69 protein-coding genes (1 of these 69 only partly in view) are annotated in these 115,343 nt (G+C 55.7%); 29 read left to right on the forward strand and 40 right to left on the reverse strand.

Annotated elements, in window-relative coordinates:
- Nucleotides 1–240 (forward strand): tyrosine-type recombinase/integrase (locus Pla52o_RS08805; protein WP_231612201.1); only part of this gene is annotated, 240 nt, incomplete at its 5' end.
- A gap of 304 nt (nt 241–544) precedes the next feature.
- Here Pla52o_RS08805 and Pla52o_RS08810 read toward each other — a convergent pair.
- The 6 genes from Pla52o_RS08810 to Pla52o_RS08840 all read right to left on the reverse strand — a co-directional run bounded on the left by Pla52o_RS08810 (nt 545) and on the right by Pla52o_RS08840 (nt 11,704).
- Entirely contained in the window at nt 545–1,729 is a 1,185-nt protein-coding gene (locus Pla52o_RS08810; RefSeq protein ID WP_146594253.1) for a serine hydrolase domain-containing protein, read from the reverse strand.
- Between the two features lie 585 nt (nt 1,730–2,314).
- Nucleotides 2,315–3,535, reverse strand: a complete 1,221-nt coding sequence (locus Pla52o_RS08815; protein WP_146594254.1) for a type II secretion system F family protein — start codon at nt 3,533–3,535, stop codon at nt 2,315–2,317.
- Nucleotides 3,536–3,674: 139 nt separating this feature from the next.
- On the reverse strand, nt 3,675–5,369 hold the full coding sequence (locus Pla52o_RS08825; protein WP_146594255.1) for a GspE/PulE family protein: 1,695 nt from the start codon (nt 5,367–5,369) through the stop codon (nt 3,675–3,677).
- Nucleotides 5,370–5,600: 231 nt separating this feature from the next.
- Entirely contained in the window at nt 5,601–8,777 is a 3,177-nt protein-coding gene (locus tag Pla52o_RS08830; RefSeq protein WP_146594256.1) for a secretin N-terminal domain-containing protein, read from the reverse strand.
- Between the two features lie 705 nt (nt 8,778–9,482).
- On the reverse strand, nt 9,483–10,766 hold the full coding sequence (locus Pla52o_RS08835) for a 6-phosphofructokinase (RefSeq protein WP_146594257.1): 1,284 nt from the start codon (nt 10,764–10,766) through the stop codon (nt 9,483–9,485).
- Between the two features lie 266 nt (nt 10,767–11,032).
- Entirely contained in the window at nt 11,033–11,704 is a 672-nt protein-coding gene (locus Pla52o_RS08840; RefSeq protein ID WP_231612202.1) for a tellurite resistance TerB family protein, read from the reverse strand.
- A 219-nt stretch (nt 11,705–11,923) separates the two neighbouring features.
- Here Pla52o_RS08840 and Pla52o_RS08845 point away from each other — a divergent pair, with 219 nt between their 5' ends.
- The 8 genes from Pla52o_RS08845 (at nt 11,924) to Pla52o_RS08880 (ending at nt 31,201) form a co-directional block, all read left to right on the forward strand.
- Nucleotides 11,924–13,879: a flagellin gene (locus Pla52o_RS08845; RefSeq protein WP_146594258.1), complete on the forward strand. Its 1,956-nt coding sequence runs from the start codon at nt 11,924–11,926 to the stop codon at nt 13,877–13,879.
- Between the two features lie 132 nt (nt 13,880–14,011).
- Nucleotides 14,012–14,473 carry a flagellar assembly protein FliW gene (gene fliW, locus Pla52o_RS08850; protein WP_146594259.1) on the forward strand — a complete coding sequence of 154 codons (462 nt, stop codon included), beginning with the start codon at nt 14,012–14,014 and terminating at the stop codon, nt 14,471–14,473.
- Between the two features lie 331 nt (nt 14,474–14,804).
- Entirely contained in the window at nt 14,805–16,256 is a 1,452-nt protein-coding gene (gene zwf / locus Pla52o_RS08855; RefSeq protein ID WP_146594260.1) for a glucose-6-phosphate dehydrogenase, read from the forward strand.
- A 745-nt stretch (nt 16,257–17,001) separates the two neighbouring features.
- Nucleotides 17,002–17,706, forward strand: coding sequence for a ribonuclease HI (locus Pla52o_RS08860; protein ID WP_146594637.1), 705 nt, complete (start codon nt 17,002–17,004; stop codon nt 17,704–17,706).
- Between the two features lie 185 nt (nt 17,707–17,891).
- Entirely contained in the window at nt 17,892–20,159 is a 2,268-nt protein-coding gene (glgB, locus tag Pla52o_RS08865) for a 1,4-alpha-glucan branching protein GlgB (RefSeq protein WP_146594261.1), read from the forward strand.
- A 686-nt stretch (nt 20,160–20,845) separates the two neighbouring features.
- Entirely contained in the window at nt 20,846–21,913 is a 1,068-nt protein-coding gene (locus Pla52o_RS08870; protein WP_146594262.1) for a WD40 repeat domain-containing protein, read from the forward strand.
- Nucleotides 21,914–22,255: 342 nt separating this feature from the next.
- On the forward strand, nt 22,256–28,330 hold the full coding sequence (locus tag Pla52o_RS08875) for an SdrD B-like domain-containing protein (RefSeq protein ID WP_390620849.1): 6,075 nt from the start codon (nt 22,256–22,258) through the stop codon (nt 28,328–28,330).
- Between the two features lie 300 nt (nt 28,331–28,630).
- Complete coding sequence (locus Pla52o_RS08880; RefSeq protein WP_146594264.1) at nt 28,631–31,201, forward strand: putative bifunctional diguanylate cyclase/phosphodiesterase; 2,571 nt, start codon at nt 28,631–28,633, stop codon at nt 31,199–31,201.
- 128 nt (nt 31,202–31,329) lie between these two features.
- Here the strand turns inward: Pla52o_RS08880 and Pla52o_RS08885 are convergent, their stop codons facing one another.
- The 3 genes from Pla52o_RS08885 to Pla52o_RS08895 all read right to left on the reverse strand — a co-directional run bounded on the left by Pla52o_RS08885 (nt 31,330) and on the right by Pla52o_RS08895 (nt 38,614).
- Entirely contained in the window at nt 31,330–32,445 is a 1,116-nt protein-coding gene (locus Pla52o_RS08885) for a hypothetical protein (RefSeq protein WP_146594265.1), read from the reverse strand.
- A gap of 501 nt (nt 32,446–32,946) precedes the next feature.
- On the reverse strand, nt 32,947–33,279 hold the full coding sequence (locus tag Pla52o_RS08890; protein ID WP_146594266.1) for an HU family DNA-binding protein: 333 nt from the start codon (nt 33,277–33,279) through the stop codon (nt 32,947–32,949).
- Between the two features lie 412 nt (nt 33,280–33,691).
- Nucleotides 33,692–38,614, reverse strand: coding sequence for an Ig-like domain-containing protein (locus Pla52o_RS08895; protein WP_197169121.1), 4,923 nt, complete (start codon nt 38,612–38,614; stop codon nt 33,692–33,694).
- 946 nt (nt 38,615–39,560) lie between these two features.
- On the opposite strand from Pla52o_RS08895, the gene yidC reads away from it, so the two are divergent.
- Nucleotides 39,561–41,984 (forward strand): membrane protein insertase YidC, encoded by a 2,424-nt coding sequence (yidC, locus tag Pla52o_RS08900; RefSeq protein WP_231612203.1) that lies wholly within the window; start codon nt 39,561–39,563, stop codon nt 41,982–41,984.
- Nucleotides 41,985–42,168: 184 nt separating this feature from the next.
- Here the strand turns inward: yidC and Pla52o_RS08905 are convergent, their stop codons facing one another.
- Together Pla52o_RS08905 and Pla52o_RS08910 are read right to left on the reverse strand one after the other, a co-directional pair.
- The gene (locus Pla52o_RS08905) at nt 42,169–43,416 is read right to left on the reverse strand and encodes a S1C family serine protease (protein WP_390620850.1); all 1,248 of its coding nucleotides are present in this window, start codon (nt 43,414–43,416) and stop codon (nt 42,169–42,171) included.
- A 373-nt stretch (nt 43,417–43,789) separates the two neighbouring features.
- On the reverse strand, nt 43,790–44,203 hold the full coding sequence (locus Pla52o_RS08910) for a TraR/DksA family transcriptional regulator (protein WP_146594269.1): 414 nt from the start codon (nt 44,201–44,203) through the stop codon (nt 43,790–43,792).
- 928 nt (nt 44,204–45,131) lie between these two features.
- Here Pla52o_RS08910 and Pla52o_RS08915 point away from each other — a divergent pair.
- Nucleotides 45,132–49,166 (forward strand): FHA domain-containing protein, encoded by a 4,035-nt coding sequence (locus Pla52o_RS08915; protein WP_146594270.1) that lies wholly within the window; start codon nt 45,132–45,134, stop codon nt 49,164–49,166.
- Between the two features lie 5 nt (nt 49,167–49,171).
- Nucleotides 49,172–49,414, forward strand: a complete 243-nt coding sequence (locus Pla52o_RS08920; protein ID WP_197169122.1) for a DUF202 domain-containing protein — start codon at nt 49,172–49,174, stop codon at nt 49,412–49,414.
- Between the two features lie 137 nt (nt 49,415–49,551).
- On the opposite strand, the gene Pla52o_RS08925 is transcribed toward Pla52o_RS08920, so the two are convergent.
- Together Pla52o_RS08925 and Pla52o_RS08930 are read right to left on the reverse strand one after the other, a co-directional pair.
- Nucleotides 49,552–50,628, reverse strand: a complete 1,077-nt coding sequence (locus Pla52o_RS08925; protein WP_146594272.1) for a mannose-1-phosphate guanylyltransferase — start codon at nt 50,626–50,628, stop codon at nt 49,552–49,554.
- Between the two features lie 134 nt (nt 50,629–50,762).
- On the reverse strand, nt 50,763–52,073 hold the full coding sequence (locus tag Pla52o_RS08930) for a hypothetical protein (RefSeq protein WP_146594273.1): 1,311 nt from the start codon (nt 52,071–52,073) through the stop codon (nt 50,763–50,765).
- A gap of 280 nt (nt 52,074–52,353) precedes the next feature.
- Between Pla52o_RS08930 and Pla52o_RS08935 the strand changes: the two genes are divergently transcribed.
- Both Pla52o_RS08935 and trhA read left to right on the forward strand, forming a co-directional pair.
- On the forward strand, nt 52,354–53,271 hold the full coding sequence (locus tag Pla52o_RS08935) for an alpha/beta hydrolase (RefSeq protein WP_146594274.1): 918 nt from the start codon (nt 52,354–52,356) through the stop codon (nt 53,269–53,271).
- Complete coding sequence (gene trhA / locus Pla52o_RS08940; protein ID WP_231612204.1) at nt 53,268–53,924, forward strand: PAQR family membrane homeostasis protein TrhA; 657 nt, start codon at nt 53,268–53,270, stop codon at nt 53,922–53,924. Before Pla52o_RS08935 ends, trhA begins: the two co-directional genes overlap by 4 nt.
- 70 nt (nt 53,925–53,994) lie before the next feature.
- Here the strand turns inward: trhA and Pla52o_RS08945 are convergent, their stop codons facing one another.
- Nucleotides 53,995–54,342 (reverse strand): ArsR/SmtB family transcription factor, encoded by a 348-nt coding sequence (locus tag Pla52o_RS08945; RefSeq protein ID WP_146594639.1) that lies wholly within the window; start codon nt 54,340–54,342, stop codon nt 53,995–53,997.
- Between the two features lie 435 nt (nt 54,343–54,777).
- On the opposite strand from Pla52o_RS08945, the gene Pla52o_RS08950 reads away from it, so the two are divergent.
- Entirely contained in the window at nt 54,778–56,019 is a 1,242-nt protein-coding gene (locus tag Pla52o_RS08950) for a hypothetical protein (RefSeq protein ID WP_146594276.1), read from the forward strand.
- On the opposite strand, the gene Pla52o_RS08955 is transcribed toward Pla52o_RS08950, so the two are convergent.
- The 8 genes from Pla52o_RS08955 to Pla52o_RS08990 form a co-directional block, all read right to left on the reverse strand.
- Complete coding sequence (locus Pla52o_RS08955) at nt 56,016–57,191, reverse strand: glycosyltransferase family 4 protein (protein ID WP_146594277.1); 1,176 nt, start codon at nt 57,189–57,191, stop codon at nt 56,016–56,018. The two genes, Pla52o_RS08950 and Pla52o_RS08955, sit on opposite strands and share 4 nt — an antisense overlap.
- Nucleotides 57,192–57,207: 16 nt before the next feature.
- The gene (locus Pla52o_RS08960) at nt 57,208–58,293 is read right to left on the reverse strand and encodes a GNAT family N-acetyltransferase (RefSeq protein WP_231612205.1); all 1,086 of its coding nucleotides are present in this window, start codon (nt 58,291–58,293) and stop codon (nt 57,208–57,210) included.
- A 168-nt stretch (nt 58,294–58,461) separates the two neighbouring features.
- Complete coding sequence (locus Pla52o_RS08965) at nt 58,462–59,550, reverse strand: GNAT family N-acetyltransferase (protein WP_146594279.1); 1,089 nt, start codon at nt 59,548–59,550, stop codon at nt 58,462–58,464.
- A gap of 54 nt (nt 59,551–59,604) precedes the next feature.
- Nucleotides 59,605–60,567, reverse strand: a complete 963-nt coding sequence (locus Pla52o_RS08970) for a glycosyltransferase family 2 protein (protein WP_146594280.1) — start codon at nt 60,565–60,567, stop codon at nt 59,605–59,607.
- A 13-nt stretch (nt 60,568–60,580) separates the two neighbouring features.
- Nucleotides 60,581–61,987 (reverse strand): O-antigen ligase family protein, encoded by a 1,407-nt coding sequence (locus Pla52o_RS08975; protein WP_146594281.1) that lies wholly within the window; start codon nt 61,985–61,987, stop codon nt 60,581–60,583.
- Nucleotides 61,984–63,432, reverse strand: coding sequence for a lipopolysaccharide biosynthesis protein (locus Pla52o_RS08980; protein ID WP_197169123.1), 1,449 nt, complete (start codon nt 63,430–63,432; stop codon nt 61,984–61,986). Before Pla52o_RS08980 ends, Pla52o_RS08975 begins: the two co-directional genes overlap by 4 nt.
- Entirely contained in the window at nt 63,429–64,394 is a 966-nt protein-coding gene (locus Pla52o_RS08985; protein WP_146594283.1) for a polysaccharide deacetylase family protein, read from the reverse strand. Before Pla52o_RS08985 ends, Pla52o_RS08980 begins: the two co-directional genes overlap by 4 nt.
- Nucleotides 64,394–66,028 carry a GumC family protein gene (locus Pla52o_RS08990; RefSeq protein WP_197169124.1) on the reverse strand — a complete coding sequence of 545 codons (1,635 nt, stop codon included), beginning with the start codon at nt 66,026–66,028 and terminating at the stop codon, nt 64,394–64,396. The genes Pla52o_RS08985 and Pla52o_RS08990 overlap by 1 nt, the downstream gene beginning before the upstream one ends.
- 999 nt (nt 66,029–67,027) lie before the next feature.
- On the opposite strand from Pla52o_RS08990, the gene Pla52o_RS08995 reads away from it, so the two are divergent.
- Nucleotides 67,028–68,245, forward strand: a complete 1,218-nt coding sequence (locus Pla52o_RS08995) for a sugar transferase (RefSeq protein WP_231612206.1) — start codon at nt 67,028–67,030, stop codon at nt 68,243–68,245.
- Nucleotides 68,246–68,259: 14 nt separating this feature from the next.
- On the opposite strand, the gene Pla52o_RS09000 is transcribed toward Pla52o_RS08995, so the two are convergent.
- Complete coding sequence (locus Pla52o_RS09000) at nt 68,260–70,374, reverse strand: FAD-dependent oxidoreductase (RefSeq protein WP_146594285.1); 2,115 nt, start codon at nt 70,372–70,374, stop codon at nt 68,260–68,262.
- A 341-nt stretch (nt 70,375–70,715) separates the two neighbouring features.
- Between Pla52o_RS09000 and Pla52o_RS09005 the strand changes: the two genes are divergently transcribed.
- Complete coding sequence (locus Pla52o_RS09005) at nt 70,716–72,764, forward strand: M3 family metallopeptidase (protein WP_231612207.1); 2,049 nt, start codon at nt 70,716–70,718, stop codon at nt 72,762–72,764.
- 228 nt (nt 72,765–72,992) lie between these two features.
- Here Pla52o_RS09005 and rtcA read toward each other — a convergent pair whose 3' ends face one another.
- Both rtcA and Pla52o_RS09015 read right to left on the reverse strand, forming a co-directional pair.
- A complete protein-coding gene (gene rtcA, locus Pla52o_RS09010) occupies nt 72,993–74,033 on the reverse strand; it encodes an RNA 3'-terminal phosphate cyclase (RefSeq protein WP_146594286.1) in 1,041 nt (346 codons plus the stop codon).
- On the reverse strand, nt 74,026–75,531 hold the full coding sequence (locus Pla52o_RS09015) for an RtcB family protein (RefSeq protein ID WP_231612208.1): 1,506 nt from the start codon (nt 75,529–75,531) through the stop codon (nt 74,026–74,028). Before Pla52o_RS09015 ends, rtcA begins: the two co-directional genes overlap by 8 nt.
- Before the next feature lie 257 nt (nt 75,532–75,788).
- Here Pla52o_RS09015 and rtcR point away from each other — a divergent pair, with 257 nt between their 5' ends.
- A complete protein-coding gene (gene rtcR / locus Pla52o_RS09020; protein ID WP_146594287.1) occupies nt 75,789–77,402 on the forward strand; it encodes an RNA repair transcriptional activator RtcR in 1,614 nt (537 codons plus the stop codon).
- A gap of 102 nt (nt 77,403–77,504) precedes the next feature.
- A complete protein-coding gene (locus tag Pla52o_RS09025) occupies nt 77,505–78,488 on the forward strand; it encodes a potassium channel protein (RefSeq protein WP_146594288.1) in 984 nt (327 codons plus the stop codon).
- A gap of 472 nt (nt 78,489–78,960) precedes the next feature.
- Here Pla52o_RS09025 and Pla52o_RS09030 read toward each other — a convergent pair whose 3' ends face one another.
- The 6 genes from Pla52o_RS09030 to Pla52o_RS09055 form a co-directional block, all read right to left on the reverse strand.
- Nucleotides 78,961–82,071, reverse strand: coding sequence for an efflux RND transporter permease subunit (locus Pla52o_RS09030; protein WP_146594289.1), 3,111 nt, complete (start codon nt 82,069–82,071; stop codon nt 78,961–78,963).
- A 4-nt stretch (nt 82,072–82,075) separates the two neighbouring features.
- The gene (locus Pla52o_RS09035) at nt 82,076–83,551 is read right to left on the reverse strand and encodes an efflux RND transporter periplasmic adaptor subunit (RefSeq protein ID WP_146594290.1); all 1,476 of its coding nucleotides are present in this window, start codon (nt 83,549–83,551) and stop codon (nt 82,076–82,078) included.
- A gap of 168 nt (nt 83,552–83,719) precedes the next feature.
- Nucleotides 83,720–84,286 carry a hypothetical protein gene (locus Pla52o_RS09040; protein ID WP_146594291.1) on the reverse strand — a complete coding sequence of 189 codons (567 nt, stop codon included), beginning with the start codon at nt 84,284–84,286 and terminating at the stop codon, nt 83,720–83,722.
- A gap of 194 nt (nt 84,287–84,480) precedes the next feature.
- A complete protein-coding gene (locus Pla52o_RS09045; RefSeq protein WP_231612209.1) occupies nt 84,481–85,686 on the reverse strand; it encodes a hypothetical protein in 1,206 nt (401 codons plus the stop codon).
- A 573-nt stretch (nt 85,687–86,259) separates the two neighbouring features.
- Nucleotides 86,260–86,748 carry a tRNA adenosine(34) deaminase TadA gene (tadA, locus tag Pla52o_RS09050; protein WP_146594643.1) on the reverse strand — a complete coding sequence of 163 codons (489 nt, stop codon included), beginning with the start codon at nt 86,746–86,748 and terminating at the stop codon, nt 86,260–86,262.
- An 11-nt stretch (nt 86,749–86,759) separates the two neighbouring features.
- Nucleotides 86,760–87,653 (reverse strand): family 16 glycoside hydrolase, encoded by an 894-nt coding sequence (locus tag Pla52o_RS09055; protein ID WP_146594293.1) that lies wholly within the window; start codon nt 87,651–87,653, stop codon nt 86,760–86,762.
- 151 nt (nt 87,654–87,804) lie between these two features.
- Between Pla52o_RS09055 and Pla52o_RS09060 the strand changes: the two genes are divergently transcribed.
- The 3 genes from Pla52o_RS09060 to fliM all read left to right on the forward strand — a co-directional run bounded on the left by Pla52o_RS09060 (nt 87,805) and on the right by fliM (nt 90,927).
- Nucleotides 87,805–88,251 carry a VanZ family protein gene (locus Pla52o_RS09060; protein WP_231612210.1) on the forward strand — a complete coding sequence of 149 codons (447 nt, stop codon included), beginning with the start codon at nt 87,805–87,807 and terminating at the stop codon, nt 88,249–88,251.
- 131 nt (nt 88,252–88,382) lie between these two features.
- Nucleotides 88,383–89,660: a glutamate-5-semialdehyde dehydrogenase gene (locus tag Pla52o_RS09065; protein ID WP_146594294.1), complete on the forward strand. Its 1,278-nt coding sequence runs from the start codon at nt 88,383–88,385 to the stop codon at nt 89,658–89,660.
- A gap of 181 nt (nt 89,661–89,841) precedes the next feature.
- Nucleotides 89,842–90,927: a flagellar motor switch protein FliM gene (gene fliM, locus Pla52o_RS09070; protein ID WP_146594295.1), complete on the forward strand. Its 1,086-nt coding sequence runs from the start codon at nt 89,842–89,844 to the stop codon at nt 90,925–90,927.
- 115 nt (nt 90,928–91,042) lie between these two features.
- Here the strand turns inward: fliM and Pla52o_RS09075 are convergent, their stop codons facing one another.
- The 5 genes from Pla52o_RS09075 to Pla52o_RS09095 all read right to left on the reverse strand — a co-directional run bounded on the left by Pla52o_RS09075 (nt 91,043) and on the right by Pla52o_RS09095 (nt 96,173).
- Nucleotides 91,043–91,786, reverse strand: a complete 744-nt coding sequence (locus Pla52o_RS09075; RefSeq protein WP_146594296.1) for a sulfite exporter TauE/SafE family protein — start codon at nt 91,784–91,786, stop codon at nt 91,043–91,045.
- 125 nt (nt 91,787–91,911) lie between these two features.
- Nucleotides 91,912–93,219 (reverse strand): glutamate-1-semialdehyde 2,1-aminomutase, encoded by a 1,308-nt coding sequence (hemL, locus tag Pla52o_RS09080; RefSeq protein WP_146594297.1) that lies wholly within the window; start codon nt 93,217–93,219, stop codon nt 91,912–91,914.
- Nucleotides 93,220–93,476: 257 nt separating this feature from the next.
- The gene (locus tag Pla52o_RS09085) at nt 93,477–93,845 is read right to left on the reverse strand and encodes a VOC family protein (protein WP_146594298.1); all 369 of its coding nucleotides are present in this window, start codon (nt 93,843–93,845) and stop codon (nt 93,477–93,479) included.
- A 74-nt stretch (nt 93,846–93,919) separates the two neighbouring features.
- Complete coding sequence (locus Pla52o_RS09090; protein WP_146594299.1) at nt 93,920–95,227, reverse strand: hypothetical protein; 1,308 nt, start codon at nt 95,225–95,227, stop codon at nt 93,920–93,922.
- Between the two features lie 226 nt (nt 95,228–95,453).
- Nucleotides 95,454–96,173: a penicillin-binding protein activator LpoB gene (locus Pla52o_RS09095; RefSeq protein WP_146594300.1), complete on the reverse strand. Its 720-nt coding sequence runs from the start codon at nt 96,171–96,173 to the stop codon at nt 95,454–95,456.
- Between the two features lie 504 nt (nt 96,174–96,677).
- Here Pla52o_RS09095 and Pla52o_RS27385 point away from each other — a divergent pair.
- The 3 genes from Pla52o_RS27385 to purN all read left to right on the forward strand — a co-directional run bounded on the left by Pla52o_RS27385 (nt 96,678) and on the right by purN (nt 101,493).
- Nucleotides 96,678–97,193: a hypothetical protein gene (locus Pla52o_RS27385; protein ID WP_231612211.1), complete on the forward strand. Its 516-nt coding sequence runs from the start codon at nt 96,678–96,680 to the stop codon at nt 97,191–97,193.
- A 254-nt stretch (nt 97,194–97,447) separates the two neighbouring features.
- Nucleotides 97,448–100,885, forward strand: a complete 3,438-nt coding sequence (gene ileS, locus Pla52o_RS09105; RefSeq protein ID WP_146594301.1) for an isoleucine--tRNA ligase — start codon at nt 97,448–97,450, stop codon at nt 100,883–100,885.
- A complete protein-coding gene (gene purN, locus Pla52o_RS09110) occupies nt 100,885–101,493 on the forward strand; it encodes a phosphoribosylglycinamide formyltransferase (protein ID WP_146594302.1) in 609 nt (202 codons plus the stop codon). The genes ileS and purN overlap by 1 nt, the downstream gene beginning before the upstream one ends.
- 186 nt (nt 101,494–101,679) lie before the next feature.
- Here the strand turns inward: purN and Pla52o_RS09115 are convergent, their stop codons facing one another.
- Nucleotides 101,680–102,807 (reverse strand): EAL domain-containing protein, encoded by a 1,128-nt coding sequence (locus tag Pla52o_RS09115; RefSeq protein WP_146594303.1) that lies wholly within the window; start codon nt 102,805–102,807, stop codon nt 101,680–101,682.
- 334 nt (nt 102,808–103,141) lie between these two features.
- Here Pla52o_RS09115 and Pla52o_RS09120 point away from each other — a divergent pair, with 334 nt between their 5' ends.
- Together Pla52o_RS09120 and Pla52o_RS09125 are read left to right on the forward strand one after the other, a co-directional pair.
- On the forward strand, nt 103,142–104,467 hold the full coding sequence (locus Pla52o_RS09120; RefSeq protein ID WP_146594304.1) for an AAA family ATPase: 1,326 nt from the start codon (nt 103,142–103,144) through the stop codon (nt 104,465–104,467).
- A 184-nt stretch (nt 104,468–104,651) separates the two neighbouring features.
- Nucleotides 104,652–107,936 (forward strand): protein kinase domain-containing protein, encoded by a 3,285-nt coding sequence (locus Pla52o_RS09125; RefSeq protein WP_146594305.1) that lies wholly within the window; start codon nt 104,652–104,654, stop codon nt 107,934–107,936.
- Nucleotides 107,937–107,949: 13 nt separating this feature from the next.
- On the opposite strand, the gene Pla52o_RS09130 is transcribed toward Pla52o_RS09125, so the two are convergent.
- A complete protein-coding gene (locus Pla52o_RS09130; RefSeq protein ID WP_146594306.1) occupies nt 107,950–108,531 on the reverse strand; it encodes a hypothetical protein in 582 nt (193 codons plus the stop codon).
- A 146-nt stretch (nt 108,532–108,677) separates the two neighbouring features.
- Between Pla52o_RS09130 and bioB the strand changes: the two genes are divergently transcribed.
- Nucleotides 108,678–109,721, forward strand: a complete 1,044-nt coding sequence (bioB, locus tag Pla52o_RS09135; RefSeq protein WP_146594307.1) for a biotin synthase BioB — start codon at nt 108,678–108,680, stop codon at nt 109,719–109,721.
- A gap of 241 nt (nt 109,722–109,962) precedes the next feature.
- On the opposite strand, the gene Pla52o_RS09140 is transcribed toward bioB, so the two are convergent.
- Both Pla52o_RS09140 and Pla52o_RS09145 read right to left on the reverse strand, forming a co-directional pair.
- Nucleotides 109,963–111,501, reverse strand: coding sequence for a sialate O-acetylesterase (locus Pla52o_RS09140; RefSeq protein WP_146594308.1), 1,539 nt, complete (start codon nt 111,499–111,501; stop codon nt 109,963–109,965).
- A 628-nt stretch (nt 111,502–112,129) separates the two neighbouring features.
- The gene (locus tag Pla52o_RS09145; RefSeq protein WP_197169125.1) at nt 112,130–112,738 is read right to left on the reverse strand and encodes a response regulator transcription factor; all 609 of its coding nucleotides are present in this window, start codon (nt 112,736–112,738) and stop codon (nt 112,130–112,132) included.
- Between the two features lie 1,549 nt (nt 112,739–114,287).
- On the opposite strand from Pla52o_RS09145, the gene Pla52o_RS09150 reads away from it, so the two are divergent.
- Nucleotides 114,288–115,343, forward strand: partial view of a PAS domain-containing protein gene (locus Pla52o_RS09150; RefSeq protein ID WP_146594310.1) — the 5' portion only. 93 nt of this gene lie beyond the right edge of the window; the window shows 1,056 of its 1,149 coding nt (coding positions 1–1,056); its start codon is at nt 114,288–114,290; its stop codon lies off the right edge, out of view.

Here is a 115,343-nt window from a genome sequence, read left to right on the forward strand (position 1 = left end):
TTCCCGCCGCACCTGAGACAAGCGGTAGAGGCTGCGGGATTGCTCAAACATGTGACCAGCCACACTTTCCGGCACTGCTTCGCCACTCATTTGCTGTGGAACGGAACGGACATTCGCCAGATCCAGAATCTGTTGGGGCACGCCGACATCAAGACGACTGAAATCTATACCCATGTGGACAATCGTGTTGGGCCCGTGGTCGTCAGCCCGCTGGATCGATTGCATGCCGACGCCATTTGAAGACCGCCGGAAAGCCGATTTTAGCTGCACTGCCTGACGCTTGAGTGGACCTCCGGTCCCTTGGGTGGCGACCCAATTGATACCCACTGCAAGGATCTCGGAAGCAGATTATTGGCAATCCGCTGGGGAGTTGCAAGTGAATTGTCCGGATTTCTTATCGCCAGGGTGGGAGTTTCGCCAGCGCGAGGACCGGGGGCGGCGTAGCCATCCGCGTGGACGCTACGGTTTCACGGCCAGCGATTTGTTTGGTCGGCCCCTCACCCCCAACCCTCTCCTCGAAAAAGCGGGGCGAGGAGAGCTAGTTTTAGCGGGCTGATGGTTCTTGGCTGGCGGCGATCGCGGCGTCGGCGGCAATCGTTCCGATTTGTCCGGCCAACGCATTAACGCTGCCCTTGCCATCAGGGTGCACTCGGTTGCTCAAGAAGATTACATAAAGCCCCAATTCCGGATCGATCCACAACGCCGTCCCGGTGAACCCACCATGCCCAAACGCAGACGAGGTCATCGTCTTGCCGCGATTGGATGAGTACCCCGATTGCTTGTCCCAACCGAGACCGCGGATGCCATCGCCAGGAACGGCATACGCCGCAGTCATCGCGTCAAAGGCTGTGCGTGATAGGATCGTGGTCTCACCGCTGCTGCCATGATTCGTCATCACGTTGGCATAACGCGTAAGATCCGCTGCGGTGCTAAACAATCCCGCGTGTCCAGCGACTCCACCCAATGCGTAAGCTCTCGGATCATGCACTTCGCCTCGCATCCATTGCCCCTTGCGACGTTCCGTGGCCGCGGCGCGGTCGTGTAACGAGGCATCGGGCAGGTAACCCGTTTCCCGCATCCCCAGCGGAACAAAGATGTTTTTCTGTGAGAACGCATGCACATCCTGGCCCGTCTTCCGCTGTACCACTTCGGCCAACACAATGAAGCCGACATCGGAGTAACGGAACCGTTCCTCCGGGGTGTAATTGAGCCCCAGGTTCATCACGTTTTCCATCGCCTTTTCAGCGTTATCGACGTAGTCCGCCATGGCGTTGTCGGGGATCAAACCGCTGGTGTGCAACAACAATTGTTTGATCGTGATCTCCTCTTTGCCGTGATTGGCAAATTCGGGCAAGTGTTTCGAAACGGGGTCTGCGAGCGTGATCTCCCCTCGATCAACCAGGATCATCACACTGGTCGCCGTCGCAATCGGCTTGGTCAACGAGGCAAGGTCAAAGACCGTGTCCTTTGTCATCCGCAGGGGAGTCGGTTGCAGTTGTCGATGACCATAAGCGCGCTGGAACACGACGTGGTTTTGAAACCCGATCGTGACCACGGCACCGGGCAACTTGCCTTCGTCGATCGCGTCGTTCACCAACGCATCAATCGCTTCGAAACGCGTTGCGTCAATGCCCGACGATCCCAAGGGCGTCGCATCGGAGGCGAACAGGGATCCCCCGGAGAGCAGGAAGACCACCGCGAAACATCGACCCAGGTTACTTTGATTCATAAAAAGCTTTCGATTCATCATCAACCACACCAAGCGAGTCGGGGAATTTAGAGGGAGCTGGGGATCCAACAAGATTGGCCCCAAATCGGTACGGATAGAATCCACAAGTGTTTTGTTAAGTTTAAACGTTGGGATGCCTTACGCAGTAGTGGAGCTTGCGAAGACGCCCCCTGTTGTTGGGGGTGGAAGGATCTTTTGCAAGATCCACTATCTCAAGACCACAGCCCGACGTCGCACTCGATTTCAAACCCGCAACGCCTCCTCTTCATCCTACTCTTCATCTCAATCCCGGCAGCGCAACCGCGATGGACCATCACCGACCGAAACCGATCAGGATTAAGAGTTAAGCAGGTAGGCAGGAGCCTTTCGTTAGATTAGCCGTTTTGGCGTTAGCTACGGTTCAAGCGGTTCAAGCGGGGCTAACGCCCAATGGCTAAAGGGATCTCACCCAATCATTCCTGCCTGCCTGCTTAAAGGGGGACAACGCCATGCGACCGTCCGTTGCACGGTGCTGCATCCTCGCCCACGCGAGGTGAGTCATCGGCACCGAGTCCTGCTGCGCCAAAATCACCGCTTGTTTAAGGTCTAGAGCGTGGTACTGCTCTTGAGCACGGGGACCAACAGCGCCATGACGACCGCCAGCACCAACACGGCCATGATTAACAACATGATCGGTTCGAGCAAGCGAACGAACAGATCAAGGCGGCGAAACGTGCGTTTTTCCAGCGAGTCTGCGATCTCCGGCAACACCCGATCGAGCGAGTTACTCTCCTCACCGACGCTGATCATTTCCGTGACACTCACCGGCATGTAACCGGACGATCTCAGTGGAGACGCCAGACTTTCGCCGCTGCGAATATTCTCGGTCGCGTTGGCGATCGATTTACTCAACAAGCGATTGCCCGTCGCACTGCGGCTGATCTCCAGCGATCTTAGGATCGGCACCCCGTTGCCAAGCAAAGTCCCCAGCACGCGACAGAACCGCGCGACCGCCAAGTTCATCAAAATGTCGCCCAGCACCGGGATTTTTAACTTGATCCGATCGGCCCATTCCTGACCGGCTTCGCTACTGAGCTTGACTTTCAACAAAACCAAACTGGCGACCATCAACAGTAAGAACAGCCACCCCCAGTTTTGGAGAAATTGGCTAAAGCTGAGCAGCGCTTCGGTGGCCCACGGCATCTCGCCTTTGCGACGCAGACGTGTGAACAACATCTCAAATTTCGGCACGAAGAAGACCAGCAAGGTCACGATCACAACCGAACCGACCGAAAACAAGAACACCGGATAAGCCATCGCGCTGACGGTTCGTCCTTTCAAATCCTCCTGCAATTCGGTGAACGTGCCAACGCGATCGAGTGCATCTTCGAGGAATCCACCTTCGGTTCCAGCGCGCACCATGTTGGTCCCCATGTCGCTGAACACTCCCGGATAGCGGGCCATTGTTTGTCCAAGTGTTTCCCCCTCTTCGACGCGGGCACGGACATCCGCCACGACTTCCTTCAAGACCGCGTTGGAGGTTTGTGTGCCGAGGATATTGAGCGAGCGAATCATCGGCACGCCGCTGCGCAATAGCGAAGCGAGTTGCCCGTAAAAGATCGCCATCGTTTGTCCATTCACCTTTTGACGACGATTGAACAAACTGGCCAGTGTCGGCGATTTACTTTTGGCAACATCGCTGACTTTGACTGGAAACAAAGACCGTTCGGCCAGAATCGAGGTGACCTCGCGCTCCGTGCTCGCTTCGACGGTTCCGTTGACCTGTTTTCCGGTCAAGTCGCGGGCGGTGTAAGCAAAGGTTGGCATGGAGGAAGCGAGTGGAAAGGGGAAAGGGGAAAGGGGAAAGGGGAAAGGGGAAAGACAAGGAGACAAGGAGACAAGGAGACAGGGAGACAGGGAGACAGGGAGACAAGGAGACAGGGAGATGGGGAGATGGGGAGAGGGGTTAAGCGATCGCTTCGCCCTTGGTGACGCGGAGCACTTCGTCGACACTCGTTTGGCCTGCGATTACTTTGTCCCAGGCGTCCATTCGCAACGTTCGCATCCCATTCTTGACCGCTTCGCGTCGAATGTCCCAACTACTGGCTCGATCTTGAGCGAGTTGGCGAATGGTATCCGAGGTGACCAACAACTCATAAATCCCCATTCGGCCTGCGTAACCAACTTGGCGGCATTCGCGACAGCCAACGTTTTGGTAAATCACCGCATCGCCAGCTCGATCCCAAGGAAAGTCGCTGGGGAATTCCGATTTAGCTGCGGTGCTCGGTGTTTTGCAATGTTTGCACAAGCGTCGCACCAAGCGTTGGGCCAAGACCGCTTCGACGGTCCCGGCGACCAGGAATGGCTCGACCCCCATATCGCCCATTCGCGTGAACGCTCCGGCGGCATCGTTGGTATGCAACGTGCTAAAGACCAAGTGCCCGGTCAGCGATGCTTGGATCGCGTTTTCGGCGGTTTCAAGGTCGCGAATTTCTCCGACCAGCACGACGTCGGGGTCATGCCGCAGAATACTTCTCAACGAAGCCGCGAAGGTTAGCCCGATTTTGGAGTGCACTTGAATTTGATTGATCCCGTCGAGCTGATACTCCACGGGATCTTCGGTCGTGATGATCTTGGTTTCAGGACTACGGATTTGTAACAAGCTGCTGTACAACGTCGTCGTTTTCCCGGAACCGGTGGGCCCGGTGACCAGCACGATGCCGTGCGGGTATTCGATGATTTTGCTGAACACGCGGTAGATCTCGGGGTTCATTCCCAACCCTTCGAGATTGAACACCATCGACGACTTGTCCAACACCCGCATGACGAGACCTTCGCCATGGATCATCGGGATCACGCTCAGCCGAATATCGACTTCGCGTCCGTGCACGCGTAATTTGATGCGTCCGTCTTGCGGCAACCGTTTCTCGGCAATGTTCATCCGCGCCATGATTTTCAAGCGGCTAATGATGGCTGCTTGAAAACGATTGATTTCTGGAGGCGCCGGTTGCGGATGCAAGATCCCATCGATGCGATAGCGAATTTGGATCCCATCGGATTGCGTTTCGATGTGAATGTCACTGGCACGCGTCTCGATCGCTTCGAGCAGAATCTCGTTGACCAAACGAACGACCGACGCTTCTTGAGCCATCTCGCTCAATTCGCTGCCGTCGGATTCAAACGCATCGAGCAATTCGACGTCATCGTCCACCACGGCCGCCATCAATCCTTCGACCGTTTCGCTACCGACGCCGAGGTGTTGTTTCACCAATCTCGCAATTTCGGCGCGTTCGGCCACGACCGGGATAATGTTCTTTCCCGTCGCGGCACTGGCTTCATCGAGCGGGTAGAGATCCAAGGGATCCGACGTCGCTACGACGATCGAACCATCTTGGAACGCAATCGGAAACAGCGATTGACGATAGATCAATTTTTGCGGAAATCCCTCCAGCGCCTTCAGATCGATCTCAGCTTCGCGGAGGTCGATGTAATCGAGCCCCACCTCTTCGGCAAGCGCTTCGAGCGCATCGCGTTCGGCGACAAAGCCCAATTCGATCGCCGCTTGGACCACGCTGGGTGAATCGCTTTGGCGACTTTGCTCGAGTTGTTCTGGGGTGAGCAAGCCACGTCGCTTCAGGATCTCACCAGCATGCATGATCATCGTTTTGAACTTTCGGTCAAATTTTTGAGGCAAACGGCCATCGCGGACACGCTTTGAAGTTGCGGGGTTGTTCATTACCCACAGCGTTGGCTTTTCATCACCCGTCACGTCCGCGAGGGAGAATCGATCTTGATTTGATCCCTCGTTGACGCATCGGGTTGTGATCGTTTGGAATCGGTATCAGCGACCACGTTGCGTGGTTCACGCAACGCTCCCTTCATGGGGTGAAGCTTAGCGTCCTCGGCCACCGCCGCCGCCACCAGCGCCGCGTTGGCCACCCCCGCCGCCCGCTGCAGCGGGCCCGCCGGCTCGGTTACCGCCTCCGCGAGCACCGCCTCCGCCTCTTCCGGCCCCGTTCTCTCCGCCACCACGCATCGCCCGAAACATCTCGATTCGGCGTTGGATGTCGTCAGAACTCGGTGTGGTCGCATTGGTTGCGGGAGACCCGGTGTTGGTTTTTCCATCGGAGGTCGTGGAGGAGGACGATGTTTTCACACTCGCTCCGAGGATGGATTCGAGCGCTTGTTTGACGACATCGGCTTTGATGTCCCCTTTGAGTGTAACGACTTCGACGCGTTCCTCACTCTGCATTCCGCCTTCGTCCAGCGCGATCACCAATTGCCGCACTTCGTTAAAATCTTGGGGGGTCGCGATCACGACCAACGAATTGCTTCGTTCGTCGACGGAGACGATGATTTTAGCAGGTTCACTTTGGGCTTTCGCTCCTCCGCCACCGCTTCCGCCACGGCCCCCACCGCGAAGCGCCGCAATGATCTCTTGCGGATTGGGTTGTCCGCCCCCACGGTTTGCTTCGGAGGCTGATTTCATGCGATCGGCAAACACACTTTTGACCACTTCGGCGACACTTTTGGCGTCTTGGTAAATGACGGGAATCAAGGCGGGTTTGGCGACGACTTCGACATCCTCGGGGCTCTCTTGGATGTCGAGTTTGCGCAAAATGATTTCAATGGTTTCAAGATCGATGGGGTTAGCTTGCACGATTAAGGCATTCAGTCGTGCGTCGGGAACGATGCTGACCGATCCCGAGCTGGTCAGGATCGATTTCGCCGACGATTCGCTATCGCCCCCTCCTCCACCGCCGCCCATTCCGAGCAACCCCATCATGCCGCCGCCAAGGCCCCCTAGGCTGCTGCCGAGCGAATCGGTCACCGACGCCATCGAGCTGTCTCCGCCTCCCAGGATGCTGGCGATCAATTCCGCCGTCGTATCGGCCTTGGCGTACTTAAGCCAAAAAATCGTGGGTAAACTTGCTTGCACGTTACTGGACGATGCAAACGATCCCATCAATGCTTCGAAGGCATCGAGCGCCTCGGTGTCCTCGGAAGCGACAATCATGCCCGCGGGCGAGAATTGGATGACGATATCGGATCCTTGGAAATCAAAACGTATCTCTGGATTACCGGTGGATGCATCCGACGCCGTCGCTTCTTCTTGTAACGGCGTCGCGACCAATTGGTAACCCGCACTGCGATCCGGTCCGCCAGCAACGACCGTTGGCTGGGCGGAACGCCTCACTCCGGTGCGACTGTCGATGGGCAAGGCAGGAGCCGCTTCCTTGGAGCGGTTCGTTTCAAACGGCATTTCTCTTTGACTCGCCCCGGCACCCTCGGGTGTTTTCTCGGGATGGACACGTCGCTCAGGCATTTCGCTACCGGATGAGGCGGGTGTACCGGCGGTGCGAATCGTACGGATATCGTTCTTGCGACCGAGCGTGGACCAAACGCTCTGGACTTGGCGAAGCGCGTCCTCCGCAGCCTGGCCGGTGTAAGGCAACACGCGAACTTTGTCGCTCATGTTCCCGAGCACATCTTCGCCTTCGAGTTCGCCGATCAATTTTTCAATCATCGCGATGTCATCTGGTTTGCCGCGAATCCACAATCGTCCGGTCAACGGATCCCCGTCCACGATCGGCCCGCCAGTGTTTTCGGCGGTCACTCCAAAGAATTTATTGATGGTCAAAAGGGCCTGTGCCGGGTCAAGCCGCCGAAGCGTGATGACTTTAAAGTCCTGACCGCTGCCTTCGAGTTTGGCGATGGTCGCGGCAATCATCGACTGAGTTTCGGGACGCGCGTAGGCCACAATCGCGTTGGTTTTCGGGTCGATCGCAATCCGAGTCTCCGGCGTCCCCGCCAACAAGGTTTGCAGCACGTCGAAGACCGTCGCGGAATCCGCTGTCTTGACCCGATGCGTCTCGAAGACGGGAATCGCAACGTCGGCTTGCGTATTGGGGTCGGCGGTGACCAACGGCTTGTCGGCTTTTAACAGAATGCTTTCCAATAAGGCAACTTTGCCAGGCAATCCGGTGGCGTAAATGCGTTCGCCATACAGCCCCACCGAAAGTCGAATTTCGTCGTTTGCGTTTTGTCCGGGGTCGAGTCCGATCAAGGGGCGAGCGATCTCGAGCATTTCGTCACTGCCGCGATGTTGCAACACAATTTCAACGACGGTCGAATCGGCTTGGCGTGCATTTTCAAGCAATTGGCGAATCGCAAGCAGTTTGGCAACCGTCTCGGTCACCTTGACCTGCCGCGCCGAGTCCAACACGATCGTGCGTCCCCAGGGACCGACCAGTTGTGCGATTTCTTGACGAGCCGCGTCAGGAGTGAGGCTGCCGAGCGGGAACACACAGCTGACGATGTCGCTGCGACTGCGGCCGTCAAGTTCATCAAGCGTCACCAACTCGGCCACTTCGCTAATCAGGTTAGCGGCGTTTTCAACTTCCAAATCGATCAACAACAACATCCGGCCGCGACGGACCAGGGCATAACCACGATCGAGCAGCAAGCGGTTCAAAATATCGAGGCTCTCCGCTGCGTTGTAAGTGCGACTCGGGTCCACATAGTTCACCGTGCCAGCGGGAAAGCGATCGATTTGCAGCGACAGATCGGCTTGCTCGGAAAACCACTCCAAAACGTCCTTCCAACTGGCTCCGGAAAAGTTGAAGACGAAGCCCTCCTCCGACTTCACCGTGTTGTCGATCGCGGTGGACTCCGCCGGCGAAGCTTGCACAGGAACGGCTTGCATCGCAGCAGCGGGCTGGTTTTCCGCGGCAGCAGGCTGGGTTTCCACAGCAACGGGCTGGGTTTCCGCAGCAGCGGGCTGGGTTTCCGCAGCAGCGGGCTGGGTTTCCGCAGCAGCGGGTTGGGTTTCCGCAGCAGCGGGTTGGGCGGACGGCGACGGAGCGGCGTTCGAATCCGCAGCCGCAACCGCGGGGACGTCTGCGGTCGAACTGGCCTCCGCGGGCGTCTCCGCTGGGGCTGATATCTCGGCCGGAACGGGCGTCTCGGGAGTTTGTTGAGACGCATCGGACTGAGGAGCCGCCACCGCAATCGAGGGAAGCGGGGAGGTCAGGATTGCGACGACGATAAAAAAGAGCGAATATTTCATGCTCGAAAAAACAAATCCGTGGAAGAGGAAGCCACTTGGACGCCGAAGCAGCGAATTAGAACAGGCCATCTCGGCCGCTTCGTCACCCGATTATCTTAATCACTTTCACCTGAATTCCTCGCTGCGAGCCATCGACCTGGGGGCAAGAAACGGGCATTTGCGATGGGGTGACCGATTATGCAGGCCTTCACGCGGAACTCAGCAGTAGCTTTAACCCCTCCGAAACAGAGAAGTTTCTAGAGAAAGTGATCGATTTGGGGGTTTTAGCAAAGCGCCGTGGATTGAAGCCGTGGATTGAAATCGCCTACGCTCCCGTTCCTTCGTCCCGGTTGGGAACGCCCCATTCGATTTCCCTGCGGCGAAGCACCAGAACGACAAGGCAGCGGCCCGCAGGGCCCCCGCCCCCCAAGGTCGCTAAGCCGACGGCAACGCTTTGCTGATCGACTTGCTAATAGGCGTCAACGTTTTGCTAACGAAGGCGTCTGCCAATCGGCGTTCCAGCTTCCCCCGTTAGGCGGTCGGGTTGCCAGCAGGCTGCGGGGGTGCCCAAAAATCAGACGTAGCCCTGACGAACGAAAAAAGCCAACCTCGCAGTCGAGGTTGGCTTTCAATCGTGGGGCTTCGCAACAAGCGAGGCTTGTCGCATGATTTTAAGCTTGCGATGCTCTTGGCGACTTGCGTGGGAAATCGCTTTTGATCGCAGGCTTAGTTATCGATACAGGTTTCCAAGAAACGGGCGAGACGGTGGAAGTCGCTGCCTTGCTCGATAAAGCGAACCTTGGTGACCAAGGTTTCGGGATCGACAAGTTTTTCGAACGGAACGAAGTGCAAATCGAACTGTCCGCTGACCGAAACCATGACGCCGTTGAGTCGCTCTTCGACCAGGGCGCGGTAGGCACCGACACCGAGTTGCGAGCCGAGCATGACGTCGTAGGCTTGCGGAGGTGCACAACGAGCTTCGTAACCCAGTTGCAATCCGTTGACCTTGCGTGTCTTTCCGGTGCGTTCGTTGTATCGCTCGCTGATCATCGCGGACATCATTGACGACAAATTGATCGACGAGATGTTGATGTGTCCATGGTCATCGCGGCTGACGCCTTCGAGGTACTTCGTCGGCAGGTACTCGGCCATGCCTTCGGCGATCACGATGGTTCCGTATTGGCGACCTTCGCGTTCGCGAGCGAGCATCATGTCGACCATTCGATCGATGACTCGGTCAAGCGCCATCACCTTGCGAGATTCGCCGGTTTCTTGGTTGACGATTTCTTCGTCAGCCAACGCGCCACAAATATCTTCGACACTCAACACCATGCTGGCTTCGCCGGCGATCGCGGCGCCGTAAGCGAGCCATCCGGCGCTGCGTCCCATCGCTTCGCAGAGGAAATACGACCGACCGGCGGCAGCGTCAAAGTTCAGGTTGCGAATTTCTTCGGCCAAGGTTTCCACGGCGGTGAAGAAGCCGAACGTAAAGTCGATCCCCGAGTAATCGTTGTCGATGGTTTTGGGCAGATGCACAATCGGGAAACGTCGCGCGTCAACGGGCAAGTTGTCTTGGAACAACTTCAGTTTGTTGGCGGTCTTGAGCGTGTCATCGCCACCGATCGAGATCAGGGCGTCGACTTCGAGCGAGCAGAGACCTTCGTACACGCGTCGCAGCGGGGCGACGAGCTCGGGGTCTTTCAGATGTGCTGGCGAGCTGACGTGTTTGCCGGGGTTGGTGCGGGCCGTGCCGATCATGATCCCGCGACTCGAGCGTGCATTGGTCAGCGAATCGTGAGTGAAACGGATGTAGTCGGCGCCTTCTTGCAGCGGGCCTGCGGCGGTGTATTCCGCGAGTCGGCTGTAACCATGCTTGATTCCGAAGACCTGAGCCCCTTCTTCGAGAAACGAAAAGGCGGCGGTCGAAATCACTGCATTGGCCGCCGGTGCGGGACCGCCTGCGAACAAGATGGCAACGCGTTTGATATCCACAATTTGTTGATTGGCCATGGAGCGATTTCGTTTGTTGGTAAGGAGTTAAGTGGTGGGGAACAGCTCAATGCTTCACCGCCGATTTTAGGGATCGTTGGCTTTTCGCCAAGATGGGAGGAATTCGGCTCGGAGGGAGATCCCCTGTGGAGTGGGTCGAGTGAGGCAGCGTGGTTGCCATTGCGCGGCGGGTAAGGCAACACGTCGCGCCTTGGCATTGAAAATGAGCGTGATCGTAAAATGAGCATGATCGAATTTGCTTCGATCGCGACCCCAAAGCGGTCTCGCTATGCATCCCAGAGCAACGCTTCTTCGATCGCGGCCTCGTATTCCAAGTCGGTCAGTTCGAGGATTTCTCGCATTTCCGCCAAGATTTCGAGCTGTTTCGGTTCGAGTTTCCCCTCGGCCGATGCGGCTAAGAACATCGCTTGCAAGGCACGCATCCGCTGATCTTGGGTCCAGCCTCGCGAGGTCGTTAACACGTAGTTTTTGGCGAGGATTTTGTTTTCCCTAGCAATACTGCACAAACGTCCCAATTCTTCGCGATCGATGGGCTGCTCTAGCAGATGATTGGCGATCGTTTGCAAGGCATCAATCTCATTTTCGCTGATTTCGCCATCCGCCAGCACGACGAGCACCGCCGAGCGAATCGCTTCATCAAGAAATTGCGATTCGACGGTCGCTTCGTGGGTTTCACGATCCATGCTCAACACGCTCTGGTCCCACGTGCTGCGGCAACTGTCGCATTGCACGAACTCTTCGGCCGCACCGATCGGCACGGTGGGGACGAAATAAAGCGTTAAAAAGGGGCGTCGGGCACGCAAACGAAACGATTGCGGTGTCCGACAGGCCGGGCAGTAAAAATTGCCACGATCACGCGTCCGCGTCAAATTCATCGTGCCAATGAGGATCATATTGAGAACGGGGAAATGAGGAATCGGAGAGGGGAGACGCCACAAGATTCAGAATGGGTAGTTTACCAAGTGTTTAACGGTTAGTTGGGTCTATGACGGGACGGATTAGCGTGATTGGACGGATCACGACGGATTGATTGGGGGCAAATCAGGCGAAGTTCCGAATAAGAGCGATAACAAGTGAAGCTTTCTCTTTCATTTTAAGTTCGCTCGCCCACTTTAGGCGTCGTTCGCCCCGCGATCGACGCCGCAACGTAACGCACCATGTCCATTCTTCCCGTCTCGGCAAATCGAACGAACACTCCGTTGATGAATCAGCGGATGTTGTTCCAGCTCAACGCAGATCAGCTTGCGCTACAACACCAGTACGATCAACTATCGTCGGGACGCAGCGTGTTGAAGATTTCGGACAATCCGGCTGCCGCGAACCGCGCGTTGGGGCTCAACCGCGGCATCGACCATGGCAACCAAATGGTGCGCAATGCGAATTCGACGATCGGCTACTACGATACGGCCGATCGTTCGTTAGCCAGCGTCGACAACGCGTTGATTACCGCTCGGGCAACGGCGGTTCAAGGTGTGGAGACGATCAATTCGCAAGACGAACGCGACGCGATGGCATTAACGATTCGCGAAACGATCAATAACGTCTTTGCGGCGGGTAACGCGATGTTCCGCGACCAACAATTGTTGGGCGGAATTTTGAACGATGGGAATGCCTACAATTTCGTTGACGGTGACATCGTTTACTCGGGCCGAGACGCGATCGGCCAGACGATGCTCGGCTCGGGAGAGTTATCGGCATTGAACGCCACGGCCGCTGAATCACTGGGGACCAACAACGTCTTTTTGAAGGGCGAACCGCTCGGCGCGGCACTCGACTACAACACCCGCTTGGTCGATATGCGAGGCGGTATCGGCGTCGCCCCAGGGGTGATTGAATTGTCCGGCGGCGAGGGTTCGGTCCAGGTCGATTTGAGTAACGCGGCGACGATTGGTGACGTTGCCGACGTGCTTTCAAAAGTCCAATTGGATGGACGCCCCTTGTCGGTGACGATCGGCGACGATTCGCTAAAGATCGCTTACGCCGATGATTTGCCGGGCACGTTGGCGATCCAAGACACCAAGGGCAGCACGCTCGCACGGGATCTATCGATTTTGAATCCAGGCGGTTTGACCGCGCCACCCATCATCGGGGATCGATTGACCCCACGCTTGACCACCAACACCAAGATTGAAGACTTGGCGTTCGGTGCCGGGATCGATTTGAGCGGGGGCATCACGATCAAACAAGGCAACCAGAGTTTTGCGATCGATTTTTCGGAAGCCAAAACGATGGGCGATGTGTTGATTGCGATCAACCGCAGCGGTGCCGATGTGCACGCCGAACTAAATGATACCGATGGCAGCATTCAATTGCGTGCGTTGCGCAGCGGTGTCGATTATTCGGTGGGCGAAAATGGTCAATCGGCGGCGCAGGAATTGGGGATTCGCTCGGCAACCGAAAACACCACGCTGAAGGAACTCGGACGCGGACGCGGCGTCGTGCTCAACCCCAATAGCGAAGATCTCGTCATCACCCGTCCTGATGGCGTCGTCCTCAGTTTGGACCTCGAGGGTGCCGAGACGATTGATGATGTCATTCAATTAATTCGCAACCATCCGAACAACCAAGATACCTCGCGGATCCTGGTCGGTTTGAACACGATCGGCAACGGGATTGAATTGCAAGCACCGCCGGGGGCCGAACCGATGTCGATTCGCCAACCGCAATGGAGTAACGCTGGCACGCGATTGGGGTTGATCCCCGAGGGGCAAAGCGAAGCGTTTGGAGAAACGGTCGGTAGCGTGAACCAGATTGCCGGTGAGGACTATATGCCTCGCGACGCGGGGGGGGCACTCGACACACTGCTGCGACTCGAAACGGCGATTCGCGACGGGGATATCCCTGAGATCGAACGTTTACAAGCGCGCGTGGATGCCGACCTCGACCGAGCCAGTCGGACACGGGGTCGGATCGGCGTCTGGACGCGGAACTTGCAAGATTTGAAAGACGCATCGGAAACGACGGTGATTCAGTTAAAGGATCAATTGTCCAACGAGGTTGACGCCGATTTGGCGACCTTGATCAGCGAATTGAGCCAACGACAACTCTCGATTGACGCATCGATGCGGATCATTGGCCAAGCTTCACAAACGACGGTGCTGAACTACTTGTAACGATTTTAACGATTCGTTTCATTTTGATGGTGGCGCCGCCGATAAAGAGAGTGGAAGGTTTTTGCAGAGACCTTTCTGTCATACACAGGCCTTTCTGTCAAAAAGCCCCACGGTTATCGGGAACGAATGGACATGAGAATCGACACGAATCGTTTTGGAACGTTGCAGATCAACGCAGACGAGTTGTTTCTCTTCCCTCAGGGGTTGATTGGCATGGAAACGCTTCGCCAGTGGGCGTTGCTGCCGGACCCCGAGAGTCCGTCGGTGGCATGGCTGCAAAGCGTCTCGCGCAGCGACCGTGCGATTCCGTTGGTCAGCCCTCGTGCGTTCTTTCCCGATTATCGAATCCACCTCCGGCGACGTGAGCTGAGCGGTCTTCATTTGCGCAGCGACTCGGAAATGTACGTGATGACGACCGTCTCAGGACGCGAAGGAAATATGACGACCAACCTTCGCGCCCCCATCTTGTTGAACTTGCTCCACCGGTTGGGATGCCAAGTGATCGCGGACAACGAGTTGCCGATCCAGCAGAGTCTGAGCATCGCTCACGCTACGATCGGTGCGAGCGCGTCCCCCCTCCGCCAAGCGGCCTAATCGCCACTTGCGGCGATTCGCATGCCCGACGCGCGGCGTGCTCATCGAGCTGGCCTGTTGAGCTAGCCTGTGAAGCTGGGCTATTGAAGCTGGCCTATCGAGCTGGGCTATCGAAGCTGGCCCAACCAGCTGTCGATTGGGCCGGTCCGTTGCCCGAGGGAGCGATGCTGGCCCTCGACATGGCTGTAAGTCGCTGAGATCTTCACTACGGCCACGACAACGCTGTTGGATCTTCCTGAAGATCCGCAAGTGCCTTAAGCTGTGTCAATCACGTTGCCCCCAGGGGGTCCACCGTTGAACGCAAGCGCACCGCACGAGAGAAGACAGCAATATGGCACATACCATCGTAATTTTTGGCGCCTCAGGCGACTTGACCAGCCGGAAACTGATTCCGGCGTTGTATGTCATGTTTACCAAAAAGCGATTGCCCGAGGGCTCTCGGATCGTGGGGGTTTCTCGCAGCCATTTTGAGCACGAGCAGTGGCGTGAATTGTTGCGATCGACCACGGAGCAATTCGCTGGCGAGGCGTTTAATGCCGAGACCTGGAATCGCTTCAGTGAGAACGTGTTCTATCAGGCGGGGGACATCAAGGATCCCGATGACTTCCGAAGTCTCGCATCCTTCCTTGAAACGATCGAACCGCAAGAGAACTCTGGCCGGGTCTACTACTTGTCGACCATGCCGCAATTGTACGAAGAAGCGATCAAACAACTCGGTGCTGCGGGATTAGCCGACGACACGGATGGCTTCCGCCGGGTGATCATTGAAAAGCCGTTCGGCACCGATTTGCAAACGGCTCAAAACTTGAACCGTTCGATCCACACCGTCTTTCGTGAAGACCAGATCTATCGCATCGATCATTATCTCGGCAAGGAGACGGTCCAGAACATCTTTGCGTTGCGGTTTGCCAACAGTATTTTCGAGCCAATTTGGAATCGCCGGTACGTCGACAACATCCAAATCACGGCAGCCGAAGAGGTCATGATTGGTCGCCGAGCGGGTTATTATGACACGTCAGGCATTTTGCGTGACATGTTCCAGAATCACATTCTACAGTTGATGATGATCACCGCGATGGAACCGCCGGCGCGTTACGATGCCGCGATGGTGCGTGACGAGAAAGTCAAAGTGTTGCACAGTATTCGGCGGATGACCGGCGGCGACTTTGCCGCGAACACGGTGCGTGGCCAATACGATGGCTATTTGAACGAAGAGGGTGTGCCCAAAGGAAGCCAAACCGAAACCTTTGCCGCGATCAAGCTGTATTGTGACAATTGGCGTTGGAAGGGAGTTCCGTTCTACCTGCGAAGTGGCAAAGGCATGTCCTGTCGCACGACACAGATTGTGATCCAGTTCAAGAATGTGCCGCACATTTTGTTTGGCGAAAAAACGCGAGAGCCTTTGGGCAATCGTTTGGTGATTCAGGTCCAACCGGCCGAAGGCATCCAATTGCACTTTGAAACCAAGGTGCCTGATTCGGAAATGAAGACGCGGACGAGCACGATGGACTTTAGTTTCCGCCATGCCCCGGGTGGCAATTCGATGCCAGATGCTTACCAACGCTTGCTGGTGGATTCATTAACCGGAGACGCGAGTCTGTTTGCTCGAAGCGATGAAGTCGAATTGGCGTGGGGAATCATTGACCCGATCATCGCAGCTTGGCGAAGTCCCGCGGCGCCTGATTTGTTCACCTACGAGCCAGGGCTGTGGGGACCGGACGAAGCGAAATCGTGGATGCAGAACCAGCATCGCGAATGGTTCGACGTCTGTCCCGTGCTCTAAACCGCTGGCCTGTGCTCTACCGCTGGCGGAGCAGTCCTTTGGCATCACTCGACTAACGGCAAGCCGATCCTAGGGGAGCCGTCCGGATTTGTCTTTATCCGCCGTGTTGCCCCGACGCTCGCCATCGTCTGGGCGCTCGCCATTATCAGCGTTCGCCCATCTTTCACCTTGGGCATCTTTCACCTTGGGCATCTTTCACCTTGGGCATCTTTCACCTTGGCTCAGTGTGATGGTCTACCGAGCGGGTGCATCGTTGGGCATTTTCGCTGGCCCCCCAAGCGGCATTTCCATCAAGCGGTGCCGTCTGGGCGTTGGATGATCGCAGGGCTGTCATTCTCGACATCTCAAACGCCCCCTGCCGCCCTTCTCTCCTCCTCTCCTTCTCTCCTCCTCTCCTTCTCTCCTTGTCTCCTTGTCTCCTTGTCCCCTTGTCTCCTTGTCTCCTTGTCTCCTTGTCCCCCTCCCACTCCCCCCTTTCCGCTACCGGTTATCGCGGTCGCATCTGTCCTAGCGGGGCGAGTGAAACCAGGTTGACTTTTTCACCCAGTCAAGGTTTGGCGAATAGGTCGAGTTTGTCGAAGCCACATCTATCACCCGTCATGGGCTGACATTGATTCGTAGCAATGTCGATTCGATGACGTCGGTGCGCTTGATGGATCGAACCTCCCAATACGTCGGGTTTGGCAAGATCAAGGCATGATCGCCCCCAACCCTATGACCCATCCTGTTGGAAATTTCAGTCGTGATGCTTCAATCAATCGATGCGACATCGCCCCCCGTTGTGCCCGGCACAAGCGGTGATGTCGCCCAAGACCTGTCTCCCAGCGGTGACAAAGTCGACCTTCCAAGTGACAACATTGTCTCGGAGTATTTGCTCGTATGCGAAGCTCGTTCGACGACGCTTGTCGATGGCTTTTGGCAATTTTCGCTTGAGACCGCAGACGGTGAGTCTGTGCTCTCGGCGTATGACAACGAAGTGGGTGACTTGAACCGACTGACGTTGCTCGCCGCAGTCCGTGGACTCGAAGCCATCGAGGGTGCGTCAACGGTAACGTTGATCAGCAACAATCGATACTTGATTCGGTCGCTAGCCGATTCGCTGCCGCGATGGCGCGAAAACAATTTTGTCTGGGAACACTTTGGACGTCGCATCGATGTTCAACATGCCGACCTTTGGCGTCGAGTGGATCGTGCGCTGCAGATCCATCGCGTCGAGGCGTGCTTAGTTTCATCACGATTGGTGAGTCCGGAGCGTCGTCGCTCGGAGGTCGCCCAAGATCCAAATGCTGCCCATATTCGAGTGGACTCGGCACACTCCTCCGTAGCCGCCCCCCACGCCAACAAACAGCCAAACGATCGACTTCGTCAATGGCTTCTTGGCGGGGGAGCCTCATCGGGAAGTGCGCCGGCGCGACGCCGAATCCGCAGCGCTGATTTGCTCGAATCGTAGCGAGCAAACGAGGGAACCATTTTAGCTGCCCGATTGTTCGTTGGCCGGCGCCTTTCATTGCGCGGCGACGGAAATCGGGCAGCTCAATCCCCCCTCCCTCGCGGTCTCTCGTTTCGTGCGAGAGGCGTTCCCAATCCATAAATCTACCCCATTAGCACGCATTTTTTTGTATTTCGGTATCCCAAATGCACACACAAGTTTCGCTATCGTCGATCTCGAAATTGATCAACGGAACGCATGAGAACCCCTCCTGTTTGTTGGGCCCCCATCCGATCGATTACCGCGGAAGTGCGGCCACAGCCGTGCGCAGTTTTCTGCCCGAGGCGCAAGCGGCTTGGATTGTGGATCCCGTCAATGGCCAACGGCGCGCGATGCGTCGTATCCATCCTGCGGGATTCTTCGAAGCGATCTGCGAACCTATGGTCGACGTGACCATGGCAAAGGGGCAAGATGCTAGGGAGCACCAATCACGTCTTCACACCATTGCCAACTCGAAGTATCGCATCCAGATGACCAACCAATCCGGGGAAACAATCGAAATGCAAGACCCGTATGCCGTTCCCTCCATCCTGACCGATTTTGACAATTACTTGATCGGCGAAGGCAAACACTACCAGCTCTACGAACGTCTCGGAGCTCAACTCCGCACGGTCGACGGGACTCCGGGGGTGAACTTTGCGGTCTGGGCGCCCAATGCCCGTTCGGTCCAAGTCGTCGGTGACTTCAATGGTTGGGATGGCCGTAAACACGTCGCGCGAATGCATCCCAACTTGGGCATTTGGGAATTGTTCATTCCCGCTGCCAAAGCAGGCGATCGCTACAAATTCCGCGTGCATTGCAGCGATGGTTCGTGGGTCGACAAGAGCGATCCGTACGGTTTGGCTGCGGAATTGCCCCCGTTGACCGCCTCGATCGTGTCGAACCTGAACACGTTCCAGTGGTCGGACAGCAAGTGGCTCGATCAACGCAGCGAATGGAACCCGATGCACGAGCCGATGAATGTGTACGAAGTCCATCTAGGTAGTTGGCAGAAAGGGCCCGGCCGCAAGCACGGTTGGCTTGACTATCGCGATTTGGCTCGACGTTTGGCTGAGTATTGCCATCGCATGAATTTCACGCACGTGGAATTGATGCCCGTCAGCGAGCATCCCTACAGCGGTTCGTGGGGTTACCAAACGGTCGGATACTTTGCTCCTACCAGCCGACACGGCAGCCCCGAAGATTTCATGTTCTTCGTGGACTACATGCACCAACAAGGCATCGGGGTGTTGATCGATTGGGTTCCCGCCCACTTCCCCAAAGATGCTCACGGACTTCGTCGTTTCGATGGCTCGCCGCTCTACGAGCATGCCGATCCACGCCAAGGCGAACATCCCGATTGGGGCACGATGATCTTCAACTTTGGCCGCAATGAAGTCCGCAACTTCTTGGTCGCCAATGCCTTGTTTTGGTTGGATAAGTATCACATTGATGGACTTCGCGTCGACGCGGTCGCTTCGATGTTGTACTTGGACTACAGCCGCGAAGATGGCGAGTGGATTCCGAACCAGTACGGGGGACGAGAGAATCTCGAAGCGATCGATTTCTTGCGGGAAGTCAACACTGCGATTCACGACAAGTACCCAGGGGTCGTCACGGCGGCGGAGGAATCGACGGCATGGCCGGGGGTTTCACGTGCGGTGGACGACGGCGGACTCGGTTTCACTTACAAGTGGAACATGGGCTGGATGAACGACACCTTGGCGTACATGCAAAACGATCCGATCCATCGCAGCCACCATCAAAACGCGCTGACCTTTAGTCTGATTTACGCCTTCACCGAAAACTTCATGTTGCCACTCTCGCACGATGAAGTGGTTCACGGCAAAGGATCGTTGATCAGCCAGATGCCAGGCGACATGTGGCAAAAATTTGCGAACTTGCGACTGCTGTACTCGTACATGTGGACGCACCCAGGCAAGAAGTTGTTGTTCATGGGGGGCGAGTTCGCACAGTGGAACGAGTGGAATCATGATGACGGCCCCGATTGGATGTTGCTCGACTTCGCCACGCATCGTGGAGTGCAACAATTGGTTGCGGATTTGAACAAAACCGTGATCGAAAATCCCGCATTGCACCAATTGGACTTCAGCGGAGAAGGTTTCGAATGGGTCGATTGCATGAATGCCGAAGCGAGTACGTTGGTCTATCTGCGCAAGGGAATGAACGGGACACCCCCAATTTTGGTGTGCAGTAACTTTACGCCAGTCGTTCGCAACGATTACCGCGTCGGGGTTCCCCAAGGCGGTTTCTGGAAAGAGATTTTCAACAGCGATAGCGAAGCGTACGGCGGATCCAACGTGGGCAATTACCCCGGCCGTAAATCGATCGGCAGCGGCCACCATGACCGGCCTGATAGCATCTCGATCAACCTGCCACCGTTGGCAACGGTCATGTTCCGCTTGGAAGAGTAGATCGAGGCCTAGTGGATCGAGGCCTAGTGGATCGAGGCGTCCATGTGCCGTAATGCGGCTAGTGCATCCTCCATCCCCTTATTCTTGGGGTCAACCAAATCCGGCAGGCCTTGCGTCCTGCCGCGAAAAGAGTACCGGAACGGCGCCAGCCGCCCGGTCTCACCCCCATTTTTAGACCCGGCGGAGCACTAGGCAGCAGTCGGTTCACCACGGGAGTCGCCTAGCCGCCAGCCGTTTAGCCGCGATGCAGCGGAACCCGCCCAGGCCAACGCCGAATGGCGTCTCCTTGGGCGGCGAAGGGGAACCGCGAAGACAGTGGACACCGAACACGCCAACACAGGAAACGCAGGCAACCTGAGGGACACAGGTGCTTTGCGGCGTGATTTTGAAGTGGTTTATCCCGCTGTCGTCCGAGACGCGGCGGGAGCCGCTCGAGCGGTTTCGTCAGCGGCCGACTCGCCCCAGCCAGCCTACCTCCGCCGCGTTACCCCGTCGGATGGCGACTTTTCCGATTATTCCGGGTATTCCTGTCATGCCGGTTTTGCGGATGGTCGATCTAGACCACAGCAGGGTCTGTGCGCGATGACGTCTGTTTTTGAAGGCGACATCTTCGGGTGTCACCCAGGAGATTCAGATCTCCCGCGGCGCACGACCATTGATTACTCGTTTGTTTGGGGGAAACAGACATGTCGCGTTACCTTTCGCGTCGCTCTTGGTTCACAACCGCTACCACGGCCTTGATCGCAATCGGTTCATCGGATCCGAGCATGGCACAAACGCCAACGATCGCCAAAGCGTTTGCTCGCGACTCATTTCCAACGCGAACGATTCGATTAGAGCCGATCGGGGATCGCACGAGTTCGCCGGTGGTCACAGCCATTGCAGCCGATCCACGCGGCGAATTCTTAGCTGCGGCGGGGGACGATTTCGGAATTCGCATCCTCGAAGTCTCGACGCTGCAGGTCCTCTACACCCTCAAAGGCCATCGCGATCTGATCCGCACTTTGTCGTTCGATCCCCGCGGCGACTCACTGGTCTCCGCAGGCAACGACGGCCAATTGATCGTTTGGGATCGCAAACGCAGGTTCGAAATGGGTCAACAAATGCAGGGCACCCCGGCCTTGGCGTGCGTTCGATTTTCGCCCAATGGAGGCGAAATGGCCGCGGTTGGCTTCGACGCCAAAGTGTTCATCATGGGTCAAACGGGCAGCAATACTCCCCAATTCCGTTGCGACTGCAATGACCTTCGCAGCGTCGCCTACCGCGATGACATGCAGATTTTAGCCGTTGGAGGCCGCAGCGGTGATTTGCATCTGTTTGATCCCCAAAACGGAGGCCTTATCGCCGACCCCCATTTGCACAACGGACGAATTCGAGACATCGTGTTCCCCCCGCACAGCAATCATGTGATCACCGTCGCCGAAGACGGACACGTCGCGGTCTATGACACCGAAAACCAGAAACGGCGTCATCAGATCAAAGTGACCTCGGGCCGCCTATTCGCAATCGCCATTGTCGATAGCCAACACATCGCGGTGGCGGGATCCGACAATGTGATCCACATCGTCAATACTGATGACGGCACGGTGCGTTACAAGCTCGAAGGACATGTCGGTTCGGTTTCGACGCTGGCCGCCACGAACGGTCAGTTATTCTCCGGTGGCTTCGATGCAACGCTGCGACGTTGGAGCCTCGAGGAACTGCACCGCGCGGAAAGCCGAATTGCAGAAGGCGAAATTCGCATCGAACGATAAACACCGATGACTCAACAGCGCGTTACGCATTTGAAAAGATGGACGCAATCAAAATCATAACCCGACGCGTAAGCGAGAGACCGAGTCAAAATCGAGATCCCCTCGCTTACGCCTCGGGTGATGAACCATGGCGGCTAACCCCGTGCCGCTCCTAGACCAAGTCAATCCAATCCAGAGCCGCCTTTCACATCCCGGAAAGCCCGCTCAATCGCTTCTTTCACGGTGTGAAAGACGATGCCCCCAAATCAAGTGCACACGGAGGTGCCTCGGGTGATGTGGAAAACTAAACGCAGCCGAATCAACGATATCAACTCGCGTGCTAAGAACATCAAGCGACGCGTGCTGACGCCCGAGAAGCTCGAGGATCGGCAACTTCTCGCCGCCGACCCCATTCACGTCGGCGTCGTCTATATCGAGACGGATTACTTGGAATCCGACCAAGACGTCGGCAGCGACTCGCATGGCGACCGCTTCATCCTCTCGTTCACCGGTGGTGCGGCGGGCACCGAGCTGAACGAACTCCGGATCAGCACCGACAAAGATCAAGATGGCATCTCGGTTGGCGATCTGATCTTTGATACCGAATTGGGAGGGCGTGGCAAAAACGGCGCTCATAACTTCCAAATCGTTCGCATCTTGACCGCCGACGGGCATACGGTCCAAGCGACCGCCGAAGTCGAAGATGGCGGCCAAGAATTAGTGTTGAAGTTGTCGGGATTCCGCGCGGGTGACCGTTTGGAATTCACGCTCGATGTTGATGAAGTGCTTCGTAACTTGCCGGATTTGGATGAGTTCAACAGTCGTTTGGACGTGATCGCGTCGGGACAAGAGTTCCAGGACTCGATTCTCGAAGCGACCTTTAACGCGCCGCATTACGAGACGTCGCACGCGGACGCGGTCTTTTTGAACGACTACGGCGATCCTGCGAAGGATCACAATTTGAACTTGCCGCCGGACGAAGGCAGCGGAGTCGACAGCCGTCCAAACCGCTCGGCTGCCGCTGTGGCGACGACGGGACAAATTGCCAAACCGATCTCGGTCGCGGGTCAAGTCTGGCTCGACAACAATCTGAACAAGGTGCGTGAGGCGGGGGAAAGACCGGTCTCCGGTGTTGAGATAACGCTGTTCAAATGGGATGAAAGCTCCAACCGTTACGTCGACACCGGGCATCACACTACGACCGACGGCGATGGGCAATACGTCTTCTCGCGAGCGCTCGGGCTGAGCCCCGGACGCTACCGTATCGTCGAAACCCAGCCCGCTGGTTTGTTCAGCGTTGGCGCGATCCCAGGTTCCGTCGATGGCACCGCGAGCGGACGCGTCGAATCGATCGATGTTCTCGCCGACATCGATATTCCGCTCGGTGACACCGACGCGGTTCGCTACGACTTTGCCGAAGCCAACGCGGCATCGGTGTCGGGGTATGTCTATCGCGACGATAACAACGATGGGCAAAAGGGAACCAACGAAACGGGGATCGCAGGCGTTCGCGTGCAACTCGTTCCCATCAACACCCTCTCGGCGCAATCCTCCATCACCGTGACCACAGCGGCTGATGGTTCGTATTCGTTTAATGGTTTGGCACCAGGGACCTACAAAGTCATCGAAGTCGACCAGCCCGCCTATTTGAATGACGGACTTGATGCGCCCGGAACCATCAACGGCCGCGTCGTGGGACGCGCCGAGAACCCCGGTGATGCGATCCATGACATCGTGTTGGCCGGTGCGAGCGACGGGATAAATTACAACTTTGGTGAAACCCCGTTTGGTTCGATCACGGGTTTCGTCTACTTGGTCGCGCCGGGTGAAGATTGCGAAGGCCCCCACGATGCGCCAGGAAACAAGCCGCTCGAGGGCGTTCGTGTGGTGTTACAGGATTCCTTCGGCACCATCATCGCCGAAACCACGACTGCGGCCGATGGCAGCTACGAGTTCGATGAATTGCCGATCGGAAACTACCGGATTGTGGAATACACCCCGGTTGGATTGCTCGATGGCGGTGCGCATGTGGGGCGTGTGGACGGTTCCGCCTCGGGGACTTCGGTCGGCGGCGGCTTGATCCAAGAAATCACGATGACCGCCAACGGTCGCGGTGTCGAATACAATTTCTGCGAAATTGCTCCGGCCACGATTAGCGGATTTGTGTACCACGACCGGTCCGATGATGGCAAACGGGACGGTGGCGAAGAAGGCATCCCAGGGACCACCGTTTCGTTGATTGACGCGAGTGGCAAGACGGTCGCCACCGCAGTCACCAATGCAAATGGTCGTTACGAGTTTAAGGGGATTGTTCCCGGTGTTTATCGTTTGGTTGAAACTCAACCCGATGATTTCTATGACGGTAAAGACACCGCCGGGACGATCTCGGGTACACGAGTAGGGCGAACGGGCGATGACGGCGACTCGTTGGTCGGTATCGAGCTCAAGCAAGGCCAAGCCGGGGTTGAGTACAACTTTGGCGAACTTGTTGGGGCCACGCTTGCGGGCCGCGTGCATGTCGATACGGATGGGGATTGTCATTACGATGAAGGCGAAGTGACGCCATCGGGAGTCGTGATCCGTTTGATTGATTCGGACGGAAATGAGGTCGCGCGGACCACAACCAATACTGAAGGCAAGTACTCGTTCACCAACATCGCGCCCGGCGAATACACGGTGATCGAAGGCGTTGTTGACGGTTATTTCGAAGGTACCTCGCACGCGGGATCGGCGGGCGGTGTCGCGGATCCGCCGAACCGGATCAGCAAGATTACGTTGTCGTCGGCCGAAGTCGCGGTGGACTACGATTTCTGTGAGCGTCCGCCTGCGGAAATTAGCGGCGTCGTCTATGACGACCGCAATAACGACAACAGCCGAGATGCGGGTGAAGCCGGCATCGACAACGTGCTGGTCGAATTGTTCAACAGCGCAGGCGAAAAGGTTGCCTCGACCCGCACCGATGCCAACGGGGCGTACCGATTCACGTATCTGCCGGCGGGATCCTATACGGTTCGCGAAATGCAGCCCACCGGATGGTTGCAAGGGGGACAACAAGCCGGCAGCAACGGAGGCGATGACTCAGTCGACGACGTCATTTCCGCCATCCCGATTGGCTGGGGCGATCGTTTGACCCAGTACAACTTTGGCGAACTGATGCCCGGTTCGATCAGCGGCGTGGTGTACGTGGACGGCAACGGCGATTGCGTGCACGATCCCGACGAGGCTCCCATCGCGGGCGTCAAGATCGAACTGCGAGACGGGGACGGTCGCGTCTTGGCACGCACGACCACCGACGCAAACGGTCAATACAATTTCGAAGGGTTGCGTCCCGGCGAATACCAGATCTTTGAAGAACAGCCCGACGGCTTCTTCCAAGGCGGGCAAAAGGTCGGCAGCGGCGGCGGTGTTGTGCTGGACCAAGACTTGCTCGGAACGACCTTGATGGCCGGAGCAAACATTGTCAATTATGACTTTTGTGAACTGCCACCGGGATCGATTAGCGGGGTCGTTTACATCGATGCCGATGGCAACTTCCGACGTGACACCGGCGAAAGTCCGATCCGCGGCGTGACGATCGAATTGCGAAATGACGAGGGCGTCATCGTGGCGACCACCGTCACCGATGCCAATGGTCGCTACTTGTTCGAGGGGCTTGCCCCCGGTCATTATCAAATCTTTGAACAACAACCGACGGGCTACTTCCAAGGGGCTCAGCATATCGGCAGCGGCGGCGGCACGATTATCAGCCAAGACTTGACTGGGCTGAAACTATCCCCAGGACACAACGTTGTTGATTACAACTTTGGTGAACTGCCACCCGGATCGATTAGCGGGGTCGTCTACATTGACGCGGACGCGGATTTCCAGCGGGATTCCAATGAAGCGACAATCGCAGGCGTGAAAGTCGATTTGCGAGACGGTAACGGCAACGTGGTAGCCAGCACCGTGACCGATGCAAACGGTCGCTACCAATTCGCAGGACTCGCCCCCGGTGACTATCAAATCTTTGAACATCAACCCACCGGCTACTACCAAGGCGGACAACACATCGGTAGCGGCGGTGGTAACATTCTCGGCGCCGATTTGACGGGGCTGAAACTTGCCACCGGTCGCGACGTCGTGGATTATGACTTTGGAGAATTGTTGCCTGGATCGATCAGCGGTTACGTTCATGTCGATAGCAACGGCAACTGCACCTACGATGACGGTGAAAAGCCAATCGCCGGTGTTCGCGTCGAGTTGCGTGACGAAGACGGCAACCGGATCGCTGAAACGACAACCGATGCCAGCGGGTTGTATCGGTTTGGCAATTTACCGCCGGGCCGTTACCACATCATTGAAATCCAACCAGAGGGCTATTTCCAAGGGAACCAGCACATCGGTAGCGGCGGAGGCGAAGTGATCGGCGAAGATCATTTGGCTCTCGACTTGGTCGCCGGCGCCAACGTGGTTCACTACGACTTTTGTGAACTTGAGCCCTCGACGATTTCCGGTTCAGTTTGGAAAGAGAACGACCTCGATCGCGTATTCAACTCGGGCGATATTCCACTGGGTAATATCCTGATCGATTTGATTGACGAAACCGGCAACCGGATTGCTCAAACGCGCACCGATGGTTTGGGCAACTACGAATTTGCGAACCTTGCCCCCGGTGTCTACTCGGTTTACGAGCATCAGCCCGCGGATCTGTTTGACGGCGGAGCGCTGCCGGGATCGGCTGGGGGCACCGTTACCGGCAACGATCGGATCAGCGGAATCACGCTGACCGGTGGAACGAACGCGGTGGACTACGATTTCCCCGAGGTGCCACCCGCAACGATCTCGGGCTACGTGTTCCAAGACGGTTCGGCGATTCCGGCGAACACACCACCGAGTGCCGAGGATTTGCGTAATTTCAAAGACGGTTTGTTGACTGACGACGACACGTTGATTGGGGGCGTGACGCTGGAGCTGAGAAACGTACTGGGCGAAGCCTTCACATCGGACCGGGCGCTCGCCGGCATTTATGCTGACGGCGTGATCCGTGTCACGACGGATGAATTTGGGTTCTATGAATTCAAGGGATTACGGCCCGGTACCTATAGCGTCTATCAGGTGCAGCCCGACAACTACATCGACGGTTTAGATACCGCCGGATCAAGCGGAGGCGTTGCGGTCAATCCGGCTGACACGCTCGACGAAAGTGATGCCATTCGCATCCAAACCTTGGCGCTAAGTGAAGCGACCGATCCACGCGATGACGCGATTTTGTTCATCAACCTTGCCGCAGGTGGATCGAGCCTCAGCAACAACTTTAGTGAGATCGCGATTACCGAACCCGCGATCCCTCAGTTGATTGACAAGCCCATCGAAAACATCCTCGTCGAGACGCCGATCGAAACGTTCCCGGAACGGATTCGGTTGGTCAGTTTTGGTGACATCGATGCCATTCGTCGCCCCGTAATTGCCGACGATGAATGGGCCGTTTCGTGGCACTTGAGCGTGATCAACGGTGGCTTTCCTGGGGGAGCAGGCGAAGACAACTCAGGGACGATCAAAACCGTCGGCGCGACATCGATGCAAGAGAATTGGAGTGAAGGTGAGCATGATTCCGGTCGTTGGGTGATCATCAATTCCGATGGTGAATTGATGGAGATCGCGAATCGCTTGACCATGGGTGATAAAGACGCGATCGCCCTGACGGGCGACTTTGACGGGGACGGTAAAGACGAAGCGGTCTTGTTTATCAATGGGCATTGGTTCGTGGATCTCAATGGCAACGGCCGCTGGGACAAGGGCGACATGTGGATGAAGCTCGGCACGGAACTCGACCGTCCGGTCGTAGGGGATTGGGACGGCGACGGCAAAGACGACATCGGGATCTTTGGCCGCCAATGGCATCGCGACCCGCAACGGATCATTAAGGATCCAGGACTTCCCGACCCCGATAACAAGCGACGTCGGGAATTATCGGCCGAAGAGCTTGCCAAACACGTTGATGATCGTGGCGAAGACCGCGAGCGATTCCTTCGTCGCGGTAACCAAGGCGACCTGCGTGCCGATGCAGTCGATCATGTGTTCCAATATGGAGAACAAGTGGATACGCCTGTCGCAGGCGATTGGAACGGCGATGGAATCGACCAAGTCGCAGTGTTCCGCGGTGGCAATTGGATGCTCGATACCGATGGCGATGGACGTTGGACCCAAAACGACGAAAAAGCGCAATTCGGACGCCTAGGAGACGAGCCTATTGTGGGCGACTTTAACGGCGACGGCATCGACGAAATCGGGGTCATTCGAGGCGACGTGTGGATCATCGATATCGATGGCGACCGCAAAATCACCGAAAACGATCTCCATATCCAAGTGCCGCGCCCCAACGCCGATAGCCAACCGGTCGTCGGCGACTGGGACGGTGATGGTCGTGACGAACCGGGCTACTATGACGAAGCCGCTTGACGCACACCGATTGCGAACGCAGCAGTTGCGAGCGCAGCGGTGGGTGTTTGGCAACCGCTTGTTTCCTTTCTAACGACTGTGCAATCGAGCTCGCCCCGGCTTGCCGTTTTTTTTGCTGGCCACACCGTGGTCATGCCACTGAGTGACGTAGAGTTATTGCGGAGATGACATGACATCGGTAGCGGCCCAAGCCACCGCTACGTCCTTCTTCTCATCCAAGCCGATGAGTCGGATTCGACTTGCAAGCCATGGTCCATGGACGTTTGCGCAACGGCGTGAACGCGAGGTGAACAACGCCGAATGAATCTACGACTCAAAATTTTGCTGACGTTAATCGCCGTCTTCATCACGTACGTGGTCACGGATGCAGCGATTCATCAATACGTCGTGATCCCCCGGTTCGTCGCGTTAGAGAGATTCCAAGCCACTCGCGATCTGCAACGTGCTCACAAGAGCATCGAGCATGAAATCAACAACCTCCACCTCGCCCTTGAATTGCCCACCAAGTGGAACGACCTACCCGACTATGCCGGGCAAGCGTTTACGCGGTTCGATCGGCTTCGCGACAAGCGTGCGCGCAACTTAGCCCTGCCTCTCGATCTGTTGGTGGTGCTCGATAACACGGGCCGCATCATCCAGCAATCGACCTACCCTCCCGAATTGGTCACTCCCCCCGAAACCGAGACGTTTGCTTCGGAGCCTTTGTCGTTCACCCATCCGCTCGTAGCACGCTCGCTGTCGCTCACCCCGGCCGATGCGGCGACGGGCATCCGCGGTCTGATGATGACCGATCACGGCCCCATGTTCGTTCTCGCACGCCCCCTTTTCCATGCCCAAACGGAACACGCTGATCGGGTGCCCCACGCCGACGGAGTGATCGTGATGGGGCGTTTCTTTGACATGAAGGCGGTCTTGGATACCGCCGAGCAAGCCGACGTCGCCTTTCGCATCCGGCCCCTAGCACAGCTCATGCCAGCCGAACGCGATCTGTTGGGCAGCGAGTTAAAACATTATCTCAATCGCTTGGATCATCGAAGTGCCGCCCCGGTCGAAACTCGTGAATTGAACGACAACTTCCTTGTCGCGCAAAGCGTGTTCACTGATTTCGAAGGAACCCCGATCCTCATCACGCATGCTCGAGTTCGTCGCGACATCTCGCAAGAGGGCCAAATTGCGATGCACTATGCCATCGGATCGTTGGTGGTGGCGGCATTTGTCGTGTTGTCGATCCTGTTATTGCTACTTCAAAAGATTGTCATCACCCCGCTCCATCAACTCTCGGACCATGCAAACCGGATGGGCCCCGAGGGCAATTTCTCTGCACGCTCGGAAATCAATCGCGATGATGAGTTCGGAGACTTGGCAACGAATATTGACATGATGGTTGCCCGCTTAAGGCAATTATCAAGCTCGAATCAACAATTGCATATTGAGATAAGCCATCGCAAATCCGCCGAGTCGGAACTGCAACATGCCGCGACTCACGACTCACTCACCCAACTCCCCAACCGCACTCATTTGAAACAAGTGCTTGAGGCTCGCTTTGAAAATCGCGACCTCCGCCCGCAGTGTTGCGATGCATTGATTTTCTTAGATCTTGATAACTTCAAGATCATCAACGACAGTCTCGGTCACGCTGCCGGTGACGAATTGCTGATGGCGATTGGCGAGCGATTACAGTCCGCCGTGGCTGCCGTCACGCAGCAATCCGAAACACAAGTCCAGCCCTTGGTGGCGCGACTCGGCGGCGATGAATTCGTCATTTTCTTAGGCAACGTTGCCAACGAACAAGTGGGAACTCAATTCGCCGAACAAATCCGCAGGGACTTGATCGGCCGCTACACGGTCTCGGGTCATGAATGGACACTGGGAACGAGTCTCGGGATTGCCTTCTCAAACGATTCGGCAACCACTCCCGAAGAGTTAATGCGGAATGCCGATCTCGCGATGTATCGGGCCAAATTCAGTGGCAAGCAATGCTTGGCCGTGTTTGACCATGCCATGCACGCCTCGGTGCTCAAACGCCTGGAACTCGAAGAAGCCATTCGCACCGTGTTGACGGACGGAGGACTGCGACTCGTCTATCAACCCATTTTTGATGTCGCCTCGGGACAAATCGTCGGCCTCGAATCGCTCGTGCGGTGGATCCATAGCACCAAGGGACTGATCAACCCAAGCGAGTTCATTCCGGTGGCCGAAGAGATCGGATTGATCGTTCCGATTGGACGCTGGATTCTCGAAGAAGCGTGCCGAACGATCCACCAACTCAACGCGTCCCGCATCGATGGACCGCCGATTTCGATCAGCGTGAACGTTTCCAAGCGGCAACTGACGGATCCTGATTTTGTCACGATCCTGCAAGACGTCCTTACCAAACAACGAGTTTTGCCTAGTCAATTGAATCTCGAAATCACCGAATCGATGATCATGGACAGTCCCGAGCAAGTCGCCGATCGACTGAGCCAGATTCGTAAACTCGGGATCCGTTTGCACATGGATGACTTTGGCACCGGGCACTCATCGCTGAGCTGTCTGCATCGCTTCCCCATTGATGTATTGAAGATCGATCGCTCGTTTGTCTCGACCATGGAAGTGGGCGATGACTATGAATCGATCATTCACGCGATCATCACCTTAGCTCACAACTTAAACACCAAAGTCATTGCCGAAGGAATCGAAACGACACGTCAGTTGCAACAACTTAGAAATCTCCGTTGCGATTTTGGTCAAGGATATCTGTATAGCAAACCAGCACCCATTGAAGAGCTTGAGCACCTGTTGGCGAGGAATGTCAACGAACCGATGCTGGCCCCCGAGTTTGGGTTCACCACGTTCGATGACCGTGACGCGATGATGCCCGTGGCGCGATGATACCCGTAGCGTGATGACGCCCACGTGTTAGAACGGCGTTACCGCTAGAAATTCGGGTCGAGCGTCAGCGACGAGGCAACGAGTCCATCGCGTAAAAACGGGACGCGTCGCGTTATCGATATTCCGGGCTAGAACGATGTCCGAGGACGTCCCCAGCGAAGATTGTCATTGGTCGCGGTTTGGGTAGCAGACTCGCCAATCGGTTCGGTGCTTGGCAGCGATGAATTGAATCGCTGTGCTCCTTGGAACGCAGGCGCCGTCGGCGAGTAGGGACCATGCTCAGCCGCGAGATTACTTCGCGATTCAAACGCGTTCACCGGCGACGTCGCAGCCAGCGAAGCATTTGCACTCCCCTCGGTTGCGATATTTTGTCCCGACACCATCGGTCGTAGTTCATTGGCGCCGGCTCCCGTCACTCGCTCTGCCGGAACCATGGCCGCGAGGCTTTGCGGTACCGCAGGATTGGGCATGGGTTGCGGATCGTATTGCGGGTACGACGGATGTTCGCCTGCCGCACGCGTGGGCATCAAACTGATCGGGTTGCGGGGATCCACCGCGGGGGGATAGTAGCCGCGACTGAGCGTGGCTGCGGTCTGCGGTGCAGCGTAAGGAACGACCGAAGCGTTGCTGTTATACGCCGTACTGGGCGCCCCGGTCAAATCGTTGACTTGCATTCCATTGAAGCGAACCCGGGGTGACGCACTGGGTTGCTGCGATTGAGGTTGTTGGAATGGAGGTTGTTGGAACTGAGGTGCCCCACCGGCATCCCTCGGAATCGGCTCGGTTCCCGACACCGTGCTGACTTGGGCCCCGGTTTCATTCCAACCGCTGGTGACCACGGACGAACCGATCGCGGCGTTGCCGTAGCTCGCATTGCCAGCGGCCAAGGCGTTCGCCGCAGCGGCTGGGTTTGGAACGGTCGAGAACGAATCGTAAGGCGCGTTGGCGTTGCTGGGATGATAGGGTGCAACGTTGGCTTGGCCGTAAGGCACAAAGCTGGCGGGTGCGGCGCCTTGACCTTGAAACGAATTGTTCGGTGGCGGTGGGACCCGCGTAGGAGCGCCCAAAGGACTGATGGCGGAAGTCGTGCGAGCGGCTCCCGTCGGTACAGGCGAAAGCCCCACCGGGGACATTGGTCCCACGGGGGTGAGCGGTCCGCCCGCGGTGGGCCCAGTCGTTTGCCGACAGCCCACGTTGGTCAAAGCCAACGCAAGCATGCAGGTTCCGAGGCAAAGTCGTCGCATGTCGAACACCGAAAGAATCGAAGGAAATTGGTTCTGACTTCGACCTTTAACAAAAATCCGAAAATTTCCGGAATAGCAATGAGCTAATTTTATTTTCGCAGCAGGGCTTTTCGCAGCGGGTCAAAAACGCCTTGGGGTCACAGAAGCCGTTGAGTCACGGTAGCGAGTCACGGAAGCCGGTTCGGTGTTTTTCGGTAGCAGCGAGAAACGCGGTGCCCCGTAGTGGTGCCCCGTAGCGGTGCCTCACGCCATCATTGCGGGGTTGAATCCAGGCGGCGTGAATTCCCACGCGGCGAAGCGATCCAGAGGCGACACACTGCAGACGGCGACACACTGCAGACGGGGGGCGAATGCAGCGGTGAAGCGACGAGGCCGTTTTCTCCATCCAGCGGTCTCGAAACGAAAAGAGCTGGCAACCCGATTAAAACGTTGGCTTGCCAGCTGCTTGGATACATTGGCCCCGAGGGGACAAATGAGCTAAGAAATCCGCATGGGATTTGCTTAGATCATTTCCTTCAGACCCTTCAAAGGTCGGATCGAGAGCTTCTTGCTCGCTGGTTTTGGATTCAACCAGATTTCGCTACCGTCCGCAGGGTTACGGCCCTTACGCTTTGGCTTCGCAGGAACATCCTTGAGGATGATCTTGCAAAGACCGGGGATTGCGAATTGGCCGGGGCCGCCTTTGCTGAGCGCCTTTTCGATTTCAACGGTCAACGCATCGAAGACGGCAGCAACGTCCTTCTTCGTCAGTTCGGTCGACTCAGAGATATTAGCCAAAATCTGGGTCTTGGTCGGAGCCTTTTGCGGGGCTGCCTTGGGTGCGGCTTTAGCCATGTGCAACAACCTTCTTATGACAGGGTGAGAGTAATCAGAGTTGAGCTTCAATGCTCGCAGTTTTCTTAACGGCAAAGTGTTATGTCGGTCACACGGCTGACGCAACCCGGCTTTGCCTAGAAAACCCCACGTTTTTCAGTGTTTTTTGCATCATACCCCCTTGAGAGCCGTAAATCAGTGCCGGATCGAGAGCGTAAGGGGGGACTAGCATCGCCCCGTAATCTGTCAATGGGGATCGTTTTTTTTCCCTAAAATCCGCATTTTGCTTCGATCCGACCTCGATGAGAGCCCGAAAACGGGCTCTTTGCGCCGATCACCAACGTCTTGGCGAGCTCAAAAGGCTCCCTCGTAGGCACCATTTCCAGTGCCCAATCGCTCCCAAAACCGCTCCCAATCACGCCCCTTCGCCGCGCTACAATTCGCCTGTGAGGGCGGCGTCGATCGCGTGGTCGCTTAGCAGATTGGCCCCTAGCCCTTCTTCAGCAATCGTCTCACCCGACTGGGAGCTTCGCGTCAGTTCCGTGGCGACTTGAGTCATCGCGTTGTCCACGACACTCTCGTTGGAAGGGGTGGAAGCGGAACTTGCCAATCGCGAACGCCCTAGACTTTCGCCCACCCAAACGTCTCCTCCGCTTAACGGCATCACCGTGGCATCACTTCGCGTCGCCTCCCCTTCGGCAACTGGAACAAAGACATCGGTTTGGGAGACGGAATTGACCGCCATCGTCCCTGCGTCGGCTTGCACCGCCCCCACCGTTGACGCCGCGGGGCTAGTTTCAATGAACTCACCTTGAGCGGCCGCACTAGAGGATCCGTTGGCCGTGGTGCTCGCTGGGGTGAAGGTGACGTCCGCTTCTTCGATGCTAATTCGGTACAACCGCATGCCGCCACTTTCGCCACGCATTTGCACGCGTGGATCGGAGTTCGTCGGCAGCGAAGCTTCCACGGCCGAAGTGCTGACGGCGCCGGTGGACGCATCGGTGGTCGTTTTTGTACCGCTGACCTTGATGCTCTCGCTGGTCGCATCGAGCGTCACGACGGGATTGGTGATGTTGGTCGCAGCCGCAGTGGGCACCAACAACGCACTGGGTTGCCCCGGTTGGACCGCCACTAACAAGGATTTCTTTGGCGTCGACCCCAGCCAATCGCGGATGGAAATGAATTGGGGCAAGAGTTGTCCGATCGAGACATCGATCGTCGTGTCGCCATCCTCCGCTGCGCTCGTCACCGAAAGTTGCTGAGCGGTGCTGCCATTGCCAAAGAACGGAATCGCCGGAATCTCGACAACGTAATTGCCTGGCATAATATTCTGGAACGATGGCTTGGATCCTGTGAACGACAACGGCACTTCGACCGTGTTGTTCGTCGCGTCGGTTCCCTTTAGCACGATCCCGTTGATCTGGTCGGGACTGATATCCGCAGCCAAAAAGTTCAGGTACAAATCCCGTTCGGTGAATTCGGAAACCTCGATGGTGATCGTTCCGCTGCGGGTCAATCCGGTGCCATCGTTGACGGTGTAAGTAAAGGTGTCGGTTCCCGAGAAGGTGTCCGACGGAGGCGTGTAGAAGATGGTGCCGGTGGCTGCATTGATCCGAACGCTGCCTCCCGCCGTCGGTGTTCCCAGATTCGAGAAGGTCAACGTTTCCCCACTGTCCACGTTAGCAGGCAAATCGCTGAGCGTGAAAACCGCTTTCTCGCCCGCACCGCGACTCGAATGGAAGGTGGGATTGGCGATCGGCGGAGCGTCGTTCACGGAGGTCACCGTAAACGTCACGGTGCCGACCGCAATCCCGCCGCCGGAATCGCGAATCGTGTAGGTGACCTTCTCGGTGCCGTTGAAATTAGCGGCTGGCTTATAGTAAATCTGACTTCCATCGCTGTTCGCTCGCACCGCGCCACCCTGATCAGGCGTTCCGACTGCAATGATCGTGAATTCTTCGTTCGATGCATCCCGCGTGTCATTGACCAGCACATCGAACAAGGCTTCGGCGGCGTCCTCGACGACGGTGAAGCTATCCGCGACGGCCGTGGGCGGTGGATCCGCCGGTGCAACGACGATCGACACGGTCGCTTGATCGGTCAACGAACCATCGGTGACGGTGTAGGTGAAGGTGTCACTACCGACAAAATTCGCTGGCGGAGTGTAGAGGACCGATTGGCCATTTTGCGAAATCGTAATCGTTGCCCCGTTAGCGGACGTTCCGACGGCCGAGACGCGTAGCGATTCACCGGTATCGGGAGCAATCGAATCGTTTAACAGAACGTCGAGCGGAGTAGCCGACGACCCTTGATCCACGTTGAACGTGTCATCCGCTGCCGAGGGTGGATCGTTTACTGGAGTGACCGTCACCGTCACCGTGGCATCTTCTTGAATGCCCTGTGAATCGCGGACACGGTAGGTGAATTCAAAGTCACCGTTGAAGTTGTCGTCTAACAATAAGGCGACCTTGCCACTTTGGATGCTAACGGCTGCACCTCGAGTCGGCTGAGTCACCGAGACCAAACTGAGCGTTCCTCCGTTGACCAGCACATTGTCGTTGGCCAACACATCGACAAACGACACACCGGAATCTTCCGCAACGGTGATGGTGTCATCGGCGACGGTAAAGTTTTGGCCGATGGCAAGTTGGACGCTGCCGTAGGCTACCGCTTCGGCTGGAATTTGATTGTCGTTGCCGTACAACAAGACTTCGCTATCGGCCGCATCGGCCGGTTCGGAGCGAATATTCACCGAACCGCTGGCAATCGCTTCCATCCGAATTGTTGCGATCAAGCTGTCGACCAATTGACTGGGGGTCAATCGATCCGTGGCCGCACCGAGTTCATCGATCAATCCGTCGGCCAACGCGCCCTTGCGAACCGTTGAGAATCGCTCACTGAACTGGATCGACGTTCCCGGCACCGGCCGAATTAAGTTGCTGTTGTATAAGATGTCAGCAAAGGCGGCAAAAATCCCATCGAGATCGTCGCCTGTACGAGCATCGACGCCGATCATGTTCAGATTGAACTCTTGCCCAATTTGGACCGCGGTGATCGGTTGGCCCTGCAAGTCGGTGAGGGTCAATTTGATTTCCGCGAGCGGTTCTCCCAAGACGTCGACGGAGAAGGATTCCGTACGTGTATTGCCCGCCGCGTCGGTCAATTCGAGCGTAAACGTATTGCCGCCGGTTTGCGCCGTCGTCGGCGTCCAAACGATTTCGCCGGTGGCAGCATTGATCGTCGCACCGGCCGGCGCCGTGGTCAGCTTGTAGACCAGCCCGGCGCCTTCTTCGCTGCTGATCAAGTCGGTACGGAATACGCGACCGACATTCGCTTGGGTGGCCGCCGTGTGGATCACCGATGCCGGCGCGCTCGTATCGTAAACGACGCTTAGCGCCGCAGAGCGAGCGCTAGTCACTCCATCGCGATGTTGACGCGCCGCGATGTTGTAGGTGCCATCACCGAGTGCGGCGATATTGTTTGTCGTGATGGTGACCGTCGATCCCGTCGCCGCGCCCACGCCGATGACGGTGTTGGTCGCCGTGTTGACGAGCTCAACCGTCGCCCCCGAAGTCACTCCGGATACGATGAACGACATGGTCCCGGCGCTGGTGATGTTATCGGAATTGCTGATTCCGACGTCACTCACCGCCGCCAAATCCACCCCTGTCGGCGTTGCCAATGTGTCGCCACTGCCAAACGTGAAGATCACCAGTTGCTCGTCACGATCCGTCGACGCGTTGCCGGTAACGCCGGCCCCCGCACGCACCCCCACGAGAACCGGGACGGTGCCCACAAAACCGGCATTCGGTGTCACCGTGACCACGCCCGTGGTCGGGTTGACCGTCGCGGTCGCGGCATTCGCGTTTTGCGAGGTGGCAAAGTACGTGACCGCATCCCCTTCCACATCCACACTCGAAAGTTGCAGCGTGGCGGCCGTTCCGCTCGGAACACTCGCGGGATCGGTAATCTCGTTCAAAAAGGGTTGGCTGTTCGCACTGTCGGCAACCACGCTGACCGTGCTCGTTTCCGAATAGCTGCGTCCTTGCGCATCGGTGACCGTATAAGTCACGTTGGTTGTGCCAGTCGCTTTGGCTTTCAGCATCACCACCGAATTTTCGATGTCGTTAAAAACATCGATACTCGAGATGCGAATGGTCGACGTCGGTTTGTCGTTGGTGCCCGTGGCGTGATTGCTAATCGCTTCACGAACATCCTCGCCCTCGACCAGTTGCCCAAACACACTGTGATTGAAATCGAGGTGACGGGTGGGCACCTCGGTAATAAAGAATTGGGAATCGTTAGTGTCGTCACCCGATTTGGCAAAGGACAAAACGCCCGAACCGGTATGGACTAGGTCGGGGTGGAAATCGTCATCAAAATCGCCCAGCGTCGAGCCTCCAGTACCAGTACCGGTGGGATCTCCCCCTTGAATCATGAATTGGTCGATCACGCGATGAAAAATGAGGCCATCATAGAACCCTTGATTGGCAAGCTCGATCACGCGGCCGGTCGCTGTGGGGGCACGATCTTCGAATAACTCGAACACCATGTCGCCATAGCCTTCCATATCGAAGCGAATCGAACGGTTCCCGCTCAGCACCACGGCTTCGAGCAAGGCGGGGTTCTCGACGCTGACGGTCACCGTCAACGGACCTCCATCAGGATCGTAGGCGTTGATCGGCACATGTAACGGAGCCCCGATCTGGACCGTCTTGTTGCCGACCGATTGAAACGACGGCGTTTCCCCTTGCGGGATCGCGACGCCACTCTTCGTACTGAGTGTCTCCAACGATTGCGTTCCCACCAAGCGAGAGCCATCGGGAAACTCCCAAGTCGGATAGCTCTCGATGCCTTCGGTGATCGCCAACTGAGAAGGGGTGCGATCAGCCTGAGTGACCTCGATGAATGGCAACTCCTTGGCCCCGTCCTCGAACATCTGCTTCTGTTCGGTACACGCCGGACACCAATGGGCGCCGTAGAAAATCACCCCAGCGTCTTTCAAGTCTTTCGCGAACTGAACCAGATCGGCAGTCGATTCCCCTTCAGCCGCTCGCGACAGCCCGGTATCGGCCGCGGCGGTTTGGCTTGCCGCCGTCTGTGCTGCAACGCTGTCAGATGACGCGGTGGATGAACCATCGGTATACATCATCTGCACGTCGCCAGCCATCAATTGACGCTGTTCGAGCGATTCGAGCAACAAACGACCCCGCTTTGCCGATACCGGGGCTCCGTTACCAGAGCGAAAATGGGTCATCAAGTCACGCAAAATCCCGCGACGACCCGTTTTCGATTCGGTTACGCCATTCGAGCGGCTCTCGGAGTGATTCGAGTGGATCTCGGAGTTGCGTCGCATCAGTTCTCTCAAGCGGCAAGTGCAAAAAAAACAGGGCCAATCACGTTCACCGGGATTTCGCCCCCGAATACACATGGCCCATTCATCAGTAAGTCGTCGACCAATCACAGTCGTTAAGACGAAGAAATTCGCTACAACCCGCAAGGTTTACCCAATCGGCTGCGAAAGCCTGGTTTGCCTAACACGGTCGGTCTCGTGCGGTCCATCTAATGGAATAGGACGAGAAACGCGTCAAATTCGTTCCAAGTTTATAAAGGACGGCCATTTTTCGGCAAAAAATGTCGCATCTCTCGTCGTTTCGCTGCAACCGGGACGACGCACAACAAACATGCAGCCCGGAATCCACATCAGAAACAAGCGGTGGCGGCACGACGCGAGCGGCCAAAAACGCCGGGGGGATCGATCAAACAGGCCATGACGGGGCTGCTAAAAACTCTGGATTGACGCCGGTTTTGCTTGCACGGCGGTCATGCCATCGGCTCGCTTCCATTAACGCCAACGGCGTTAAAACACTCAGCCCAGGGTCGCGATCGCCCGTGTCGTTCCCGTTGCACCGCTAGTACCATCACGCGAAACTCGCGGAGACTTCAGCGGAGGGCCGACTGAAGTCCCCATACGGGTGCCATTGTCATAACCTTCAACCATAAAACGACTTAAAAGCGAGTCGCCCGGCTGCGGAAGGGGCGATGCGAAGCGACACCGGAGCTCGAAAACGAATTGGCGAAGCGATCGGCCCACTCCTTCTTCCTTCAAAACCTTTTCGTTCGCCTTCCCAAGATTAAAAAACACTGCCAGAATAAAAGGTTTACGCTCAAAGCTCTAACGCACCTCTCCCCCCCTCCTATCTCCTCTTTGGCTGGCAAACACTGTGGAACGGCGTCTACTCACTTTTATCATTTACTCCACAGCATTCTTAGCCATTTATGTGTCGTTACGACACTGGGTGATGCCTCCTCCCAAGCCGATTGCCAAGGATGAGCAGCAAATCGCCGCACCGCTGGAGGACGAGCCCAAGGACATTGCCGACGCCGATCTCCGCGACCCCCAATCCGAAAGCGACGCCTTAGCAAGCGATCCCGTCAAGGAAACGACCGAAGCCACCGAGCCGGGTGCGCCGCGTCGCCCTTCGAAGCCCCAGTGGGTGACGCTTGGGTCGATGGACCCCAACTCCGGTTATGTCATGCTGGTCACATTGAACAGCCTTGGCGGAGCGATCGAGCGGATCGAATTGGTCGAGCGTGAGCCAGGAAAAGGCAACCTGAAGTACCGCCGAGTCGATGTGCGCAGCGGATACATGGGCTACTTTGCGGCCACCCCGGCGGATGCTGCCGATGGAGTGGTTGTCAATGTCGTTGGCCCCGGAACCCCGGCACAAATGGCGGGCATCGAAGTCGGCGACATCATCACCGAGATCAACGGCAAATCGATCGTCCGACGCGATGACATCGATAGCGCACTGACGAAAACCAAACCGGGCGAATCGGTCAAGGTTGCCGTGCTGCGTAGCACAGCGTCAACCGCCGATACCGACGCGGACGATCCCGCGGCTCCATCGGACACGAGCTCGCTCACGTCCACTTCGCTCACCGTGAAGCTAAGTGAACACCCGCTCGATTTGATTCGACTCGCTCGCGACGGCGGCGCCGATCAAGTCAAAGGCAACGATTCCGAATTGTCCTGCTTGATGACATTGGCTCAGGTTAACCGCAAAGGGATCATTGTTGGCGACGAAGCGATCCAAGGCATTTCAGACCCAGCCAATTTGGTTTGGTCCATTGACTCGCCCTCCGCAACGACCGATGACGACGCGTTGCCAGCGATCGACGCCCTCACGTTCCGCCTCGCATTGACGGCAAATGAGCTGGAAAAAGCGAAGGGGGAAGCACTGCAATTGGTACGCACCTATCGATTGCCCAAAGAGAGCTATGTCATCGACATGGGAATCGAAGTGGAGAATCAAGGGGACCAGCCCCATGACTTGGCCTATCGTCTTGCCGGGCCCAACGGGCTCACGCTCGAAGGTTGGTGGTACAGCACCAAGATCAGCCCCAATTTTAGCGGCGCCGCAGCGCGCGACATTGTTTACACCAATGCAGCGAATCGCCACGAATTAGTCAGCGGTTACGACTTGCTGAAGCTGGCGAAGAAGCAACCCGAGGACCCGGATCAATCGCTCTTTTCGCCCGACTTGGACGAGAAGACTCAGGCGTTGAAGTACGTGGCGGTGGACGCGCAATACTTTGTCGCAGCCTACCTTCCCGAAGCTGGCCAGACCGCCTTTACCGACCTCCAACGCGTGTCGGCGGGCATCGTTGCTGACGCCGATAGAATCGAACGCCACAAGGAACGTGCGGTAAACACCTCCTTCTACTTGACCAGCAACGTTCGCACGGTCAAACCCGGAGAGTCGCTGAAACATAACCTTCGATTTTTTGCCGGGCCGAAAGAGCCTGACTTGGTAGAAAAGTATGGCTTAGGCGATACGATCTACTACGGCTGGTTTGCTCCCTTCGCGGTCCTGTTAGCGAGCCTGTTGCATGTCATCGGCGGCAGCATCGGAAACTATGCGATCGCCATCATCTTGTTGACCGTGCTGGTCCGCGGATTGATGTTTCCGCTCAGTCGCAAAGCGGCCATCAACGCTCAACGGATGCAAGAACTTGCTCCTGAGCTGAAGAAGATTGCCGAAAAATACAAAGACGACATGGAAGGCCGTTTGAAGGCGCAACGGGAATTGCAAACGCGCGTTGGTTTCAATCCGATGGCGGGTTGTTTACCGATGTTTCTGCAATTGCCCATCTTCATCGGGTTGTACCGTGCCTTGTCGGTCGACATCGAACTTCGTCAGAAAGCGGTTTCCTCCGCGACCAGCTGGGCCTCGAACTTGGCTGGCCCCGACATGGCAGCGTATTGGGGCGATTGGATGTGGGACTACTTGGCCGGTCGCGGTACCGGTTGGCTAGGCCCTTATTTCAATATCCTGCCGGTCTTCGTCGTCGGATTGTTCCTGCTGCAACAAAAATTGTTCATGCCACCGGCAACCGATGAACAAACCGCGATGACGCAAAAGATGATGAACATCATGACGTTGATGATGGGACTGTTTTTCTTTCGCGTTCCTGCCGGCCTCTGTATCTACTTTATCACCAGTAGTTTGTGGGGCATTTGTGAGCGAGTGCTGGTCAAAAAGACGTTGCCGGCCAAACAACACTTTGACCTCGGCGTAGTCGAGGGAACTGCGGTTCCGACCGTGAAAAAAGACAAGCCACTCACGATCGCCGATCGCATTCGCAACCAGGTCAACAAACCCGAGGAACCCGTCGAGCGACCGAACAAACGCCGTCGCCCCGACCTCAAGAAAAAGCGTTAAACGTCGCGTTTGCACCGGGCATGTTTGCACCGGACATGATTCATCTAAAACGCGTCGCGAAACGTTTTTGCGACGCGTTTTTTATTTGGCGTGACGCTTCTTTTACTCGCCCTTTCTGTGGGCTCGACGCGCTCGCGATCGCCCCCGTCGCCGCCCGAACTTACTCGGCGGTTCCCGCTGCAACCTAGTTGATATCCGTCAACGTGACCGAGGTTCGGTACCGCTTGCCGTCTCGGTAGATAATCATAGGGATGTTGGCTCCGATCGAGGTCAAACCAACGCGTGCGACAAGATGGTCATCGTTTTCGATCTCCAATCCATCGAACTCGACAATAATGTCACCGCGTTGCAAATGAGCCACTTCGGCGGGCGATCCGGGACGCACATTTTTGACCAATGCTCCCCCCTTTTCGTTGTAGCCGGCTGCAGCAAGGTCGGCGACCGTAAAATCGGGATCCAATGTCACGCCCAAGTAGCCACGCCGGAGTGCACCGTTGCGGACCAATTGATCTGCGACTTTGACCGCCATGTTCATCGGAATCGCGAAGCCGATCCCTTCGCTGCCACCGCTGCTGCTGGCAATCGCGGTGTTCAGGGCCACGACCTCGCCCCGAAGATTCAACAACGGCCCCCCGCTATTGCCAGGGTTGATCGCGGCATCGGTCTGAAAGAAGTCTTGCAAATCGATCCGTTGCTCGCCAAGCGACAAATCACGACGTCCCTTGGCACTCAGAATGCCGAAGGTCACCGAGTGACTCAGTCCAAACGGGCTACCGATCGCGATCACGAAATCGCCAATTTCCGTCGCATCGCTGTTGCCGAGTCGCGCGGCTGGCAAATCGATACCGGCAATCTTCATCACCGCCACATCGGTGCTCGGATCCGACAGCACCTTCACAGGATGAAATTCACGACCATCGTTGGTGCGCAGCAAAATTTGCTTCGGACTCGCACCGACAATCACATGGCGGTTGGTCATCACCCAAATCTCGTCGTGGATCCGCAATACCACGCCCGCGCCCGCCTCGTCGTACGATTCATTCTTCTCCGTCTTGTGGGCTTCAATGTGAATCACGCTTGGCTTGACCAAGGTCGAGACGCGTCGAACGAGATTCCCCAAGCGATCGAACATGCTGAATTCTTCAGCCAATTCGTTAAACAAACGTTCGCGTTGATCTTCCAACAAGGGCTGCGTGGTGTCTTCGAGCGAAGGCCGACGAACGCTCACCGAACGTCCCTCTTGGACAGCGGATTCTGCTGCCGAGCGTCCCTTGTCGTCCAATCCATAATTGGCGGCCGAAGGAGGCGACGTTGTCTCGAACTCAACCGCACGTTTGATGATGGTGGGGCCTTGTGCGATCACGTTGGGCGACACGCTCAACGCCAATGCGCATGCCACACTCGCTATCCACGACGACCGCCGCGAAGCCATCCGACCGCACATCGCCGCGAGCCGGGAACGACGGTACGAGACGGTCTGGTGACGGACCGACTCCGCATATTTTTTTGAAGGTAGAACCATAGCGTCGTCATGGATTGCAAAGAGGCAAAGTTAGTGAACGTCATCGCATGGAGAGGAGGTGACGTGATTGTATGCATCGACCATGGGGGGCGGCGAGCTTTGTTCGTTACTTTGCTGGCATCCCTGTGCGCTTCATGCGTCAGAATTAGTACTCTCGGCGCATTAAAAAACGGCCGAACATTCGTCCGGCCGCTTTTAGTTACAAACCGTATAACCAGTTTTTTAATTGGTGTAACCGCTACGTCCCGAGCCAATCCGGACATGACGGCCATATCGGCGCGCTCTAGACGGGGTCCACTTCCGCGTCCTCAAAGATACGATTCCAGTTTCCCGTTCCGCTGCCTCCGCTGGACATTTCGGATTTACGGCGACAATTGATACAATCGGTTGCGTAAGGAATCGCGCGCAATCGGGTCAACGGAATGGGTTTTCCACAATCGATGCAGTCGCCATAGAGTCCCTGCTCCATGCGGGCAATCGCTTCTTCGATCGCCGACAACTCGCGGCTCTCCACTTCAAGCAACTGGCTGTTCAACTCGTCCTGCATCGTATCGGCTGCGGCATCGAGCATGTCACCCGTTTTCTGCTGATGTAACTCTTGCAGCAAACTCAGGTCACCCGCCAAGGCGCGCGCCAGTGCGTCGCGTCGACGAACCAAATTCTCTCGGAGATTTAAAATTGCTTCTTTTCGTGACATCTTGGTAACCTCGCTCTATAAGGATCGATGCTCCCAAAAGGGGAGGCACCGTGCTTGCCAAAAACCGCTTGCCAAAAACCGCTTGCTCACTCAACACACCAATGCACGAACGTCGTTAATCGAACCTTCGTGCCATTTGCGGTTTCCTTCCGCTCTGCCTGACCATGATGTTGGTAACTGCATGGTCGTCCGCTTTCCCTCGCCTCGGCTTTTCAATAATCACCGGGCGGTTCTCAGGGCACTTCCCACTTCTTTGTGAACGTGAACCTCGTTGTGAACTCAAACTCACTTGCCGGCCATGCCACCCCATTAGCGGCACAGGATACTCCGCACGCTAACGGATAACGACGCCCTCACGCACAAAATTCACGGATGGTGTCGCTTCCCCCGCCTTTACGCACATACTGTTCCAAAAGTTCTCAACGGCAAATCAAATCCAATTTGCGGTCAGCTCGCCCCAATCATAGGAAGTCGCCTGAAGATGTCCTCCTCAACGAGCCCTCTTTCCTCGCATTGAAATCGATTTGCCCTGCCGAAGCACGTGAATATAGCGGTCCCACCGAATAACACACCCCCCATAAGAATTGGTATGTGAAGGGGACATTTGAAATCTCGCTTCGCGATCGAGTCGAGGCGGAAACGCGGCGAACGGCTTCAAACTGCCATTCTGGCTAAATTTTGACCATTGAATCGATAAATTTGGCATCACCCACCCAATTAGATTAACCGTAACAACTCCTCAAGTCCGAACTAGATCATGTGCAAACCTAGTGCGACACGGATGGATCAACGCGCGACTTTTGCCAGCAATCACGAATCCCGCTAACTGCCCCCCAATGGTTCTAACGCCGTGGGGCCGTTTACTGGCGGGGGGGGCACTTGTCAACGCAACCACCCGCTACCAACACGATGCAAAGGGACATGGACGGTGAATTCGGACCACACGAGCGATACAGCCCACGTACCAGACGACCACTACGCCTTTGGTTCGTTACGCGAAGAATCCTACATTGCGCCCCACGAGGATGCGCCGACGACGCCCGACGCGTCGTCGTTGTTCGGTTCACAATCCTTCCGTGACGATTCACTCGAGGGCCAATACAGCTCGCTTGATGTCAGCGTGGGGCAGGTCTCATCGCTTTCCGCCTCGGGCACTAGCTTGTTGAGCAAGCCGATCGAAACCGATGCGATGGAGTTTCGCGTCATCACCGCAGGTTCGCCCGTTCGTCGTTTGCGATTGACGGGAAATCGCTACACGTTTGGAAGTGCCCACGGTTGCTCGATTCAACTCGGCGATCGCACGTTGCGGCCGATGCACGCGGTATTGATCCGTGACGCCAATCGCATTCTCGTGCGCGCCTATTCGACTCCGATCGAAGTCAACCAAGTGCGAACCACCGAGGCCACTTTGCTCGTTGGTGACGTGATGCGCATGGGCAATTATCAATTCGAATTGCTCGCGTCAACGAAAACAAGCGTCCCCTCGATCTCATCAGATCGTTTTCAAAACCGCAGTGTCACCACTTCGATCGATTCGTTTAGCGACAAATCGGTGACGGACACACCGTTTGCTAAACGCGACGCGCATCCTCTTGGGCAACTCAACAGCACGATTGCCGCGGGGGTCTATCCACCCTCGAGCCCAACGCATGCGGGCCGTGATCTTCCTTCGAACGCGCCGATCGCCGAGGATACGGCATGGCGTGAACAACTGCGTCGTGAAGTTCAACAATGGCGAAAACGGCAGGAGGATTGTGAGCGACGCGAATCCCATTGCTCCGAACGTGAGCATCAACTTCGCGGCCGTGAGACGGAACTTTGGTCTCGTGCCGAAGACCTTTACAAACGTGAAGCACGACTGCTTACCGAAGAAACCAGTGCGCGATCGATTCAATCCAAGTATGAGCAAAAGCAAGCCGAAGTCGCTCGGCTTGTCGAAGAGAACGAAACGCATCAACGTAATTTCGCTAAACGTGAGCTCGAATTTCAAAGCCTCGAAGCGAACTATCGTCGTCAAGTCGAAGAGGCTTCGCGACAACTAACTCAGTCTCAAGAGCAGGCCAAAGCGGCGACCGATGCGATTCATCGCATGCGTGAGCAATTCAACACACTCAACGACCAGCTTGAGACGCTATCGGCCAACCAAGAAATCCTGACTCGCGAAGAAATTCAAAATCGCGAAGCGCATCAACGGATTCAACGCGAGCTCGAAGAATCACGCAACGATGCACTCCAAGAACACGCAAAAAGCGAACAGCGTCGCGCTGCAGCCGAATCGCGACTGGCCGAAGTCACCCACGAGCTCGAAGCGATCCGCAGCCAACGCGAAGCAGAGCAACAGGCCGTAGCAGAGAGCGAAGTGCTCGCGCAACAACTGCGTGACCAAATCGAAGAATTGCAACAAGCCGTGTTCCGCGCCAGCGAAGAATCAACGGAACTACGCAACAACTATAGCGAAGCTCGCCAAACCATCGAGCGTCTCGAATCATTCGTTGCCGAAAGCGGATCGCGACACGAATCCGATCGCGGCAGTTGGAACGCCGAAGCAGACCAACTCAATCAATCGGTCGAAGCCTTGGCGATCGAGCTTGCCAACGCCCATCGCGAATTGGCGGAGTTGCGAGACGTCAACAATGATCTAAGCGATCGTATCGACGAATTGCAAACGCAACGGGACCACGCCCTGGCCGAAGTCCAAGTGCGTCCTACCTCCGAAGCGTTCGATTTGGTGTCCGCCGAACTCGGTGTCACCACCGACCAACTCAGCCGCATGCGAACCCAATACGAAGAAGCGATCGCTGAGCTTCAAAACTCGTTCAACGCTCCGGACGTCGTCGACCTCGCTTCGGCTTCCGACCCCGCTGAAGCTTCGTTGCGATCCCCATCACGAACCGACGATGATTGCGTCGCGGGAGAGCCTCGTGCTCCTGAATCTTCGCTGGCTCCGGAATCTTCACTTGATTCACACGACATGCCACTCGCCGAGGAGCAACTCGTCGAGAGCCCGTCGGCGGATGTCCGAGAAGCGTTCCACGCCAGCGACGAAGGGAACGTTCGCGCACATCACGTTGAAACACCGCCATCGCTCACCGACATCGAAGGCGATCATGAAGCTTGGCCGACCTACGAAACAACGGAATCAACACGGGTTAGCGACCACAGCCAACCTGCTGCACCCGGTGAGCAAGCGCAATGGTTGATCGAGGAATCACTCGACAACGAGCCCACTTCGAACCTCGACGCGAGTGCGTCCTCGCTCGATGCCGTCGACGACGAAGCCGTTGACGACGATGCTCAAGTCGACGATGCCCAAGTCGACAACGTAGACCAACCGATCCGCGATGATTCAATCGCTGCACAAGATGATTCCGACGTCGAACATTCGCAGGAACATTCGCACGAGGATGATCGGAGGGCAGAAGATGCGTTGAGAGCAGATGCCTCGATCACCGCTGCTTCACGCGAAGAACTCACGCACGACGAGGGCGATTCGGCGACCCACTGGGGCACTCCTTCGGAATCGTATGATCCCGTGGATCCGAACGCCGTATCGACGGCGGATCCCTACGATTCACCATCGGAAAATCAATGGGCTGCTCCATCGCAATTGCTCGACGATTCTGCGCCACAATCCTTCACCGACGAGCCCGCGATCGGTAGCATCGATGACTCCCTCGTCGACGCTGCAGACGAGTCACACGTCACAGCCAGCAGCTGGTCAACTCCTTCACATCGTTTCGAAGACGAAGTCCAAGTCGACGAAGTCCAAGTTGACGAAGTAGCCGTCCACGAAGAAGTGGTCTCTGAGCAAGCTCCTTTCGACGAACCTCTCTCCTACGGCGAGATGGGCTCGTTGGCAAGCCAATTGATCCAAGATATCGAAGCGGAAAAGCTTGGTGAGGCCCCATTCGGTCATCACGACACCGACGGGTCACCGGAAGCGTCCGACGAAGAACGGATGCCGATTGACGCCACTGCGATGATGAACGGAGTTGCCGAAGAAGAAGCACTCGATGGTGAAGCGGAACTCGATGGCGAAGCGGAACGAGACGACCTCGACCCGCAGGCCCGCGACATGGAAGCGGTTGCAGAATCGATCGAGCACACCCGTGCATGGACTTACTCGGACGATTTGACCCGCGACGACGATGACGTTGAATCGATGGACCAAGCGGACTCGGCTGCCGCGATCGACGAAGCGCATGCCGAGAACCACCAAGCGGATGACGCGGTGGTCTTGACCCATGATTCAACCTCGTCGACTAGCGACAACGCGCCCCAAGCCTCCTCGTCCGACCCCGAGGAAGACGAAGATTCAATCGAAGCGTACATGAATCGATTGTTGAAGCGGGTCCACGGCGAATCAAATCAACCGCGAGAATCGAGCTCGGCAAACCTCTCCGCGAGCCCTGCTAATGCAACGCCATCCACGCTTTCCCCCAACCCAACGACGACTCTAGCGACAACGACCGCAACGGCATTAGCGACGGCCACGGAACCGGAACAGCCCGATTTCATGGATGCCGACGAACCCATGGTCCCCCGTTCCCAGGCCCCGGAACGAACCAGCAACCTATCTGCGATGCGTGAATTAGCGAACCAGTCGGCTCGCAATGCCATCTCGCAAAGCACGCGTGTGCAAACGCGTGACACTCAGCTCAAAGCGATGTCCAAGTTCGCTCAAATGGGTGTCGCATTGATTTGTGCCGCCGCGATGGTCTTTTTCACCACGTGGTCCCTTCGCTACGTTGCCGCGATTGCCATCGTGGTCATCGGCATTGTTTGTTTCAATGAAGGGCTCACCCTGCTAGCGGACGCCAAGAAGCGGCTACAGGCGATCGAGGCCGACGCCGCGCGTAAAGCGGAACAAGAGGCTCCAAGCGAAGAAGAACTCAAAGCCAAAGCGGAACTCGAAGCCAAACTTGAGGCGAAGCTTGACCGCGTGACCCAACCGAAGAAGTGATCTGTGTGGACAAGCAAACGAGCAGCGAAGACCTGAATTTAATTCGCACCGACCTCGCCAATGAGCGAACCTTGTTGGCTTACGGCCGAACCGCACTGATGGTGGCGGGAACCGGAGTCTCGGTCTTAAAGTTCTTTTCCGAGATGCTGTACTATCAAATCATCGGCTGGTCTTTGATTGCGATTGGGCTGATCATCGGCGTCATCGGGGCGGAGAGATTCGTAAGACTCAGTCGCCGATTGCACTGAGCCCGCCTTGCGGTTGAGCCTGTCCTGCCGTTGAGCCCGTCTTGCCGTTGAGTTCCGAGACCCACCGTACTCCCGCGGCGCGCGGGGGTCGTGAACGGACCACGCGACGCCAGCATGCGCTGCGTTACCACAAACCGTTACAACAAGCCGTCGAGCCCGCGTTCTCTCAGTGCTTTCGCGACCTCACGCACCCGTTCTTCGGCATGTTTCGGTGCAACCAAGGTCGCATCGGGGGTTTGCACGACAATCAAGTCATCGACGTCGATGGTCACCACCGTGTGGCCTTCGTGGGTGTGCACGATACAGCCTTGAGTGTCGATCCCAACGTGCGAACCAACGACGGTATTGCCATCGGCATCCGGTGAGTGCAAGCGAGTCAAGGCTTGCCAACTGCCGACATCATCCCAAGGAAACTCCGCCTCGATCACCACCACGTTGGGGTACTGTTCCATCACGGCATAGTCGATTGATTTCCCTTGGATCGCCGCAAATTCATGTTCCAAGGTCTCGGCGTAATCGTCTTTTCCGATTCGCTCCGCGATTGCCGCGATGTGCGCATACATCTCAGGTTCGTTTTTCTGCAACGCCTCAAGAATGGTGGATGCCCGCCAGAGGAAAATGCCACTGTTCCAATAAAACGATCCTGCATCGAGGTAGCGTTGTGCCGTTTCCGCATCGGGTTTTTCGCGGAACTGCTCGACCGCGAAAGCGGATGCTCCGGGTGACTCGATGGCGTCACCGCGTTGCACATAGCCGAACGACTCCGCCGCATAGGTGGGGCGAATGCCGTAGGTCACGATCCGCGTCGGATCTTGCTTGATCAAGGCTTCGCCAGCGGTAATCGCCTGCTGGAACGCCTGCTCGGACGCGATCACATGGTCCGATGGCATGACCACCATAATCGCATCATTGTCTTCGTGATAAACAAGCGCGGCCGCCAACCCAACACAGGGGGCGGTATCACGTTTGCACGGTTCACCGACGATGTTTTTGGCCGGCAAGGCGGGCAACTGCTCCGCGATGGCATCGACCAAAATCTTGTTGGTGACAATCATTTGGCGTGACGCAGGAACGAGATCGCCCAGCCGATCGACGGTGGATTGCAACATCGTCCGATCACCGTGCAACGAGAGCAACTGTTTGGGACGCAGCGTCCGACTGGCTGGCCAAAAACGTGTTCCGCTACCACCCGCCATGATCACAGCATGAAGCATGATTCGTTTCTCGTCTCTGTTGAAGGATTCATCGGTAACAAATTTACGTTTTCGTCAACGCGAAGTTGAAATTGGTCTGACAGCGTAGACCAATCGCGGCCGTAATGAAACGCCACCGCATTTTTCAAATCCACTCAGGGCATTGCTCCTAGCGTATCGCCCAACACGGTGATTGCCCAATCCGCGACCGGATTCAACCGCCTCGCCTGCGCGGCATCGGGCACAAAGATTCGCACGTCATTTTGATCAAGCTGTTGTAGATCGAGCGACGCGGCGCACCGCCATTCACGCTCTTGAGTCCAATCATACGTGGTTCCTTTGGCTTGAAAACGATATCGATCTTCCGACGCAAGCTGCTGACGATCCTTAGGGTCACCGTAGATCACTGGCTTGATCCCGATCCGCTTGGCGGCTGAGAGCCGAATGGCGATCCCATACGGCTCGTCGTCCCAGCGACCAAGGTGCGCACGAAATTTGCGACGCCGCAAACGGTCCACCAAGGGCACCTCCGAAAAACAAACGACCGGATACTGCTTCGCACTCGTGATCGCACTGGCGACGATCACGCCACTACGAACGATCCGCGCCAGCGACTCGAGTGGACCACGATTCCACTCGCAATCAATCCCTGCGGCAGGTCCACTTAACAATAAATCATCCTGATATTGATGTTCGCTCTGTCCGGGCCACGAACCAACACAGCGGCGTGTCGTGTGCGTCAACCATTCCCCATCGGAGCGAATCCAATCTTGGTCATGATGGATCAGCGTCGTCGGGACGACAGGTTCGGGAACAGCCTCCTGTACGCATTTCAATCGCGATACATACCAACCGATCGCCCCGGCGGCAATCAACTCCATTGCTGCGGAAGGTTGCCCAGGGATCACCGCGACGCGTGTCGAGGTATCGTGTAGTGTTTGAATCCGAGCTCTTAAACAGGCATCAATCGTCCCGCCACGTCGAACGTAAACTCCATCCACTTGATCCGCGATCGCAATCGTCACCGCGTCGCGTGAGAGCGAATCCGATGACTCGATAATACAGGGCTCGCGGTGGAGTGTTTGCGTGACTGCGCCGCGTCCCTGTTTCCTGTTGACGCATAACGTGGTGACCGGCACGTGGAAAAGCTCCGCAGCGCGAGTGACAAGCGGTTCGATCGCCGAGCCAGCCGCAACCAACACATTCGCCTGACGATGACGAAGTTCAAGCATCCGACGTGAGAGAAGTCGACAGACGCACAGGTGCAATTGGGGATCGCGACCGAGCCGGCTGGACGTGATCGCGACCAAAGAGGTCGCGTGGGAAAGCATTTGCGGATTTGAAATGGTCAGCGACGCAGGCGAGATTCCCGCGCACAGCTCAAGCCGATGCAGTCGCTGCTCAAAAAACGGGGGTAATTCGTCGACCACGTCGCCACGACCTCGGGCACGATTCGCAAAATTCAAACGACGAGCTTGTAATACAAACGTAATCTTAATGGATCCTTGGCCGCCCAGGGTTGCTCCATCCCAGGTCGGGCGGGGACAATCGGTTCACAGCGATGCCTCGCGACCATCGCCCCCTTGGTGAGTCGCAGCGTCTCTGCCCCCCCCCAAAAATGCATGCGTTCCCACTTTGCCGGTTGAATCGATTTTCCGAGTCTTTAGGATTTGCTAGCGACACGATTCACAACGTTCGAATCCTGAGTTCGTTTCCCTTTGCCCCCTGAATTATTCCGAGCACCCTATGAAAGCCATTCTTTACTCCCTGATTGCCTTTGCTTTCGGTCTGTTCACAGGCCCACTGAGTGCCAACGATCCCGCGTTGACTCCCACGACCGATGCGATCGTGAACATATGGCCCAACAATCCGCCGGCCTGGACTCCTCCTACACAAGCCGAGGGGAATACCAGCAATGCGAAGAGCCGCAACGTTGCTGGCAGACCCGTGATCCGTATCGGCAATGTCGCCCAGCCCCAACTTCACGTTTTCCACGCCAAAGCGGAGCTGAAATCCGATACCACGATCGTGGTGTGTCCTGGCGGCGGTTATTCGATTTTGGCCTGGGATCTCGAAGGGACCGAGATCGCCCAACGGCTGCAAGACATCGGGGTCACCGCCGTCGTGTTGAAGTACCGTGTTCCAACGGGCGGCGAAGACGAACGTTGGAAAGCCCCCGTCCAAGACATCCAGCGATCGATCAGCATGATTCGGGCTGGTGCAGTCCAAGGCGTTCCGAATACGCGAGTCGGCGTGCTCGGATTTTCCGCAGGCGGAAACGCATCGGCCCGAGCAGCCACAGCCAGCCAACGCATGTACGAAGCGATGGACGTGAATGACCAGCAAGACTTTGTCCCCGATTTCGCGGTCCTAGTGTACCCCGCTTGGATTGTGGAAAAGGACAACCCTTCAAAATTGATCGACGACATTAAAGTCACCGACCACACACCGCCCATGTTTTTTGCTCACGCACGCAACGACGGCATTACCTGTTTGGGAAGCGTAACGTTGTTCAGTGAACTTCAAAGACGCGGAATCAATAGCGCGTTGCATATTTTCGGAAGTGGTGGTCATGGTTTTGGTTCGCGCCGAAATGACCAAGAAACCGATGCATGGCCCGAACTTCTTACTCTTTGGATGCGTGACCTGGAATGGATCAAGTGAATTTTAAGGAAACCACCACGCTCGACCTTGGTGACGCTCCAATCAAATTGGACCAGGAGTGGGCGAACGCGCTGACCCATGGGATCGCCGCGGTGATCTCGGCGATCGCGGCAGTGTTCTTAGTGCGAGAAACCATCAACGTCAGCCAAGGGGCCGCGATCGCCTGTACCGCTTACATGGCATCGGTGATTGGGACGTTTGTCTCATCCACGTTGTCACACATGATTTTACGCCAACCGATGCTCGACCATTTGCGAGCGTGGGACCAGGCGATGATTTACACCATGATTTCGGGAACCTACACGCCGATCGTCTATGCGTATGCCCCCGACGGAGTTCGCCAACCGTTATTGATTGCGATTTGGGTTGCCGCAGCGATCGGTTTTTTCGGCAAAGTCCTACTCCGACACCGCGTCAATTCAATTGGAACGGTATCGTATTTGTTACTCGGATGGTTGCCTGCGATTCCCTTGGCGGGTTATGTCCCATCCGCTCTGGTGACATCCATGATCGCGGGCGGGGTGCTGTATTCGATCGGAGTCGTGCTGTTGATCAACGACTCCAAAATCAGATACCTTCACGCGGGTTGGCACCTCTTCGTCATGCTCGCAGCGACCTGTCACTTCCTGGGCATTTGGTGGTACACGTTTTAAACCCGTCACGTTTCAGCGGCCAAACCCGCCTCGGCTAGCCCCCTCGCCTCGGTTAGCCCCCTCGCCTCGGTTAGCCCTGCGAGCCTGATTCCGCGGGACCTTGCGGCTGCAAAAATCGCCCCTCGATACACGCCATTAACTGCTTCAAGTGTGGCTCGGCAACTTCGTAGTAAACCCGCCGCCCTTCACGCTCGCTGGTAAAGAACCCGCATCGCTGCATCAACCGCAGATGCTCCGAAGCGACGTTGTCGGGGATCTCACAATCGGCGGCCAATTCTCCCACGGTGTAGCGTCCCGCGAGCAACAATTGGATCATCCGCAAACGAACCGGATGCGCGATGATCTTCAAACACTCCGCCGCTTCTGTAAATGCCGATGTCCCCGCGTTGTTTTTTGCAGCTCCCCTGCGATTCGTCATCAATCGAGGGGGCGTGGTCCGAGACGCCGCCGCTTCAGCGGTGGCGGATTGGGTGGCCGCGATTCGCGATGTTTTCTTGCTTTTCATGAGAACCTCTCCAGCACCAAACCTATCGCGAGCTGACGAGGTGTCAAGCGATTGCCGTTTGCGGGAAGCGGAGGATCGCCATCGGGCTCACTTGCGATCCGCTACATTTCACAAAAACACCGATAAATCCAGCTGTTTTTCGGGGCGGTCACCCCCATCCTCTTCCGCTACAATGAAACGTCGACCAGCGAGACCTAACAATGCCGCGGCCCCACCCCCAACGGGGCTCTTTCCAACGCAGCCCCGTTCGCCCTCGCTTGGACGCAGCGATCGTGACCTATTATGGACAAACGGGGTTACCCCGAATCATCGACTGCCCCCACCTCCTATCACTGTCTTGAGAAAGAAATGCATTTCCGCACTCCTCCGCTCGCCGAGGCTTTGACGGCCGTCATGATCGGACTGGTTATCAGTCCCTGGCATGGCGTTGCTTCCGCTCAAGAGGAAGCATCCGCACAAGACGATCAAGACACTGCGATCGTGACCTCGGGAAGTTCGGAAACCGCGACGTTGGATCCGGAACTCAATCGCTTGATCGAGGATCTCGGTGCCAATTCGTTTGCCGTGCGAGAACGAGCCGCGAACCAATTGATGGAAAAAGGGCCAGAGATCCTGGCTCCACTACGTCAAGCGTCCTTACAAACCTCCGATCCTGAAATTCGCCTTCGCACCGACCAATTGGTTCAGCGGATGACCGCGGGGGACCTGCAAATTCGCATCGACGCATTCCTGTCCGGCGAAGACGTGGAGTTCGATGGTTGGATGCAAACCCAAGGCTTTATGGGCGATTCCTCGGGCGTTCGCGAGATGTTTGTCGAACTGATGCTTGAACATCCTGAAATCACCAAGTCGCTGGCGGGTTCCTCACGGGAACGCTTCGTGGCGATGGCCGCCGGCATGGGGCGCGTGCAAAACAAAATGTTCGTTCGACTCGAAGTTCCGAGTCGCGCGGATGTCATCGCGATGCTGCTTCCAGCCAACGATCCCAACGTTCCGGTCAATCAAGACTTTGAAAGCTTGATGATCTCGCTGCTGCGCAAGGAAGCGGCGAACAACTTGCATCGCGATGTCCAACTGGGCGGCCCTGTTGATGCGTTAGTCAGCGGATGGATCAACCGCAGCAGCTTGAATAATCGTGCGGAGATCTTGTTCTTTGCCATGAGTTGGGATCTGAGTCAATCACTACCACTGGCGCGGCGCACGATTGTCGATGCCACCTCGGTAGAAACGATCGCGATTGCCCTGCAAATGATCTCGCGTTTTGGCGACCGAGCCGATGCGGCTCTCGTCGCAGAGCGACTCGACGACACACGCGTGGTTAGCGAACGTGGTTTTGCACGCGGTGAAAAACAAACCACTCAAATTGGTGACGTCGCCATGGCAACGATTGCCTTGATTCACGGAGTCGCCCTCGCGGACATTGGATTCGAACGAGCCCAGCGTCATCCCACCTTTAGCTTTATGTTCGACGACCTCGGTTTCTCTTCGGAAGAACCCGAAAAGGGAGTGACGCGAAAACAGGTTCGCGAGCGGGTTGACGCCTTGCTGCAAAACAATGTCCATGCTCAAGAGGCGGTCGAACCAAGCTAGCGGGTCCGACAATGATCGGCGGCGGATGCGTAGATTTGCATCAAGGTTTCGTAATTCGCTTGGGCGGAAAACTCGGCTTCAAATTCGGCTCTGGCTAGCCCCCGGAGCTGATCGGCGGTCTCGCGACTTTGGCACAACTTGGCCGCGACATCCGATAACGCTTGGGCATTTCCAAGTTCAAATCGCAGTCCACCGCCCTCGGGACGGACAAGTTTTTTCAGAGGACCGATATCCGAAGCGATCACCGGAGTGCCCACGGCAAACGCTTCGACGATCGTTCGCGGAAGTCCTTCGTACCAAAGCGATGGCACGACCAGGAACCTCGCCGCACGCATCTGCTGGAACACTTCGTCCGCAGACTGAAAGCCGACGAAATGGATTCTTGGATTGTTGGCTGCTGCCTGGACGACTCGCTCCTTCATGGGCCCGTCGCCGACAATCCTTAAGGGCAAGTGACAACGCTCATCTTGCCATGCTCGGAGCAGCACCTCGATCCCTTTTTCCGAAGAGAGTCGTCCCACGAACAAGGCATAGTCGCCATCGCCGCGTCCGATCTCGGGCGCGGGATCGACAAAGTTCGGCTTCACCGCGATTCGTTCTTCGTCCAATCCCGCTTCGATAAACTTGGATTTTGCAAAGTCCGTCAAGGCGATGAATTTGTCCACATGATTGCGCCAACTGCCGATCCCGTGGTGCACCGCCTGCATCGCGACGACGGCCGTGGTGGCGAGCAAATTTCCTCGATAACATCGGTGCTTGATCGCGGGCAATGCAATTCGCTTGCCCAGACACGCTTCGCATACTTTCCCGTCTCGCAAAAAATACGAGTTCGCGCAGAGCAAGCGGTAATTGTGCAAACTTTGCACCACCGGTACTCGTTGGCGATTACACGCGTAATAGATCGAGGGCGAGATTAACGGGAACGTGTTGGTGCAATGAACCAACTCGATGCGTTCACGCTTGATCTTTTCACGGATGATTCGCGTGGTCGCGGGGTTCCATATCGTTTGACCGGCGACCAACACCGCGTTGAGGCCGCCGATCCCATCGTTGTTACGCGTGTAGCGGATAACGGTGTGACCGTGCTTTTCCAGCAACTCGGCTTCTTCTGCGAAACAACTGTCTTCGCCACCGGCATGTTGATAGTAGTTGTGACATAACAGAATTCGCATGAAGCATCTTACGCAATTATCGCATGGAAAAAATACGGCGGATCACAGGAAATGCGATCGCAGAGGATCGCGCAAGCTGTCTCATCGGATTCGATAGTCGCGAGCGAAGAAAACGATAGCGAGATTGTTCAAGCGATTGACGCACCCAAGCGCGTGGTGCAATCAGATCCACATGGCCTTCACCTAACATGGCAGCGGAGTTCATCAAGCGACGCTTGAAAAACTCGACCCCTTTGCCGAGATCGATTATCTCAACCCCTGCCGTTTCACACAACTCGATCATCTTGGAAAAGCATAGCAGACCTGGAGAGTAGCGTGCAAACTGAGGATCGTATGCACAGATCAACACGTGCATGGTGCGCTGGCTGCGCAGCGAATAGTTGATCGCCACCGGAGTGGTCCCCGCATACATGACCGAAAGACAACCTGCGAAGTGGAGTGAATCGTGGTGTACCGCATCGGCTAGAAACGTACGCACCCATTGCTGACGGAACGGATGCCACCGCTTAGAAGCCTCGTACTGAAAACATTTCCAATCCAGCAGCAGATCAAAGGCATGGGGACAGTTTGACGCGAACTCCATCCGAACCGGCCCCAGATCGCGTTGGAGTCCACGTTCGGACTGAACAAAGGTCCGTTTGATTCGTTTATGTCGAGCATAAAGTTCACGCAGGTAATCCTCCACCCCATTCGACAAATCGATTTGCGGTGACGCCCAATTCACCCAACACTTCGAGGCAACGGCACCGTCACACGGAAACAGATGATCGAACCGCCACTGAGTGAGTCCCAAGAATTTCAACATCGCTTCGCAATCGAAGTCGACCCCGCGAGCATAGATGGCTCCCTGGTAGTCGGCGATATCGCGTCCGACAGCGATTGCGCGTCCATTAGCCGCTCGTTCAAATGGAAACACCACCTCGACGCCCGCAGCGCCGTGAAGCATCGCGACTTCAATATGGGGAACGACCTTTGCAACGGCCTGAGTGTACTCGGGAGTAAAAAAGGGGCTTTCAAAATGCGGCGCACGAACAAGCAATTGACGCCAAGCATCTAATTGCGCTGCGCTCAATTGGTTCGCAGAAGTAAGAGTCCAAGGCATAAACAGATCGGACGGCACAAACCAATTCCAACCGATCTCACCGATCCGCCCCAGGAGACGTTGGAATGAACCAAACGCTCTCCATGATACACTGGGCAAACTAAATTCCAGGCTCCACCAGCCCGAAATATCGATTTCCCAGAAAACCACACAGAAATCGTTCTGAATTTACCGCATCAAAAGAAGGCGACGTATCGAGGGCAGCACCGACGCGGTGGTGCGAGCAAATCGCTTCACAGGAGGAGACCAACGTGAACGTAAAAATCGGTAGCGGGATTGCTGCACCGAATGCTCGAAGATTCGCCGCGGTGAAAACAGATCCACACAACCTTCGCGCAACCGCGGAGCGCGCGTCACCAACCGCTGTTTATAGTCCTCGAGCCCCTTTCCAAGGTCCACCACGTTGAACCCATGCTCGGCACAGGCACATAAATGCTGGAAGCAACAGACCAATCCAGGGGAGTATTTTGCATATTCGATGTCATAAGCACTGATTAAGACATGAGACACCTGATGAGAGTGCAATGAGTACTCCATCGCAATTGGAATGTCACCAGCACTAACCACCGACAAGTTGCCACGAAAATGGGGCGAATCCAAGTGCATCGCCCCAAAGATAAATTCCCGAACCCAATCGATCCGAAACGGATGCTGACGTCCAGCAACCTCATACTGGGAACACTTCCAATCGAGTAATTGTTTGAGTTGAGCGTCGTCGCGAGAATCAAAATTGACCTGCAACTCTCCCACATCGCGAGCCAATTTCCGCTCAGCCTTGATCATGTTGCGACGAATATTCTTGTGCGATCCGTAAAGTCGTTCAAGGAAGGCCTCTCGTCCTCCATGGACCTCAATTTGCGGCGAAGTCCAATCGGTCCAACACCACTTTTCGAAAGGCCCCTCGGCCGGAAACAGATGATCGAACTTCCATTTCCGTAGCTTCAATGCGCGCAGCATCTCGACCACATCAAAATCGAATCCCTCGGGGTAAATGGCGCCTTGGTAGTCCGCGACCATCCGCCCCACCGGAATCGCAAATTTACCCTCGACTCGCTCAAAGGGCAGAATCACTTGCACCTCGCCCGCCTGTTCCATCATCGCAACCTCGATGTTCGGCAACAGGATTCCTACGAACTGAACGTACTCCGGGGCAAAGTACGGACTTTCGTAGTGGGGAGCCCGTTCCAGTAGCCCCCGCCAAGCGGCCAGCGAGGAGGGAGCCAAATCGTCAATGCGAGTCGTCGTCCATTTCTTCACTGCACACCTACCTTAGGAAAGGAATTATCGGGTCATTAGAAAAGGATTGTCGGGCTATAGCAAACCGTATTTGCTGAGCGTACGTCGCTGTGGAAACATGCGTGGAACGACCACATGGAGATAGCAGCGTGCGTAGCCCTCGGCGCGGACCAGCATTAACCAATGGGCAAGCGTGGTTTCATGCTTACCCAAACATTTTGCCAACGCCGCCTGAGGCGCGTGACGCAGCCCCGCATTGGCGACTCGCAGCAACATGATGCCGAATCCCCGTAGCTTGCCATAGTGGTTGAGATCGCGTCGACAGAACGTAAAACCGTCGTGAAAACAGGTCTCATGCAGATACTTGTAGGTCAATCGAACCGGTGGGGTGACATGCCATGCTACCGATTCTGGTGCGAACCAGCTTTCGATGCCCGCTTCCCACATCCGCCGATAAAGGTCGGTGTCATAACCACGAAGACTTTGCGATACATCGTAACGCCCCACCTCTTCGAGCACGTTGCGGTGGATCAACTGGGTCCCCGAACCGGGCCCTTGGCGACGCGTGTAGGGGCGTGGCTCGGGCCACGTCACGCTCTCGCCAAGGATCCGCCGGACACGAGGGTGAAGCTGGCGATCACAATCGGGCGGCAATCGCAACCACAGCAAACCGCCGACGCTGCGGATATTCTTTTCCCGTGCGAGTCGCAACATCGCCAACACCCATTCTGGTTCCGCAACCTCATCATCATCAAAGTTTGCAAACCACTCACCCTGCGCCTCATCGAATCCGCGATGGCGGGCATGCACTTGCCCAGGCGTCGATTCGAAAACGTATCGCAACGTTACCGGAGATGTCTTTTGCATCTCGGAGATCAGCTCTGCGGTGTTATCAGACGAGCGATTATCGACGACGACGACTTCGAAGGTGAACTCGCCGTCGGTGCGTTGATTCAGCAAACTCTCCACACATTCACGCAGCATGTCGGCGCGATTGTAGGTGCAAAGAATGATGGAAACGTCGGGAGCAGTGGACATTCCGATTGGGCCCTTAATTCTTTTCGCCGCGTGAAACGGTTTTGTCAACGGAGTGCTCAACGGTACCGCCAAGGCGGTCTCCGTCGAACTCGCTTGTCGCTCCCCCTCGATACCGGCCGGCACAAAAGCTAGCCCCCATCAACAGGAACAACGGATTCAAAAAACGAACATTGCTGGACATGGGATTGTCGGTGCACGCCATGATATTGAACGCGATCAGAGCGAGATAAACCGTCGTCAGTGCGATCTTATTCGCTGGAAACGCATCTCGCATCCGTTTCCGCAAGAGTACCATTTGGTAAACCATTGCCCCAATGTAGACCGCCAATCCGAGCAACCCCAATTCGTAGAACGTACCAATGAATTCGTTGTGGACGCTGCGCATGCGATCCCAAATGGTCGGCACATAATGAAAGACACTTGAGATTCCATGTCCCAGTAGAGGCGTGTCCATGCCCTTTTCAATCACCAACGGCCAGGCCTCCAATCGCCCCATACTATGTTGGCCCGATGCAAACAGATCCGAGATCGTACCGGAGCCCGCTTCAGGAAAAAGACGCTTCTGCATCGCAGGGAGATGAAAGACGACCAACCCCATCAACATCACCCCGACCGCCGCGACCAACTTCCAAAGCAGGCCACGAAACAACGGATGAAACATCGGGAGCACGAGAATGCACAACGTGACGCCGCGACTGCCCTCAATTCCCGAAACCAGCAAGCAGATCGTCCAAGCGATCACGGTAATGACGATCCGTGAGGGAAAGAACGCCAATGCCAACGCCGCTATCGGCAGCAAACTCATCGAATGGGGACGTGGATCAAGCGCCGGTCCCGAGGGAAAGGTTTCAACTTCGACCAACCCTAGTTTCCATGCCGCAACACATCCCAAGGAAGGAATCAAAGCAAACAGAATGGCATAGAAAAAAAGCGTAAGTTGCCGATGGGTACGGACGAACATCGCGCCGGCAAGTCCAAACACATAGGGCGTCGACATTTCGTAAGCGTGCTTAAATGCTTCACCATCTCGGACTTCGCCCCACAGGAGTGAACCCCAAATCATCCCTAACCACGCCAGCCAAACACGATGCCCCGGCCACGCGCGCAAACGTGAGGGATCCAATCCCGCTTTGACCACCATCACAAACACCAATAACAACGGTGTTAACAACGTGACAAATGCGAGGTAATTAACGCCCCCAATATAAATATTCTTAAAACTCGAAATCGCAGCCAAACTGGGCAGCAACAACACAAACAAAAAGCCAATCTCGGGTTTGGCTCCTGCGGTAAACAGAGACCCCACGAGATCCGAGAACAATCGCGCGGCGGAATCCTCGCTCGTCCATCCCCTCGACTCGCTTTGCCGATGGTCTTTCTGCGGTTCGAAACGGAGGCCCACGCCCCCATCGCCACTCATGATACCACAGGCGAAATTTCGCCTACTCCCGTCACGTCTTGCTCTACGTCTTGCTCTACGCTGGAGATTTCGCTGGAGCCCAATAACGCTTGTAACTCCGGCGAACTTCTCTCCGGCAATTGCGCCAGCGCCGTTAAAAGACAAGGGATTCGAATCGCCAACCCCGCGACCATTCCCACCACCAATGCAATCGCCACCCCCAACGGTCCCAGCCGCGGAATGACCAAGAATGCCAATCCCGCCGTCACGGCACAGCGCACACAATCGGCCCAGAAGTTTCGATTCGAAAGCGCAACTGCGAGTAACCCGTTGCCCACAACAATATCAATCGTCTGCACCCAACATCCCAACGCTAAACACTGCATGACCCGGCTGACATCGTCATACTCCGAACCATAAACCAATTGCACCAGCCATTGGCCACCGATCCCTAATACCAACGCCATCAAGGTGACGACCGACAACGCATAAACCAGAAACGTCTGCACCGTTTTGCGAAGCGCCACCGACCCTCCCTGGGCGTACGAAACCGACATTTGCGGAGCCATGTATTTCCCCAGCCCACGCAAAAAGGTTTGGGCAAGACCGATCAGCGTTAAACAAGCCGCCAGCAACCCGGTCGCTTGCGTCCCATGCGTGATCGCCAACAACCACGGTAACACCGTCGGTGCACTACTGCCGACCAAATAAGAGCCCAACGTCCAACGCCCAATCTTCCAATTATGGCGAAAATCGCTGGCGATCAAATTCAAAGTCACCTTCACATTTCGGATCAACCGCGGAAGCCAAAATGCACCCACCAATGCCGACGCACCCCCGATCGCGATTAACGTATGCCCGACCGTCAATGATTCGTTCCACCACCACAACAACAGTGCGACGAGTTGGACTGCCGCAACGGCACCGTCAAGCAGCACCGCTTCGGCTTGCCGCAATTGGTTGTGCAGCAAGCTATGAATGAATTCGCGAAGCATCATCCCCGGTAACAAGATCGTTAACAACAACATGCTGCTGGCCAGAGGACCGTTGGCCGAGTCGGTGAGCCCCATCCCGACCGCAGTGACGGCGATAAGCCCGATCGCCAGCAAGGTCAATAACGCTGCATGAGCCAAAACGCTGCCCGTGTACCCCTTGCTCCGCTGGCCGTTAAAGTGCGGTGCCCGAACGAGATAGGGAGTGTGGACCAATTGATCCGTAATGCATTGAAGCACCGTATACATGCTGAGCGTGATGAACAGGATGCCCAGATTCTCTTTACCGAGATAGCGTCCGACGATCAACGAGGTAACAAAGTTGGTGCCACTGACGATCCCTTGATCCAACAGCGCTAAACCACCACGGTTGGAAGCCACGCGACGTGTTGCCACCATGATCGCGTTTCTGCGCGTCCTGGATACTCGCACGGTCTCCGCACAGGCCGCCGGCTCAGCCAAATGTTGAGTCATGACTTGCCCCTTACGGATTGGACACGTCGCCAAACGGACCGAATTCGCTTGGACCATCCATCCAATTTGCCCGCGATGCTCGCCCCGGTATCTCCGCATGCAACATCAAATCGAGGCATGAAGTACAAGTCGTCATCTTTGGTCACCACGTCATTGTCAATTCGAAACGCACTGCTGCACCCAGCCGCCCGCGCGATCTCGCCCATCTGTTTCGTCGCAAAACCAATCTTGCTAACTCCAAACGGATAAGCATAGGGAGGCGATTCAACCCCGAACTCACGCCGAAGTATCGCATTGCATTGACGTATTTCCTGGTCGAGGTCTTCGACGTTGTTACGAAAATCAGCATGGGTGTGCGTATGACAACCGAGCTCGATCAGCGACGAATCTTGAAATTGACGACACTGCTGCAGCGTCATCGGTTTCCATATTTCCTCAGGTACCGATGCGTCGGGCTGATCAATCCAATTATCAAACGGAAAGGGAACTTCGCTGTCGAGATAGGCGGTGGCCAAAAACAACGTCGCCGGGACACGCAGTTCCTCGAGAATCGGCAACGCATACGTCAAATTATTGAGATAGCCATCATCGAACGTGACCGCAAAGACCTTCTCATCCACCGTTTCTCCCGCCGACTTTGCAGCAACAAGTCGATCCAACGGCCATGCTTTGTAACCGTGCTTGAGCAACCAATCGAGTTGTTTGCCAAATTGATGGGGAGGAACGTTGTAAGTCGGCGGAAAGCGATGTCGGGGCAACGGACAAACACGATGGTACATCAAAACCCCGAACGACCCCCGAGCTGCCGTGCGTCCAAACGAACGGAGCGGGACCGTCATCCAACTCACCCCATTGTGTCTCCAACGGTCCCAGCGAGCTTGGCGTTTCGAAATCAACTTCGTGAAGCGGGGCAACGTCAAACGAGACGACTCGGAACCCGCATTCTCCACTGTATCATGCATTACCGTTCCGCAGATTCGAACTGACCCGGCTCGCGTTCACGTATCAATCCATGCCCGGAATGCCGTGCGATACGACTTCGCAACGACGCAACCTCCGCTGCCGAAGAACGGTTGGATGTCGACGGGCTATCCATTGTCGACGGGCTATCTAATGTTGACGATGACTCGGAAACCTGGGTGACAACATGCTGAGACATTTCACCCTCGTCTTTTAGATACTCAATCGCAAACGGCAATACCGCCGCTCCAAAACATGCAATCAAGAAACCTAACACCAACGTAATCGGTTTATTGGGAGACACCGGACGCTGAAGCAATCGCGGTTCCTCAATCACGCCGATACTGGTGATCGCTTTGGTACCAAGCTCATGCTCCAAACGCGCTTGCTCGAGCTTTAACGCATGGGCTTCAAACTTCGCTTTGGCTACATCCCGCTGCGTTTCAAGATCGAAGATCTCGTTTTCTTGATCCGCCAAAGACTCGAGCGATTTTCCTAATTGCTCGTTCTGTTGCGAAAGCACTTCGCTCGCCGCAACGTAAGCAGCGAAATTCGCACTCTCGGAGTTCCATTGTAGCGCCAAGTCTTGATGCAGTGGATTCATGCCGCGCGACGTTTGCGTGTCGTGCAGATTCATCTTTGTGAAAATGTCGGACACCTCCTTTAGCTGACGCTGTACCGCCTGCAAATTCGGATGGTCGGCGGTAAACTTGCTGAGCAGCTCCTTTTCGCGGATTTGCAAATCATACAACTGTTGCCTGAGCACTGCGGTGGATTGCTGATCGATTCCACTGGTTGCTCCCGTCACGACACTCTCAGGCGTCACCGCAAGTTGTTCGGTCAAGCTCTTCAGTCGTCCGCTGCTGGTCGCCAACAGTCGTTCATTTTCTGACATTGCCGCCTGAGTCTCCCCCATGCGACTTTCCAAGATTCCACGTTTGCCCGCGATCGAACTCACCCCCAGTCGCTTTTTGGCATTCATCAACGTTTCACTCGCCGCGGTTAACCGCTCTAACAATATGTCGTTCTGTTCAAGAAAGAACTCGAACGCTCCCGCGGTGCGATTGATGCGATTATGCTCCTCGAGAAATACCTCCGAGAGCGCTTGCATCACGAGATGGGCTTGTTCGGGCGACGACGAAAAGTAGGTGACATTAATGACATTGGATTGGTTGGGGGAATGCACTCGCAACCCCGATTCAATCGTCACCATCGCCTTCTCGCGGTCCGAGATCGGATCCAGATTCTGAAACATTTGCTTCGCCTTCGCGAGCAAGGAAAGCGGTTGGTTAGGATCGCGATCCAAGATGGTGTCGATCCCCAAACGATCGACCACCTTCTCTGCGACCGATTGACTTGCAATCACCTCGGTCGTCGAGCGAACCACACTATCCGCCGTCATGTGCAATCCCATCGTTTCGCCGACGGTCGCAATCGGGTCAAGCGAGACCGACTCGTGCCCCAGACGTACCAAGTACTCCGCCTGAGACGCATACTTCCGCGGTGCAAAAATGACGAGCAAGACAGCCGTCACCAACACCAGTACGAAAAACGCGACACTTATCCATAAATGTTTGAAGACGATAGAGACCGCCTGTCTCCAACTATGAGTCGTATTTATGGTGGGGTGATTCACTAAACACATTCATGGGTGCAAGGATAAAACATACAACACGTTTATTCTCACCACCCTAAACAAAACTGCAAGCGAACCCCATCCTTAAAACCCTTTTTACACGCGAATTGATTGAGTGAAAGAGCTTCGGATTGTCGCAGCATGCGCAATTATAATGATGATGCCGATTGCACCGGCTTGAGACGCTATATGGTTTTCGTAGCAGGACGTCTGCCGAACCTAATCTCGAAATTTCCCGCACCTTAGTTTATCCCCCAACTCATGCGGGACATCCCCACCTCGGTTCGCTCGCCAAGATTCCAATCGATCCTCCGCAGAGGAAAGTCGGATTCCAAAAGGCCCCTAGCAGTCTCAATTCTCCGCTCTCCCATCCGACGCCCCGCGAACAAGACACTTCCCCCGACTGTCGCCACCGGCACCCAACGTTCTTACTAGTTGCATTTTTTTTTGTAATGACGGGCGATCCAATCGGTGAGTCAATACACCCACTCGATGCCGCTCGGCGAACTCATCTGGGAACCATTTCGGGTGACGCAGACGCTTGCGATCCCCCCCATCACCGCCACGACAAAAACGGCGTATTGCAACAATCAACACCCCAAACGACGGATTGAGTCCGCAGCCAATCCACTACCTTTTTGCAAGTTATCGATCTGATCGCAACGCACATGGGCGGGTCCGCACATAGGATCAATGCGATTCAGAATGATTGCAAAACTAGGCCTACTTCCTATAAAAGTTTTAACTAGACTGTTACTGAACAAATCAGAAGTAAAGTAGCAAAGGATAAGTTGCAATTCACCAATTTTGTGCACCGGTCGGACTGTTCAAAGTCATCGAGACTTGTATCTTGAAATCGACACGGATGTATGAGATTGGGGCATTAATCGGATTGGAGCATCTTCGGACTACTGACATCGATGCAGTCGGTATTCCGTCGCGACTTTCAACAGGGCACAGGCTCAAAAAAATCCCTCTTATCAATTTTGGACGCACACCGTGCTGCAACTCATTTCACGTTACACCACTGAGTTCGCCTTTCGTCGCCGCCTTAACACTTGGATCTTGACGGAGCGTGAGTTCAATCGCGAGATCGCTCGAGAGCGCGCTCGGACCGTACGACGCAACATCCCATTCTGTGTTTTGTCCATTGAACTGTGTCGCGGACATCGCAACACAAAGAACGTTCGCAAGCTCGCTAAGCTGATTCGCCGGAACGTTCGGATGAGTGACGAGAAGGGGCACCTCAGCCGCTTCACGATCGGAGTGTTGCTACTAGACACGCCGGAGATGGGAGGAAGAATCGTGATGGACCGGCTCAACGGCTTGGCTAACTCGCACGATCACAAAGTGGAGATCTCGCTGCGCGTCTATGATCCACAAGCGTTTGGGCAGGACAAAGAGTCTGGCGATGACGAGGATTCCTCATCGGGTGGTGGAACCCCGTCGGGTCGCGAGCCCCAGGTTCAACTGCGAGCCCCGCTCGTCGCGGCAGACCAAGCACGTTACTCGCATGCCGATTTGATTGGCCCCCAAGCCGCGTCATCCAGCCCACCCGCTTCGCGCGGCCCCCGAGCGTATGACTTCATGGCTCCGCGTGTCGATACGGTTAGCTTCAAAGTAGACTCGATCGTCAAGCGAGGGTTCGATATCGTCTGTGCCAGCCTCGGTTTGGTGCTTGCCGCCCCTGTGGTCGCGATGGCCGCTTTAGCCGTGCGACGTGACGGCGGCCCTGCGTTCTTTCTACAACACCGTGAAGGACGCGATGGGGTGCCGTTCACGATGTACAAATTGCGAACGATGGTGGTCAATGCAGAATCGCAACAAGATAGTCTGCGTGAACAGAGTGAACGCGATGGGCCGGCATTCAAGATGACCCACGACCCTCGCGTGACCCGACTGGGCCAATTCCTGCGTTCGACCTGCCTCGACGAATTGCCGCAATTGTACAACGTCCTTCGAGGCGAGATGTCAATCGTCGGACCACGCCCTTTGCCTGTGAGCGAAAGCCGAGCATGCGAAACTTGGCATCGACGTCGCTTGGATGTTCGACCGGGGATCACCTGTTATTGGCAAGTCGCCAAAGAAAAGGCGGATACATTCGATGCCTGGATGCGAATGGACTTGGCCTACGTTGACCACGCCAATCTTTGGAATGACATGACCCTGATGGCCCAAACCGTCAGCGTTCCACTGCGCCGCAAAGGCAGTCGCTAAGTTCCTAGGTCGTGCTACGGCAACCACTGAACCGCATCGGCAACGACGTGACCATTGGCTCCATCGTTGGTGATTCGAACCGTTGCTTTCGCATTGGCATCAAATGGAAACTTACCGAGTGACACAAACAACCCTTCGATCGCGGGCGTTTCTTTCTGGTTCACGCTCACCGTCGACGAACCCGCGGCGTGATGCACGGTGATCTTGACGTTACTAGCACGATTCGAGTTTGCCGGATAGGCAACGCGAACCTCGTATTCACCCGCCTTGGGTAATGTCGCCGTAAAGGTCATCGTGGCTAGACCATCCGCCTGGTGACCGTCATGCACATAGCCGTGATCAACAAACTTGGATGACGACGTGCTCGGCAACCAAGTGCCAGTGAATTCCGCCTTAGCATCATCGACGACGATGCCTTTCAGTTGATCGCTAGAGACTCCCTTGCCGGTCGTTCGCTTTTCAGAACCGCTGTACTCGAGCACCTGTCCGTCGGCCCGCAAACGCTGACTCAACTTCTCGTAATCTACATCTTGCACTGCAATTTTTTCATCGATCGCCATCACTGCGGCGGTCGCCGAACTGTGGCCCAAAATCATAAAGACAGGCTCCATTCGAATCGAGCCAAATGCAATGTGTGAACTGGATACACAAACAGGAACCAATAGGTTTTCGCATTCTGATTTTTTGGGAACGAGCGAACCGTATGCGATTTGATAAGGCCCTTTCGTGCTGACGCCAATGTCACCTTCGTTTTGTACGTGACCTTCGGGCGTGATGTAACGCTGGACGTTATGCGAATCCATCGTATAAGAGCCCATCCCAACCGACTCGGGAGTTTCACTGCGTTTGAGCAATTCGTTCTCGGTCATGACGAAGTCACCCACCATCCGCCGAGCTTCACGGATATAGAGTTGATGCGGCCAATTTCCGTTATCGACAAACTCATCTTTGGCCAATCCCCACTTCCGCATTTGTTGTCGAGTTTGTTCGGGCACGCGTGGATCGTTGGCGATGAAATACAGCCATCCTTGCTGATAGGTTTCGTGCTCCTTGATAATCTCGCGGCGTCGCTCATAGCTCGCTTCGGGATAGTCATAGTTAAAACCGATGTTATCGGTACTCATTGGACCATGGTTATTGGTATCGGTTTTGTAGTTGGGAATCGGGTCGAACTTGGCGAACGTTTGGTTGAATCCAGCGTCAAAAATCCGGACGAGTAACTCATATTGCGAAGGGTCATAGCCAGCCGGTTTGGCAAACGGGACTCGATTGGGTTCATGATTGGTCAAACACATGCGAAAGCAGTAGGCTTGAACACGATGGTCGCCAGCAAACTTTTCACCTGGCGGTTGAGCACTCACCCGCGGCAACACCCCACTCGCAGGATCCCCGGGAACCACGTAGGGGCTGACCGGCTTGTCGAGTATGCCGAAATGGTGTGCATGATGAAGCACTCCGGTTTGCACCCCATTGAAACGTTCTCCATAGGTCGCCGCCGCTTCACGACCGACATGATAGGTGACGCCCGCGGAGGCCATCAGATCACCTTCGTAGGTGGCATCGATGAACATTTTCCCTGCATACGATTTTCCGCTGAGCATTCGGATCCCCACGATGCGGCCATCCTTCATCGTGACGCCCGATTCGCGGTCAAGATACTCGTCGCGGAAAACCGGGATTTCAAACTCGCGGACATAGTCCTCGTAAACTTGCTCAGCGACGTGCGGTTCAAAGATCCACATCGTCCGATTTTCGCCATCGATGGCTAGGGTTCCTTGCCCCTTGTTGCCATATTGCGTTTGCGGTTGATGAGGCCAAGCGGCGGGATGCTGGTACGCTTTCCAAATGCGATGATAGAAATCTCGTGCTAATCCACCGATCACCGACTTGTTTCCTGTGTCGGTCCATCCTAATCCTCCACTGGTCAATCCGCCGAGATGCTTATCGGGGCCGACGATCACAACTGACTTGCCCATCTTTTTTGCCTGGACCGCCGCGATCACTCCCGCCGAGGTGCCGCCATACACCACGATGTCGTATTGATTCGTCGCAGCCTCGGCTGCTTTTCCTTGATGAACTGTTGCCAGGAAGAAAGACAAAACGAGCAAGGGTGCGAGTAACCGATTCATCGTGGTGAACTCCGAAAGAAGGAAGCACGCTTAACACGCGAGCGTGAATGAGACCTGAAGAAATTGATCATCGAAACAACATGGACCTACGCGCCGCATGGCATGCCGATGACGTCTGGCCGAGACATTGTAGAATAACCTGCGCCCCAATTCACGTTTCTTCGTCAACATGACGTCCGAACAAGGACTTTTCCGTGCCCTCCACCGTGCCCTCAACGAAATATCCCTTTTTCCCAACGCTCGTCCTGCTCACGAGCGTTCTAACTCTAGTCCCCGATTATGCCAACGCAGACGAAGTGACTGCGAACACGCACGCGCCAACGAAAGACGAGAAAATAGAAATGAGTTCGGATTCTGTAATGCTTAAACCATGGACCGGTCCCTACGGTGGCGTTCCTCCTTGGAACTTGGTCCGCCAAGACGAATTCCTGCCAGCGATCGAGACGGCGATTCAAATCGCGAGCGAAGAGCTCAGCACAATCGCTAACCAAAGTGAACCGCCCACGTTTGAAAACACCATTATCGCGCTGGAGAAAGCGGGCAAGACGCTTGATCGTGTGGAAACGCTGTTTGATGTCCACACCGGCAACCTGAACGTCGGCTCGATTCCCGATATGGAACGCGCCATCGCGCCGAAGTTGTCCGAATACCGCGACAGCATCTATCAAAACGAAAAACTGTTCAAACGCATCGAAGCGATCTATCAAAGTGACGCGATGAAGTCGTTTACCGTCGCTCAAAAACGATTGGTTGACGATCTTTACAAAACCTTTGTTCGCCAAGGCGCAAAATTGAACTCCAGCGACAAAGCCAAGTTGTCGCAAATCAATACACGATTGGCTCGACTGTTCACTGATTTCAGCCAAAACGTGCTCGAAGACGAAAAAGGCTATGTCACTTGGATTGATCACGAATCGGATCTGGCCGGATTGCCCGACAGCGTCATTGCGGCGATGAAATCGGCCGCCGAAGAACGCAACAAGCCTGATCAATGGGCCGTCACCAACACGCGTTCGTCGATGGATCCGTTTCTGACGTACGCGGACAACCGTGATTTGCGGGAAACGGTTTGGCGAAACTATTACAACCGCGGCGACAACGGGGATGCCCACGATAACAACGCGATCATCTCCGAGATCCTCAGCTTGCGTACCGCGCGAGCCAAATTGCTCGGGTACAAGAACCATGCCGAGTGGCGATTGGAACCGACCATGGCCAAGACGCCGGCCGCGACCATGGACTTGATGATGAAGGTGTGGCCCAAAGCGGTCGCGCGTGTTCGCGAAGAAGTGGCCGATATGCAAACGATCGCCAATTCCGAGAACACCAACATCACCATCGCGCCGTGGGACTACCGCTACTACGCCGAGAAAGTACGCAAAGACAAATACGACCTCGATTTCAACGAAGTCAAACCGTACCTGCAGCTAGAAAAGTTGCGTGAAGCGATGATGTGGGCCGCCGGAGAATTGTACGGAATGCAGTTCACTGAGATCAAAGACGTCCCCGTGTTTCACCCCGACGTGCGCGTTTGGAAGGTTGAAGACGCCGATGGCAACCGTGTTGGTTTGTGGTACCTCGATCCCTACGCTCGCGAAGGCAAACGCAGTGGCGCGTGGATGATGGATTACCGCAGTCAAGAAAACATCGACGAACCGATCACGCCAGTCGTTTCAAACAATTCGAACTTTGTCAAAGGGGTCGCAGGACAACCGTCATTGATCTCGTGGGACGACGCCGTGACATTGTTTCACGAATTCGGGCATGCACTGCATAGCTTGAACTCGAAGGTAAATTATCCTTCACAAGCAGGAACCAGGGTCGCGCGTGATTACGTCGAGTTTCCGTCCCAGATCATGGAGCATTGGCTCGACACTCCGGAAGTGCTCAGCCAATATGCGGTGCATTACGAAACCGGCCAACCGATGCCTCAGGCACTGCTGGACAAAATCAAGAAAGCATCCAAATTCAACCAAGGCTTTGATACGGTGGAGTATTTGGCCAGTGCGATTGTTGACATGAAGTTGCACACCACGGATCAGACATCGATTGATCCCGACGCGTTTGAAAAACAAACGTTGAAGGAGATTGGTATGCCCGACGAGATTCCGATGCGTCACCGCACGCCCCAGTTTGCTCACATTTTCAGCAGCGATTCGTATTCGGCGGGCTACTACAGCTACCTGTGGTCGGACGCGTTGACCGCCGACGCAGTCGAAGTGTTCGAGGACGCCGGCAGTTTCTACGACAAAGCCACCGCAAAGAGTTTGCACGACAACGTGATGAGCGTGGGCGACACGATCGATCCCGCCGAAGGTTTCCGGCGATTCCGAGGCCGCGATGTCGACACCAGTGCCCTATTGCGCAAACGCGGCTTCCCGGTCGAGTAGGGCTGGCGATTGTCACCAACGCTGTGAAGCTCTTCTAGCAACTCCCCACCTTCTGGCGAAGGTAGCTACGAGAAAATGCTTCACAGCGTTGCGTTTGGGCGCTAGTGCGGGTTGGATGATGATGGAACCGTCGCTCGCGCCAAAACGGCTAACGAAATCAGTCGTCGCCGAAGTTGGTGGAGAGGTGATAGGCTGCAACCCACGACTTGCCTGGGCTAGGTTGACTCGTTACCCACGCGGTCCAAAGCGGACCGTTACCGATCCGCTTTCGTCGTCCTCTTGGACGTCCACTTTGATGTCCAAAAAGAGCTCCAGCACATCGAGGTGCGTCTTGCTGTGCCGCGACAACGGGCCGCTGCGAAATTCGCTGCAGCGGCCCTGCATGGCCGCCAAACCTAGCGGCAACATAAGCTGATCGGCCAAATGTTCGCCGACCGGAACATCTCTGGCGAGATGGGCTCGCGTTTGTCGCAGCACGCCTCGCGCGATGTGCTCTGCCTTGACGCCCACTTTGCCAAACCCGGTGAACGTCTCGGTGACACTCGGTGCTGCCCACTGAATCATGACCACGTTACCGGGGCCCCGCGGTTGCGACACTTCATGAACGTGAAAGCAATCGGCGGCCCAGTTTGTTTTTCGCCGAATCGTGTCACATTCACGCTGCCCCACCGACTTGGGAATCGCCGAGACGATCGCGGTCACGCGAGGCGATGCCTTCGGATCACACTCGATCAGCGTAAGCCCATTTAAAGTCCGACACGGAGTGATGTTCAACTGAAACTTTCCGCCGCCAGCGGGATAAAAACCATAGGCTTCGATTTCAACTTCGCTGGCGACTCCCATCTTGGCCAATTGCGGCAAAAACGAATCTCGAAAAAAATCCAACGGGGGTGCCGCTGGATTATGAGTGCCTCCTTCGAAAGTCACGCTCGACGGATGGTCCGCAAGCATCAAAGCCGGCAAGACGGTTTGCGCGACCAAGACCGCGCTGCCTGCAGTACCTACTTTGAAGTCGAAATTGCCACCACGGGTTTCATTTGGCTCGAACGTGATCAATTGCGATCCGATCGCATCACCTTCGATCACCGCATCACAAACCGCACCGACGGCCCGTACCGACGTGAGGTGTTGTCGCATCAGCCCTGGTTTCCGACGACCGGCTCGAATGTTGACGATCCGAATCGGTTGCTTGGTCACCGCGGCGAGCGCGAGCGAGGAGCGGAGGATTTGTCCGCCGCCCTCGCCCTGAGATCCATCAATTTCAATCATCCGCTTTACTCGCATCCTTAATCACGAAACGTGCTTTCAAGCGAGCGACTTCGCTCGCCAATCCCGCGGTCTTCACCGATCGCAACACTTCCTCGAAATCCTTGTACGCTGCCGGAGCTTCATCCTTGGGATAAAACCGGCAATTGCTGAGGATATCGTGCTGCTCAAACTCTTTGTCGATGGTCGCTTGATCCAAAACACGATTGGCATGACGTCGCCCGAGCGTGCGTCCGGCGCCGTGATTCACACTAAAGCACGCCTGCTCGGCTCCCGCATCCGCCACCATCACCGCCGATCCATCACGAGGATTTCCCGGCAACAAAATCGGGTGTCCGGTATCGGCAAACGGGGTCTCACGCAAAGCATAATGCCCCGCGGGAAACGCACGTGTCGCTCCTTTACGATGCACCCATGTCGGCCGATTATCCATGATCTCCTTGCGTGCAATGTTGTGACTGATGAAATAGACCAACGATCCCGTCGTTCCCGGCAATACTTCTTGAAACGCTTCTAGTACGAGAGCGTTAATCAACAAGTGGTTCGCCGTGGCAAAATTGGCTCCCAGCGCCATGTCGTCCAAATAGTCGTCGGCTTCGCTTGTTCCCAGTGGCGCGTAAACCAATTGGCGATCACCGGCCGGCAGTGGAATGTCCCACTTGCTGAACTTGTGTTGCAAGGTTTTGAACTGGCCCGATGCCAAGTTATGCCCGAAACCTCGCGATCCACAATGCGACAAAAAGGCAACCTTTCCGTCACGCAGCCCAAACGTTTCAGCCACCGAGCGAGAACGGTCATCGTCCCCGACGTGAACCACTTCGCATTCACCGAAATGGTTCCCGCCGCCGTACGACCCCAGTTGGCTCATCTTGTCCGAAAAATTACTCATATGCCGCTGAGCAAGCAGAACCTCCAAACGATTTCCCAGCGCATCGCGGGTCTCGTCATGTCCAAGGTGGAATGAATCTTCGCATCGATCGGCCCAGTCAACTGGAATGCCAAGTTGCTGACAAACACTTTCGCTGGCTCCTTCGACGACGAGTTGCTTCCCTAGCGTGCGGTTCACGGGACGCGACTTCTTTACACTTCGTTGCCCTTTGCCTGCTCCGGTCGGAGTGCGTTGACAAATGGCCGAGATCAGTGCACGTCGTGTTTGCCGGTCTTCGATGACGTCCGCAGGGACATCCAATTGCAACAAACTCATCGAACACTTGATGTCCACTCCCACGGGTCCTGGGTAAATGTGCGTGGGCGATACCATCACACATCCCACCGGAGCTCCGTATCCGAGATGGGCATCGGGATTGAGCACGACATCGGTCACGCCGGGTGCGAGCCGCGAATTGATCGCTTGTTGCAAACAAACGTCGTCAAACGTATCGCGAATCGCCTCGGTCCCAATCACCTTGATCGGCGGCGTCGTTTCGGTCGGCAAGATCGCGGTGGCTTCTCCGGTTGCGATCATTCTGGTTGGTGCAGGCTTGTGAAGCGTCGTATGCATTGCGATGCCTTTGATTCGAGTGAACGGGCGAGCCAGGTGATCGGTAATGTGACTGGCTGAAAAAATTCGGGGCAAATTCGGAAGCACGCTCCCAGCCTTTGCTTGAATCGGTTTACTTTGCACAAGGTGTGCCAAACCACACAGGCACAAACATAACCTGTTTACACATAACGACTTAACAAACTTACAAGAGTTTTAGCACACAAAAACAGCCCCGCCATATCTCTCCATTCATCGCGTGACTTATAATCCTGTCTATGAATAAGTCGCGCGTCGTTATCGGTTTTCTCGGTACCCAATTAGACCAACCCGCCAAGCGAGGTGATCGCTGGTCGGGTTGGCGGCCCAGTATTGCCGTGTGTCAGCAGCCCGACTTGATCGTCGATCGATTTGAATTGCTGTGTGATCGACGACACGAAAAGCTGGCCGAAAGCGTGGTCGCCGACATCCGCTCGGTCTCTCCCGAAACCGAGGTGCGTCTGCATTGGAATCAGCTTCGCGACCCCTGGGATTTCGAAGAGGTCTATGCGCTACTGCACCAGTTCACTCGTGACTACTCGTTTGACGCCGATCACGAGGAATACCTCGCCCACATTACCACAGGCACGCACGTCGCACAGATTTGTTTGTTCTTGTTGACCGAATCACGTCACTTGCCCGCCGCGCTGCTGCAGACCTCGCCACCGAATCGCAGCGGCAAAGACCCTCGCGGTGTCTACAGCGTGATCGATTTAGATTTATCGCGGTACGATCAATTGGCCAGCCGGTTTCAGGCCGAACACCAGGAAGGATTGTCGTTTCTAAAATCGGGGATCGAGACACGGAACAAGGCCTTCAATCAATTGATCGAACGGATCGAACAGGTATCGCTAGCGACCCGTGCGCCGATTTTGTTGAGTGGGCCAACGGGAGCGGGCAAGTCACAACTCGCCCAACGCATCTTTGCGTTGAAACGACATCGTCAACAAGTTGCCGGCCCGTTGGTTGAGGTGAATTGTGCCACGATTCGCGGCGAACAAGCGATGTCGACGCTGTTCGGCCATGTAAAAGGCGCGTTCACCGGGGCAGCCGCTGCACGTGCTGGGCTGCTGAAATCGGCTGACCAGGGAGTGCTGTTTTTAGACGAGATTGGCGAACTGGGTTCCGACGAACAAGCGATGTTGTTGCGCGCGATCGAAGAGAAGACCTTTCTCGCGGTTGGATCGGATGACGCGACGTCGAGCGATTTCCAATTGATCGCAGGCACCAACCGTGACTTGCACCAAGAAGTCGGACGCGGCAATTTCCGTGAAGACCTTCTGGCCCGCATCAATTTGTGGTCGTTCGCGATGCCAGGATTGGCCCAGCGTCGCGACGACATCGATCCCAACATTGAATTTGAATTACAAAAGTTCACCACGACTCATGGGCGGAAGGTGACGTTCAACAAGGAAGCACGCAAAAAGTTTATCGAGTTTGCCCATGATCCATCGACGCCTTGGAAGGCCAACTTCCGCGACTTGAACGCGGCGATCACACGGATGGCAACGCTGTCGCCGGGCGGACGCATTACGACCGACATGGTGGACGAAGAAATCCAGCGGCTGAGGTGCAGTTGGCGAGGATCGGAGAAGCCCGATAGCCATGCCGCGACATTGCGAAGCGTGCTGGATGAGAATCAAATTGCCCAACTCGATCGATTTGATCAAGCCGCGCTTGCCGAAGTGATCAAGGTGTGCTCGCAATCGTCGTCGCTCTCCGCCGCCGGTCGCGAGCTCTTCCAAATCTCACGGCAATCCAAGCAAAGGGCAAATGATGCCGATCGGCTACGAAAATATCTAGCAAAATTCGGGATCCAGTGGAGCGATATCGCAGCGGGGGAATTTTCTTAGCGAACGCACCGCGGACGTCCAATTTCCTTAGCGCCCTGAAATTCGTGGGCTGATGCCTTACGATGGTGGAGCAAAACCCACTCAATTCACGCTAATCACACCATGCCCAACCGACACCAAAATTTCGCTCACCGGATCGCAGCTCACGCTGCGCCTGCGATGTTTTGGATTTCGCTCGTTTTCCTGGTCTGCCAATCGGTTTTGGTGGTCTTGTGGGTTGATGTGCCGAATTTAGAGGAAACTCTGATTCGCGATCCGGTCACCGATGAAGCGGTCGCGTTCACGTTGCCGCCGATCAGCCGTACCGAAGTTGCGGCCACCCTTCTGATGCTGCTGATTTGGCCGATCGTGATCACCGAATCGATCTATCATTGGTTGACCCGCCCCTGGGACACAGAGACCCGTTGGACGCATTTCTACTCGTTTGTGTTTTGTATTTGCCCATCATTGCGAATGTGTGCACGCAGTTTCGAGATGGGAAACCGCATTTGGCTACCGACGCTGGGATGGCGCAAGGCAGACGCACGCTTACGCCGACGACTGGAGCGGTACTTCAGCTTGCCGATGATCTGGATCGCATTGTTGATCATGCCAGTGTTGCTGATCGAATTGCTGCTAAAGAACCAAGTCGCCCAATACGACTGGCTTCGGTTTGCACTGCATTTCAGCACCGGAGCGATTTGGTTCTGTTTCGCCGCCGAGTTCATCTTGATGGTCTCGGTAGCGGAAAAGAAAATCGTCTACTGCAAAACTCACTGGCTCGATCTTGCGATCATATTATTACCACTCGTCTCGTTCCTGCGTTCGCTTCAATTTTTGCGAGCCACGGGAATCACGAAGATGGTTCGGTTGTCTCAGATCAACCAAGTCGCACGAATGTATCGATTGCGTGGAACGGCGATCAAGGCCGTGCGGGCGTTGGTATTGCTGGACATACTTGAACGCATCCTTCGCCCCTCCCCCGAACGCTCGCTCGTGAAGTTAAACGCACAACTCGTCGAACTGGAGAAGGAAGCGAAGGCGGTGCGGCGTAAAATCGCCAAGCTCGAACGCGATGTGCCCGTGGAAATGTGTGCCGAAGAGTAACGGAGTCGACGCCAAACGTCATTTTGCCAAACATGACACCCACGCAGACCAACTTGCTGCACTGAGAATTGGAAAAATGATTGTGGGACAAAATGATTTAAAACCAAAACGACCTTGGTCCTGGAAATCATTTTGCCAAGCAATCATTCTGCCAAGCCCGCAAACATGACACCTACGCAGAACCACTTACTGCACCGAGAACTGGCAAAATGATTGCGGGACAAAATGATTAAAACCCAAACCACCCCGATCCTGGAAATCATTTTGCCAAGTAATCATTCTGCCAAGCCCGCAAACATGACCCCCACGCAGACCAACTTGCTGCACTGAGAATAGGCAGAATGATTGTGGGGCAAAATGATTTAGAACCAAACCACCCTGACCTTTACAACCATTCTGCCAAGACCACGTACTTAAGTACCTCGAGGAACGGGGGACTTGTCATTTTACGATTTGTCCCCCAACGGATGCACTATGCCAGAACGTTGGCTTCGTCCGCACTCTCGTCCTCGCCGGTTTTCACTCCCTTGGCGAACCAGGGATAAATCGCGGGGATCACGAACCCGGTTAGCAATGTGCTGGTGATCAACCCGCCGATCACCACGGTGGCCAGCGGCCGCTGCATCTCGGCACCATCGCTGGTCGAAAACGCCATCGGAATGAATCCGAAGCTTGCCACCAAGGCGGTCATCAAGACCGGACGCAATCGGTTGAGTGCCGTTTGCTCGGTGACTTGATCCATCGGCATTCCCGCTAATCGGGCATGTTCCGCCGCGCTCACCCAGACCAAACCATTGAGCACGGCGACCCCAAACAGAGCGATAAAGCCAACACCGGCGGAAATACTAAACGGCATCTCACGCAGCGCAAGTGCAAAGATCCCGCCGCTAGCCGCCATCGGCACAGCCATGAAAATCAACATCGCCAACGACACACTGTGGAACGTGGTGTGCAACAGTAGGAAGATCAACAGCAACACAATCGGTGTGATCACGAGCAAACGACGACTGGCGGATTGCAAGTTTTCAAAGTCACCGCCCCAACGAATCTCATACCCCACGGGCAGATCGATTTGCTCGGCGACGGCCCGTTTTGCGTCACCCACAAAACTGGCAACGTCTCGACCACGAACATTGGCGGCAACAAAAGTTCGTCGTCGCACGTTGTCGTGTTCGACCGAGGGCGGTGTCTCCTCGAGCTTCAAATCGGCTAATTCGCCCAATGGCACAATCCGTCCACCGACCGAATCGACGGGCAATTGTCGCAGCAACTCCTCGTCTTTTCGCCATGCTTCGGGGATCCGCACCAAGATCGGGTAACGCGCACGCCCCTCAATGATCGTCCCGACATTGCGTCCGCCTAATGATTCGATCGCTCCCAGAACTTTCGAGGCGTTGATACCGTATCGCGCCAGTGCCTCGCGGTTGGGACGAATCGACCATGTTTGCAAATTAGCTTGGTAATCGGCACGCACGTCCGCCGAACCAGGGATCATCTTCAAGACACTTTCGATCTCCTTGGATTTCTTCGCTAACACATCCAAGTCGTTGCCGTAGAGCAACACGGCCACGTCGGATTTCACTCCCGCCACCAACTCATCGACTCGCATTTCGATCGGCTGGGTAAACCCGAACGCCACTCCGGCGACACGACCGTTGAGTTGCTCGTCCATCTCGGCAATCAAATCGTCGCGTGTGGTGCCTTCTCGCCATTGGTCATGTGGCTTCAAGATCACCCAAACATCCGTTTGGTGAACCCCCATCACATCGTTTGCGATTTCCGGTCGCCCCGTTTTGCAAAAGACCGTTTTGACTTCGGGGAATTCCATCAAAATCGTTTCGATCTCGGTGCTCATTTCGGTTGCACCTTCGATCGTCGCGCTGGGTAAACGCACCGCTTCGACGAGCAAGTCGCCCTCTTCGAGCCGCGGCATAAACTCGGCCCCGAGTTGGGCAGCGACGGGCACACTCATGCCGAATACCGCTAACGCCAACATGGTTGTGAATACGGGGGCGGCGATCGCGCGATGCACCAAAGGACGATAGATCCATTTGATTAGCCGGATGAACCAGACATCTTTGTCTTTCAAATTCCGTGGCAACGCAATGGCCGCAAGCGTTGGCATTAGCGTCATCGATAGAATCAACGAGCCAAACAGGGCAAACAACACCGTCATCGCCATCGGCCGAAACAATTTCCCCTCCGTCCCTTCGAGCAGGAGCACCGGAATGTACACGACGGCGATAATCAGTTCACCGAACATCGTCGGTTTACGCACTTCGATACAGGCGTCCCGAATCACCTCGACACGTTTACGAGCATTGCCCACATTGTGCGAAAGTTTGTGCATACAGTTTTCGATCATGATCACCGAGGAGTCGACGATCAAACCAAAGTCGATGGCTCCCAAACTCATCAAACTTGCGGAAATCGCAGTGGCATACATCAAGTTCGCCGCGAACAACATCGAAAGCGGAATCGCCAAGGCGACGATAAAACCAGCTCGAAAGCTGCCCAACATCACTAACAACACCAAAATGACCAACAAGCCGCCTTCGACTAGATTCTTCATCACGGTTTTTAGCGTCCGGCCGATCAAGGCTGAACGATCATAAGTAATTTCCATCGACACGCCCGGCGCCAGCGTCGGCATGATCTCGTCGATTCGCGACTTGACTCGCTCGACGACTTCGCGTGAATTCTCACCGATCAACATCATCACCAAACCGGTGACCGCTTCGCCACGTCCATCACGTGTGACGGCACCTTGCCGCGTCATCGGAGCGATCGCAACCTCGGCGATATCCGACAACAGGATCGGCACTCCATCGTCATTACGACGAATCACAATACTGCGAATTTCATCGACGTCCCGCAACAACGCCTCACCTCGGATAAACCGCTGCTCGTCGTGATAAACGACATAACCGCCACCGGTCGATCCATTGTTCTCTTCGACACGGCTAAACAGATCGCTAAGCGTGACATTGTTACTAACAAGGGCATCGGGGTTGGGACGGATCTCGAAAGTTTTATAGAAACCGCCATGCGTATTGATCTCGGTCACCCCACGCACCTCGCGTAGTTTTGGTGCAATCTCCCACTCTAACATCGTCCGCAGTTGCATCGGCGTGTAGTCATCGCCACGCACTTCGAACTGCAATATCTCGCCTAGTGCCGTCGTTAGCGGCCCTAACTCAGGAGTCCCGTAGCCCGGCGGGATCGCCGCAGTGGCCGTTGGCAATCGTTCGGTGACGACTTGGCGGGCGAAATAGATATCGGTGCCTTCGTCAAAGACAATCGTCACAACCGAGATTCCGAACTTCGATACACTACGGATCTCTTCGACGTTGGGCAGTCCGCCCATTGTCGATTCAACCGGATAGGTAATGTATTGTTCCACTTCGACCGGCGATAACGAACCGGCGTCCGTAATCACCGCGACTTGGACATTGGTCATATCGGGAACTGCGTCGATCGGTAATTCGATCGCACTTTTCACCCCCGCGGCGGCCATTAGAAAGGTGACCGCGAGGACGATGAAGCGATTCTCGAGACAGAATTCAATTAGTTTTTGTAACATCAGATTATTCCTCCTCACCGGCAAGAAGAATTTCGCTCTTCAGCTTAAAAACGCCTTCGACCACGACCTGATCGCCGACGGTCAATCCCGAAGTGATTTCGGTCATCTCGTTTTGCTGGTCACCGGTCGCGACGTCCACACGACAAAATTCGGAATCGCTGTCCGCGATAAACACAAACGTTTGGTTCTCGTGCATCACAACCGCTTTGGTTGGCACCGCGATCACTTCACGCAACTCCGACGTGGGGACGGTCATGCGAATGAACATTCCCGGTCGCAAACGCGGGTCAGACGTAGCGACCGAGGCGACCAACGGTGCCGCCCCCGTGGCCAAATTCACACGACGCCCCACTAGGATCACTTGGCCTTCGAACACCGTGTCGGCAATCGCAGGCGCGGTAATGGCCACGGCTTTTCCTACCGCAACGGTGATCGCATTCCAATCACTTTGCCGAATATCCGCTTCGGCCCATAAGTGCGACGTATCCGCGATGGTGAAAATGGGTTCTCCTACGGAGACACGCTCAGTCGTCGTGAGCAACCGTTCTTCGACCGTCCCGTCGATGGGAGAAACTAGATCAACGTTCGAAAGCGTATCTTTCTTGACTTGGCGAAACGAAGCTTGCGTCACCACGGGAGCCGCGGGCCCCAGCAGTGCGTTGAGCCGCTGAAGTGCAATATCGACTTCGCGTTGAGCGGCTTCCGCGGCGGCAGTCGATTGTTTGCACTTTTGACTGACATCAAACAACGCCTGGTCCATCCGCGACGTAAGCGCCGCGTCGGCGGTTTGCTTTTCTCGCTCGCGTTCGGTCTGGATCCGTCCGGCAATCGCGCCGACGTCAGCGGCTTCGCGAGATCCGTTGGCAATCGCAATTGCCGATCGTTTTCGAGCATACGCTTCGATCAACGTGCGACCATAATCCCCCAACGTCTCGGCGGCCATTCCGTCGACAAGATGTTCCGGTGATTCTCCGCCGCGAATCAATGCGACAAGTTCTTCGACGCCGCTGCAAATTTCCGAATGACGTTTTTGTTCGTTCAAAGCGAGCTGTAAATTTGCCAACCGCGATTGAATCTCGCTGCGGGCTTGCCCCACCTCCGGACTGCTGATGCGGGCAACCACTTGGCCCCGATGAACCGGATTGCCAGGCTGAACCAGGATTTCCGTCAGAATTCCATCACAGGCGGAATGGATCGAAACGTGGCGATTTTGGTCATAGTCCAGTCGTCCAGGCAACGTACAAGTCGATTGCAGCATCCGGCGTTGGACCGTTTCAACTTGGATCGCAGCGGAGGCGAGTTTGGGGAGCGGCAATTTGACCGTGCGAATTTCCGGAGCGGATGAGTTCGCCGAATCAAGTTCGACGTGCCCGAGATCGGCGGAGTCGATCCTCGGCTCGTCTGAGCGAGGCCAGAACAACAGGGCGCCACCAATACCGAGAGCGCATAGTCCGAGCGCGTAAAGTAATTTCTTGTGCATGGTTCGTATTCGCCAAAGTGTCTTTGAAACGATCCAAAGACGGTGTGCGGGAAAAAGAGAGGCGTTCAGGGGCGTGTGCTCGCGGGTTCAAACGCGAAAAGCGAACCGAGGTTTTGCGCACGTACGTGCAGCCGTCCTGATCAGCTTTTCAAGCGAGCGTGGAACGCGCTAGGTCCGCGAAACGCAAACGAGCGTGCAGAGAGGCACGTCAAGATAGGTTTGCGTAAACGAATGACGTGGCATTGAATCGCTCAACGAGGGAGCAATGCAAACGGGGAACTCCAACGCGAACCAGCAATTCCTCGCGTCCAAATGCAACACGTCCCACAGGCAAGCCACGTCATCCTCAAGGGTTGAATCCCCTTGATTGCCCCAAATCCCTAAAGGAGAAAAGGCAGCCGAGTGAGGAAGATCCGATGAATCCTCCGTTGGGACGGGAAAGTCGCAGGGCATGAACCAATGCCAATGCACCCCACCGTTCTGCTCTCCCTCGGAGAGCAACCGAACGTCCCGAACGCAGTCGCCGACTTGGTGGTGGCGTGCGAGATGGGTATTCAGCGAGTTACCCCCCATCGCTTCGTGAGAATGAGCGACGGGTAATGGAAATTGAGCGAGCAGTAACCAGACCAAAGCCGCGATCCGCAAGCAGCGGCTGCTAATGGATCGGCGACCCGCTACGCAATGCAGCGTCAAGCGGCTGGAGCGGACGTCGACCGGGGCGGGAAGGTGAGCCATGATTCCACAATCCTAGTTAGCCCCCACCCGATCGTCAATTCATTTTGCGCCGCCGCGATTGCCGCTCCCGTGCCAAGTCCACCGCAACTCGGGGGAGGAGGCGAGTGCGGGGACACCGCAGATTCCAACGAAAAAACGCCGCAGCATGCAATTCGCACGCTACGGCGGAATGAAATTCGTTGATTTCGTTTGAGCTATCGATTCAGTTCGATACCGAAGGTTCCACCCACCATCACGACGTCTTGGTCCTGGGAACCGCCCCGTTCTTGGTTGGTGCCGGTTGGATCGACGGGGCCTCCTCGCCAAATCCCGGTCGCCAAGTCGATGACCTGGAAACCTGTTCGAATTTTGATGGCACGAGTGAGTTGATAGGCTAGCTCGCCGCGAATATCGAATCCGATAACGAACTGCTCATTTCGCTCGAACAAGGGACGCGTTCTGGAGGTGGTAACGAAGTCGGGTGTTTCGTCGATCCCGACGGTGGTATCGATTTGCCGCTGAGTCATTGCCGACTGCAGACTGCCGCCGACAAAACCGCGGAAGTCAGCGGTGTAGGTAAAGCGATTGCGGAATTTGATATAACGGAAACCGAACTGGGCAGCCAGGATATCGTTTTTAGTTGTCGCCGAATCGGTGGTCAATTGTTCGTAGTCGTCACCGAGAAAAACATCGGGCAGAGCCGTACCGTCGGCTGTGGTTCGATAGTCTTGGTTGACGACATAGTCATCGAGCTTTGCCCAACGGAAGCCAACCAACGGCTCAAGAATTCCACCGTAATGGTACGGTTCCATACGCCATGTCTTGTTCAATTCGAAGCTATCGTATTCCATCGCGTTGAGCGAATTTGCTACGAAATACAACCGTTGGTCGTAGCCGGGCGTATTGCCATCACTGGGGATCAGCGGACCACTGTCCCCCTCTTCGTCATCGGCGTCGGCGACGACCCCAAATCGGATCAGCCGTTCACGAGCGACGATATCGTATTTACCGGGTCCGCCCAGATTGGTGTAGGTGAACATCCAACCGTGTTCGACGTCGGGCAACATGTAGCCGACTTCGTAGCGATGTCCCCAACCCCGATCCATCTCGGTTTCGGCGTCTTGAATTTTTTCTAACTCAGGCCGCGATGCGTACAGTGCCAAGCGATCGTAGGTCGCAAACCAACCCGTGTTGGCTCGCTTCTTGGGCTTCAAATCGGCCAAGTCCATATCATAGACTGGTCGAAACCATTGAAAGTCAGGATCGAACGCCAAAGGGTCCGCTGGTGGCACATGGTCTTGTGCATATCCTGTAGCAATGGCGCCCAGCATCGCTATTGTTGTGAGCAGGCTTGCCGTCAGCTTCCGTACCGACATCGCGTGTTCCACCATCTTCATGAAGTTTGATTTGTCAAGTGACACATCCGTCACTCTATGCCTAATGGCCGCATCGCCCACTCGATTGACACATCGCCAAGGGAATGATCGGGGCGGTTCCCCTCTGAAATCCTCTCACCGTCACCGACAGTAACCCCAGGTGGGGTCATGCGGTTCAGAAGGAACAAATCAGGTTGTACTGGTAGTATCGGCTGGCTCGATCGCCAAGGCTTAGTTTGTTTGGCATTAGAAACAGCAAAAGTCCGAGAATCTGTAGAACCGGAACACCTTGCCAGCGATTTCACGTGAAAAACGGGGATTCCACGATGTGAATCGGGATAAAAAAAGCATCCTTCGCGGCCGATTCGCCGTCGTTCCGCTGCCATTTCGCGGCTGGAGCCTACGGGATTCGCCTCTCCGGCCCGTGGCCGGAAGCAAAAACATGCGTCGCGGCTCTCGCAGCCAGCAGCGACTTTTCCCCTGAGCTCAAACGACTCAGCCCTTTCCGCGATCCGGTCGACCTCGCCCCCAACTCGGAGCGTGGCCGTCGAGCAATTCCGAGCGATTCCGACGCGATCGGATAGGCTGGCCCGATAGGCTAGGCGGATACGAAACCCACTACTTCTTGCCCATCGCCCGCTTGCTGGCAAAAAAGTCGGTTAGCACCTTGCCGCACCGATCTGCCATGACGCCGGAGGTGACTAAACATCGATGGTTTAAGCGCGTGTCCTCGAGCAAGTGATACAGACTGGCCACCGCGCCCGCCTTGGGATCAGCCGCCCCAAAGACGACTCGTGGAATCCGCGATTGCAAAATCGCCCCGGCACACATGATGCAGGGCTCCAGCGTGACATACAGCGTCGTTTGCTCGAGCCGCCAATCTTCGACCGCCGCTGCCGCTTGCGTGATCGCAATCATTTCGGCATGAGCGGTGGGGTCTTTCAAGCTTTCACGTTGATTCGACGCGGCAGCGATGATCGAATGATCGCGAACGATAATCGCCCCGACGGGCACCTCATCCGCATCGACCGCTTGAAAAGCCAACTCAAGTGCTCGGCCCATCCAATGCGAGTCCGACTCGAGCAACAAATTGGACGGCAACTCCATTTCTCGATCACTCACTTGGAATCCTTTTCCTCACGGTCGGTGGCTTCTGGCTGCTTGGTCTCGGCAAAATCTGCGGGCGTCAAGCGACGCACGCGCATGTTACGAAGTTCCGCATCACATTGAAACGCGGCGACGCCAAAGGGCTCGCATTGGTCCATCTCGGCTCGTATACCAAACTCATGTCCCTGCCGCTCTTGGTCGATCATTTTCTTGTCATCTAACCAACACTGGATCGCCTTGTCCGTCACCCGGACCCGGACGCGATACCATTTATCGTTATCAAAATTGAGGAACTGGGTCGTTGGATTCTGGCTCGCATCCTCACCATCGATGCTGCTGATCCCCATGATGCCGCCTCCCCAACCGCCCAAGATCAAGCTGACGTTTGCTTCACCGACCGGAAAGGTTAGGCCGCAGAAGAAGTCGTAGCCTTCGACACGCTGCGCTTCGAGAGCCACTTCGTAGTTTTCTCGGATCACGTCGCCTTCCCAGCGAATACCGGTCAACGGGTCGCCGTACGCTAGCTTTGCCGAATTCCCTTTGATTTCCACTAAGCCGTCACCGCCAAATTGGCAAACGACCCAAGATCCTTCAATCGGCTTCCACTGGATGTGCTTGGCCTCCGCCGCTTTCTTGGCGTTGTTTTTTGGAGCGGTGTCTTGTTGAGCGTTGGGCTTTTTCTGTGAATCCGCAGTCTTCGATTTTTCGCTACCCGTTTTTTCGCTACCCGTTTGCTCCACAACGCTCGGCTCGGATTCCGAAGCGGTGGCTGTGGGGGGCTGAGCCGAAACCGGATCGGAACCCACTAGACCGAGGGTTGAAAACGCGATCGCCGCAAGGACCACGCCACGACAACTGGGCTTGGAAGTGAACACCGAAAACTTGTAAAGCAGCTTGTAAAGCACCGTCGATTCCTTACCGAAAAAGATTACGGATGAAATGGATTAAAAACGGACACCAAAAACCCCCTCTGCGGGGCGGAATACCGTTAGTCTGAGGGGACCGAGCTGTTGATCTTTGCCCAACCACCTTGTTTAGAAACAAAACGGAGTCACGATGTCGTCTGCTCCAGCTTATCCCATCTCGGGGAGATCGATGCAGTCAATTACGAAAAAAACCATTCTCGGCATTCGTCTAGCGGTGCTTGCGTTGGTGGGATATTGGTTATTGATCTTTGTGCTGACCCACCTGCCCGCGGAGTCGCTGAAGCCCCCCAAGGTCAACGATAAACTAGCGCACTTTCTCGCCTATGGCGGACTGGGGATGCTGATGTGCTACGTGACGACCTCGGATCGCGTGATCAAGCGTTTTGGCTCAATTGCGGCGATCGGCATGACTTACGCGGCGTTGGACGAATACACGCAAAGTTTCGTCGAGGGGCGTTATTCCGATCCGTACGATTTTCTCGCGGACGCCGCTGGTTTGTGCACCGCCATCTTGGTTTACGCAACCCTTCGTGGCGTCTTTTCCCTTTGGAAGAAATCGCGTACCGCGTTGACTTAGGCGCCGCTGATTCCTGCTCCGACATTCGAATTCGCCGTTGACCCCTCGCACCGCATCGTCGACAATCAATCGCAGGCTATGAAAGCCTAGAAATTGCTTAGTTTTATGCCGCTTGGACCCCTCTGGTTAACATGTCGACGACTGCCGCTACCGCTGAAATCGCCCAATATTGTCTGCAGACGGCCGAAGCGGCTCGCGCTGCGTCCTATGAACTCGCGTCGCTCGATGCAGAAGTCAAAAACACTTGGCTACGCCATGCCGCCGCCGCCCTGATCGCAGCGAGCGATGCGATCATTGCGGAAAATAAAAAAGATCTTGCAGCCGCAGCCGACTATGGGCTGAGCGACGCCGCGATCGATCGACTCCGACTCGACCCCGACCGGATTGCCTCGATCGCCAGCGGGCTTGAAGAAATCGCCGCGTTGCCGGATCCCGTCGGCGAAGTGATCGAAGGACACACACGGCCTGGGGGATTACAAATTTTAAAACGTCGCGTCCCGCTGGGCGTCGTTTTCTTTATCTACGAAAGTCGCCCCAACGTGACCGCCGATGCCGCGGGCATTTGTGTGAAAAGCGGTAACGCAGTGATCCTTCGCGGGGGCAAGGAAGCGATCCACAGCAGCCAAGCGATCGTGAACGTGTTGTCTCAGTCAGCGGAACAGTGCGGGGTGCCGAAGAACGCTGTGCAGCTCGTCTCGACCACCGATCGCCAAGCCGTCGGCGAATTTTTAGCGTTGGGCGAGCTGATCGATGTGACGATCCCGCGTGGTGGCGAAGGCTTGATCCGCCGTGTGGCTGCCGAAGCGACGATGCCCGTGATCAAACACTTCGATGGCAATTGCCACGTCTATGTCGACCAACACGCCGACATCGCGATGGCCGTTGAGATCATTGAAAACGCAAAATGCCAACGGATGGGTGTCTGTAACGCCTGCGAATCGCTGCTGGTTCATGAAGCAATTGCAGCCGAGGCGCTGCCCAAAATCGCCCAACGCTTGAGCGAGCGTGGGATCGAAATTCGCGCGGACCAGCGTGCCATCCGCTGGATCGAAAACGCCATCCCGGCTACCGACGAAGATTGGTCAACGGAGTACTTGGGCCCCACGATCAGTGTCGCTATCGTCGACTCACCCCAAGCCGCAGCCGAGCATATCAATCGCTATGGTTCGCATCACACCGACGCGATCGTCACCAACGACCTCCGCACGGCCGAACGCTTTACCTCGCTGGTCGACAGCGCCGCGGTGATGGTCAACGCCAGCACGCGGTTCAACGACGGCAGCGTCTTTGGACTCGGCGCCGAAATCGGCATTTCGACTGACAAATTCCATGCGCGTGGGCCGTGTGGACTGCGTGAATTGACCACCTACAAATACATCGTTCGTGGCGATGGCCATGTGCGGACCTAGACGACCTAGCAACGCGGGACGACCGGCCATCGTAGGACGGACCGGGCTGCGTCGGGGAAACGCCAAGGCGTAGATCTTGAAGTTGGGCAACGCATGCACCGATCCCACTCCAGCAGCGATCGATCGCAATTCAACGCCGCACGCAATTCCGCGACGATCGTAATCAACAAGGACAACGGAAATGTCAGACGAATCGCTCAGCCAAAACCAGGTTGAAAGCTTGCTTAAGGCGATGGAATCGGCCGACGCCCCCACGTCGAAACCGAGCGATACCGCAACGAGCGATGGAGACGTGATGTCGTCTCGCGGCATCAAAACGGCGCATCAAAAAGCTTCGGGGTTGATGCCCAGCGGCACGCGCGTGACGTCGTATGACTTCAAACGTCCCGAACGCGTCGGCAAAGACCAGATGCGGGCGATGCATTCGTTGCACGAGGCACTGGCCCGCAACTACGGCGCGTCGATGTCCGGTTTGCTGCGAACGATGATCGAAGTCAAATTGCAAAGCGTTGATCAATTGACGTATAGCGAATTCGTCTTCAGTCTCGATAACCCGAGTTGCTTCAGCGTGCTGAAGCCGAACCCGCTCGAAGGTCACTGGATTCTCGATGTCGCTCCGACGCTGTCGTATGCGGTCATCGACCGCATGTTGGGCGGAGACCCCAAACCGGGCGAGGCGATCCGTCGTCCTTTGACCGAGATCGAAACTCGCTTGATCCGCCGCATCGTCGACCTGTTTCTGACGCAATTGACCGCCGCCTGGGAGAACATCGTCGGGCTGGATCTCGAGATCGACCGGATGGAAAGCAATCCGCAATTGGTGCAAATCGTTCCCCCGAATGAAGTCATCATCTTGGTTGGATTCGAGGTCTTGCTGGGCAAAAATCGCGGCATGATGAATCTGTGCATTCCCTTTAATACGATTGAGGGATTCAACTCACAATTATCACGAAACGGTTGGGTCGGTTACGGCAAAGGAAAGCCGACCGAAAGGACACGCGAACGCATCTCAACCAACATCGAAAGCGCCCCGGTGGATGTGGTTGTCACATTAGCAAAGTCGAAAATTCGAACCAGAGATTTACTCGAATTGTCAGTAGGCGACGTGATCACGACCGAGAAAGAGGTCAGCGCCCCGCTCGAACTCTCGATTCAAGACGTCCCCAAGTTCAACGCGCGAGCCGGTGCTTTTAAAGGTAAAAAAGCGGTCCGCATCGAATCGATCCTGGAATCCAAACGCTTGCCCCCGGATGAAGAACCGGCCTAGTGCGTGGAGCGTCGACCGATCGCAACGAGATTCCCCCCCGCTGCGATAACTCACCCCCGCTGCGATGCGGTTGGCAATGTCGCTTTTCAATAACGCGAGACTGGAAGAGCGGCCGTTAAAAGAAGGTCAACTTGACCCCGGTCGCCACCATCACGACGACGAGGAAGACGAACACAAATCGGTTTCCTTTCTTGATCGCTAATTTGGCCCCCACGACGCCGCCACAGACATTGCCCACGGCCATCACAAGTCCGGGCAACCACTGGACCAAGCCGTAACTGACGAACACCAATGTGGCCGTCAGCGTGACGATGAAGGCGATCCAGTTTTTGATCGCGCTGGATGAGACTAAGTCGCCGGTATGGAGCAAGCTCATCGCAAGCATCAACAAGATCCCCAATCCGGCTTGGATAAACCCAACATAGATTCCGATGGCGAAAAACAATGGCAGGATTTTCCAGCTGATGTTTTCGGGCTGCGCATCGATCTGCGTCAATCGCTTGGGGTTCATGCATAACAGCACCGCCATCGCCAAGAACATCACTCCAAAGAGCGACTTGAACGTATCGCTGGGCAAGTAGATCGCCATCAACGCGCCCACAGGCACTCCCAACAGCGTGGGAATGGCTAAGCGAAAGGCGAGCGGTTGGTTGAAATGCCCGTGCCGCCGAAACGTGGCAACCGCCGCAGCGCTAGAGAAGAGAATGGCGACACGGTTGGTTCCGTTGGCAAGCTTGGGGTCCAAGCCGAATAGCATCAGGGCCGGAAGCGTTAGAAACGAGCCGCCACCAGCGATCGTGTTGATGATGCCCGCCAAAAAGCCCGCGACCATCAAAAGCAAATACCAGATCCATTCCATGTTTTGTCAATCGCGATCGTTTTCGAGTTAGCGGCTCGGCGCAAGCGATCCGGCGTTTATCAAACGAATTTACCCACTGCAGCCGGACGGCCCCGCGCCGTGTCGCTCACCGGCACAAGCCGAGCTCAAAACGACGCCAAGACCTTCTTCGCCGCATCGATGGTTTGATCGATCATCGCTTCGGTGTGCGTACGACTGAAAAAGAGAGATTCGAATTGGCTGCACGGCATATAAATGCCTTCGCCAATCATGCCCCAAAAGTATTTGCCAAACGCGGCTCGATCCGAGCGGTCGGCGTCAGCCCAATTCATCACCGGATCGGGGTTAAAGAACAACGTCACCATGCTACCGACATGTTGCACTTGATGGGGCACTCCGGCATCGGCCGCCGCGGCAGCAAGCCCTTCGGCGAGTCGGTCGCCCAGGCGGTCCAACGACTCGTAAGGCGAGTCTTGTTTCAAAATCTTCAGCGTGGTGCTGCCGGCTGCCACCGCGACGGGATTTCCGCTAAGCGTGCCGGCTTGGAAGACCTTACCCGCAGGCAAGACTTGATCCATGATCTCGGCACGACCTCCGTAGGCCGCCAGCGGCATGCCGCCGCCGACGATTTTGCCCAGCGTGGTCATGTCCGGGGTGACTCCGAATCGCTCTTGCGCCCCACCATAGGCCAAACGAAAGCCGGTCATGACTTCATCAAAAATCAAGATGGTGCCAGCTTGCTCGGTCAAGGACCGTAGCGAATTTAAAAACTCCGAGGTTGGAATCACCAACCCCATGTTGCCCACGACCGGCTCCAGAATCACTGCGGCAATCTTTTGGTCGTGCTTGGCAAACGCATCGGCCAACGCTTGCGGATCGTTGTAGGGAAGCACGATGGTATCGCCGCCCGCACCGGCCGTCACGCCCGGCGAATCGGGAACACCAAGCGTGGCCGCCGCGCTGCCTGCGGCCACCAATAAACTATCGACATGGCCGTGATAGTTGCCCGAAAACTTGATCACTTTGTCGCGTCCCGTCGCCCCGCGAGCGACACGAATCGCACTCATCGTCGCCTCGGTGCCGCTGTTGACCAAACGCACCCGCTCGATTGAGGGGACGGCGTCGATGATCTGCTCGGCGAGCTCGGATTCCGCTTCGGTCGGCGCCCCGTAACTACTTCCCCGCCCGACCGCGCGGACGACCGCTTCGACCACTTCGGGGCACGCATGGCCTAGAATCATCGGCCCCCACGATCCGATGAAATCGAGAAATTGACGCCCATCGATGTCGAAAATGTACGGCCCTTGGGCACGATCGATGAACAACGGCGAACCGCCGACCGCTCCAAACGCACGCGCCGGGCTGTTCACCCCTCCAGGAATCAGCGCACGAGCACGATCGAACGCGGCAAGACTTTTGGGACCAATCGAATGATCAATCGTTTTTGATGTCACGGCAAAGCGGAGGGGGAAATGGGGGAATGAAAACGAGACCTGTAGGGAGACAATCCCCGTAGATTACCTGAAAATCGCCATTGGCTTTAGCCGGGGTGTCGAAAGTCATGCTTTCGCTAGACGAAGCACCCCATCGCAACACCACGCTCGCGCTCAACCGCGGTGTGCCCTAGGAGAGCAGCCCCAGGAAGAAGTTGAGCGAGAGGGGGGGCGGAGGGCGGGGCGACGGAAAGATTAACGACGAGGATAGCCGAGTGCTAATGGGGCAAGCTACACAACTCGATCCAGTGACCATCGGGATCCTGCACAAACGTTTGCAAGGCTCCATCGGGGCGAGTTTGGCGCGGCATTCGCGTTGCTTCGAACTTGTCTAACTGCGTTTCCCATTCGTCCAAGGAGTCCACCTGAAGTGCAAAGTGGCCTCCCCGATGATGCGAATGAACCGGGGTGCGTCGATCCCCAATCAAATGAAGTTCTTGGCGCTCACCGAGCTGAAACCAAGCGCCCGGAAAATCAAACGCAGGCCGATCGAGTTGGGGCAAACGCATCGCATCGCGGTAGAACGCAATGCTTTCTTGGACGTCCGCAACGTGGATGGCGATATGATTAAGCTCAATAACTCGCATGCTGGGAATCCTTGGCAAAGGGACAACGATCTTCAGAAGACGAACCGGTTTGCCCCCCGCTTACTGTATCGCAATCAGTTCACTCGGTAAATCATTTGATCGGGCGCGATCACAATCATGTATTCATTGTGACCATCGACCATGGTCACCTGCTTTGTCACCCCCATCCCCATGGGCTCTCCACGCATGCCCAAGGAGTGGAGCGAAATTTCGTGATCGCCGACGGGCAACTCGACCCGCAACACTTGAATTTCACGTGGAAGCAGCCCCCAACAACGCGTGTCGGCGTTCTCGACGCTGCCCCACGCCGAGGCCACAGCGAATTGGAAGAGCGATCCAGCCGCTCCGCTCAAACCCAACTGATTCCCTGTCATGGCGACCGTGGTTTCTTTGGTCGCACGACGAATGACCGCCCGCGCGATCGTCCACGGCATCTCCGCAGCGACCTGACGCTTGGCCAATTCGGCAACGTCCGTCAAGGTTTGCGTGACGCCGATGCCTACCCCACCTGAGCGCACTCCAACCGCGACCGCATTGGATGGCGGAATCATCACCTGAGGGACCTTTACCGTCGCGATGTTGGGCAGCGCCATCGCTCTCGATTCGCCCCCTTTTTCGTTGGCTTGGACATTGATCACCGCGGACGCGATTTGCATGGCGGAACTTGTCGTGGGTGCATCGACCTGCTCCAGCACGGGCCCACGCCCGACACATGCAATCACATACAACACCCCATGACCTGGGGCGCTGTGCGCTCCCACGCTGGCGCGAACCACGTCGGCATGAGCGGGTGCAAAATTGGGCTCGACCGAGGTGACTAGTTCATACGCGCGAACCGCGTCGTCGTAATCGTGATGCGTGGCCTCTCGCAACACGCCTCGCAAATAGGGAGCCAAGGCAATCGGTTGATACGTTTCACTGGCCGATGCCAAGCCTCGCTTGCCGGCCTCGTCGGCCAATTCGTTTTGCCGCATCGCCGCTTGAATCGCATAGCTTTCGGCGTCCTCGCCGCCCGTCGCCAATGAGCAAACCGCCAACATCGCGCGAATCATCACCTGTTCGTAGCCCGCCGGCTGGTACGCGCGTGCGGTGTCATCGGTGATGATGGCTGCGGTCTCATGAAGCGGTGCCACTTTGGGCAACGCGTCAAATTGGTCACGCAGCTTCCGCAGCCGAGCTTCGGCCGCCGCCGCATCTCCGCGAGCCAATTCGACCATCGCCAAATCGAGCGCGGCGGCATCGCCGAAACGACGGCGAGATTGGGCAAGTTCCGAGAACGTCGTGTGCGACTTGTCTAAATCGCCAGTGGCGAACGCATCGCGAGCGACATCGATCTTGCGCAGCGGTGCCGCACAACCGCTCAGCAGCAGCAGGATCAACATTGCTCCGATCGACCGATGCCGCTTCATTGTTTCCCGGTGATGATTTTGGGGGGAAGTATCGCCGTGATGATGGTTTCCCCGCGATTGACGGGCCTGCGGTTTTATGGGTAGGCAAAACGCAACAGCCCACATCCGCCCGTCATGCCTGCCCCCGTTGAGAGCACGAGCACGTGGAAGAGCCCGGGCACGTGGAGGGCTCGAGGTGGCAAAGGGTGCCGGGATCGGATCAACCGTCGCCTTGACCTAGACCGAAATTCCACCATTTTCCTGCTCGGGTTTTCGAATAACCTTTGCGGATTTTCGCCGACTCTTTCATAAAGTCGCCGGTGTGCAGATTCACCATTTCCAAGGTCAAGAGATAATCACGCTGGGTACTCTTGTTGCGATCGGTCGTACCGCTGGTCACGGTTGCGTACAACAGATAGTCGACGGGTGCCCCTTGGCGTCCCAGTGCCGCAGCGAATGCGCTGCGGTTTTCGGGCAGGAACAAGGCGTCCGGACGCAGTCGTGTTTCGACCAAGGCGGCGTCGACCATCCGTCGGCTGATGCAGCGGAACGTCTCGGCCGAATTGATTTGAGAATCGATCCGCTCGTACAACTGGTCTTTGAAATCAAGCATTTCTTCGGCGCTCTTGTTCTCGATCCCAATAAAGCAGACGGTTGCCGGTCCGGAGGCCAAGGCGGAGCCGACTTCGCTATTGAGCCCGATCGCGGAAGCCGCGTCAAAGGAAACCGGTTGGATTGCCGGCGGGCATCGCCCCAGCAGTTTCGCGACCGATTCATCGACCAAAGGGTTCCACGTCGCCGCCCCGGCGGTGTGGCTGCCTGCCATATCGATGTCGTTATCAGCCAGAATGTGGCCGTATTGGCCACTCGCACAGCCAGCGATGACCGCGATCAAACCGACCCCAAGCATGCTGAGTGAAAAGAGAGCAATTTTTGTCATTGGACGTCCATCCATTGAATCCACCACGTTTCGTGGCTCCGTCGATTTTTCGGCCCCTGCGGAATTTTGATCCCCAGTGACTTTAAAACGTGTGTTTAAATGCGATTTGTTTGATAGCGGCGAGGCTAAAAACGCGGCTCATTCTTCAAAAATAAAGATTTCTAGAAGAATTCCTGGCTCGAATGTTGCCAGTCGCCTTGTCGGTTTGATGTGAGGTATCAAAATGTGAGGCACATAGGCTATACCACTGCCCTTGGCCAAAACGATGCCTTTCGCTAATGGTACCGGCCCACTCCGATTGCATCGGTTATCCCACTGGGACCGCGTTGACAAATTAAGCTGGATCGAGAAACTCACGCGAGTCTTCCCGGACTTCCAAAGCAACGCAAATCCCCCCATGTGAACCTTCCCCGTCATTTGTGCTCCTCAGTTTGGCGGCGATCCGCACTAAATTTGATACCGAGCTAGCTTTCTTCAAGAATTTTCTGAGACCTTTCATCACTTATGTCTATCGCTTCCGAACAATTCGAATTGGCTCCACCGATCGTGACGTCGAACAACACCCGGGGGGCCGGTCCGCTTGGGGGCACGCATCTAGGCGACTTCGCCACAGCGGGTTCCGAATCATCCCTACCGTCCACGTGGGTGGGTGGATTGCAAACGGCGCCAGCCCGTTTGGTCAATCTGGATGACGAAGACGACGACCGGGACGATGATGACGACGAAGATTCCGGTTTTGGCTCGGATGACGATTCCGAAGGCGGTGGCGGCACCGACGATGGCTTCAACGACGGACTCGACGAAGACGACGAGGTCGATGAATTTGACGACATCGACGAAGATGATTTTGACGACGATTTCGACGACGATTTCGAGGAAGAACTCGAAGACGACTACGAAATCGAAATCGAAGACGAAATCAGTGCCGAGTTTGGCTTAAGCAGCGGCGACGGCAGCGAAGACGACGACCTCGAAGATTTTGATGATTTTGATGACGTCGACGAAGATCTAAACGACTAACGGCACAGCCTTTTTCGCTGTGTTTAGCGAGTGATGTAGCGGTGCGGGCTGAGCCGCCCGCTGTATCGGTGACGTTCCTTTATCCTGTGTTCGGCTGGCCCCACGCCGTACCGCTGCGAAATGAAGTCATCTCTGTGAACACCGGTGCTGCAAAGATCGCTGCAAATCGGATATGTTTTCGGCAATGCATGTCGTAGTCCAGCCAATCCGAGGCTGGCGTCCGAGAACCGTTGTCCTAGCGTCCAAAGCGATTGATGATGTCCGCTTCCGTGAGTCCCTTTCGTGCTCCACCGAGCAGCCCTAATTTCCCAAAACTTGAACTCGAAGTTTTGCAATTTTGGGATGATCACGACATCTACAAGCAATCGTTGGCCCAACGTGCCGGGGCACCGTCGTTCGTGTTCTACGAAGGACCACCGACCGCCAACGGGCTCCCTCATCCGGGTCACTGTCTGACTCGATCAATCAAGGACGTTTTTCCTCGCTATAAAACGATGCGTGGCTATCGTTGCGAACGCAAAGCGGGCTGGGATACCCACGGATTGCCGGTCGAAGTCGAAGTCGGCAAAGAACTGGGCATCCATAGCAAGGAAGAGATCGAAGCGTTCGGGGTCGAACCCTTCATCCAAAAATGCCAACAAAGCGTGTTTCGCTACATGCAACAGTGGCAAGACCTGACCCGCCGACTCGGTTTCTGGGTCGATCTCGAAAAGGCCTACGTCACCTACCACCAAAGCTATATCGAAAGCGTTTGGTGGAGTTTGAAGACACTCTTTGAGCGGGGGTTGTTGTACCAAGGCCACAAGATCGTGTGGTGGTGGGCCCAAGGCGGCACAGCGCTGTCCGCGGGCGAAGTCGGCCAGGGATATCGCGAAGTCGCCGACCCCAGCGTTTATGTGCTGTTCCCGCTGGTCGACAATCCCCAACGCTCGCTGGTGGTTTGGACCACCACCCCGTGGACCTTGCCCAGCAACATGTACGCGGCGGTCCACACCGAATTGCAATACGCCGTCGTCCGCGACGATGAAACCGGACAAGAACTGGTGATCGCCGCCGACTTGGTGGAAACGATCGCCGGCAAACTAAAACGCGACTTGCCCGTCCTGGAAACGATCTCGGGCCAATCGTTGATCGGAAAACGTTACGTGCCGCCATTTGACAACTACTACAAAACACTTGGCGATGCGGAGGGGAACCTGACCGGCGGCGAATCCGAAGCATGGATGTGGCGCGTCGTTGCCGCCGATTTCGTGACCACCGAATCGGGTAGCGGTATCGTGCACCAAGCTCCGGCGTTCGGCGAAGTCGATTACGAAGTCTTTGCGCAAGAACAAGCACGCTTCGTCGAAACCGATCGTCCCGAATTGCTGTGTGCGGTTGGGCCCGACGGCAAGTTCACCGACGAATTTGCGGAGATGAAAGGGACTTGGGTCAAGGACGCGGACAAACCGATTTCGCGGATGTTACGCGAATCTGGCAAGTTGCTGCTGCTCGAACAATACCTTCACGACTATCCGTTCTGTTGGCGTGCCAGCGAAGATCCGTTGATCCAATATCCTCGTCGCAGCTGGTTCGTACGCACGACCAAATTTCGCGACTTGATGCTCAAAAACAATTCGCAAATCGGATGGCAACCCGAACATATCCAAAATGGTCGCTTCGGCAATTTCTTGGAATCCAACGTCGATTGGGCGTTGTCGCGTGAACGTTTCTGGGGCACCCCGTTGCCGATCTGGGTCTGCCAAGAAACCGGACAAATGGAAGCGGTCGCAAGCTACGACGAAGTGCTCGCCAAACCGGGACTCGCAGGGACCGAAGTGTGGGACCAAGCCAAGGCGGCCAATCCTGAATTAGCGGACGATTTGCGAGTTCATAAACCGTACATCGACGCGGTCACCTACGACTCACCGTTCGCCGAGGGCGCGCGGATGCAACGCGTAACCGAGGTCATCGATTGTTGGTACGACAGCGGTGCGATGCCGTTCGCCCAATGGGGTTGGCCGCATCAAAATAACGAATCGTTCCAAGATCAGTTCCCCGCCGACTTTATCTCCGAAGCCCTCGACCAAACCCGCGGCTGGTTCTACAGCCAATTGGCGATCAGCACGATGTTGTTCGGCGAAGGGGCCTCGATCAGCGAGCGAGATGACGACGCGGAAGCTAAAAAGGGAGCTGACAGTTCTTCGGACGCTGGTTTGCAAAATCTCGACCAGAGTTATCCGCATCCCTATCGCAACTGCATCGTGCTCGGGTTGATGCTCGGCGAAGACGGCAACAAGATGAGCAAGAGCTTGCGAAACTACCGCGAGCCCAACGAGATTTTTGACAAATACGGCGCCGATGCACTGCGTTGGTTTTTCTTTGCCGGTCAACCCCCGTGGACGGCGATCCGCTACCGCGAACAATCGATTAAGGATTCAATCCCCGAGTTTTTGCTGCGACTTTGGAACGTCTTCAGTTTCTTCAGCATTTACGCGGGAATCGATGGTTTTGATCCAACGACGGCCAAAGCGGCCGACGACCAACTGAGTTCCGCCAGCCTCGAGTCAGCCCCCACCTACCGCGACATCCGTGAGCGAAGTGAAATTGATCGCTGGATCATGTCGGAACTCCATCGCACCAACGAGATCGTCGTTGAAAGGATGGACGCGCTGGATAACTACAACGCGTGCCAAGCGATCACGTCGTTTGTCGATGGATTGAGCAATTGGTATGTGCGTCGCAGTCGCGATCGATTTTGGGCCAGCGAAAAGGATTCGCAAGACAAACACGATGCCTATTGGACGTTGTACGAATCGCTGCTGCAAATCACCAAGATTGTCGCTCCGTTTGTGCCCTTTTTGTCCGAGACGCTGTGGCGAAGTTTGAGCGAACCGTTCGGGGACCAAGTGCGGAAGAGCGTACACCTGTGCGACTATCCGATCGCCGACCAGGAGCGCATCGATGCGAAACTTTCAAACAGCATGAAATTATTGCGTGAGATCGCATCGTTGGGACGCTCCGCTCGCGCCGAAGCGAAATTGAAAGTTCGCTTGCCCCTTTCGCAAGTCGAAGTGGTGTTGGCCGACCCGTCGGAGATCGAGTGGCTCAAGTCGCACGACTCGCTCGTCCGTGAAGAGCTAAACGTTAAATCAGTCGACTACACCACCGATGGCGACCAATACGTCCAGTACTCCGTCGTACCCAACTTCAAACGCCTCGGCCCACGCGTCGGCAAGAACGTTCCTGCGGTAAAAAAAGCACTCGCGTCTGCCGACGGCAATACGCTGCTAACGACACTCGAACGCGATGGCTTTGTCGCAATCGAACTGCCCGATGGCCAAACGCTGAAATTGGATAACGAAGACATCCAAGTCCGGCTCAAAGCCAAGGACGGTTGGGCGGCGAGTCAAGGTACCAATAGCGTGGTGGTGTTGAACACAGAAGTCACCGACGAACTTCGCCGAGAAGGGATCGCAAAAGATCTGATCCGCACGATTCAAAGCAAGCGAAAAGAGATTGATTGCGAATACACCGATCGCATCACGATCGGGATCGTGAGCAAGGATGACGATGTTGCGACCGCGTTAAAGGAGCACGGTGATTTGATTTGCCGCGAAACGCTGGGCAGTGAATTGCGATCCGTTGCGATTGACGGTACCGAAGCGATCGATACCGAATTTGGCCAAGTCTTCGTACAAAAGAATTCGTGATGCCAAATTCGAAATCGACCGGCGTGAAGCTTCCCATTGCGGTATTCCTCAGTGGCAGTGGTCGAACGCTCGCCAATTTGATCCGTCATCGCGACGAACACGGATTGCCAATCGAAATTCGCTTGGTGATCAGCAGTCGTGCCAATGTGCGGGGCATTGAAATCGCCCAGCAAGATGGCATCGAGACGCGATGCATTCGCAAACGGGATTACCCAGACCCGATTGCACACATGCGACAAATGTTTGATCCGTGCCGCGACGCGGAGGTGAAGTACGTGGTGATGGCCGGGTATATGAATCACGTCTTGATCCCGAACGATTTCGAGAATCGCGTGATCAACATTCACCCCTCCCTATTACCCTCCTTTGGAGGCGCTGGAATGTACGGCCATCACGTGCACGAAGCCGCACTCAAACGAGGCGTCAAGATCAGCGGATGCACGGTCCATTTCGTCGACAACGAATACGATAACGGGCCAATCATTGTGCAACGTTCGTGCCCGGTGCATCCCGATGACGACGCCGACACCTTAGCCGCACGTGTGTTTGCACAAGAGTGCCTGGCATTACCCGAAGCGTTGCGCAGGCTAGAGCATTTTGACAAATGACATGGGATTCAAGCCGTAGCTACGTTCGCCAGAACGTGGCCCACCATCGGGCGACGGTAGCGACATCAATCGAAAAGTTGCGTTAGGGATGGCAACGTGAGGCGGGGATGGCGTGGTGAAGCTCGGTTACTGGCGGAATTCGGTTACTGGCAGAGTTCAGTTTCTGGCGAAACGACGCGAGCGGCATCACGCCGGCGAAGGGCGGCCGTAGTAAAACCCTTGGCCTAATTGAAAGCCGAGGTCGATGCAAGCGTTTGATTCGCCTTCGGTTTCGACCCCTTCAGCGAGCGGCAAGATATCCAAGTCACAAACCATGTTGACTAGGTTTGCCAACATTTTGCGTCGGCTCGCATCCGCGGTATCAATTCCTCGGATCAACGAGATATCGAACTTTACCACATACGGTCTCGTTTCCACGAGTTCGGCGAGCCGTGCTTGGCCGGAGCCAAAGTCGTCGTAGGCAAGCCGGATCCGTTGTTCTTCGAGTACATCGACCAACGTTTTCATCACATCACGATTGGTGACGGCTGACTCGTGAATTTCCAAAACGAGGTTGGCATTGCCTGCCATCTGGCGGGCTTGAATCAACGATTCGACTAGCCCTTGGATGTCTTCGACTTCCTTGGGATGTGTATTGACAAACAACATCGGGCTTTCGGGGAAATCGCGACCGACGCGAATGCCTTCCCAACGAAGCAAGCGACTCAATTCCACTTCGAGGCTTAATTGTTCGGCGGCTTGAAACATCGCGCCCACGGATTCGAGCCCGAACACGCTGCCGCGTCCCAGGATTTCGTGACCGACCATCTCGTGTGACGGGCAACGCAGATCGACAATGGCTTGAAAATGCGGTTTAACGAGCCGTTCAGCCATCAAGCGGTCAAATTGCACCAGCGCTAACGCTTGGTCGCAAATATTTTCGGCAATCGTACCGTGAGTCGCTCCGGTCACCGATTGTCGATAAATCCGAAAGGGAGCTTCGGCAAAGTGGATCAAATCCTCTTCCGAAATCCGAATCGTCTGGTGTGGCTCAACCCGCTTCCCGTTGACGTAGGTTCCGTTGGTGCTACCGAGATCGGTTAATTGCAGCGCCCCGTCGCGAATACTCAGTGCAGCATGCTGGCCGCTCACGGTACGAAATTGGAGACGCAGCGAGACGCCTGGCTTGCGACCGATCACGTAAGGTTCGACATCGATCGGCAGGTGAAGGATCGATTCGCCAGGCTGAGTTGGTCCCGCTAGAAACCAAATGTCTTCCATAAGCGCACTATTGCGCCGGAGACGTTCGAGAGCCGAGTTTTCAATCGTTGCCATTAATCTTGTACGCTCAAGGGGCGGATGTGTTTTGTGCGCAGCGGTCCACTTACTTTCGAAGCGGTCCTGCTGCGGGACCTAAAAACCTACGTTGCAATTAGCCCAGGGTCGTCACTCCTTCTCAAATTTCTCCTACAAAAGTGCTTTCTCGCGAGAACTCGCTCCGTTTCTCTTATTTACAAGCTAGGTTTGAAGGCGGCAATCCATGTTCGCTAACGGGCAAAGTTTGCCTATCACGACGCCTTGCCCCACATCCTCGGATCCTCACGCTCCAACATCCGCAACCACGTTCCCTTTCCCGCATCGTACATTCATCAACACCGTTGCTAACGTTATGACTGCACTCGCAAGCGATACACAATCCTTCGAACCAAGCATGTTAGGAGGGTTGTTGTCGGACGACACATTTTGGCCGACCCAACCTCGAGATTTGCAGGAGACGGGTTTAAGCGCTGCCTACGTCGACGGGCTGATGCTAAAAATCCTGTTGGTCGGTGGAACGCTTAGCGGCCGAAACGGCGCCGAACGTATCGGCATTCCGTTCCGTGTCATTGAACCGATACTCGATGCGCTGCGAACGCGCAAGCTCGTCACTCACGTTCGTCCGGCGCCGTTTAACGATTATTACTATTCGTTGACCGAAGCGGGGCAAAAACAAGCCAACCACCAAATGACTCAGTGCAGTTACACCGGTCCGGCTCCGGTCACCCTCTCCGATTACGTGCTCAGCGTTGAAGCTCAAGCCGCCGGCTTGGACCCGATCGATCGCGAACAGTTGCGCAGCGCGTTGAGTTCGATTTCGTACCAAAGCGAGCTACTTGATCACTTGGGTCCCGCGGTGAACAGCAATACCGGGATGTTCTTATTCGGGCCACCGGGCAACGGCAAAACAACGATTGCCCGCTGCCTAACGCAGTGCCTTGGCCAAGAGATTTGGATTCCGCATGCGATCCTTGATGATGGAAATCTAATCAAGTTGCAAGACGATGCGTTCCATCGCCCCGCGCCGGTCCCCGAGATGGTCGGAGACATATTGAAGGGTCAAGAATGGGACAATCGCTGGATTCGCATTCGCCGCCCCACCGTGGTCGTAGGTGGTGAATTGGTGATGGACAATCTCGAAGTGCGACACGATCCTCGCTCGAATATCTGTGAAGCACCGCTGCAAATGAAAAGCAATTGCGGTTGCTTGCTGATCGATGACTTTGGACGGCAACGCATTGCTCCCGAGGAATTGTTGAACCGCTGGATCATTCCGCTAGAGAACAAGTGTGATTACTTAACGCTGCCAACGGGAAAGAAAGTTCAAATTCCGTTTGAACAACTGATCATATTTTCGACCAACATCGATCCCAGTTCTCTAGTGGACGAAGCCTTCCTGCGACGCGTGCCCTACAAGATCTACGTTTCGGATCCAAGTCGCGAAGAGTATCGAGAAATCATGCTCGGTGTCACCAACTCGCTTGGATTCCCCAACACGCCTCAAGCGGCGGAGCATTTGTTCAAATTCTATGAGGACAGCGGACGTAAGATGCGACGCTGTCATCCTCGCGATTTGCTGACCCAGGTCGCGAATTTTTGCAAGTACCGCAAGCTGCCGCTGACGTTACAACCCGATTACCTCGATCACGCCTGCCGAAGCTACTTTAGCCAACTGTAATGCTCCGAGACGGCCCCACCTTTGGAGCGCAAGACGGTTGCCTTCGCCCCCCAGAGAATCGGGTGATCGTCGCGATCCTAAAACGAAGGCCTCCGACGTGAGGAGGTCGCGGCATCGCAGTGCAAGCAGACATTCATCCGCAACGCCCCCGTTCCCCCGTTCCCACGTAGAAAGCCGCCTCGCGATGACAGCGACCGACTCGAAAAAAATCAGCGCTGGTTACGAACCGATCCCAGGTTACGTGCTCGAAAAACTGATCGGGCGAGGTGGGTTCGGAGAGGTTTGGCGCGCCGATGCGCCCGGTGGGATCAAGAAGGCGGTCAAGTTTGTCTTCGGGGCCCACGATCAACAACGGGCTTCACGAGAGCTCAAATCGCTCGAACGAATCAAGGGCGTCAGCCACCCCTTTCTATTGACGCTAGAACGCTTTGGAATTGTCGATGATCAATTGGTGATCGTCACGGAATTGGCCGACGGCTCACTCGAAGACGTGTTTCGCCAACATCGTGACCGCGGATCTTGTGGTATCCCCCACGACAAATTGCTCGCATACCTGCATGATTCCGCAGACGCACTGGATTATTTGCACGAGCACTATCAGCTACAACACCTCGACATCAAACCTGGGAATTTGTTAATCGTCGGGGGACATGTCAAGGTAGCGGATTTTGGGTTGCTCAAGGACTTGCGAGACGCGGATTGCAGTGTCGTCGGTGGTTTAACCCCGGTTTATGCACCGCCGGAGGTCTTCGATGGTCGGCCGAGCTTGCACAGCGACCAATATTCACTGGCGGTGATGTACCAGGAATTGTTGACCGGCACGCGTCCCTTTAGTGGGCGGACGATCGCCCAATTGGCGACCCAACACGTTCACAACGCTCCGGATCTCGAACCCCTTCCCCCCTGTGACCGCCCCGCGGTCGCCAAGGCGCTCGAAAAAAAACCAGAGCGACGATTTGAGAATTGCCGGTCGTTTGTCAAAGCGTTGATGAATCCACGCAAACGAGGCCCCTCGATTCGTCCTCATGCGGGTGAATTGTCTCAAGAGGATACCGCCGAAGGCATCCCGCTCGGAGTCGGTATCCAAGCGACGATGGCGAAAGATTTACCGGCCCTTGAAGATGGAGCAATCCAATCCGATCGTCGCATCGTTTCCAACATGCTGATGGTTGCACTCGGAGGTACCGGGGCTGACGTTTTACGCGAGATGCGAAGTCGCGTCGCCAGCATGCATTCAACGTCTCCAGTCCGCTTGCATTCGTTGCTGATCGACACCGACGAAAAAACACTTAGCCTCGCTCGAGTGGGCAACTCGAATTCCTCGCTGCCGCCAATTGAGATCGTTCCGATCCCACTGCGTTCGCCCAACGAATACCGACAATCGCTCTCCAACAATCGACTGGGCACCGTTTCTCGTCGCTGGATCTACAATGTTCCACGTAGTCTTTCGACCGAAGGCATGCGGCCACTGGGACGGCTAGCCCTTGTCGATAACGGCGGCAAAGTCACTACGGCCATCGAGAGAGTGATCAAAGATCTCGTAGCGTCCGGTAGCCAAGAAAGCCCCAGCATCTACGTCGTTGGCTCGCTCAGCGGTGGGACCGGAAGCGGGATTTATCTCGATGTCGTGCATTTATTGCGGCATTACCTCGACATCAACGAGCTCGAACAAGTCAAAATCCTCTCGATGTTAGCCATCAAGGGACTCACACGCAGCCCATCGGTTTCCCTTGCCCACCATGACGCACAAGCGGCATTGATCGAGATGCGACACTATCTGCAACCGGGAAACGGCTATCCCGGCGACCCGGGTGCGGGGTGGCCCAGCGTCCCGGCAGCCCGCACTCCGCTGAAACACACCTATTTGATTGCCAGTAACGAGGCGGATCCCACCTCGCCCACGCCGGTCAATGTGATTAGCGACTACGTGTGGTCCGATGCCACCGGGGCTGGCGAATTACTAGCCAAAGCTCGCCAGTGGGAAACGACATCGCCCGAGACGTCGATCACCAAACCGCAATTGCGATCCGTTGGCATCGTCCCCCTCGGCGTCATCCGGCGGCCCGAAGAGAAAATCCTGACACCGGCGACAGTGAAATACTTGCTGCTACGTTGGTTGGGACACCCCGGTCACGCCAAAAAATACGCCGAACTGCTAACCCAACGTTTCCTGCGACGCACGGGATTTTCTCGTGATAGCCTGGTCGACGTGATCCTGGAACCGCTAGCATCCGAACCGCACGATCGCTGTCGCCAAATGCAACACCGAATCGATGCGACCGCTCGCGATCAGGGACATCCGCTCACGATCGCTGAGGGACGCCGTTTGCTCCCCCAATGGGCAAACGAAATTGTCTCGATGTCAAAAGTGAATCCCTTCATCGAGCAACTTTACAGTGTCTTGAGCGGGGAATTGTTCAACCGACTTTCGCACCGCAGCACGAACATTGCCACCGCCGTGGCAGGACTGCAACGTTTTCAGACCGAAGTGGTTGCCGTTTCCGCAGCCCTGCGAGAGGAAAACGCAACGAGTGAACTCGACTTGAATCCGCAACCCTCAGCATCATTGTGGACCGCCGAGATGGCGGCCGAGGCGATCGTACACGAATTGAAGCAACTTGCCGCCGACCATGCCACACTCCTTGCAACTCGGGTCGACGAAACCATCACCCGATTGAATGACGTCGCTACGACCTTCGCCGTTACGATTTCGGAATTGGCCGATGGACGCAGCGCAACGCTCAACCCCTGGGATGAGATGCCCGAGGAAATCTCGTCACAATTCGAAGACATTGTCGCTGAACTGCACACGTCGATGGTAAATCCAATCCTGATTCGTCCGCTGATCGGCGGCGTGATTGCGATGGAGGCAAACCAAGTTAAAACACGGATGAGCGAAGCGGCCTCGCCATTGGTGGGACGCGTCTTGACATCCCTAAGCTCCTCCTCGGTCACCCCATCGAACTCCGCGGATAGGAACTCAGGGGACGGGAGCTCGAGGGACGGTGACGTCACGACATCGCTGGTCAACTCAAGCGAACTCTCCGGCAACACCAAGACCGCCATACTCACCGAATGCAGCTCCCCCCACACCGTAACGTCACCCAAGACGTCTACGGAACCAACCGTTACGTCCATGGCAACCGCATTGCAACACGCTCGCCCCTCCCTACTGGATTGCGGCGGGGCCCAACGCTTGATTCTGGCCGTCGGGACCCACTCGGAGCAAATCCAACTCGAGGCCGAACTTCGCCAATTCCACTCCGGTGAATTGACAACTACCTTGATTCCGGGCACGACCGCGAAATTGATTCACGAAGCTCAACGGATCGATTTGAATGAAGTGATCGCTCGGCTCTCGACGCTCAACGCGAGCAACCTTCAAGTCAGTGGCCGTTTGATGACCCGTTCGGACATCGATTGGAAAAAGAGTGAACCCCGCTCTCAGCTCGTCGCCGAATCACGCTAGCCGGACGGGGGGCCTACTTAGCCGCACACTTTGCTTTGACGGCACAGCCGGCACAGCCCGTCCCGCAACCGGTCCCGCCCGCTTCGCTGGTACCACACCCAGGTCCACACCCCTCGCCTAGCAGTTTGGCAAAATGGCGTGATCGCACGATCGACTCGTATCGCTCGGTCACTTCCTTGGTGATCGCTTCCGCGGTGGCGTCGACTTCCCCTAGGAAGTGCATGATCAACGAGCCGCCATCAAAGATTTGGTCGACATCCAATAAAACCGCTGCGGAGCCCGATTGTTGGAGTGACGCCCGACAGGCCTCGACGGCTTCGCGTTTGTGTCGTTCGAGCCGCCGGATCAAGAGCTCGTCTTCGTTGGTGGTATGGCGAATCAAGCGAACGCTCGGCATTTTGTTGACCGAATCGCCCGCCTGGCTGCCCAGCCCTCGAGCGTTGGCTTGCCCCAGCACGGTGCCCAGTTCGACGCCACGGCCGGTTCGGACGATCGCACGGGCCCCAAACTGAAACTCGGCCTGCTCTGCGCCAGCGTTCCCCTGGCCGATAAAAATATCGCCGAGGACGCCGATTCGTACGTAATAATGACTCATTGGGAAAAACACATTTTAGACGACTTGTCGATTTGCCTCGGCACGCTCAACATGTTGGCATTCTCACGGTTGAATGAACAGTGAGAAACCAATGAAAACGGACCGAAACGAGCGAAGCTCGCCCCGAGAGAAGAAGGCAAAATAATATGACGGCCAGTCCCGAAGCGACCACCACGCCATCCGAAACGCAAATCAATGCAGATCGCTACCAAAAACTGGCAGAAAGCGTCCTCGCGGGCGAGCCAATTTCTCGCCAAGACGCTCTCTCCATCTTAACCGCCCCGGACGTCGACGTTCTGCCGATTCTGGCAGCAGGCTATCAAATACGTCACCGCTACTTCGGTCGCTCGGTTCAATTGTACTTTTTGATGAACGCCAAAAGCGGTCTTTGCCCCGAGGATTGCCACTATTGCAGCCAATCGAAGATCTCCACAGCCCCGATCCCCAAATACAACATCCTGAAGCGGGACGATTTGATGAAGGCCGCCGAAATTGCGGCCAACCAAGGTGCGAAGACCTATTGCCTTGTCATCTCGGCACGCGGACCGAACGAACGTGAAATGTCGGCCGTCGAAACGATCGTGCCTGAAATCAAGGAAAAGTACGGACTCGATATCTGTGCCTGCCTGGGACTGCTCAACCGCGAGCAAGCCGACCGCTTGAAGGCGTGCGGTGTCGATCGAGTCAACCATAACTTGAACACCAGCGAAGAACATTACGCCGATATCTGTACCACCCATACCTACGCCGACCGTGTCCAAACGCTCCGCAACGTTCGCGATGCAGGCATGGAAATGTGTAGCGGCGGGATTATCGGAATGGGAGAATCCCCCGAGGACGTCGTCTCGATGGCGTTTGATCTTCGCGACCTTGGGGTCCACTCGATCCCGCTCAACTTCCTCAACGCAATCGAAGGCACCCCGCTGCAAGGCAACATGGATCTGAATGCGAACCAGTGCTTAAAAGCCCTGGCGATGTTCCGGTTTGTGAACCCCGACCGTGAATTGCGAATTTCGGGCGGCCGCGAATTGCACCTTCGGTCGCTTCAACCAATGGGGTTGTACGTCGCCAACAGCATGTTTGTCGGCGACTACCTCACGACCAAGGGGCAAGCCCCGCAAGCCGATTACGACATGATCACGGACCTCGGCTTCGAAGTCACTCAGAACGTCGAGCCAGCAACCTCGTAACGAGCGACGATGCTCGTTCCCATTGCAGGAGCGGGCCAATCTTTAAAAACAGGCCAAGCTTCAAAACAGGCCAAGCTTCAAAACAGGCCGCCAACGTCGCTCGGATCTCCGAGCCGTTGGCGTATGGTGGCGGAACAAAAACAATCTGAAATGATTGTCCGTTGATCGTTTCAAGCTCAACTGTTTTAGCAGCCCAGCCCGGGCGCCCACTGGAAAAGCGGGTCACCCTTTCTGCGAAGCGTTATTTCACGACGCCTTCGGTTTTGCCTTTCCAATCGTCGGTGCGAAACGGCGTTAACGCCAACCCTTCGGCGCTTTGCACGTTACAGACCGGGTTGTTGGCCCAGGCATAGCGAACCGAAACGGGATTCTCAATTCCGTCGGCCCACACCTCGATCGTTTCTTTATCAACGATCTTGGCCTTGGCGAAGACGAACTTTTGGTCGGCACCGGCAATGCTAAAACCGATTGCATTGTTGACGTCAAACGTATCCAGCCCGCCACCCACATGATCAAACTTTAGCGTCACGCGGTCGCCCTTGACCTGCATCCCTTCGGGCGTGCCTCGATAAGTCGGACTTTGGTGGGCGATTTTGTAGCCGTAGTCTTTGGCCAAAGCCCATCGCGCCAACCGAGTCCCCACGCCTTGTTTGTTCTTGGGATGAATGTCGTTCGCTTCGCCGAGATTCAAGATCACCGCTTCGCCGGTGTTTGGCAAACGCGACATGGTCATCGTTTGTGCTTCACGTAGTTCCGCCCATTCGCTATCGACGGGGGCATCGACTTCGTTTTTGTAATCCGCAAGCTGAACCCAATAGAATGGAAAATCGCCCTGCTTCCATTCATCACGCCAGCTTTGAATCATCAGCGGAAACAGGTCACGATACTGGTACGCACGGCCTGCGTTGGATTCCCCTTGGTACCAAATCGCCCCTCGGATTGTGTAGCCGATCGTTGGCTTGAGCACGCCGTTATAAATATTCGCGGGGCGTTGATTACCGGTAAGCGGGTTTCGGGGTGCTCGCGGAGCGTTGCCTTTCTTTTCTTTTGCCCATTCCGCGTGAAGCTCCTTCCACTTAGCCACTGCGGCTTCGTGGTTATGGTTCGCCGCGAGATAGTCCCATCTGCCAAGCAATTCGGCGTAGTTTCCGTCTTCCTCTAACACCTTACGTTCGATCCACGCTTCCGCCGCCGAACCGCCCCACGCGTTGTCGATCAAGCCGATGGGAATGTCGAGCGTTTGATTGAGTTGACGTCCAAAGAAGTAACCCACCGCCGAAAAATTTCTGACCGATTCCGGGGTACACGCCGTCCATTGGCCATTGAAATCCTTTTGTGGTTCCTGGACCCCGACTTGCGGCACTGAAATCAAACGGATGTTCGGATAGTTGGCGGCGAGTGATTCGAGGTCCGCATCGTTGGAACTCGCAACCGCCATCCCCATGTTGGATTGTCCCGAGCAAACCCAGACTTCGCCAATCAACACATCGCGAAACGTTTTTGATTGATCCGCCGAGATCGTCATTTCATGCGGTCCCCCGGCCGGCAAGGCATCAATGCTAAGATCGAATCGTCCCGACGCATCCGCCTTTGTCGATGCGGAATGCCCAGCCAATTCAGCCGAAACCTCTTGTCCAGCGACGGTCCATCCCCATACGTGGATTGGCTGATCACGCTGAAGCACCATCGAATCACCAAAGATCGAAGACATCTTCAGCTCAGCGCTGGCCGACGACGCGACCAACATTAACGCCAGTAGTGAAAGGAAACGAAAACGCATGGGGACAACTCTCTGGGGTTCAAAGGTGGGAGACAAAGCAAAATTTCTGACTCCAAAATGATAACGCAAACTCCGCGACGCGTGGAAAAAAGGAGAACGTTTACCGTGGACTGCAAAAAAGGGGTGATGACGTTGGGTTTGGGGGGGGACTGTGCTTCCGCCAACCAAGTCCGCTCTCACCCGGCTCCCGAACTTGTCGGGGGAGAAGTCACTGAAAAGCAACGCCCCCTGAGGCACGCGATCTAAGACACGCCCTCTAAGGCACGGCAAGCCCAATGAATCAGTCGCCCATGCCTATCCCCGCCCGCAAAAATTGGCATCACCGCGTCCATCAATGCGCCGAAAAGCCCGCTGCCCACAAAGCCTCCTACCCCCCCCTCGCAAGGATCGTGCTGATCGGACACCTGCAGCGCACGGGCCCCACCCCGAGTTTAGCCCCACCCGAGCTCGAAACGTTTCGCTCGATGATCGACGAGGCGGTACTGATTTGACGGTGATCGAAGTCAAACAATCGGGTCCCGGACCCGCCAACCGCCAACGGGAGATACAAACCAAGGCTCAAAACGGCGTTGGCTGTGGAAGACATGTTTGCAGTCGCGGCCCTTAAAGTGACTCGACGCTGCAAAGATTAGTTTGGATGCGCGAGCACCCAGATCTGGACCAACTCAGCTACCGATTGGACATTCAACTTCTTCAAGATCGACGAGCGTCGTTTTTCAATCGTGCGCAGTCCACAATCCAATCGCGAGGCGATGACCTTATTGGCCAACCCTTCGACAAGCAACTTTGCGACATCCAACTCTTTTTCGTCCAACGTCGCCACCAATCGCTTTGCATCGTCAAGCTGCGTGTCCTTGCGGAGATTCTCTTGCTCCAACCGAACCGCTTCTTCAATCCCCTTGCGCAATTCTGCCCGACCACACGGTTTCTCGATCAACGTGATCGCTCCACCGCGAATCGCTCGTACCGTCGATGGCACGTCGGCAAAACCTGTGACCATCACAATGGGAATCGTGATCGACATTTCACGCAATAGCTCAATCAATTCCACGCCATTCATGCCGGGCATCTTTTTGTCCGTCACCACGCACGCAGGACGTTGGCCGTTGTACTTTGAAATGAATTCTTCAGCCGACTCGTATGACGCGACGGGCAAGTTCATCGAATTCGCTAATTCCACAACCACTTGGCGACATTCCTTGTCATCATCGACAACATGAATCGTAGGCAGTTGCATGAAAATAGCTTCACAAAGTGGAGTGCGAAATAGCATTGGAGAATCGACAACCATCTCCGATGAAGATAGATCATACTGCATTTTGAAAGTTTCCGTCAAACTTACCAAACCAATTCTTCCCCAACCTCGATACTTCCCACGCTGAGAACGCTCCGCCAACAACGTCGAACGTGCATCACCACTCGAGCACGACAAGAACCAAAAAACCCCTCCGCGGCGGGGCTCCGCTCTATTGCAAGATCAAACGCGACGTGGACGGCCCCGCTTGCCCATCGCCTCTCTCTCGCAGTCAATAATCTTCCGCTGGCGTGCTTCCCGAGCATCGCACGGTTTGGCTGTGGCAAACCACCAAGCGATCGCGGCACCACACTACACACCGTCCCTATCCGGTATGCCTCGAAGACGATGGGACACTTTTTCCATGTTCGATTCGGTGGTCGTTAATGTCGCGTGTTACCCCAATCTCTCGGCGCCGAAGCGGCGAAAAAAAACGACGACCACATGGTCGTCAACTGCAAGCCTTCGAGCCAAGCAATTCCTGTATCCCGCTCCCACACTTTCGCCCAAATCAAGGACGCCATCAACACAAAGGTAAACGCCGGATAATAGCGCCGCATTCGGATTGGGATCTGGAAGCAGGCAAGTTCCTGGGGGAACGCGGGTGTTTCCGGAGCGCGCTAACCGACACCGTTGAAGATCTCAGAACGGTAGGGACACCCTAAACTACAATCACTCGCATCGGATCCAAGCGGTGGTGCATTGAGCAAACCAGAACACTCGGGGTGGAGGCAGGGACGAGAAACCGTGACTGAGAATTTGATGGCAGAGCAGAATGAATCTGGCGTAATCGCGATGCTCGTGCGGAGAGGGCTAAAGTCCCAAAGGAAGATACCGAGGTATCTTCCTTTGGGAATCCCATCATGATTCCAACCAAGCTGTTGCCCACTACAATCGCAAGACGTCGTCGAATGCGATGTAGAAACTTGTGAAATCAAACGGGTTTGTACTTCAGCACATTTTGAAGAACTGGTTCTTCATTGCAAGTGACCAAGATCGAGTCTGTCAGATTGCCCCAATCTGACAAACCTTACTCCAAAGAACCTCACTCCAGCTTGCCTCTCTCTTCCAAAACATTTGCAGCGTGCCCCGCGTGCAAAGAAGGAGAATTTTGGAAATGAAAGAGAGCTGAGATAAGTATTCGCAATCACTGCGGCCAAGGAGGAACTGAAAATGAAACACCCTCACTTGATTACTTAGAGTATCGGACATATCCAAGCACCGTGAGTGTCGGAATTGAATGTTTGCGGTAAGCCGCAGACGTCCCGAAACTCCCTTCTCCACAGCTTCCAGCGTTATAGGAAATAATATTATGATTTACGAACCCTGTCGGATGCCCCGAGCTTTCAATGTGATTGGCGGGATCGATTTCAATCGACTCGCGACCATGGTAGAACGATAGGCCCCAATTGCCTTCGTTTTGAGATGTCATTTCAGCGTACGCCTCGCACCTCATCTTTGATTCGCATGGCAAACGACAAGGAGCCCCAGAGTGTCCGAGCGCGAAACCGAAGCTTCCGATATCCTCCTTCGATTCTTTTATGAACGTGAGTTCGAACACGCTAACGATGCGGTGGTCGTCTTACAAATCAGCTCGCCGCTAAACGTGGTTGCTGCGAACCGCAGTGCCTGCGAACTCCTCGAGTGGCCTTCGCATTATCGCACCTCCGCGTTTGCTGAAGAGATTCTCGCGATCACGGGACTCGACTCGGATGTCAACCATTGGACGCGGTCCGCGCAAGACGAACTGAGCCCGGTCCCCAGTGCCCCCAAACAAATTGAGCTTGGGTCGGTTCAATGGACTCCGTTTCAAAACGGTCGCGATTTATTCGCGATGATTGTCATCAAGCCAAACCTCATTGCGGTGGCGACCGAGGGTGCATCCCGACTCGCTTCGGATGCCTCGTTGGCCCAAGCGACCAACTCGATGGCCGTGGCCCATTGGATTAAGACCTTTATTCATGAGATCTGCCAACCGCTTCATGTAAACCAATCCATGGCAGACATCATTGAACTCGAAGCGGAGAAAAACCTGCTCGACGCGACGTCTCTCCAACCGCGACTCGAGCGCATGCAATCCGCCGGGAAACAACTTCGCGAGTGTCTATCCAATTTCCGAAAACAAATTCACTTAATCGAACCCGAGTTCACTGGCCTCAACATCCACAAACTTTTGCATCGCACCGCAGCGAGCTTTCCTCATTCGAGCCAAAGTCAACTTCGTCTTGCGATCGATCTAGCGGAACCTTTTGGTGAGATCCACGGCAACGAAGCGTTACTTGAGAACGCGATCCTAACCAGCCTTGAGTTATTGCGTGCGGCGACGGTCCGCGATCCATCCCCTCAGCCGTCCCCGGCCACAATGAACGTAACCGTGCACGACGAACAAATCCAGATTGAGCTGATGACCGAGGCGACAACCACGTTGGCGTTCATCGAAGAACCGTTGCTAGAGCAACCTCATCCGCGACTCCTGCCTGCTGCGAAATGGAGTGTGTGCGATTCGATCGTTCAACTGCATCACGGTGAACTTCGCCGTGTCACCGTC

This window comes from Novipirellula galeiformis (assembly GCF_007860095.1).
GTDB classification, from domain to species: domain Bacteria; phylum Planctomycetota; class Planctomycetia; order Pirellulales; family Pirellulaceae; genus Novipirellula; species Novipirellula galeiformis.

What these genes read in the sequence shown, in the direction of transcription:
- Pla52o_RS08980 (WP_197169123.1), bottom strand. Translation starts at nt 63,432, where the DNA reads ATGACTCAACATTTGGCTGAGCCGGCGGCCTGTGCGGAGACCGTGCGA.
- Pla52o_RS09060 (WP_231612210.1), top strand. Translation starts at nt 87,805, where the DNA reads ATGTCGTCTGCTCCAGCTTATCCCATCTCGGGGAGATCGATGCAGTCA.
- Pla52o_RS08830 (WP_146594256.1), bottom strand. Translation starts at nt 8,777, where the DNA reads ATGAAATATTCGCTCTTTTTTATCGTCGTCGCAATCCTGACCTCCCCG.
- Pla52o_RS09015 (WP_231612208.1), bottom strand. Translation starts at nt 75,531, where the DNA reads ATGCATACGACGCTTCACAAGCCTGCACCAACCAGAATGATCGCAACC.
- Pla52o_RS08845 (WP_146594258.1), top strand. Translation starts at nt 11,924, where the DNA reads ATGTCCATTCTTCCCGTCTCGGCAAATCGAACGAACACTCCGTTGATG.
- Pla52o_RS09145 (WP_197169125.1), bottom strand. Translation starts at nt 112,738, where the DNA reads ATGCAACTGCCTACGATTCATGTTGTCGATGATGACAAGGAATGTCGC.
- bioB (WP_146594307.1), top strand. Translation starts at nt 108,678, where the DNA reads ATGACGGCCAGTCCCGAAGCGACCACCACGCCATCCGAAACGCAAATC.
- Pla52o_RS09120 (WP_146594304.1), top strand. Translation starts at nt 103,142, where the DNA reads ATGACTGCACTCGCAAGCGATACACAATCCTTCGAACCAAGCATGTTA.
- rtcA (WP_146594286.1), bottom strand. Translation starts at nt 74,033, where the DNA reads ATGATTGAAATTGATGGATCTCAGGGCGAGGGCGGCGGACAAATCCTC.
- Pla52o_RS09065 (WP_146594294.1), top strand. Translation starts at nt 88,383, where the DNA reads ATGTCGACGACTGCCGCTACCGCTGAAATCGCCCAATATTGTCTGCAG.
- Pla52o_RS09000 (WP_146594285.1), bottom strand. Translation starts at nt 70,374, where the DNA reads ATGAATCGGTTACTCGCACCCTTGCTCGTTTTGTCTTTCTTCCTGGCA.
- Pla52o_RS09090 (WP_146594299.1), bottom strand. Translation starts at nt 95,227, where the DNA reads ATGTTGATCCTGCTGCTGCTGAGCGGTTGTGCGGCACCGCTGCGCAAG.
- Pla52o_RS09005 (WP_231612207.1), top strand. Translation starts at nt 70,716, where the DNA reads ATGAGTTCGGATTCTGTAATGCTTAAACCATGGACCGGTCCCTACGGT.
- Pla52o_RS09095 (WP_146594300.1), bottom strand. Translation starts at nt 96,173, where the DNA reads ATGACAAAAATTGCTCTCTTTTCACTCAGCATGCTTGGGGTCGGTTTG.
- Pla52o_RS09040 (WP_146594291.1), bottom strand. Translation starts at nt 84,286, where the DNA reads ATGGCTCACCTTCCCGCCCCGGTCGACGTCCGCTCCAGCCGCTTGACG.
- Pla52o_RS08910 (WP_146594269.1), bottom strand. Translation starts at nt 44,203, where the DNA reads ATGTCACGAAAAGAAGCAATTTTAAATCTCCGAGAGAATTTGGTTCGT.
- Pla52o_RS08950 (WP_146594276.1), top strand. Translation starts at nt 54,778, where the DNA reads ATGCATTTCCGCACTCCTCCGCTCGCCGAGGCTTTGACGGCCGTCATG.
- Pla52o_RS08885 (WP_146594265.1), bottom strand. Translation starts at nt 32,445, where the DNA reads ATGCGACGACTTTGCCTCGGAACCTGCATGCTTGCGTTGGCTTTGACC.
- Pla52o_RS08835 (WP_146594257.1), bottom strand. Translation starts at nt 10,766, where the DNA reads ATGGCCAATCAACAAATTGTGGATATCAAACGCGTTGCCATCTTGTTC.
- Pla52o_RS08895 (WP_197169121.1), bottom strand. Translation starts at nt 38,614, where the DNA reads ATGCGACGCAACTCCGAGATCCACTCGAATCACTCCGAGAGCCGCTCG.
- Pla52o_RS09025 (WP_146594288.1), top strand. Translation starts at nt 77,505, where the DNA reads ATGCCCAACCGACACCAAAATTTCGCTCACCGGATCGCAGCTCACGCT.
- Pla52o_RS09125 (WP_146594305.1), top strand. Translation starts at nt 104,652, where the DNA reads ATGACAGCGACCGACTCGAAAAAAATCAGCGCTGGTTACGAACCGATC.
- Pla52o_RS08860 (WP_146594637.1), top strand. Translation starts at nt 17,002, where the DNA reads ATGCTTCAATCAATCGATGCGACATCGCCCCCCGTTGTGCCCGGCACA.
- Pla52o_RS08810 (WP_146594253.1), bottom strand. Translation starts at nt 1,729, where the DNA reads ATGAATCAAAGTAACCTGGGTCGATGTTTCGCGGTGGTCTTCCTGCTC.
- Pla52o_RS08960 (WP_231612205.1), bottom strand. Translation starts at nt 58,293, where the DNA reads ATGCCTTGGACTCTTACTTCTGCGAACCAATTGAGCGCAGCGCAATTA.
- Pla52o_RS09140 (WP_146594308.1), bottom strand. Translation starts at nt 111,501, where the DNA reads ATGCGTTTTCGTTTCCTTTCACTACTGGCGTTAATGTTGGTCGCGTCG.
- Pla52o_RS08945 (WP_146594639.1), bottom strand. Translation starts at nt 54,342, where the DNA reads ATGACGAATCGCAGGGGAGCTGCAAAAAACAACGCGGGGACATCGGCA.
- fliW (WP_146594259.1), top strand. Translation starts at nt 14,012, where the DNA reads ATGAGAATCGACACGAATCGTTTTGGAACGTTGCAGATCAACGCAGAC.
- Pla52o_RS08970 (WP_146594280.1), bottom strand. Translation starts at nt 60,567, where the DNA reads ATGTCCACTGCTCCCGACGTTTCCATCATTCTTTGCACCTACAATCGC.
- Pla52o_RS09130 (WP_146594306.1), bottom strand. Translation starts at nt 108,531, where the DNA reads ATGAGTCATTATTACGTACGAATCGGCGTCCTCGGCGATATTTTTATC.
- Pla52o_RS08890 (WP_146594266.1), bottom strand. Translation starts at nt 33,279, where the DNA reads ATGGCTAAAGCCGCACCCAAGGCAGCCCCGCAAAAGGCTCCGACCAAG.
- Pla52o_RS08955 (WP_146594277.1), bottom strand. Translation starts at nt 57,191, where the DNA reads ATGCGAATTCTGTTATGTCACAACTACTATCAACATGCCGGTGGCGAA.
- Pla52o_RS08825 (WP_146594255.1), bottom strand. Translation starts at nt 5,369, where the DNA reads ATGATCATGCATGCTGGTGAGATCCTGAAGCGACGTGGCTTGCTCACC.
- rtcR (WP_146594287.1), top strand. Translation starts at nt 75,789, where the DNA reads ATGAATAAGTCGCGCGTCGTTATCGGTTTTCTCGGTACCCAATTAGAC.
- Pla52o_RS08985 (WP_146594283.1), bottom strand. Translation starts at nt 64,394, where the DNA reads ATGCATGATACAGTGGAGAATGCGGGTTCCGAGTCGTCTCGTTTGACG.
- Pla52o_RS08935 (WP_146594274.1), top strand. Translation starts at nt 52,354, where the DNA reads ATGAAAGCCATTCTTTACTCCCTGATTGCCTTTGCTTTCGGTCTGTTC.
- Pla52o_RS09115 (WP_146594303.1), bottom strand. Translation starts at nt 102,807, where the DNA reads ATGGCAACGATTGAAAACTCGGCTCTCGAACGTCTCCGGCGCAATAGT.
- purN (WP_146594302.1), top strand. Translation starts at nt 100,885, where the DNA reads ATGCCAAATTCGAAATCGACCGGCGTGAAGCTTCCCATTGCGGTATTC.
- fliM (WP_146594295.1), top strand. Translation starts at nt 89,842, where the DNA reads ATGTCAGACGAATCGCTCAGCCAAAACCAGGTTGAAAGCTTGCTTAAG.
- Pla52o_RS08925 (WP_146594272.1), bottom strand. Translation starts at nt 50,628, where the DNA reads ATGCTTCATGCTGTGATCATGGCGGGTGGTAGCGGAACACGTTTTTGG.
- Pla52o_RS08905 (WP_390620850.1), bottom strand. Translation starts at nt 43,416, where the DNA reads ATGGCTTCGCGGCGGTCGTCGTGGATAGCGAGTGTGGCATGCGCATTG.
- Pla52o_RS08975 (WP_146594281.1), bottom strand. Translation starts at nt 61,987, where the DNA reads ATGAGTGGCGATGGGGGCGTGGGCCTCCGTTTCGAACCGCAGAAAGAC.
- Pla52o_RS09085 (WP_146594298.1), bottom strand. Translation starts at nt 93,845, where the DNA reads ATGCGAGTTATTGAGCTTAATCATATCGCCATCCACGTTGCGGACGTC.
- Pla52o_RS27385 (WP_231612211.1), top strand. Translation starts at nt 96,678, where the DNA reads ATGTCTATCGCTTCCGAACAATTCGAATTGGCTCCACCGATCGTGACG.
- zwf (WP_146594260.1), top strand. Translation starts at nt 14,805, where the DNA reads ATGGCACATACCATCGTAATTTTTGGCGCCTCAGGCGACTTGACCAGC.
- Pla52o_RS09030 (WP_146594289.1), bottom strand. Translation starts at nt 82,071, where the DNA reads ATGTTACAAAAACTAATTGAATTCTGTCTCGAGAATCGCTTCATCGTC.
- Pla52o_RS09075 (WP_146594296.1), bottom strand. Translation starts at nt 91,786, where the DNA reads ATGGAATGGATCTGGTATTTGCTTTTGATGGTCGCGGGCTTTTTGGCG.
- Pla52o_RS08815 (WP_146594254.1), bottom strand. Translation starts at nt 3,535, where the DNA reads ATGCCAACCTTTGCTTACACCGCCCGCGACTTGACCGGAAAACAGGTC.
- Pla52o_RS09035 (WP_146594290.1), bottom strand. Translation starts at nt 83,551, where the DNA reads ATGCACAAGAAATTACTTTACGCGCTCGGACTATGCGCTCTCGGTATT.
- yidC (WP_231612203.1), top strand. Translation starts at nt 39,561, where the DNA reads ATGCCTCCTCCCAAGCCGATTGCCAAGGATGAGCAGCAAATCGCCGCA.
- glgB (WP_146594261.1), top strand. Translation starts at nt 17,892, where the DNA reads ATGCACACACAAGTTTCGCTATCGTCGATCTCGAAATTGATCAACGGA.
- tadA (WP_146594643.1), bottom strand. Translation starts at nt 86,748, where the DNA reads ATGGAGTTGCCGTCCAATTTGTTGCTCGAGTCGGACTCGCATTGGATG.
- Pla52o_RS08870 (WP_146594262.1), top strand. Translation starts at nt 20,846, where the DNA reads ATGTCGCGTTACCTTTCGCGTCGCTCTTGGTTCACAACCGCTACCACG.
- ileS (WP_146594301.1), top strand. Translation starts at nt 97,448, where the DNA reads ATGATGTCCGCTTCCGTGAGTCCCTTTCGTGCTCCACCGAGCAGCCCT.
- Pla52o_RS08880 (WP_146594264.1), top strand. Translation starts at nt 28,631, where the DNA reads ATGAATCTACGACTCAAAATTTTGCTGACGTTAATCGCCGTCTTCATC.